The 110,661-nt window shown below is 61.2% G+C and carries 107 protein-coding genes, 1 other RNA gene, 1 pseudogene and 1 riboswitch (2 of these 110 only partly in view); of the genes and pseudogenes, 49 read left to right on the top strand and 60 right to left on the bottom strand.

Annotation, left to right across the window (positions count from 1 at the left end; translation table 11 throughout):
• From B0B52_RS09430 to B0B52_RS09440, 3 genes are all read right to left on the bottom strand, one after another.
• Window positions 1-1,182 carry the 5' portion of a PhoH family protein gene (locus B0B52_RS09430; protein WP_077593376.1) on the bottom strand. 516 nt of this gene lie to the left of the window's left edge, so 1,182 of the gene's 1,698 nt are visible here — the first part of the coding sequence; its start codon is at window positions 1,180-1,182; the stop codon falls past the left edge of the window.
• A gap of 166 nt (window positions 1,183-1,348) precedes the next feature.
• On the bottom strand, window positions 1,349-1,825 hold the full coding sequence (locus tag B0B52_RS09435) for a peroxiredoxin (RefSeq protein WP_077593377.1): 477 nt from the start codon (window positions 1,823-1,825) through the stop codon (window positions 1,349-1,351).
• 272 nt (window positions 1,826-2,097) lie between these two features.
• Window positions 2,098-2,499, bottom strand: a complete 402-nt coding sequence (locus tag B0B52_RS09440; protein ID WP_077593378.1) for an Mth938-like domain-containing protein — start codon at window positions 2,497-2,499, stop codon at window positions 2,098-2,100.
• A gap of 151 nt (window positions 2,500-2,650) precedes the next feature.
• On the opposite strand from B0B52_RS09440, the gene B0B52_RS09445 reads away from it, so the two are divergent.
• The 6 genes from B0B52_RS09445 to moaD all read left to right on the top strand — a co-directional run bounded on the left by B0B52_RS09445 (window position 2,651) and on the right by moaD (window position 8,782).
• Entirely contained in the window at window positions 2,651-3,910 is a 1,260-nt protein-coding gene (locus B0B52_RS09445) for a pyridoxal phosphate-dependent aminotransferase (protein WP_077593379.1), read from the top strand.
• Between the two features lie 11 nt (window positions 3,911-3,921).
• Window positions 3,922-5,259, top strand: a complete 1,338-nt coding sequence (locus tag B0B52_RS09450) for a homoserine dehydrogenase (protein ID WP_077593380.1) — start codon at window positions 3,922-3,924, stop codon at window positions 5,257-5,259.
• Window positions 5,259-6,686, top strand: a complete 1,428-nt coding sequence (gene thrC / locus B0B52_RS09455) for a threonine synthase (protein WP_077593381.1) — start codon at window positions 5,259-5,261, stop codon at window positions 6,684-6,686. The genes B0B52_RS09450 and thrC overlap by 1 nt, the downstream gene beginning before the upstream one ends.
• A gap of 76 nt (window positions 6,687-6,762) precedes the next feature.
• On the top strand, window positions 6,763-7,296 hold the full coding sequence (mobB, locus tag B0B52_RS09460; protein ID WP_077593382.1) for a molybdopterin-guanine dinucleotide biosynthesis protein B: 534 nt from the start codon (window positions 6,763-6,765) through the stop codon (window positions 7,294-7,296).
• Entirely contained in the window at window positions 7,293-8,534 is a 1,242-nt protein-coding gene (glp, locus tag B0B52_RS09465; RefSeq protein ID WP_077593383.1) for a gephyrin-like molybdotransferase Glp, read from the top strand. The genes mobB and glp overlap by 4 nt, the downstream gene beginning before the upstream one ends.
• Window positions 8,531-8,782: a molybdopterin converting factor subunit 1 gene (moaD, locus tag B0B52_RS09470; RefSeq protein ID WP_077593384.1), complete on the top strand. Its 252-nt coding sequence runs from the start codon at window positions 8,531-8,533 to the stop codon at window positions 8,780-8,782. Before glp ends, moaD begins: the two co-directional genes overlap by 4 nt.
• Here the strand turns inward: moaD and dapA are convergent.
• Entirely contained in the window at window positions 8,779-9,663 is an 885-nt protein-coding gene (gene dapA / locus B0B52_RS09475; protein WP_077593567.1) for a 4-hydroxy-tetrahydrodipicolinate synthase, read from the bottom strand. The two genes, moaD and dapA, sit on opposite strands and share 4 nt — an antisense overlap.
• A gap of 285 nt (window positions 9,664-9,948) precedes the next feature.
• Here dapA and B0B52_RS09480 point away from each other — a divergent pair, with 285 nt between their 5' ends.
• Window positions 9,949-10,527: a molybdenum cofactor biosynthesis protein MoaE gene (locus tag B0B52_RS09480; protein ID WP_077593385.1), complete on the top strand. Its 579-nt coding sequence runs from the start codon at window positions 9,949-9,951 to the stop codon at window positions 10,525-10,527.
• A 27-nt stretch (window positions 10,528-10,554) separates the two neighbouring features.
• On the opposite strand, the gene B0B52_RS09485 is transcribed toward B0B52_RS09480, so the two are convergent.
• A complete protein-coding gene (locus B0B52_RS09485) occupies window positions 10,555-11,049 on the bottom strand; it encodes a MarR family winged helix-turn-helix transcriptional regulator (RefSeq protein WP_077593568.1) in 495 nt (164 codons plus the stop codon).
• Window positions 11,050-11,173: 124 nt separating this feature from the next.
• On the opposite strand from B0B52_RS09485, the gene B0B52_RS09490 reads away from it, so the two are divergent.
• Together B0B52_RS09490 and B0B52_RS09495 are read left to right on the top strand one after the other, a co-directional pair.
• A complete protein-coding gene (locus B0B52_RS09490) occupies window positions 11,174-12,196 on the top strand; it encodes a tripartite tricarboxylate transporter substrate binding protein (RefSeq protein ID WP_077593386.1) in 1,023 nt (340 codons plus the stop codon).
• A gap of 91 nt (window positions 12,197-12,287) precedes the next feature.
• Complete coding sequence (locus tag B0B52_RS09495) at window positions 12,288-13,526, top strand: flavin-dependent oxidoreductase (protein WP_077593387.1); 1,239 nt, start codon at window positions 12,288-12,290, stop codon at window positions 13,524-13,526.
• Window positions 13,527-13,606: 80 nt separating this feature from the next.
• Here B0B52_RS09495 and B0B52_RS09500 read toward each other — a convergent pair whose 3' ends face one another.
• Window positions 13,607-14,230: a hypothetical protein gene (locus B0B52_RS09500; protein ID WP_077593388.1), complete on the bottom strand. Its 624-nt coding sequence runs from the start codon at window positions 14,228-14,230 to the stop codon at window positions 13,607-13,609.
• 211 nt (window positions 14,231-14,441) lie between these two features.
• Here B0B52_RS09500 and clpB point away from each other — a divergent pair, with 211 nt between their 5' ends.
• The 3 genes from clpB (at window position 14,442) to B0B52_RS09515 (ending at window position 18,403) form a co-directional block, all read left to right on the top strand.
• On the top strand, window positions 14,442-17,042 hold the full coding sequence (gene clpB, locus B0B52_RS09505) for an ATP-dependent chaperone ClpB (RefSeq protein ID WP_077593389.1): 2,601 nt from the start codon (window positions 14,442-14,444) through the stop codon (window positions 17,040-17,042).
• 219 nt (window positions 17,043-17,261) lie between these two features.
• The gene (locus B0B52_RS09510; protein WP_174575483.1) at window positions 17,262-17,756 is read left to right on the top strand and encodes a GNAT family N-acetyltransferase; all 495 of its coding nucleotides are present in this window, start codon (window positions 17,262-17,264) and stop codon (window positions 17,754-17,756) included.
• 65 nt (window positions 17,757-17,821) lie between these two features.
• Window positions 17,822-18,403 carry a trans-aconitate 2-methyltransferase gene (locus B0B52_RS09515; protein ID WP_077593390.1) on the top strand — a complete coding sequence of 194 codons (582 nt, stop codon included), beginning with the start codon at window positions 17,822-17,824 and terminating at the stop codon, window positions 18,401-18,403.
• A 60-nt stretch (window positions 18,404-18,463) separates the two neighbouring features.
• Here B0B52_RS09515 and B0B52_RS22135 read toward each other — a convergent pair whose 3' ends face one another.
• Complete coding sequence (locus B0B52_RS22135; protein ID WP_139351882.1) at window positions 18,464-18,673, bottom strand: hypothetical protein; 210 nt, start codon at window positions 18,671-18,673, stop codon at window positions 18,464-18,466.
• Between the two features lie 528 nt (window positions 18,674-19,201).
• On the opposite strand from B0B52_RS22135, the gene B0B52_RS09520 reads away from it, so the two are divergent.
• Both B0B52_RS09520 and B0B52_RS09525 read left to right on the top strand, forming a co-directional pair.
• Entirely contained in the window at window positions 19,202-21,001 is a 1,800-nt protein-coding gene (locus B0B52_RS09520; protein ID WP_077593391.1) for an ankyrin repeat domain-containing protein, read from the top strand.
• Between the two features lie 29 nt (window positions 21,002-21,030).
• On the top strand, window positions 21,031-21,363 hold the full coding sequence (locus tag B0B52_RS09525; protein WP_077593392.1) for an SMR family transporter: 333 nt from the start codon (window positions 21,031-21,033) through the stop codon (window positions 21,361-21,363).
• 386 nt (window positions 21,364-21,749) lie between these two features.
• Here B0B52_RS09525 and B0B52_RS09530 read toward each other — a convergent pair whose 3' ends face one another.
• Complete coding sequence (locus B0B52_RS09530; RefSeq protein WP_077593393.1) at window positions 21,750-22,793, bottom strand: DUF4238 domain-containing protein; 1,044 nt, start codon at window positions 22,791-22,793, stop codon at window positions 21,750-21,752.
• Between the two features lie 459 nt (window positions 22,794-23,252).
• The gene (locus B0B52_RS09535) at window positions 23,253-24,743 is read right to left on the bottom strand and encodes an FRG domain-containing protein (protein ID WP_077593394.1); all 1,491 of its coding nucleotides are present in this window, start codon (window positions 24,741-24,743) and stop codon (window positions 23,253-23,255) included.
• Between the two features lie 729 nt (window positions 24,744-25,472).
• Between B0B52_RS09535 and B0B52_RS22835 the strand changes: the two genes are divergently transcribed.
• Window positions 25,473-25,847 carry an HNH endonuclease gene (locus B0B52_RS22835; protein ID WP_168173518.1) on the top strand — a complete coding sequence of 125 codons (375 nt, stop codon included), beginning with the start codon at window positions 25,473-25,475 and terminating at the stop codon, window positions 25,845-25,847.
• A 97-nt stretch (window positions 25,848-25,944) separates the two neighbouring features.
• On the opposite strand, the gene B0B52_RS09550 is transcribed toward B0B52_RS22835, so the two are convergent.
• Both B0B52_RS09550 and B0B52_RS09555 read right to left on the bottom strand, forming a co-directional pair.
• On the bottom strand, window positions 25,945-26,841 hold the full coding sequence (locus B0B52_RS09550) for a nucleotidyltransferase (RefSeq protein ID WP_077593397.1): 897 nt from the start codon (window positions 26,839-26,841) through the stop codon (window positions 25,945-25,947).
• 10 nt (window positions 26,842-26,851) lie between these two features.
• Window positions 26,852-27,781 (bottom strand): patatin-like phospholipase family protein, encoded by a 930-nt coding sequence (locus B0B52_RS09555; protein WP_077593398.1) that lies wholly within the window; start codon window positions 27,779-27,781, stop codon window positions 26,852-26,854.
• Window positions 27,782-28,098: 317 nt separating this feature from the next.
• Here B0B52_RS09555 and B0B52_RS09560 point away from each other — a divergent pair, with 317 nt between their 5' ends.
• On the top strand, window positions 28,099-28,548 hold the full coding sequence (locus B0B52_RS09560; protein ID WP_077593399.1) for a VOC family protein: 450 nt from the start codon (window positions 28,099-28,101) through the stop codon (window positions 28,546-28,548).
• A 32-nt stretch (window positions 28,549-28,580) separates the two neighbouring features.
• Here B0B52_RS09560 and B0B52_RS09565 read toward each other — a convergent pair whose 3' ends face one another.
• Window positions 28,581-29,678: a helix-turn-helix transcriptional regulator gene (locus tag B0B52_RS09565; protein ID WP_077593400.1), complete on the bottom strand. Its 1,098-nt coding sequence runs from the start codon at window positions 29,676-29,678 to the stop codon at window positions 28,581-28,583.
• A gap of 156 nt (window positions 29,679-29,834) precedes the next feature.
• On the opposite strand from B0B52_RS09565, the gene B0B52_RS09570 reads away from it, so the two are divergent.
• Together B0B52_RS09570 and B0B52_RS09575 are read left to right on the top strand one after the other, a co-directional pair.
• Entirely contained in the window at window positions 29,835-30,704 is an 870-nt protein-coding gene (locus tag B0B52_RS09570; RefSeq protein ID WP_077593401.1) for a sterol desaturase family protein, read from the top strand.
• Window positions 30,701-31,162, top strand: coding sequence for an isoprenylcysteine carboxylmethyltransferase family protein (locus B0B52_RS09575; RefSeq protein ID WP_077593402.1), 462 nt, complete (start codon window positions 30,701-30,703; stop codon window positions 31,160-31,162). Before B0B52_RS09570 ends, B0B52_RS09575 begins: the two co-directional genes overlap by 4 nt.
• Before the next feature lie 28 nt (window positions 31,163-31,190).
• Here B0B52_RS09575 and B0B52_RS09580 read toward each other — a convergent pair whose 3' ends face one another.
• On the bottom strand, window positions 31,191-32,333 hold the full coding sequence (locus B0B52_RS09580) for a cysteine desulfurase family protein (RefSeq protein ID WP_077593403.1): 1,143 nt from the start codon (window positions 32,331-32,333) through the stop codon (window positions 31,191-31,193).
• A gap of 76 nt (window positions 32,334-32,409) precedes the next feature.
• Here B0B52_RS09580 and B0B52_RS09585 point away from each other — a divergent pair, with 76 nt between their 5' ends.
• Genes B0B52_RS09585 through B0B52_RS09600 form a run of 4 tightly spaced genes read left to right on the top strand, consistent with a single transcriptional unit; the run spans window position 32,410 to window position 35,486 of the window.
• Window positions 32,410-33,069, top strand: a complete 660-nt coding sequence (locus tag B0B52_RS09585; protein ID WP_077593404.1) for a metalloregulator ArsR/SmtB family transcription factor — start codon at window positions 32,410-32,412, stop codon at window positions 33,067-33,069.
• A gap of 9 nt (window positions 33,070-33,078) precedes the next feature.
• Window positions 33,079-33,429 (top strand): DsrE/DsrF/TusD sulfur relay family protein, encoded by a 351-nt coding sequence (locus B0B52_RS09590; RefSeq protein WP_077593405.1) that lies wholly within the window; start codon window positions 33,079-33,081, stop codon window positions 33,427-33,429.
• Window positions 33,430-33,443: 14 nt separating this feature from the next.
• Window positions 33,444-34,199 carry an MBL fold metallo-hydrolase gene (locus B0B52_RS09595; RefSeq protein ID WP_077593406.1) on the top strand — a complete coding sequence of 252 codons (756 nt, stop codon included), beginning with the start codon at window positions 33,444-33,446 and terminating at the stop codon, window positions 34,197-34,199.
• A gap of 6 nt (window positions 34,200-34,205) precedes the next feature.
• Window positions 34,206-35,486 (top strand): MFS transporter, encoded by a 1,281-nt coding sequence (locus B0B52_RS09600; protein ID WP_077593407.1) that lies wholly within the window; start codon window positions 34,206-34,208, stop codon window positions 35,484-35,486.
• Between the two features lie 111 nt (window positions 35,487-35,597).
• On the opposite strand, the gene B0B52_RS09605 is transcribed toward B0B52_RS09600, so the two are convergent.
• Window positions 35,598-35,846 (bottom strand): DUF3297 family protein, encoded by a 249-nt coding sequence (locus B0B52_RS09605; RefSeq protein WP_077593408.1) that lies wholly within the window; start codon window positions 35,844-35,846, stop codon window positions 35,598-35,600.
• Between the two features lie 100 nt (window positions 35,847-35,946).
• Window positions 35,947-36,660 (bottom strand): YebC/PmpR family DNA-binding transcriptional regulator, encoded by a 714-nt coding sequence (locus B0B52_RS09610; RefSeq protein WP_077593409.1) that lies wholly within the window; start codon window positions 36,658-36,660, stop codon window positions 35,947-35,949.
• Between the two features lie 212 nt (window positions 36,661-36,872).
• Here B0B52_RS09610 and B0B52_RS09615 point away from each other — a divergent pair, with 212 nt between their 5' ends.
• A complete protein-coding gene (locus B0B52_RS09615) occupies window positions 36,873-37,508 on the top strand; it encodes a pyridoxamine 5'-phosphate oxidase family protein (RefSeq protein WP_077593410.1) in 636 nt (211 codons plus the stop codon).
• A 101-nt stretch (window positions 37,509-37,609) separates the two neighbouring features.
• Here the strand turns inward: B0B52_RS09615 and B0B52_RS09620 are convergent, their stop codons facing one another.
• The 5 genes from B0B52_RS09620 to hutU form a co-directional block, all read right to left on the bottom strand.
• On the bottom strand, window positions 37,610-38,401 hold the full coding sequence (locus tag B0B52_RS09620) for an ABC transporter ATP-binding protein (RefSeq protein WP_077593411.1): 792 nt from the start codon (window positions 38,399-38,401) through the stop codon (window positions 37,610-37,612).
• Between the two features lie 6 nt (window positions 38,402-38,407).
• Window positions 38,408-39,181: an ABC transporter permease gene (locus B0B52_RS09625; protein ID WP_077593570.1), complete on the bottom strand. Its 774-nt coding sequence runs from the start codon at window positions 39,179-39,181 to the stop codon at window positions 38,408-38,410.
• Between the two features lie 53 nt (window positions 39,182-39,234).
• The gene (locus B0B52_RS09630; RefSeq protein ID WP_077593412.1) at window positions 39,235-40,185 is read right to left on the bottom strand and encodes an ABC transporter substrate-binding protein; all 951 of its coding nucleotides are present in this window, start codon (window positions 40,183-40,185) and stop codon (window positions 39,235-39,237) included.
• Window positions 40,186-40,243: 58 nt separating this feature from the next.
• Window positions 40,244-41,797, bottom strand: a complete 1,554-nt coding sequence (hutH, locus tag B0B52_RS09635) for a histidine ammonia-lyase (protein WP_077593413.1) — start codon at window positions 41,795-41,797, stop codon at window positions 40,244-40,246.
• Window positions 41,798-41,894: 97 nt separating this feature from the next.
• Entirely contained in the window at window positions 41,895-43,598 is a 1,704-nt protein-coding gene (gene hutU / locus B0B52_RS09640) for a urocanate hydratase (protein WP_077593414.1), read from the bottom strand.
• Between the two features lie 96 nt (window positions 43,599-43,694).
• Between hutU and hutC the strand changes: the two genes are divergently transcribed.
• The 5 genes from hutC to B0B52_RS09665 are packed head-to-tail and all read left to right on the top strand — an operon-like array spanning window position 43,695 to window position 48,382.
• The gene (gene hutC / locus B0B52_RS09645; protein ID WP_077593415.1) at window positions 43,695-44,405 is read left to right on the top strand and encodes a histidine utilization repressor; all 711 of its coding nucleotides are present in this window, start codon (window positions 43,695-43,697) and stop codon (window positions 44,403-44,405) included.
• Between the two features lie 33 nt (window positions 44,406-44,438).
• Window positions 44,439-44,999: a HutD family protein gene (locus B0B52_RS09650; RefSeq protein ID WP_077593416.1), complete on the top strand. Its 561-nt coding sequence runs from the start codon at window positions 44,439-44,441 to the stop codon at window positions 44,997-44,999.
• Window positions 44,996-46,210, top strand: coding sequence for an imidazolonepropionase (gene hutI / locus B0B52_RS09655; protein ID WP_077593417.1), 1,215 nt, complete (start codon window positions 44,996-44,998; stop codon window positions 46,208-46,210). Before B0B52_RS09650 ends, hutI begins: the two co-directional genes overlap by 4 nt.
• Entirely contained in the window at window positions 46,207-47,007 is an 801-nt protein-coding gene (gene hutG, locus B0B52_RS09660) for an N-formylglutamate deformylase (RefSeq protein ID WP_077593418.1), read from the top strand. The genes hutI and hutG overlap by 4 nt, the downstream gene beginning before the upstream one ends.
• On the top strand, window positions 46,997-48,382 hold the full coding sequence (locus tag B0B52_RS09665; protein WP_077593419.1) for a formimidoylglutamate deiminase: 1,386 nt from the start codon (window positions 46,997-46,999) through the stop codon (window positions 48,380-48,382). Before hutG ends, B0B52_RS09665 begins: the two co-directional genes overlap by 11 nt.
• On the opposite strand, the gene B0B52_RS09670 is transcribed toward B0B52_RS09665, so the two are convergent.
• The 4 genes from B0B52_RS09670 to B0B52_RS09685 are packed head-to-tail and all read right to left on the bottom strand — an operon-like array spanning window position 48,320 to window position 52,345.
• The gene (locus tag B0B52_RS09670) at window positions 48,320-49,354 is read right to left on the bottom strand and encodes an NAD(P)-dependent oxidoreductase (protein ID WP_254425675.1); all 1,035 of its coding nucleotides are present in this window, start codon (window positions 49,352-49,354) and stop codon (window positions 48,320-48,322) included. The genes B0B52_RS09665 and B0B52_RS09670 overlap by 63 nt on opposite strands.
• A complete protein-coding gene (locus B0B52_RS09675) occupies window positions 49,351-50,034 on the bottom strand; it encodes an RraA family protein (protein ID WP_077593421.1) in 684 nt (227 codons plus the stop codon). Before B0B52_RS09675 ends, B0B52_RS09670 begins: the two co-directional genes overlap by 4 nt.
• Before the next feature lie 42 nt (window positions 50,035-50,076).
• Window positions 50,077-51,342, bottom strand: a complete 1,266-nt coding sequence (locus B0B52_RS09680; RefSeq protein WP_077593422.1) for an alpha-hydroxy acid oxidase — start codon at window positions 51,340-51,342, stop codon at window positions 50,077-50,079.
• Between the two features lie 37 nt (window positions 51,343-51,379).
• Complete coding sequence (locus tag B0B52_RS09685) at window positions 51,380-52,345, bottom strand: tripartite tricarboxylate transporter substrate binding protein (protein WP_077593423.1); 966 nt, start codon at window positions 52,343-52,345, stop codon at window positions 51,380-51,382.
• A 98-nt stretch (window positions 52,346-52,443) separates the two neighbouring features.
• Here B0B52_RS09685 and B0B52_RS09690 point away from each other — a divergent pair, with 98 nt between their 5' ends.
• Window positions 52,444-53,322 (top strand): LysR substrate-binding domain-containing protein, encoded by an 879-nt coding sequence (locus B0B52_RS09690; protein WP_077593571.1) that lies wholly within the window; start codon window positions 52,444-52,446, stop codon window positions 53,320-53,322.
• Between the two features lie 20 nt (window positions 53,323-53,342).
• Here B0B52_RS09690 and B0B52_RS09695 read toward each other — a convergent pair whose 3' ends face one another.
• The 3 genes from B0B52_RS09695 to B0B52_RS09705 form a co-directional block, all read right to left on the bottom strand.
• Window positions 53,343-54,047, bottom strand: coding sequence for a glutathione S-transferase N-terminal domain-containing protein (locus B0B52_RS09695; RefSeq protein WP_077593424.1), 705 nt, complete (start codon window positions 54,045-54,047; stop codon window positions 53,343-53,345).
• A 209-nt stretch (window positions 54,048-54,256) separates the two neighbouring features.
• Entirely contained in the window at window positions 54,257-55,561 is a 1,305-nt protein-coding gene (locus B0B52_RS09700) for an amidase (RefSeq protein ID WP_254425676.1), read from the bottom strand.
• Window positions 55,562-55,631: 70 nt separating this feature from the next.
• A complete protein-coding gene (locus B0B52_RS09705) occupies window positions 55,632-56,846 on the bottom strand; it encodes a serine hydrolase (protein ID WP_168173520.1) in 1,215 nt (404 codons plus the stop codon).
• A 73-nt stretch (window positions 56,847-56,919) separates the two neighbouring features.
• Between B0B52_RS09705 and B0B52_RS09710 the strand changes: the two genes are divergently transcribed.
• The 3 genes from B0B52_RS09710 (at window position 56,920) to B0B52_RS09720 (ending at window position 59,310) form a co-directional block, all read left to right on the top strand.
• Window positions 56,920-58,335, top strand: coding sequence for a coniferyl aldehyde dehydrogenase (locus tag B0B52_RS09710; protein WP_077593573.1), 1,416 nt, complete (start codon window positions 56,920-56,922; stop codon window positions 58,333-58,335).
• Between the two features lie 66 nt (window positions 58,336-58,401).
• Window positions 58,402-58,857 carry a YiiD C-terminal domain-containing protein gene (locus B0B52_RS09715; RefSeq protein WP_077593426.1) on the top strand — a complete coding sequence of 152 codons (456 nt, stop codon included), beginning with the start codon at window positions 58,402-58,404 and terminating at the stop codon, window positions 58,855-58,857.
• Between the two features lie 15 nt (window positions 58,858-58,872).
• The gene (locus tag B0B52_RS09720; RefSeq protein ID WP_077593427.1) at window positions 58,873-59,310 is read left to right on the top strand and encodes a DUF2784 domain-containing protein; all 438 of its coding nucleotides are present in this window, start codon (window positions 58,873-58,875) and stop codon (window positions 59,308-59,310) included.
• A 99-nt stretch (window positions 59,311-59,409) separates the two neighbouring features.
• Here the strand turns inward: B0B52_RS09720 and B0B52_RS09725 are convergent, their stop codons facing one another.
• Both B0B52_RS09725 and B0B52_RS09730 read right to left on the bottom strand, forming a co-directional pair.
• On the bottom strand, window positions 59,410-60,282 hold the full coding sequence (locus B0B52_RS09725) for a CAP domain-containing protein (protein ID WP_168173521.1): 873 nt from the start codon (window positions 60,280-60,282) through the stop codon (window positions 59,410-59,412).
• Window positions 60,283-60,333: 51 nt separating this feature from the next.
• Window positions 60,334-61,173, bottom strand: a complete 840-nt coding sequence (locus B0B52_RS09730; RefSeq protein ID WP_077593429.1) for a helix-turn-helix domain-containing protein — start codon at window positions 61,171-61,173, stop codon at window positions 60,334-60,336.
• Between the two features lie 73 nt (window positions 61,174-61,246).
• On the opposite strand from B0B52_RS09730, the gene B0B52_RS09735 reads away from it, so the two are divergent.
• Window positions 61,247-62,500 (top strand): MFS transporter, encoded by a 1,254-nt coding sequence (locus B0B52_RS09735; RefSeq protein WP_174575484.1) that lies wholly within the window; start codon window positions 61,247-61,249, stop codon window positions 62,498-62,500.
• A gap of 12 nt (window positions 62,501-62,512) precedes the next feature.
• Here B0B52_RS09735 and B0B52_RS22690 read toward each other — a convergent pair.
• A pseudogene (locus tag B0B52_RS22690) lies at window positions 62,513-62,608 on the bottom strand (3-methyladenine DNA glycosylase); the annotation flags it as partial.
• A gap of 130 nt (window positions 62,609-62,738) precedes the next feature.
• Here B0B52_RS22690 and B0B52_RS09745 point away from each other — a divergent pair.
• Window positions 62,739-63,317 (top strand): histidine phosphatase family protein, encoded by a 579-nt coding sequence (locus B0B52_RS09745; RefSeq protein WP_077593430.1) that lies wholly within the window; start codon window positions 62,739-62,741, stop codon window positions 63,315-63,317.
• A gap of 73 nt (window positions 63,318-63,390) precedes the next feature.
• Here B0B52_RS09745 and B0B52_RS09750 read toward each other — a convergent pair whose 3' ends face one another.
• The 8 genes from B0B52_RS09750 to B0B52_RS09785 form a co-directional block, all read right to left on the bottom strand.
• A complete protein-coding gene (locus B0B52_RS09750; protein ID WP_077593431.1) occupies window positions 63,391-64,689 on the bottom strand; it encodes an MFS transporter in 1,299 nt (432 codons plus the stop codon).
• Complete coding sequence (locus B0B52_RS09755) at window positions 64,673-65,872, bottom strand: acyltransferase family protein (RefSeq protein WP_077593575.1); 1,200 nt, start codon at window positions 65,870-65,872, stop codon at window positions 64,673-64,675. Before B0B52_RS09755 ends, B0B52_RS09750 begins: the two co-directional genes overlap by 17 nt.
• Before the next feature lie 22 nt (window positions 65,873-65,894).
• On the bottom strand, window positions 65,895-66,893 hold the full coding sequence (locus B0B52_RS09760; protein WP_077593432.1) for a MerR family transcriptional regulator: 999 nt from the start codon (window positions 66,891-66,893) through the stop codon (window positions 65,895-65,897).
• Window positions 66,894-66,991: 98 nt separating this feature from the next.
• Window positions 66,992-67,870, bottom strand: a complete 879-nt coding sequence (locus tag B0B52_RS09765) for a sugar phosphate isomerase/epimerase (RefSeq protein ID WP_077593433.1) — start codon at window positions 67,868-67,870, stop codon at window positions 66,992-66,994.
• A gap of 130 nt (window positions 67,871-68,000) precedes the next feature.
• Entirely contained in the window at window positions 68,001-69,185 is a 1,185-nt protein-coding gene (locus B0B52_RS09770) for a dihydrodipicolinate synthase family protein (RefSeq protein ID WP_077593434.1), read from the bottom strand.
• Between the two features lie 63 nt (window positions 69,186-69,248).
• Complete coding sequence (locus B0B52_RS09775; protein WP_077593435.1) at window positions 69,249-70,412, bottom strand: Gfo/Idh/MocA family protein; 1,164 nt, start codon at window positions 70,410-70,412, stop codon at window positions 69,249-69,251.
• 108 nt (window positions 70,413-70,520) lie between these two features.
• The gene (locus tag B0B52_RS09780) at window positions 70,521-71,513 is read right to left on the bottom strand and encodes a tripartite tricarboxylate transporter substrate binding protein (protein ID WP_077593436.1); all 993 of its coding nucleotides are present in this window, start codon (window positions 71,511-71,513) and stop codon (window positions 70,521-70,523) included.
• 160 nt (window positions 71,514-71,673) lie between these two features.
• Window positions 71,674-72,333, bottom strand: a complete 660-nt coding sequence (locus B0B52_RS09785) for a TetR family transcriptional regulator (RefSeq protein WP_077593437.1) — start codon at window positions 72,331-72,333, stop codon at window positions 71,674-71,676.
• A 143-nt stretch (window positions 72,334-72,476) separates the two neighbouring features.
• Here B0B52_RS09785 and B0B52_RS09790 point away from each other — a divergent pair, with 143 nt between their 5' ends.
• Window positions 72,477-72,785, top strand: a complete 309-nt coding sequence (locus B0B52_RS09790) for a hypothetical protein (protein ID WP_077593438.1) — start codon at window positions 72,477-72,479, stop codon at window positions 72,783-72,785.
• Between the two features lie 209 nt (window positions 72,786-72,994).
• Window positions 72,995-74,692 (top strand): thiamine pyrophosphate-binding protein, encoded by a 1,698-nt coding sequence (locus B0B52_RS09800; RefSeq protein ID WP_077593440.1) that lies wholly within the window; start codon window positions 72,995-72,997, stop codon window positions 74,690-74,692.
• Window positions 74,693-74,911: 219 nt separating this feature from the next.
• Here the strand turns inward: B0B52_RS09800 and B0B52_RS09805 are convergent, their stop codons facing one another.
• On the bottom strand, window positions 74,912-75,364 hold the full coding sequence (locus B0B52_RS09805; RefSeq protein WP_077593441.1) for an SWIB/MDM2 domain-containing protein: 453 nt from the start codon (window positions 75,362-75,364) through the stop codon (window positions 74,912-74,914).
• 401 nt (window positions 75,365-75,765) lie between these two features.
• Here B0B52_RS09805 and rraA point away from each other — a divergent pair, with 401 nt between their 5' ends.
• Window positions 75,766-76,305: a ribonuclease E activity regulator RraA gene (gene rraA, locus B0B52_RS09810; RefSeq protein WP_077593442.1), complete on the top strand. Its 540-nt coding sequence runs from the start codon at window positions 75,766-75,768 to the stop codon at window positions 76,303-76,305.
• A gap of 12 nt (window positions 76,306-76,317) precedes the next feature.
• On the opposite strand, the gene B0B52_RS09815 is transcribed toward rraA, so the two are convergent.
• Window positions 76,318-77,010: a helix-turn-helix transcriptional regulator gene (locus tag B0B52_RS09815; RefSeq protein ID WP_077593443.1), complete on the bottom strand. Its 693-nt coding sequence runs from the start codon at window positions 77,008-77,010 to the stop codon at window positions 76,318-76,320.
• Window positions 77,011-77,073: 63 nt separating this feature from the next.
• Here B0B52_RS09815 and B0B52_RS09820 point away from each other — a divergent pair, with 63 nt between their 5' ends.
• The gene (locus B0B52_RS09820) at window positions 77,074-78,165 is read left to right on the top strand and encodes a cytochrome P450 (protein WP_168173523.1); all 1,092 of its coding nucleotides are present in this window, start codon (window positions 77,074-77,076) and stop codon (window positions 78,163-78,165) included.
• Between the two features lie 12 nt (window positions 78,166-78,177).
• Entirely contained in the window at window positions 78,178-78,522 is a 345-nt protein-coding gene (locus B0B52_RS09825) for an antibiotic biosynthesis monooxygenase (RefSeq protein ID WP_077593445.1), read from the top strand.
• Window positions 78,523-78,558: 36 nt separating this feature from the next.
• On the opposite strand, the gene fdhF is transcribed toward B0B52_RS09825, so the two are convergent.
• From fdhF to oxc, 6 genes are all read right to left on the bottom strand, one after another.
• On the bottom strand, window positions 78,559-81,396 hold the full coding sequence (gene fdhF, locus B0B52_RS09830; protein ID WP_077593446.1) for a formate dehydrogenase subunit alpha: 2,838 nt from the start codon (window positions 81,394-81,396) through the stop codon (window positions 78,559-78,561).
• Window positions 81,397-81,429: 33 nt separating this feature from the next.
• Complete coding sequence (locus B0B52_RS09835; RefSeq protein ID WP_077593447.1) at window positions 81,430-83,130, bottom strand: NADH-ubiquinone oxidoreductase-F iron-sulfur binding region domain-containing protein; 1,701 nt, start codon at window positions 83,128-83,130, stop codon at window positions 81,430-81,432.
• Window positions 83,131-83,179: 49 nt separating this feature from the next.
• Window positions 83,180-84,427 (bottom strand): formyl-CoA transferase, encoded by a 1,248-nt coding sequence (gene frc / locus B0B52_RS09840; protein WP_077593448.1) that lies wholly within the window; start codon window positions 84,425-84,427, stop codon window positions 83,180-83,182.
• Between the two features lie 121 nt (window positions 84,428-84,548).
• Window positions 84,549-84,995: a PAS domain-containing protein gene (locus tag B0B52_RS09845; RefSeq protein ID WP_077593449.1), complete on the bottom strand. Its 447-nt coding sequence runs from the start codon at window positions 84,993-84,995 to the stop codon at window positions 84,549-84,551.
• A gap of 113 nt (window positions 84,996-85,108) precedes the next feature.
• Window positions 85,109-86,380: a formyl-CoA transferase gene (frc, locus tag B0B52_RS09850; RefSeq protein ID WP_077593450.1), complete on the bottom strand. Its 1,272-nt coding sequence runs from the start codon at window positions 86,378-86,380 to the stop codon at window positions 85,109-85,111.
• A gap of 28 nt (window positions 86,381-86,408) precedes the next feature.
• Window positions 86,409-88,127: an oxalyl-CoA decarboxylase gene (gene oxc, locus B0B52_RS09855; protein ID WP_077593451.1), complete on the bottom strand. Its 1,719-nt coding sequence runs from the start codon at window positions 88,125-88,127 to the stop codon at window positions 86,409-86,411.
• Window positions 88,128-88,321: 194 nt separating this feature from the next.
• On the opposite strand from oxc, the gene B0B52_RS09860 reads away from it, so the two are divergent.
• Window positions 88,322-88,930, top strand: coding sequence for a Crp/Fnr family transcriptional regulator (locus B0B52_RS09860; protein WP_077593452.1), 609 nt, complete (start codon window positions 88,322-88,324; stop codon window positions 88,928-88,930).
• A 37-nt stretch (window positions 88,931-88,967) separates the two neighbouring features.
• On the opposite strand, the gene B0B52_RS09865 is transcribed toward B0B52_RS09860, so the two are convergent.
• From B0B52_RS09865 to B0B52_RS09880, 4 genes are all read right to left on the bottom strand, one after another.
• Window positions 88,968-89,801, bottom strand: coding sequence for a cytidylate kinase family protein (locus B0B52_RS09865; protein ID WP_077593453.1), 834 nt, complete (start codon window positions 89,799-89,801; stop codon window positions 88,968-88,970).
• Window positions 89,802-89,818: 17 nt separating this feature from the next.
• Window positions 89,819-91,348, bottom strand: a complete 1,530-nt coding sequence (locus B0B52_RS09870; protein ID WP_077593454.1) for a tripartite tricarboxylate transporter permease — start codon at window positions 91,346-91,348, stop codon at window positions 89,819-89,821.
• 52 nt (window positions 91,349-91,400) lie between these two features.
• Window positions 91,401-91,922 (bottom strand): tripartite tricarboxylate transporter TctB family protein, encoded by a 522-nt coding sequence (locus tag B0B52_RS09875; RefSeq protein WP_077593455.1) that lies wholly within the window; start codon window positions 91,920-91,922, stop codon window positions 91,401-91,403.
• A gap of 117 nt (window positions 91,923-92,039) precedes the next feature.
• Window positions 92,040-93,062, bottom strand: a complete 1,023-nt coding sequence (locus tag B0B52_RS09880; RefSeq protein ID WP_077593456.1) for a tripartite tricarboxylate transporter substrate binding protein — start codon at window positions 93,060-93,062, stop codon at window positions 92,040-92,042.
• Between the two features lie 310 nt (window positions 93,063-93,372).
• On the opposite strand from B0B52_RS09880, the gene B0B52_RS09885 reads away from it, so the two are divergent.
• Complete coding sequence (locus tag B0B52_RS09885; RefSeq protein ID WP_077593457.1) at window positions 93,373-94,263, top strand: hypothetical protein; 891 nt, start codon at window positions 93,373-93,375, stop codon at window positions 94,261-94,263.
• A gap of 92 nt (window positions 94,264-94,355) precedes the next feature.
• Here the strand turns inward: B0B52_RS09885 and B0B52_RS09890 are convergent, their stop codons facing one another.
• The 6 genes from B0B52_RS09890 to gcl form a co-directional block, all read right to left on the bottom strand.
• Entirely contained in the window at window positions 94,356-95,366 is a 1,011-nt protein-coding gene (locus B0B52_RS09890; protein WP_077593458.1) for a 2-dehydropantoate 2-reductase, read from the bottom strand.
• A gap of 21 nt (window positions 95,367-95,387) precedes the next feature.
• Window positions 95,388-96,155 (bottom strand): fumarylacetoacetate hydrolase family protein, encoded by a 768-nt coding sequence (locus B0B52_RS09895; RefSeq protein WP_077593459.1) that lies wholly within the window; start codon window positions 96,153-96,155, stop codon window positions 95,388-95,390.
• A gap of 9 nt (window positions 96,156-96,164) precedes the next feature.
• Window positions 96,165-96,539, bottom strand: a complete 375-nt coding sequence (locus tag B0B52_RS09900; protein ID WP_139351883.1) for a hypothetical protein — start codon at window positions 96,537-96,539, stop codon at window positions 96,165-96,167.
• A 476-nt stretch (window positions 96,540-97,015) separates the two neighbouring features.
• Window positions 97,016-97,942: a 2-hydroxy-3-oxopropionate reductase gene (gene glxR / locus B0B52_RS09905; RefSeq protein ID WP_077593460.1), complete on the bottom strand. Its 927-nt coding sequence runs from the start codon at window positions 97,940-97,942 to the stop codon at window positions 97,016-97,018.
• Window positions 97,943-97,972: 30 nt separating this feature from the next.
• Complete coding sequence (gene hyi / locus B0B52_RS09910) at window positions 97,973-98,752, bottom strand: hydroxypyruvate isomerase (protein ID WP_077593461.1); 780 nt, start codon at window positions 98,750-98,752, stop codon at window positions 97,973-97,975.
• Between the two features lie 38 nt (window positions 98,753-98,790).
• Window positions 98,791-100,587 (bottom strand): glyoxylate carboligase, encoded by a 1,797-nt coding sequence (gcl, locus tag B0B52_RS09915; protein WP_077593462.1) that lies wholly within the window; start codon window positions 100,585-100,587, stop codon window positions 98,791-98,793.
• 144 nt (window positions 100,588-100,731) lie between these two features.
• Here gcl and B0B52_RS09920 point away from each other — a divergent pair, with 144 nt between their 5' ends.
• Both B0B52_RS09920 and B0B52_RS09925 read left to right on the top strand, forming a co-directional pair.
• Window positions 100,732-101,640 carry a LysR family transcriptional regulator gene (locus B0B52_RS09920; protein WP_077593463.1) on the top strand — a complete coding sequence of 303 codons (909 nt, stop codon included), beginning with the start codon at window positions 100,732-100,734 and terminating at the stop codon, window positions 101,638-101,640.
• A gap of 103 nt (window positions 101,641-101,743) precedes the next feature.
• Window positions 101,744-102,700 (top strand): LysR family transcriptional regulator, encoded by a 957-nt coding sequence (locus tag B0B52_RS09925; RefSeq protein ID WP_077593464.1) that lies wholly within the window; start codon window positions 101,744-101,746, stop codon window positions 102,698-102,700.
• Window positions 102,701-102,843: 143 nt separating this feature from the next.
• Here B0B52_RS09925 and B0B52_RS09930 read toward each other — a convergent pair whose 3' ends face one another.
• From B0B52_RS09930 to B0B52_RS09945, 4 genes are all read right to left on the bottom strand, one after another.
• Window positions 102,844-103,644 carry a sulfite exporter TauE/SafE family protein gene (locus B0B52_RS09930; protein ID WP_077593465.1) on the bottom strand — a complete coding sequence of 267 codons (801 nt, stop codon included), beginning with the start codon at window positions 103,642-103,644 and terminating at the stop codon, window positions 102,844-102,846.
• A 54-nt stretch (window positions 103,645-103,698) separates the two neighbouring features.
• Window positions 103,699-103,878, bottom strand: a non-coding RNA gene (gene ssrS / locus B0B52_RS09935) — 6S RNA.
• 67 nt (window positions 103,879-103,945) lie between these two features.
• Window positions 103,946-104,314 carry a cell division protein ZapA gene (locus B0B52_RS09940; RefSeq protein ID WP_077593466.1) on the bottom strand — a complete coding sequence of 123 codons (369 nt, stop codon included), beginning with the start codon at window positions 104,312-104,314 and terminating at the stop codon, window positions 103,946-103,948.
• The gene (locus B0B52_RS09945) at window positions 104,311-104,571 is read right to left on the bottom strand and encodes a cell division protein ZapB (protein WP_077593467.1); all 261 of its coding nucleotides are present in this window, start codon (window positions 104,569-104,571) and stop codon (window positions 104,311-104,313) included. Before B0B52_RS09945 ends, B0B52_RS09940 begins: the two co-directional genes overlap by 4 nt.
• A 36-nt stretch (window positions 104,572-104,607) precedes the next feature.
• A riboswitch (cobalamin riboswitch) is annotated at window positions 104,608-104,897 on the top strand.
• An 81-nt stretch (window positions 104,898-104,978) separates the two neighbouring features.
• On the opposite strand from B0B52_RS09945, the gene B0B52_RS09950 reads away from it, so the two are divergent.
• The 6 genes in view from B0B52_RS09950 to B0B52_RS09975 are tightly spaced (at most 27 nt apart) and all read left to right on the top strand, a layout consistent with a single transcriptional unit that may run on beyond the window.
• The gene (locus B0B52_RS09950) at window positions 104,979-106,862 is read left to right on the top strand and encodes a TonB-dependent receptor domain-containing protein (protein ID WP_168173524.1); all 1,884 of its coding nucleotides are present in this window, start codon (window positions 104,979-104,981) and stop codon (window positions 106,860-106,862) included.
• Window positions 106,863-106,889: 27 nt separating this feature from the next.
• On the top strand, window positions 106,890-108,236 hold the full coding sequence (locus B0B52_RS09955) for a cobyrinate a,c-diamide synthase (protein ID WP_077593469.1): 1,347 nt from the start codon (window positions 106,890-106,892) through the stop codon (window positions 108,234-108,236).
• Entirely contained in the window at window positions 108,233-109,084 is an 852-nt protein-coding gene (locus B0B52_RS09960; RefSeq protein ID WP_077593470.1) for a cobalamin-binding protein, read from the top strand. Before B0B52_RS09955 ends, B0B52_RS09960 begins: the two co-directional genes overlap by 4 nt.
• The gene (gene cobU / locus B0B52_RS09965) at window positions 109,077-109,658 is read left to right on the top strand and encodes a bifunctional adenosylcobinamide kinase/adenosylcobinamide-phosphate guanylyltransferase (RefSeq protein WP_077593471.1); all 582 of its coding nucleotides are present in this window, start codon (window positions 109,077-109,079) and stop codon (window positions 109,656-109,658) included. Before B0B52_RS09960 ends, cobU begins: the two co-directional genes overlap by 8 nt.
• Entirely contained in the window at window positions 109,655-110,536 is an 882-nt protein-coding gene (locus B0B52_RS09970) for an ABC transporter substrate-binding protein (protein WP_077593472.1), read from the top strand. Before cobU ends, B0B52_RS09970 begins: the two co-directional genes overlap by 4 nt.
• Window positions 110,533-110,661 carry the 5' end (the start) of a FecCD family ABC transporter permease gene (locus B0B52_RS09975; protein ID WP_371327391.1) on the top strand. Its footprint extends 900 nt past the window's final position, so the window shows 129 of its 1,029 coding nt (coding positions 1-129); its start codon is at window positions 110,533-110,535; the stop codon falls past the right edge of the window. The genes B0B52_RS09970 and B0B52_RS09975 overlap by 4 nt, the downstream gene beginning before the upstream one ends.

A 110,661-nucleotide genomic window follows, 5' to 3' on the forward strand; every position in this document is an offset into this window, starting at 1 on the left:
GGTCAGGCCGCTGGCCAGGGCCATCAGCGTTTTGCCGGTGCCAGCGGTGCCGGCGAGGGTGACGAAGTCGACTTCCGGATCCATCAGCAGGTTCATTGCGAAGTTCTGTTCGCGGTTACGGGTGGTGATGCCCCACACGGCATTTTTCAGATGCGTGTAGTCCTTCAGTGTTTTCAGTACGGCGGTTTTGGCGCGGATTTCGGTGACCCGGGCATAGAGTGGTGGTTCGCCCGGCGCTTCAAAAAACACGAACTGGTTGATCAGCAGGCTGCCGACGATGGGGCCTGTGATGCGGTAGAAGGTGTGGCTGCCTTGCTGCCAGCTTTCGAGTGTCTTGCTCTGGCGTGTCCAGAAGTCTGCCGGCAGGGCCAGCGAGCCGGCGTACAGCATGTCGCCGTCTTCCAGTGTCTTGTCGTTCTGGTAGTCGTCAGTCGCCAGGCCCAGCGCGCGCGCCTTGACGCGCATGTTGATGTCTTTGGAGACCAGCACTACTTCACGCGGTGCGTATTCCTTGCGCAGGGCTTCCACCACGCCGAGGATCTGGTTGTCGGCCTTGCCCTGCGGCAGGCTCATGGGCAGGGAATAGTCCAGCGGTTTGGTCTGGAAGAAGAGGCAGCCGCCTGCTTCTCGGTGGCCGGTGGTGTCGAGCTTGAGGCCTTTGGCAATGTCTGCGCCGTTGGTGCCTGCAAGCGCGTCGAGCGTGCGGCTGGTCTGGCGGGCGTTGCGCGCCACTTCTGTCATGCCTTTTTTGTGGCCGTCGAGCTCTTCCAGCACGATCATGGGCAGGAAGATGTCATGCTCCTCGAAGCGGAACAGGCACATGGGGTCGTGCATCAGCACATTGGTATCCAGCACAAACAGCTTGGTGGGGCCGGTGTGCTTGGGTTTTTTCACCTTCGCGACTGGTTCCGGCCTGGACGGCGCGGGAGCGGCCTGTTTATGGTAATCCCTGGCGCCGGTTGTGCCTGTACGCGCCTGCTCTTTGGGCTGGTAAGCGGCGGGGTGGTGCTCGGCCTCGCCTCCAGCCGAGCGGTTGTCAAACAGTTCCAGCGCCGCCGGCTGGTGGGCAGGCCCGGCCTGATCCGTTTTTCGTGTGGCTTTTGAATGCGAGCGGGCCGGCGCGTCGAGGGCGTCGGCAGAAAGCAAAGCGGCACGTTTTGTCGGGGCGGGTGGCAAGGGCATAGTGCTTTAGGCTCACAAAGTAAGGGTTCAAAAAGCGAAAAAGCCGCCTGGAGGCCAGGGCGGCTTTTTCGGTGGGCGCAGTCGCTAAGGTCAACAGCATGAAGTCATTATGCACGACTCTTGTGACATGGCTGGAGGCCTTTGACGATGGCGTGCAAAGGGTCTTTCAGGCCGTTTTTTTCAGCGCCTTGACGGCCTTGAGAACGTCATCTACATGGCCTGGAACCTTCAGGCCGCGCCACTCTTCCTTAAGCGTGCCGTCGGCACCCACGAGGAAGGTGCTGCGCTCGATGCCTTTGACCTTTTTGCCGTACATGATCTTGTTTTTGACCACGCCGAACATGTGGCACATTTTTTCTTCGGTGTCGGCAATCAGCTCGAAAGGCAGTTCCAGCTTGGCTTTGAACTCATCGTGCGACTTCATGTTGTCGCGCGAAACGCCAAATACGGTGGCGCCGGCCTTGACGAAATCCTTGTAGCGGTCACGGAACTGCATGGCTTCGGTGGTGCAGCCGGGGGTGTTGTCTTTGGGGTAAAAATACAGGACCACGACGTGGCCGAGGTGGGTTTGGTTGGAAACCTTGACGCCGCTCGTGGCGTTGGCTTCGAATTCGGGGAGTGGTTTATTGACGACGACTGCCATACTGCTTGGACCCTGACGAAAGTAGTTGTAATTAGCCGTTGGCTTTAGGCAGCAACATTTGGGCCAAAACCCCGATGCCGCGCCTGATGCAACCCTAGATTTTACCCTGAAAGTACCCGCGATGCTGAGGGTGTGGGTGCACGCAACTGCCAAGGCGTGCCATGTGTCTGGTTTCAAGGTGTTTCCAGACCCGCCAGAACGTGAGCATCTTCAAGCGTTTGGGGCCTGTGTTGGGGCCTTCCGCCAGGTATTGCGCAAAACCGGGGCCTGATTCACTCCGCATCAGCGGGTGGAGGCTCGATCAACAGGGCTGCAATGACGTTTCGGCCTTCGCCCGCCAGGATGTTGTAGGTCCGGCAGGCGGCCAGCGTGTCCATGGTTTCGATGCCTATGCGTGCCTGCATCAGGCTGCGCAGGAAGGCCGGTGGCGGAAACCGCAGACGGCTGCCGCTGCCAAAAATCACAAGCTCCGGGCGGGTTTCGGCCAGCTGTTCAAAGTGCGCAGCGGTCAGGTCTTCGAAGTGTGTGCAAATCCAGGCGAATTTTTCGCCGCGGGAACCGATGACGAAGCTGTGTTCTATCTTTTCGGCGACCCCCTGGCTGGCGACGCCGATCCAGCCCGGACCGTAGCCGAGGATGGATTGAACGTCGAGGTGGTCGGGTTGTAGTTTCATGCGGGGTCCAGTGGGGCGGTCGAGGGGCCGCCTGCCAGCGAAACCGCGGTTTTATGTGGTCAAATTATAGATTCCGCTCCATTTTTCCATTGATCCGTACGCCCATTGGGCTTTTGCGGGCTTCGCGTGAACTGAAGAACGACTACAGACCATGAAACCGATCACCAAATCCGCCAAACTGGCCAATGTGCTTTACGACATCCGCGGCCCGATCATGGATGCCGCCAAGCAGATGGAGGAAGAGGGCCAAAAGCTCATCAAGCTCAATCTGGGCAATCTGGCGGTGTTCGGTTTTGACGCGCCGGAAGAAGTGCAGCAGGACATGATCCGCAACCTGCCTGCCTCGGCCGGCTATTCGGACAGCAAGGGCATTTTTGCGGCGCGCAAGGCGGTCATGCATGAAACCCAGAAGCAGGGCATCAAGGGCGTGACGCTGGACGATATTTATCTCGGTAACGGCGCGAGCGAACTGATCTCCATGGCCACCAATGCGTTGCTGGACAACGGTGACGAGCTGCTTCTGCCTTCCCCGGACTACCCGTTGTGGACGGCTTCAACCAGCCTGTCGGGCGGCACGCCCGTGCATTACCTGTGCGACGAGGACAACGGCTGGATGCCCAGCCTGGCCGATATTCGCGCCAAGATCACTCCCAAAACCAAGGGCATTGTGGTCATCAACCCGAACAACCCGACCGGGGCCCTGTACTCCGACGACCTTCTCAAGGGCATCGTCGCGATTGCGCGCGAGCACGGCCTGGTGATCCTGGCCGACGAGGTGTACGACAAGGTGCTGTACGACGGTGTCAAACACACGGCCATTGCCAGCTTGTCTACCGACGTTCTGACGCTGACCTTCAACTCGCTTTCCAAAAGCTACCGCTCCTGCGGCTACCGCGCAGGCTGGATGGTGGTGTCCGGTCCGAAGAAGGAAGCACAGGACTACATCGAGGGCCTGAACATGCTGGCCAACATGAAATTGTGTTCCAACGTGCCGGGCCAGTGGGCCATTCAGACGGCGTTGGGCGGCTACCAGAGCATCAACGACCTGACCTGCGAAGGCGGCCGCCTGCGGCGCCAGCGCGACCTGGCGTATGAGCTGATTACCGCGATTCCCGGTGTGAGCTGCGTCAAGCCGAGTGCGGCGCTCTACATGTTCCCCCGGCTGGACCCCAAGGTCTACCCGATCACCGACGACCGCCTGTTTTTCCTGGAGCTGCTCAAGGAAACCAAGGTGATGCTGGTGCAGGGAACCGGCTTCAACTGGGCGGCGCCGGACCATTTCCGCATTGTTTTCCTGCCGCATGAGGAAGACCTGCGGGAGGCGATCAACCGCATCGCCAAATTCCTTGAAAGCCGCAGAAAGAGCGGCAAAACGGCCAGCGTCCCATCGGCCGAACTGCTTCTGAAATAAACCAAAAAAACATGACATCGACGAATTTAAAACCGATCAAGGTAGGCCTTCTGGGCGTTGGAACTGTAGGTAGCGGCACATTCAGAGTGCTTGAGCGCAATCAGGAAGAAATTCGCCGCCGCGCCGGGCGCAGCATTGAGATCTCGATGGTGGCAGCACGCAATGTGGAGCGTGCCCGCAGCATCGTCGGGGGAGGTGTGACTGTTGTTGGCGATCCTTTCGAGGTGGTGAACCATCCGGATATCGAGATCGTGGTCGAGGTCATGGGCGGCACCACGCTGGCCAAAGACCTGGTCATGCAGGCGATTGCAAATGGCAAGCATGTCGTCACAGCCAACAAGGCCTTGCTGGCCATCCACGGCAATGAGGTTTTTGCGGCGGCGCAGGCCCAGGGCGTGATGGTGGCCTTCGAAGGTGCGGTGGCCGTCAGTATTCCCATCATCAAGGCTTTGCGCGAAGGCCTTTCGGCCAACAGAATCGAGTGGGTCGCTGGAATCATCAATGGCACCACCAATTTCATTCTGAGCGAAATGCGCGACAAGGGCCTGGACTTCGGCGTGGTGCTCAAGGAAGCGCAGCGGCTTGGTTATGCCGAGGCCGACCCGACCTTCGACATTGAGGGCGTGGATGCAGCCCACAAGGCGACCATCCTGTCGGCCATCGCGTTTGGTATTCCTGTTCAATTCGACAAGGCCTATGTGGAAGGAATCGTGCATCTGGCCGCTGCCGACATCAGCTATGCCTACCAGCTCGGCTACCGCATCAAGCTCCTGGGTATCACCAAGCGCACACAGCATGGCATCGAGCTGCGAGTGCATCCAACGCTGATCCCGGTCAAACGCCTGTTGGCCAATGTGGAAGGTTCCATGAACGGCATCATGGTCAAGAGCGACGCGGCCGGCATCACCATGTATTACGGCGCAGGGGCCGGGTCTGAACAAACGGCTTCAGCTGTCATTGCAGACCTTGTTGATGTAACGCGCCTGCACACCGCAGATGCCGCCCAGCGGGTGCCGCACCTGGCTTTCCAGCCCGACTCGATGAGCGATACGCCGGTGCTGTCCATGGGCGAAGTGGTCACCAGTTATTACCTGCGCCTGAACGTGGCTGACAAGGCCGGCGTGCTGGCGAGCGTGACCGGCATCCTCGCCGGTGCCGGCATCAGCATCGACGCCATGCTGCAGCGCGAGGCCGATGAAGTGGGCGGTGAAGGCGCCACACAAACCGACCTGATCATCCTGACGCACGATTGCGTGGAAGCAAAGATGAACGACGCCCTGGCCCAGATGCAGGCGCTGCCCACCGTACTCTCGCCGATCACGCGTATCCGCAAGGAAGAGCTGGCCTGATGAAGTATCTATCGACCCGCGGCCATGCTGACCGCAAGCGCTTCTGCGAAATCCTGCTCGAAGGCCTGGCGCCCGATGGCGGGCTCTATTTGCCTGAGACCTATCCGCAGGTCAATGCGGCCCTGCTCGACACCTGGCGCGCCGTTTATCGCGACTCGGGTTACGCCGCGCTGGCTTTTGAGGTTCTGTCGCTCTACATCGATGACATTCCGGCTGCTGACCTGAAAGCCATTTGCAGCAAGACCTACACCGAAGAAGTTTTCGGCACGCCGGAGATTGTTCCGCTGCGCAAGCTGGAGGACGGCCTTTACCTCGAAGCCTTGTCCAACGGGCCGACCTTGGCCTTCAAGGACATGGCCATGCAGCTGCTGGGCAACCTGTTCGAATATGAACTGGCGCGCCGCGGCGAAGAGCTCAACATCCTCGGCGCCACCAGCGGCGACACCGGCAGCGCGGCCGAGTACGCGATGCGCGGCAAGAAGGGCGTGCGCGTTTTCATGACTTCGCCGCAAGGCCGCATGAGCCCCTTCCAGCAGGCGCAGATGTTCAGCCTGCAGGACGCCAACATCCACAACATTGCCATCGAAGGCGTGTTCGACGACTGCCAGGACATCGTCAAGGCCGTGTCCAACGACCTGGCTTTCAAGCGCAAGTACAAGATTGGCACCGTCAACTCGATCAACTGGGCCAGGTTGTTGGCGCAGGTGGTTTATTACTTCGCCGGCTATTTCCAGGCGACCACGGCAAGTGGCCAGCGCGTGAGCTTCACCGTGCCCTCGGGCAACTTCGGCAACGTCTGTGCCGGTCACGTGGCCCGCATGATGGGCTTGCCGATTGCGCAGCTGGTGGTGGCCACCAACGAGAACGATGTGCTCGACGAGTTCTTCCGCACCGGCGTGTACCGCGTGCGTGCCAGTGCTGACACGCATGAAACCTCCAGCCCGTCCATGGACATCTCCAAGGCCTCGAACTTCGAGCGTTTTGTGTTCGACCTGCTGGGTCGCGACGCCACACGCCTGGCCGACCTGTTCGGTGCGCAGTTGTCCAAGCAGGGCCGCTTTGACCTGAGCGGCGATGCCACCTTCCAGTCGGCCGCGCAGCACTACGGTTTCACCAGCGGCAAAAGCACCCACGCCGACAGGCTGCAGACGATTCGCGACACCTTTATGCGCTTCGGCACCATGATCGACACGCACACGGCCGACGGCCTGAAAGTGGCGAGGCAGAACCTGCAGGCCGGCGTGCCCATGATCGTGCTGGAAACCGCCTTGCCGATCAAGTTTGCCGAGACCATTGAAGAGGCGCTGGGCCAGCTGCCACCGCGGCCGGCAAAGTTTGAAGGCATCGAAGCACTGCCCAAGCGCGTGCAGCGCATGCCGGCTGATGTGGCTCAGGTGAAAGCCTACATCGCTGCGCATACAAGCTGAATCGGCCTCCAGCCCTTTAGACGCGGGCGCCACCAGCTATTGAATCAGTAGCAAAACCAGGATCGGTGAACTTGATATGAACGTTGTTGGATTTGCCGGCTTTTCCGGCTCAGGAAAAACAACGCTGGTGGAGGGCCTGATTCCCGCGCTCAAGCAGCGCGGGCTGCGGGTCTCGGTGGTCAAACACGCGCACCATAAATTCGACATCGACCATCCCGGCAAAGACACCTGGCGGCACCGCCAGGCCGGTGCCTTCGAGGTGGTGGTGGCATCGGAAAACCGGCTGGCGCTGATCCGCGAGTTCGAAAAACCCACGGTGCAGTCGGTGCACCACCTGATTGCCGAGCTGTACGAGGGAGTCGACTGGGTGCTGGTGGAAGGCTTCAAGAGCAGCGACCTGCTCAAGGTCGAAGTTTGGCGCGCCGACTCCGGCCAACCCGTGCGTTACCCGGACGACGATTTTGTGGTTGCCATTGCCACCGACTCGCCCGGCCAGCTGCCGCAAGCCACCCTCAGGCCAGTGCTGGATTTGAACAACGTCAATGCCGTGGCAGACTGGCTGGTCGACAATCAGGAACGATTTGTCTACCGCTCCGAGTTGTATGCATGAACACCTCCGCTGCACGCCCACCACTTAAGGCGCTTGACGACGCGCTGGTCGAGCTGCTGGCCTGTGCCACGCCGCTGGGCGGCAAGGAAACCGTGTCCACCTTTGACGCTGACGGCCGCGTGCTGGCCCAGGACGTGGTCTCTGCGCTGCAGGTACCGCCCGAAGACAACAGCTCCATGGACGGTTATGCCGTGCGTAGCACCGAGCTGGCTGACGAGGGCGTGGTGCTGAAGGTCTCGCAGCGCATTCCGGCCGGCAGCGCGGGCAGCGCACTTGAGCCCGGCACCGTCGCGCGCATTTTTACCGGTGCGCCGATTCCCGCAGGCGCCGACGCCGTGGTGATGCAGGAAGACTGCCAGCCGCTGGCCGACCGCGAAGGTTTTGTCCGCATCCAGCAGCTTCCGCGCCCCGGCCAGTGGATACGCCGCGCCGGCGAAGACGTCACGCGCGGCGCCACGGTGCTCTCAAAAGGTGAGCGCCTCACGCCCGCTGCACTTGGGCTCGCGGCCAGTATTGGCATGGACCAGCTGCAGGTGGCCCGGCGGCCGCGTGTGGCGTTGTTTTCTACCGGCGACGAGCTGGTCATGCCCGGCGAAGTTGCACCCGAGCAGATGCGGCCTGGCGCCATCTACAACTCCAACCGTTTCTTTCTGCGCGCCTTGCTGCTGCGCCTGGGTTGCGAGGTGAGTGATCTCGGCATCGTGCCCGACCAGCGCGAGGCCACGCTCGCCGCGCTGCGCAGTGCCAGCCAGAACCACGACCTGATTTTGACCAGCGGCGGCGTGTCCGTTGGCGAAGAAGACCACATCAAGCCCGCCGTGCAGCAGCTCGGCTCGCTGGACCTCTGGCAGATCGCCATGAAGCCCGGCAAGCCTTTTGCCTATGGCCGCGTCGGCAGCGCCCACTTCATGGGCCTGCCCGGCAACCCGGTGTCCAGCTTCCTGACCTTTCTGCTGCTGGTGCAGCCCTTCCTGCTCAGGCTGCAGGACGTGGCGGATGTTGCTACCAAATCCATAGCTGTTCCCGCCCATTTCACCTGGAGCCGGGCCGACAAACGCCGCGAGTTTTTGCGCGTGCGGCGCAATGCCGCGGGCGGGCTGGAGCTGTTTGCCAACCAGAGCTCCGGCGTGCTGACCTCGGCCGTGTGGGGCGACGGCGTGGTGGACAACCCGGCCGGGCAGACCATTGCGCACGGCGACACCGTGCGCTTCATTGCTTTTTCGGAGTGGCTGGCATGAAGATCACCGTCAAATATTTTGCGTCTGTGCGCGAAGCCATCGGGCAGGGCAGTGAGCAGGTCGACACAGCGGCAACCAGCCTGTCCGGCCTGCGTGATGAGCTGATCACGCGTGGCCCGGCCTATGCCCAGGCCCTGGCGCGCGGCAAGTCGGTGCGCATGGCACTCAACCAGGTGATGAGCGACGAGTCGGCAGCCCTGAGCGAAGGCTGCGAGGTCGCCTTCTTCCCGCCGGTGACGGGCGGCTAAGCGACTCCCTCGTCCAGGCGCAGCAGCCGCTCAACCAGCGCAGCAGAAGCCGGTGTCATCGGGCTGCGAAGCCCGTTCTGAAGCAAACCCTGCCGGGCCAACAGCGCCTTGAGCGGACCCGGGTTGGGTTCTGAAAACAAGCCATCAATCAGCGGCAGCAGCGGTGCCCATAAAGCGCTGGCCTGCGCAATCTCGCCCGCTTTCAATAGCGCCAGTACCCGGACAAACCGCTCGGTGTGCACATGCGCGGCAGCGGCAATCGCCCCATGGCCGCCCTGAGACACGGTCGAAAAAATGTTCGCATCTTCACCGGCCAGCACCTGCAGGCGCCGGTCGGCAATCAGGGCCCGCGTCTTGGCCGGGTCGCCGCCGCAGTCCTTGATGGCGCAGATGCGCGGATGGCTGGCCAGCGTGAGCAGGGTGGACAGCTCCAGCGTGCTGCCGGTGCGGTAGGGAATGTCATAAAGAATCAGCGGAACGGCACTGGCGTCAGCCAACGCGGTAAACCATTCGATAAGACCGGCCTGGGACGGGCGGATATAGCTGGGCGCCGGCAACAAGGTGCCGCTGATGCCCAGCGCCCCCAGCGTTTTGATGCGTTCTGCCGTTTTGCCCAGGTGGTAGCCCGACACGCCCATTACTACGGGCAGGCCCGGTGCTTCGGCCATCACCGCTTGCAGCACGTCGATTTGTTCTTCATCGCTCAGCGCTGCGGCTTCGCCGGTGGAGCCGCACACCACCAGCCCGGCGATGCCGCTGGCCCGGTAGTGCACCACCAGGCCCTTCAGGGCAGCGTGGTCAATGTTGTCCCCCTCAAACGGGGTAACGAGTGGAATCCAGAGGCCCGAAAAATCCGGGGCTGATGAGTTTGTGGTCTGCATGAATACCTCCTGAAAAACGACCGGCTTGAAGGCCGCCATCAGAACAAGAGGTGGTACGCGCAGAAAGACCTGGGAAAGGGGCTATTGCAGGTTCCATCGCTCATTCGACGACGGAACCGCAGCCCCGGTCAAATGAGCAACGGTTTTTTCGATTTGCCGGCGCACGCGTCCCGGCCCGGGGCGCCGGTGGGCGTCCAGGGGGTCAGGCGGTTGGTGCGTTCGGTCATGCGTTAAATCTTACCTGCATGTATCACCTTCAGGTAGGTGAGTGGCAAAATTGCAACCATGGCACCTCACCACGTATCTCCCCGCGTACTGATCACGACCGAAGACTTCAACCTTGCCGATGAAGTAGCTGCATTGCGCGCGGGCGACAAGCGGGTGGGTGCGGTGTGCACCTTCACAGGCACCGTGAGGGACAGGAATTTGGCCCCCACGCTTGTCGCTTCGCGTACTGCGCTGCCCCCCGAGGGGGCTGAACTTGCTCGGGGCGGCCCTTCGCTGCGTTCGACGGCTGAAGCTGCCGACGTGCTTTCGATGGAGCTAGAGCACTACCCCGGCATGACCGAAAAAGCCATCGAAGCCATGATCGACGAGGCCATGACGCGCTTCAACATTTTCGGCGTGCGTGTGATCCACCGCGTTGGCCTGCTGCAGCCGCTGGACCAGGTGGTCATGGTGGCCGTGACCTCGGCGCACCGCGGCGAAAGTTTTCAGGCCTGCGAGTTTTTGATGGACTACCTGAAAACCCAGGCGCCGTTCTGGAAAAAAGAGCAAACGCCCGAGGGCGCGCGTTGGGTGGATGCACGCGTCAGTGACGATGCAGCGCTGGCCAAGTGGGGAATCCAGGCCTCCAACGCCTGAGCCAGGAGCCCGGGGCCGCGGAAGAACTCAGTCTGCCGCGTCGGCTTCCTGGCCTGGCGGCACAAAAGCGGCTCGCGCTTCGTTTTCCAGCCCGGTGGTCAGCACCTGCAGTAACTCAACCAACTGGGCGCGCTGCGTCTTGTTCAGCGGCGTCATCAGGCGGTCATACGCGCGGTCGGCGGGTTCTTGCGCCTGCTTCAGCATCTCCCTGCCGGTGGCAGACAAGGTAATGGACAGGTTGCGCCGGTTCGCGGGTGCGGGCACCCGATCAATCAGGCCCCGCGTTTCCAGGCCGCGCAGTACGCGCAGCACGGTGACCTTGTCAAAGCCCAGCGCGCGCGCCAAGCTGGACTGGTCCAAGCCCGGATTGGCCCGAAGCACGCTGAGCACGCCAAATTGAGCGGGCGTCAGCCCCAAGCTGCGGCATTCGTCCTCGAAAACAGCGGCCGATATCTGGTGGGCGCGGCGCAGCAAAAAGCCGGGGCGGGCGTAAAGTTGGGAAAGATTGTGGAAAGCGGGCACGGTGGTCACAGGTTCAGGCGAGTAGAGCGCTATGGAGCGGTAAAGGACGCTAAGGGAATGTAGGGATTGTGCCCTGTTGCTTTTGACGAATAATAGTTAGCATGCAAACCAAAAGGGCGCTTTGATGAAAATCAATATTGACCGCAATCGCCGCGCTGTCTGCACCGTCTTCAGGTGGGCCGTGCTGCTGGTTACCGCAGGGGCGGGTGCTGGCTTGCATGCGCAAGCCAGCCTGCCGGCCCAGCCGTCAGCCTTGCCGCAGGCCCCCATCCGGCTGATTGTTCCTTTCACGCCCGGCACCGGCATTGACCTGATTGCCCGCACCGTCGGCCCCAAATTGTCGGAGCGCCTGGGCCGCCCCGTGGTGGTGGACAACCGCGCCGGCGCCTCCGGCAACATTGGCACCGAAGCGGTGGTGCGTGCCGCGCCCAATGGCAGTACCTTGCTGGTCACGGTCAACACCCTGGTCATGAACGCCAGCCTGTACCCGCAGCTGAGCTTTGACCCGGTGAAAGATTTGATGCCGGTCTCGCTCACCAGCTGGGGCCAGTTGCTGCTGGTGGCGCATCCCAAGGCCGGTTTTCAAACGGCGGCAGAGCTGGTGGCCGCTGCGCGCAAGGCGCCCGGCCGCATCAACTACGGCTCGCCCGGGGTCGGCACACCCCACCATTTGTCGATGGAGCTGTTCAAGTCCACAGCGGGTGTGTTTGTCACGCACATTCCCTACCGCGGCACCGGCCCGGCCTTGACCGACCTGCTGGGCGGCCAGATTGAAACCATGTTTTTGCCCATTCATGTGGCCTTGCCGCATGTGAAGGCGGGCCGCCTGCTGGCGCTGGGCATCGGCAGTGACAAGCGCCACCCTCTGCTTCCAGACGTCCCCACGCTGGCCGAGGCCAAAGCCGGCAACGTGAACGTGGCCATGTGGTACGGTATTTTTGCGCCACCAGGCACGCCGCCTGAACTTGTGGCCCTGTACAACCGCGAGATCCGCAGCATTTTGCAGAGCGACGAAGTCAAGAACGCCTTCCAGACCCAAGGCATGGACCCTATTGGCAGCAGCTCGGCTGAATTCCAGCGCCTGGTTGAAACCGACGCCAAACGCTGGGCCCAGCTGATCAAGGCCCAGGGCATCACCGCGAATTGATCTGCTACGTAATTAATAGCTGCTTGTGCCCGTCGAATAAGGGCTAGAGGCCAGTTTGAGCATTCAAAACGGTACAAACCAAGAGAGAGCCATGAAAATAGCCATCGTTGGCGGCGGTATAGGCGGTTTGAGCCTGGCGCTCGCGCTGCAGCAGCGCGGCATCAAAAGCGAGGTTTTTGAAACCGTGCCTGAAATGCGCGAACTGGGCGTGGGCATCACTTTGCTGCCCCATGCCATGCGCGAGCTGGCGGCGCTGGGCCTGCAAGCGCAGCTGGAGGCGGTGGGCATTGAAAACGAAGAAAGCGTGTTTTACAACCGCTTCGGCCAGTTCATTTACCGCGAGCCGCGCGGCCGCCATGCTGGCTACGCCATGCCCGAGATCGGTCTTCCGCGCGGCAAGCTGCACGGGCTTCTTTACGAGGCAGTGCTTGAGCGCCTGGGCCCGGAAGCTGTGCATACCAACCATCGCTGCACGGGCGTGGAGCAAACCGAGGCAGGCGCCACCCTCCATTTCACGCAAACCAGCAGCGGTATGGCGCTGCCGCCCGTCAAGGCCGATGTGGTGATCGCTTGCGACGGCGTTAACTCCACCGTGCGGCGCCAGTTCTACCCGGAAGAAAAAGTCGCCTTCGCCGGCATCAACACCTGGCGCGGCGTTACCCGGCACAAGCCCATCCTGGGCGGCAAAAGCTACCTGCGTGTGGGCTCCATCGACACCGGCAAGATGGTGATTTACCCCATCGTCGACAAGCAGGGCGGGGAAGAACTCCAGCTCATCAACTGGGTGGCCGAGATCCAGCACGGCGAAGCCGCCATGAACGACTGGAACCGCAAAGGCAAGCTCCAGGATTTTCAGGACATTTTCAAAGACTGGCGCTTTCCCTGGCTGGACGTGCCGGCCCTGATTGCAGGAGCTGAGCAAATTCTTGAATACCCCATGGTCGACAAAGACCCGGTTGCGCAGTGGACCTTTGGGCGGGTGACCCTGCTGGGCGATGCGGCGCACCCCATGTACCCGCGCGGCTCCAACGGTTCGGCCCAAGCCTTGATTGATGCGCGGGTGCTGGCAGAGCAACTGGCGGCCCATGCCGGCGGCGATGCACGGGCTGCGCTGCAGGTTTACGAAAAATTGCGGCTCGATGCCACGGCAAAAATCGTTCTGACCAACCGAACCGTGCCGCCTGACTTCATCAATATCAAGGTCGACGCGCTCAGCGGCGGCAAACCGTTTGACAACATCGACGATTTGATTAGCCAGCAGGAATTGCGCGATATATCCGACCATTACAAGCAGGTCGCCGGCTTTGCGCTGGAGCTTCCCAAAGGCTAAGGGCGGGGCTCCTCCGGATTTTTTCGCAATTCATGCCACCCCACCGTTCGGGCTGAGCTTGTCGAAGGGCGTTCTAGCCGTCAGTTCAGGTATTTGGGCTTGTCGATTTCGACGGCCAACCCGGCGGGCTCCGTCTCTGCCGGCTCCAGGGCGTCGGCCGGGGGCAGGCCCTGCGGTATTGCAGTCAGGGCAGCGGGTACTTCCAGCCAATTGGAGAGTTTGATGCTCTGGTGCAGCAGGTGCAGCAGCCCGTTGCTCAATGGCGGGTCCATGGTGACCTGGAAATTGCGCACGGCTTCTTGGCCTTGCAATTTTTCAAACAGCTGCAGGCGCAGCTGGCCGTTGCCTATGGGGGTAACCTTCACTTCCGTCAGCAGCAGCGGCTCGGGGCCCAGCGGCAGGTCGGCAGGTTGCCCGGCCTGGTCGCGGTAAGGCGTTTCAAAGTCGCCGCTGCGCAAAGACGCTTCTTTCTTGAAGGCTGTCAGCAACTGCCCGCGCTGTTCTTCCAGGCTGGCGGGTGTTTCTGCCGGGGCGGCAATTTTCTGTATTTCGGTGGCCGCGGTCCTGCTGAGTATCGGCAGCAGCGCCAGCGCCAGGCGCCGGGTCAGCAAGGCCCGCAGTTCGCCACCGTCCTTGCCGTTGATACGGATCATCAGGCGGTCTTGCTCCTGGAGGTAACTCACGGAAACCTGGTGGATATTCATGCTTTGATTTTAGAGCTTACTCCAGCGCCAGCATAGGTTTGCCCCGGGGCGGTTTCGATTCTGTTGTTTCCCGTTGCTTGATCTCTGTCAACCGCCCTTATGGCCAGGCGGCGCATAAACAAGGCATAACCCCGCTTACGCTCAGGGCTATTGAAAAGTTACGCCACCAGCCCCAGATCATCTGCAATCAACTCTTCTCTTGAGGGACGCCATGCGCCAGGACAAACTCACCACCAAATTCCAGGAAGCGCTCAGCGACGCACAGTCGCTCGCGCTGGGCAACGACAACGCCTATATCGAGCCGGTTCACCTGCTGGCCGCCATGCTGGGCCAGGAAGACGGCCCGAAAGCGCTGCTGCAGCGCGCCGGTGTCAACGTCGCGGCCCTGCAGTCGGCTGCCGACGCCGCCATCAAGAAGCTGCCTTCCGTGTCGGGCCAGGAGCAAATCCAGGTCGGCCCCGAGCTTGGCAAGCTGCTGCAGGCCACTGAAAAAGAATCCATCAAGCGCAACGACCAATTCATTGCCGGCGAGCTGTTCTTGCTGGCGCTGGCCGACAGCAAAAGCGAGGCAGGCCGCCTGGCCAAGGAAGCCGGGCTGACGCGCAAGGCGTTGGAGTCGGCCATTGACGCGGTGCGCGGCGGGCAGGGCGTGGACAGCCCCGAAGCCGAAGGCCAGCGCGAGGCCCTGAAGAAATACACCATGGACCTGACCGAGCGCGCCCGCCTGGGCAAGCTCGACCCGGTGATTGGCCGCGACGATGAAATCCGCCGCGCCATCCAGGTGCTGCAGCGCCGCACCAAAAACAACCCCGTGCTCATCGGCGAGCCCGGCGTAGGCAAAACTGCCATTGTTGAAGGCCTGGCCCAGCGCATTGTGGCCGGCGAGGTGCCCGAGTCACTCAAGGGCAAACGCGTGCTGAGCCTGGACATGGCCGCGCTGCTGGCCGGTGCCAAGTTCCGAGGCGAATTTGAAGAGCGCCTGAAAACCGTGCTGAAAGAACTCGCCAAGGACGAAGGCCAGACCATTGTCTTCATCGACGAGCTGCACACCATGGTGGGCGCCGGCAAGGCCGAAGGCGCCATGGACGCCGGCAACATGCTCAAGCCCGCGCTGGCGCGGGGCGAGCTGCACTGCGTGGGCGCCACCACGCTTGACGAATACCGCAAGTACATTGAAAAAGACGCTGCGCTTGAGCGCCGCTTCCAGAAAATCCTGGTGGGCGAGCCGACCGTGGAGGCGACGATCGCCATCCTGCGCGGCCTGCAGGAAAAGTACGAAGTGCACCACGGCGTGCAGATCACCGACCCGGCCATCGTGGCCGCGGCCGAGCTCAGCCACCGCTACATCACCGACCGCTTCCTGCCCGACAAGGCGATTGACCTGATCGACGAGGCTGCGGCCAAGATCAAGATCGAGATGGACTCCAAGCCCGAAGTGATGGACCGGCTGGACCGCCGCCTCATCCAGCTGCAGATCGAGCGCGAAGCCGTGCGCCGCGAAAAAGACGAGTCCTCGCAAAAACGCTTTGGCCTGATTGAAGAAGAAATCGCCAAGCTGCAAAAGGAAATCTCCGACCTCGACGAAATCTGGCAGGCCGAAAAAGCGCAGGCGCTCGGCTCCAAAGACGTGATGGAAGAGATCGACCGCATCCGCTTCCAGATCGAGGAGTCCACACGCAAGGGCGACTTCAACAAGGTCGCCGAGCTGCAATACGGCCAGCTGCCGGCGCTTGAAAAGCGGCTCAAAGAAGCGCAAGACAGCGAAGCCAGCAAAGGCAAATCCAACGCGCCCACACTGCTGCGCACCCAGGTCGGCGCCGAAGAAATCGCCGAAGTCGTGGCGCGCGCCACCGGCATTCCGGTCAGCAAACTCATGCAGGGCGAGCGCGACAAGCTGCTGCTCATGGAAGGCAAGCTGCACGAACGCGTTGTGGGGCAAGACGAAGCCATAGGCGCGGTGGCCAACGCCATCCGCCGCTCACGCTCGGGCCTGAGTGATCCGAACCGGCCGACAGGCTCCTTCCTCTTCCTCGGCCCCACCGGCGTCGGCAAAACCGAGCTGTGCAAGGCCCTGGCCGGTTTCCTGTTCGACAGCGAAGATCACCTCATCCGCGTCGACATGAGCGAGTTCATGGAGAAGCACTCGGTCGCCCGCCTCATTGGTGCGCCCCCGGGTTATGTGGGTTACGAAGAAGGCGGCTATCTGACCGAAGCCGTGCGCCGCAAGCCCTACAGCGTGCTGCTGCTCGACGAGGTGGAAAAAGCCCACCCCGATGTTTTCAATGTGCTGCTGCAGGTGCTCGACGACGGCCGCCTGACCGACGGCCAGGGTCGCACCGTGGACTTCAAGAATACCGTCATCGTGATGACCAGCAACATCGGTTCGCCCATCATTCAGACCATGGTCGGCCAGCCGTATGAAGACGTCAAGGAAGCGGTGGAGGGCGAGCTGAAGAACTACTTCCGCCCCGAGTTTTTGAACCGCATCGACGAGACCGTGGTCTTCCACTCTCTCGACGCGAAGAACATCGAGTCCATCGCGCGCATCCAGCTGCGTACGCTGATCGAGCGTCTGCAGAAGATGGACCTGAACATGGAGGTGTCGGAAGCAGCGATTGCCGAACTGGCCAAGGTCGGCTTCGACCCGGTGTTCGGCGCCCGGCCGCTCAAGCGCGCGATCCAGCAGCGTATCGAGAACCCGCTATCCAAGCTGCTGCTCGAAGGCCGTTTCCTGCCCAAGAGCACGATCCCGGTCGATGTGGACCCTGTGCGCGAACCCGGCGTGTTCAAGTTCGACCGCACCACGCACTGAACCCTCATTGAACCGCACGGGAGGCGCGGGTTGCTATTGAATCAGTAGCTGCTTGCGCCCGTCGAATAAGGGCTAATGGCCTGTTTGATGCATAAAAACCTCTAAAACCCGCTTTTGCGCATGCAAAAGCGGGTTTTCTTTTGGGCGAGTGGCTCGCACAGCGGTCACCCGGTTGGGTTTTCATATCGGCGTTAAGCTGCTGGCATTTCTGGTGAGGAGATGAAAGTGACGCTGTCGATAAGGAAAGCAACTTCAGAAGACGAAGACGGTCTATGGAAAATCCTGGAGCCCATCATCCGCGCGGGCGAAACCTACGACTTCCCACGCGATACCAACCGGCAAGATGCCCTTGGGGCCTGGCTGGCGCCCGACAACCAGTGTTTTGTTGCCTGCGAGGGCGAGAGGCTTCTGGGCACCTATGTGCTGCACCCCAACCGCAAGGGCGGCGGGGCGCATGTGGCCAACTGCGGCTACATGACCGCAAGTGATGCCAACGGCAAAGGAGTGGCACGCGCCATGTGCGCGCACTCGCTTGAAGTTGCCCGCGCAGAAGGTTTCCGCGCCATGCAGTTCAACTTCGTCATCGCAAGCAACCATCGGGCCGTCAAGCTCTGGACAGGAATGGGCTTTGAGACTGTGGGCCGGGTGCCGGAGGCATTTCTTCACCCTGTGCACGGGTACGTCGACGCACTGGTGATGTATCAGCGGCTGTAAAGTCACGCCATGCTTCGTGACTTCAGTCCGCACTTCTTGCGGGACATATCGAAAGCGTCTAAAAAATGTTCACCGACCCCTGGCTCAACCGATGGCTTCCCCTTGTGCGCGAGCGCGCGGGCTCGGGCACCGTGCTTGAGATTGGTTGCGGCCACGGAGACGACACGGCTGTCCTTTCCGGCGCCGGGTTGAAGGTTCACGCTTTTGATCTGTCCAGTATTGCAGCCGGCATTGCGAAGCTTCGTGTACCCGCGGCGGTGGTGGAGTGCCGGGACGTTCGGGAGCCGTTCCCCGAAGTGGCAAGGGAGCTGGGAGTCGTCGTCGCCAGCCTGTCGATTCATTATTTTTCCTGGGCCGAGACGCAAGCCCTGGTAGAGCGCATCCGTTCAACCTTGCGTCCGGGCGGCGTCTTTCTCTGCCGCCTCAACTCCGACCAGGACCACAACTTTGGCGCCAGCGGACACCCGGAAATCGAGCCCAATTTCTTCATGGTCAAGGGCGAGCCCAAACGCTTCTTCAATGAAGCCGCAATCAATTCACTCTTTGCAGAAGGCTGGAACACGCTTTCGCTTGAGCACTTTGTCACCAAGAAGTACGTCAGGCCCAAAGCCCTTTGGGAAGTTGTCCTGGAGCGCACGGACGCCTGAGCTTTAGTAGGCGGACATTCTGGTGGGTCAGTTTTCGACGGAATTCAACAGTGAGACCCATCAAAAGAGTGTTTTGATGATGACGACACCTGATATAAATAAGAAGACGCCCCCAACGCAAAAATCGGCGACTTTCTTGGATTCACTGGACCAATCTTGAAAGACGCGTGTGACACCAAATTGCGCTGACTTGCCATGCGCGCGGTTGTAGAAATAAATTCCCGTATAGACCGCATATAAGACGTAACAGACATAAACAGCAATTGGCATTTGACGATCATTTTCTTGCTAAATTGAGACGCTTTCTCACCAATATCGATTCGCCTTAGTTGGTTCTCGCAAGAATATGGGCGATCAATACAGACGTCCAGTGAGTGACAGTCGACGCACCGATAAACGCCATGAACAGCAAAAAGCCCGCCGCAAATCTTGCGGGGGTGCGACGACTCGGTCACTTACAGATTCGTTCGCACTGATGTCTCCGTTTCTAAATTGAATTGTGACGGCCGCGTTCCGTGGAGCTCGACTAAAAATTTAACTCGCCACAAGCTACCGATGACGTTGCATGTTCGCCGACCGTCGTCATCCTAGCAGTCCTCCATGAGCCCAAACCAGCCGGGAAACGGGTTTAACTTGAGCACCGGCAATGGGCGATTACTGACATTTACAGCGGGTCCGCAGTTGTCCCGAAGTTGGTGTCGATTGGGCGTAAGCTACGCGGCGACTTCGGAATTATCAACAAGCCCCGATTTATGAGCTCTATACCCAGCCAGGAGCAGGACAAGGAGTTCCAAACGTATGACAACTTTACTCGGTTCGATTTATAGCAATGAGGTTGACCTCGTTGAAAAGGTTAAATCCTATATTGCTCAGGGAGACGACATTAACAGGGTCACCGAGTATGGTGAGTCTGCGCTTCGAGTTGCTTCCAACTATGGTCGATTTGACGTCGTTGCAGTGCTGCTCAATGCCTCAGCAGATAGGGATCAGCTCGCATGGAGTAGCACGATTTACGAAGTTGTCTATGGCACACATACCAGCATCAAGAAATCGGTTAAGAAAAATGACGACCTTGAGTCAATTGACTATTGGAAGCGAACACCTTTTTTGATTGCGGTTCAGCTTGGCGACACTGAGAAAGCCCAGTTATTGTTAGACCTAGGCGCCAACCGATTGGCTACAGGGCGATGCGGTAAGACGCCAATGCAGTATGCCGTTCAACACAATAATGTGGCGATGCTGAATTGGCTGGTGGATCAAGGATTCGACATTGAATCCACGGATGAATTCCTAGATACGCCTTTGATAGCGGCCGCCTCGCAAGGTATGGTTGACTGCGCGATATTTCTAATTCAATGTGGGGCGGATATTCATAAGGCCAATCACATTCCGGAGCGGCCAATTGAAGTTGCAGCGAATATGGAAGTTGTGCGCCTATTGGTGAGCCATGGAGCTGACATCAACGACATCAACGTGGAGATGCACGCCAGATTGCTCGGGGTAGAGCATGATTCAGAACCGGAAGTTTCGTCAGATGACTATGTCGCAGGGAGAAGCCGTCGTTTCGGCGTTAGAAACCCGGAAGAAATTGAAAACCCGTTCTGGCTTTCAATGGTTCGTTCAGGGGCTTCTGCTTGGAAGGCGAGTCGGAAATTCGCAGACTCAGGCAACAGAGAACGCCTACCAGTGTGGTGCTACCAGCGATTCGGAAGGTCCACCACCATTCTGGACGATGGTCGCATCATAGAAATCGCTGGCGAACACGAGGACTACTACGACCCAGACTTTTGCATTTATAACGATGTGACCGAATTCAACGCAGATGGGTCGATCCGCATATTTGGATATCCAGAGCAGGTTTTTCGTCCGACTGACTTTCATACCGCCACACGGATTGATGATGCCATTCTCATCGTTGGTTGTCTTGGTTACCCAGAAGATCGGCAGTTTGGGCGTACGCCGGTCTATCGTTTGAATATCACAAACTTTGAAATTCAAGAGGTTGAAACCAGTGGCGATCATCCTGGGTGGATTCACAGACACAAAGCCAAGCTCGATGGACGAGGCCGCATCATTGTTTCAGGAGGAGAAATCGAGCGAGGTTTGAATGCACTACCTCTCGAAAACATCGATGAATGGGCACTTGACCTCACGACTTGGGTGTGGACGCGCAGCACAGATCGTCGTTGGCCACAATGGACATTTGCGCGACTCGACCGAAAACAGAATCACTTGTGGCAGATTCGACAGGCACTCTGGACTCGCAATGCTAATTGGAAGGAAGATTTTCAGAACGATATGCGGCGACTTTCTGAAAGTTTGGGCCATGAACCTGACCTCGACGCCGTAGCATCAATTTACCGGGTAGATGGACTTACATCCAATGCTCCGATAAAGAATGGTGAAGACAAAATTCTCAAGGTTTATGTGGATGGCGTTGCCATTCGCATGAAAGAGAATCATTGGCTTGTTCAGGTTATGGTGGAGGGGGAATTGCCTGAAGCAAAGCTGAAAGCATTTAAGGAGGGCGTTCTTGCTAATCTCACCCGCTTGGAAGGCGTAGCTTGGGAAGTCGACAAGCTTGGTGGCGAAGAATGATCTTGAAGTTCTCGTATCTGGAGAACGCAATGAACAGCCGGATTTATCTTTTCGTGACCATCATTGCGGAGGTGATTGCTACATCGGCGCTGAAAGCGAGCGACGGCTTCCGCAAGTTGTGGCCGGCTCTTGTGGTCATTGCCGGCTACGGCACATCATTTTTCTTCCTGTCGCTCACCCTGCGCCACATTCCCGTCGGAGTGGCCTACGCCATCTGGTCGGGTGTCGGGGTTGTCCTGATTTCAGCCGTGGGCTGGCTGCTCTTCAATCAGAAGCTTGATATGCCTGCGATTGTTGGAATGGGGCTGATTGTTTCTGGGGTGGTGGTGCTTAATGTGTTTTCTAAGGCTGCTGCGCACTAGCCGCTTCGGCGGCTTTCAATCACCGCTATTTCAGACCCCTGATCTGTCATTCCGGACTCGATCCGCAATCCATGCCTCCGCACTTGAAGAGCGAGGCAGGGCGACCGCAGGGCACTAGACGCTATTGAATCAGTAGCTGCTTGCGTTTGTTCTATAAGGGCTGTAGGCCAATTTGATGCAAAAGAAACTTGAAAACCCGCTCTTGCGCAGGCGAGAGGCGGATTTCTTTTATGAGGGTGAATTTTCGTTGCTAGCGACAATATGTACTTATCGATAGTCAGCCGCTACGAATGCTTTCGGCCGAAAACGGCCAGTAGCGGACGTCGACCAATGGCTGAGTACGGGCAGACTCTGAAGGTGTGGCTAGCTCCGCGTCAACGAAGAAACTAGACCGGTACATTGGGCCGCTTGCCCAAGCCCTTGATGAACACGGCAGATACTTTTCCGCCAGATGGGACTCCAATACCGACATCTACACGGGGCGACCAACGTGTTCCCGTCAAGTTAAGCGGTGAGGTTGTCTCGTGCAGCCGATCAGCACTGCTGCCGAACACGTAGCGATAGCAGTCAGCAGCAACTGCGGCATTGAAACGCTTGACTTGCTCTGGTCGTACATCGACATGGCGCATGCGGCACTCGTCCCCATTCATGACCAGCGCCGCAGTGCGTGATAGGGGAAAGAGAACGTGAGTGTGAAGCGACCCGTAGCCAAGCGGCAGATGTTCCGTATCGGGTAAGGGTGACAAAACGACCGGGGAATCTGAGGTTATGTATTCGGAACCACCGGGCGCGTGTACAACAATCCAGTCTCTTTCGAATAGCGTCCGGGCCACGGTGTCCCATGTCTTGAGCGCAGTAGCGCGCGCCGTTTCGTTCGGAACATTGATGCGAAAGTGGTTACCGCTGACCATTTCAAACAACTTCGCCGCTAGCCTGCGCAGCTCTGCCTCGCCTGTGTCGGCAGGCTTTGACTCCTTGAGCAGTTTGTACGCTGCGGCCTCGCTCGACACCGTGAGCTTCAACTTCGCATGCTCGGCCTTTTCGCGAACGATACGGGACTCCTCAAGGGCCGCCGGAGTTCGAATCGCATGCATTGCAACGAACAATGCAAGGTACTCGCGATCCTCGAAACTAAGAGGCGATCTACAGACAGCAGATTTCAATGCAGTTCCGGCGCGACTCTCCACGATTTCGAACAAGGCTTCGAGTTCGAATCGCTGCCGATCGCTGTGATCAAAGAAGGTGTATGGATGCTCAAGGGTTGCGGTTTTCTTTGGCGTCAAGGAATCGATGGCGTTGTTGACTCGGTCATACACAGCCACGCGCCGGTTCTCGGCGAAACCCTTCAAATAGAACTTTGATACGTAGTGCTGCCGCACCGGGCCATCTAGCAACGGCTGCCGCTCTGCAAGACGATCGAATGCGTTCATGCATGTAATTTTATATAGCGATAAATGCTCATGCAAGACGGTACAGCACACGCAGCGTTCGCCACTGTATGTTGTGTCGAAAAGGCACCGACGGCAGTTTCATTTGCTCAACAATTGACCGCTTTCCGGAAACTAACTTCGGTCGAGTGAGATTCCGCTATGGGCCCAAAGCGGCTGTACGGCCCGTTCCAAAGCTGAGCCCTACGCTGCCGGCAGCAGTCAATGCCCATACATCGGACCGTAATCATCTAGCTTGTAGCCAAGCTGCCCGACACCAAAGGTCTTATGCCAACGTCGAAGAGGCGAGATTTCCCATGAGGTCGAGACTGGCGCCGAAAAATCACCCGAGAAAGTACATTGCGGCCAAAATGCATGCTCCGAACGACTTATCGTCACTAGCTGGTCGGCAAGCGTGAGAAGAAGTTTTGTTTTGACGCCTTCTTTGGACGTTTCCTCGCCTTAATGTGCAACGTAGGTCGCAGGATACCGGCGACCTACACTTGAGAATCCTGCATTCTGCAAAGCTGCAAGCACAGGGTCTTCCGATGCTGACGGAACCAGAAATCTCTTTTGGTCAGGGTCTTTGAGGGCAAATTCGGGTGACAGTCGTAGCTTTAATCCCAAATAGCGGGCGCAATAGTTGCGCGCCAAATTTCCCGCACCGCCCAGGAGCCCGCAGGACTGCCGTTGAGGACGTAATGCAAGGTCGGGCGGCAGTATTGAGCTAAGCCGCAGAAATGGGTGAGCTCCCTCGACCAATGGAAATACGAAGATGGTCGGCCATTCAGCAGGGTTCTCTCCGGTCCACTTGGGACTCGAGAAAATCCACTCGCCGTCTTTCATTTGTGCGCACTTGTTAGTTGCGAACCAAGCGGCGGTCAGATGGGCGCTAGTTATGTCCAGGTATGCGGACGGCGCCCCGTACTGCTGAAGCAGCAATCCGCGTTGAAACGTCGTCAGCCCAACGTCGGGGAGTGCGTGGTGATTTCGCTCAGAGAAGTTGCTGTGCAAGTGATTGGTTTCCGGCAAAAGGGCCTGTGCGGCGTCAACCCATTCGGACAACTCAAGAAGCAATTCGTCATAACTGGTGATTGTTTCAAGATGCTCGTCGTACCGACGATACAGCGACGGTGTGAAGTCAGATTCGGGAACGTTGGAATAGGGTGTCAAGCCGAGCTTTAGGAGGCCGTCACGATTTGGAGTTTGATAGTCTCTTGATTGACCTCGAAACCATAGTTCGAGGTTGGGCACTTTCTTCGACGCCTCTGTGAGTTCGGAAACAATCTCTTCAAGGTGCGATTGAGAGCGAACAAGAATCTCGGGTGCGATGCTTCTCTCCCAGTCGCTGCGAGCAGGAGGCAGGAGCCCGTTGAATACATGTCTCGCCGAAAGTACCCCGCCAGAGAGCATGTTGTCGGGCCTTTTTGTCCATAGATTGGTTCTCAGGTCAAGTGGCATAGAGTTGAGCCTAGACTGCCAAAAGTCGATTGCGAAGCAGTGGTTGCCAAACGTTCCATCCTGGCGGATGAAAAAGCCAAAACCATACTGAGGGTCAAGTGCGTAGAGCGGAGCAGGGTTGCGCCACGCGGCGGCAGCGGCATCTGAGTGGGGCGAGTAGGCCGACAACATCCGAAGCGAGAGAAGTGAGAGCTTCGTTTTGGCGGCGTCGAGCCCTTGTCCACGTAGGCCAGCTAGCTTGGATAGTTCCGAGTTGATTCTCGATGGTGGTACCGGGTGAGGAGGCTCTAGGCTCAATGCTGTCTTCTCAAAAGCGTTGGATAGCCCGAAGTCTCGGATGACTTTCGCTATCTCCGTGAAGTACGAGGCCCTCATGGCCTGCTCTCGATGAAGAGATGGATAGCGGCTTTTGGCCTCCCTGTTGCTCGACCAAGATGCTGCCGCGCGGAGGGCTTCTTTAATAGCTTCGGACGACTTGTTAAAAACTTCCATTCGGCTTGTTTCTTCTCAGAAAAGTTACGGGCGCAAAGTTGAAGCTCAAACCCGGCAATCGTTCTTCAGATGCCTTTTCGGAACGCAGTACGGAACGTCGGCTTCTGGCCGATAGCCGTCATCGTATCAGCGGTGGACCTGGTCGAAGCAATCGCTAGCCTCACACACGCATTTTTGCAATGCCCAATGCCTCCCCTAATTGGAGGAGGCTCTAAGGACATGGATGCTGTGGCACCATTGACGCAAGGGGGTGCGCATGCACGAACGGCTGTTGGTTGGATTGCTGAACCATCCATGGATCTTTACTGCTCTTGGTCAAGCCTTGCTTGGCTTGGGGAGCGCTATGGCGGTCCTAGGGCTACGCGTGGGACGCCTCGGTCGGCGAGTCGAGCGCATCTTTGGCCGGCATGGGCTAGAGGGTCCTGATGTGATGAGCGCGCTCCCTTGGTGGATGCGCATGCTGACGCCAGAGACAATCGGAGATTGGACAGTAGTGGCGATCATATTGGCCACTGGTGCCTACTTGATCTACCTCGGAAAGTGGGCCAGGAGACAGTTGCGGGGATAGACGGAGGACGCTGAATTTTGTAGACTACCTCCGTTCAGGATATGCAGCCCCTGACCGTCCTAGGCTAAGCCTAGGCATCGCCGATACGGATGACCGTCGGTGCCCGACTGGAGCGTGATGCGTCACCGGGAATTTGCTTGTTAACCCAAGTGGAATTCCCTATGAATGTCAAAAGGCATAAACGTCTCATCCAGCTTCGACGCGAAGCCTTCTTAGCTCAAAACTGCCAGTGCTTCTATTGCCGGCTCCGCATCTGGGAGCGAGGCGGTAGGCAGCTAGCCAAAGAATTAGGCATACCCATCCGGCTTGCCAAGCACCTTCGCTGTACGGCCGAGCACCTCAAGCCTCAGGCCAAGGGCGGCCCCGATACCCCTGAGAACGTTGTCGCGGCTTGTGCTTGGTGCAATAGTCACCGCCATGCCGGCCGAGCCCAGCATGCACCCGAACCTTCGGCCTATCGGGCCGAGGTCACCGAGTGCATGAAGACGGGTGGTTGGCATCCGGCGGGCCTAGCTGCGGTGCCGCCTGCTTGCTGATGACGATTGCAAAGACGGACATGTGAAGCCGGCACGGTCACAATCCTCTTCGGACCCAAGGCAGACATCACCTTTTCAGGTGACGGGTGTTTGTGACTCAAGTGTTCCACACGCTCCAGTATTTCTTTACTGCCCCCATGTACGTTTCGAAGTCGGCCGACTTCCAGCAGTTTCCCTCGCCTTCCCGGATCAGCCAGTAGAGATCGTTCGCACACGCGAGCCGCGTCTTGTCAGAGTTGTTCACCCAATTGAAGCTGTTGACGAACGAATCTTCAAAGCTGGTCCCGAACTTGCTGTCCGGAACGTTCCACAGCATTCCTTCGATGAAATACGAGGGTGCCACACCGTCTGCCAGGTAGCCGTCTTCGACCATGCGATTCCGCATGTTCTTGTAAACGCGGACCATCTTCTTGAACCACTCGTTCGAATTCTGATGTTTCGAAGTACAGTTGTCCCGGTGCTGTTCTGGAAAATTGATGACCCGAGTGTTGTCAGGCAGAAAAAAACAAATCCCCTCGTCGTACTGGTTATCAGTTCCCGTACTTCCCTTTCGGTAACGGCGCAACTTCGCACACACAAGAACGTCAGCCTCACGACGCCCGCTATTGCCTTTGATGAAGATCGCCTTCTTTCCCGGTTTTACATCGGTGCCGAAATGCCTTGTGAGCCAATCGATTACCTCTGCGCGAAACTCATGGACCCCATATTGCACGTCCGGGTACTTGGTTCCGAAACTGCTCTTCGCACCCTGTTCCAACTGCGACAAGTCCGAGTAGAAGGTCTGGTTCAGGCGAATGATGATGTCGACATCACTGTCCTTCCAGACGTTCGTGTCGTTGCCGTACGAGCCTTGGAGGAAAAGCGAAAAGTCCTTTACGTAGTACGGAGACAAGCTCTCATCCAGTACCGCCTTGATCGTGTCGTAGGTGGCCGCAGATTGCGTAATCGAACCTTGCGCGGACCACGTCTTAAGCTGTGATTCTGGAATTGCCATCGATTTCCCCTCAGCAAAGAAAAGCCTTGAGTGTTTCCTCGTGCTCAGCGTACGAATGCACGCCGCGTTGCGTGAGGATGTTGAGCTTCTTAAGATCATGCTCGAACAGATCCGTCGCCATCGCCGGCTCGGAAAATGAGTCACTGATACGGACAGTCTGGATGTGCTTGTACAGAATTTTTCGAAGCTGCTCCATCGACTGCACGTTGATCTCGAGCGTCTTCTGCAGAAGCTGTACACCGGGCGTCCGCTGCTTCCAGTAATCAAAAGTGAGCTTGCTCAGGGGCTTGGGCGGGTAGGTGCCACAGCCCAGGCTTACCACGCGAATGTCGTCCAACGGCACCTGCATCGAGACCGTCGCTTCCGCGATCGCGTAGAGCGTTGGGTTGTTGGCGCAGAAGCCCCCGTCAATAAGCTCGATATTGTCACCGTTCGACGTGACCACCGTCTTCCGATTGAAGTACGGGTAAGCGGCGCATGACGCCTGGACTGCATCGCCCACCTTCACCCCAAAGCCAGGAACGAACGAGCCATGTCGGCCGTGCGCCTGGGCAATGTTCCCCTTGAAGATCATTGGCTGCTCAAGCATCCACTTTGTCGTAACCAAACCGACATTGGTCTTCACGTCCGTGAACATCGCGTTCTTGAAGAGAGTCTCCGACAGTTCGGCGAGAGCTCCAGAGCGCCCGTTCGCGTCTTTGTGCTTCATGACGGTGGGGACGTGCTCCTCGTAGAGCGCGCAAACCTCTTGAACGCTCTTCCCCAGTGCCAACATCGAGGCGATGATCGAACCGGTACTCGTACCAAAGATGAGATCAAACCGCTCGTGGATTGGACACTGAATGAGCGCTTCAATCTCTCGCAGGATACCGAGCGTATAGAACCCCTTGGCGCCACCGCCATCTAGACTTAGCACACGAAATAGTCTCTTCTCCGACATTCGCCTCCTCCTTGACTCTTGTCTGGACGTACAGTTGGATTGTCTGCCTCGCGCTTTTTACGAGATGTCCGCTCTTGGCCGATAGCGGAAATACTACTTATGCGGCCAACTATCGATAACTACATATTTTCGATAGACAATCGTGACAGAGTACAAAGAAACCATGCCTGACGCATCCTTCGAATAGAGGACGCGCACAGTTGCCGATGTGCTTTGAAGGCACCGCGGTTAACGAGGCCGCATGAAGCTCACCACTTGCTGCACGGCATGTAACGGAGGATACTCGCGGGCATAAAAAAACGTACCTGGAGTCAGGCATGGCGTCCGCGCCGACACACAGCTTCACCATCCAGCACATCGACCACATCGTGCTTCGTGTCGCGAGCCTTGAAAGCGCCAGAGCCTTTTACTGCGATGTGCTGGGTTGCAAAGTCGCCAGAAGGCGAGATGAGCTCGGTCTCGTTCATCTTTCAGCCGGTACTTCCATGATTGATCTCATCGCGCTCGACGGCAAGCTCGGGCTGCGGGGTGGCGCCGGTCCGGCGAAGGAGGGCCGCAATGTTGATCATCTGTGCCTTCGGGTCGAGCCTTTTAATGAAGCCGCCCTGACGGCACACCTTGCCGCGCACAACATACCCACCCACGGGCCTGCTGTCGTGAACTTTGGGGCCGAGGGAGAGGGCTTGTCGCTCTACATCTCAGACCCGGACGGCAATACGGTTGAGTTGAAGGGCCCTGCACACACGGGCGCGCATCTGGCCCGGTGATCATTGACCCGCACGGGGCCTGAATCCAGGCCTCATCTTGTGGAGGGCAAGGGCAAGTTTGCCGGGGTTGCCATGCACCGCTCACGAAACTCGGAAGGCGTCATGCCATGGCGCTCCCGGAAGAACCGGTTGAAAGGCCCAATGGATCCAAACCCGGCCTCCAGTGCCAGGGTCAGGATGGGCCGGCGATTCAATGCCGGGTCCGCCATGCGTGCGGTAACTTCCCGCAGCCGGTAGTCGTTGACGAAGGTTGCGAAGTGGCGGTGCCCGAGGCGTGCAAGGATCAGCCGCCGCAACACGTATTCCGGCACCTCCAGGGCAGAGGCCAGACTTCTTACTGAAAGTTCGGGGTCGCGGTAGAGGTGCTGGTCACGCATCAAGATAGCAAGGCGTTCAACCAACATCGCGTCGGCATCCACCGTGGCCGTTGACAAGGGCTCGGCTTCGGCTGCCTTGCCGGAGACCGTGGCTGGTTTGAACAACGCTTCCTGCGCCTGGGGCCTCATGTCCAGCAGGAGTACCGCGTTGGCCAGCAAGGTCAGGTCAATCAGTGAGATGTTCAACAGATCCAGCCACGGGGGAGGGGCCGCGCGCTGGAGGTAGATCTCGACCATGATCACGGCCAGGCTGTAGAAACCGAGCGCGCCAACCACCACCCAACGCAGGCGGCGGCGCGCGTCGATCAGGTCGCCCTCGCGGCTGCGCCAGGCCCTGACGCCGGCCGAACCCAGAAAACCAATCGCCATCAGCTTGCTCAGGCCGCCGAACACCGGCCGCCAATGCGGCGGCACGGGCAGGTAGTCCAACACGGCCAGCAGGCCGCAGGTGATCAACACCGCGGCACCTGTCCAGGCCTGCCAGGGGATATGCCGGTCGTCCTCCAGCACCACGGAGGCCAGCCGCCAAAACACGAAGGGGAATGCCAGCGCCGCCAGCACCAGGGGCAATGCACCGGGCTCAGCGCTGCACCGCAAGGCGGGAGAAGAGCAGGCCAGGTAGGCGGCCACGCAAGACAACATTACTAGCAAATCGGCGCGCAGGCGCCAACCTCCACGCGCCGCGATCACAAGGAGCAGGAGGACCACCATGGCGATGCCTGCGCCGCGCAGCAAGGGTTCAATCAGGTTCATTGCGTCCAGAGGATGTCACAAGGAGGGCGGCCTATCTAGCCAAAACCTGTAATTGCTGGCCTTTTCAATGAAACGGCCAGCATTCACCGGAATCGGGCAGACACCCTGCCGCATTTTTCCTAAATTCAGCCTCCTTTTAGCACCAAGGAGACCACCATGACCAACTTCCAGGACTATTGGGCCGTCGCGGCTGCGGCCTGGCCAACCATCTGGCTGGCAGACCTTTTGCGTTACCTGATTGTTGCGGGTGGGTTTGCCGTGGCTTTGGCCTGGGCGCCCGCTGCCTGGCGGGTTCGCCGCACGGTTCGTATCCGCCAGATTGCCAGCGGGCAGCAGTTGCGCGAATTCAGCCATTCCATGCTGACCGTTGTCATTTTTTCCCTGGTTGGCGCCAGCGTGTTCCTGGGGTACCAGGCGGGATGCCTGAAGATCTATGCCTCTGCAGATGAATACGGCTGGCTTTGGCTGGTTTCCAGTTTCTTCGTCATGGTGGTGGCGCAGGATGCCTGGTTTTACTGGACGCACCGGCTCATGCATCACCGCGGGGTGTTCCGGTGGGCGCACCGCACGCACCACCAGTCGCTCGCTCCCACGCCCTGGACGGCCTACTCCTTCGCGCCCGCTGAAGCCCTGGTGCAGGCGATTTTTCTTCCCTTGTTTCTTGTGGCCATGCCGGTGCACCAGACGGTGGCTTTCTTGTGGGTGGCGCACATGGTCGTGCGCAATGTGGCTGGCCATGCCGGCGTCGAGCTGGCACCACGGGCCTGGCTGGCGGGTTGGTGGGGGCGCTGGCTGACCACCACGCTGCATCACGAAATGCACCACGCCTACGCGAATTCCAACTATGGCCTGTATTTCGTCTGGTGGGACCGCTGGTGCGGCACCGAGCATCCCGGTTATCAGGACGGGCTGTGGGCGCTGACCGGCAGGCTGCACCAGGCGCATGCCGGCGCTGTCGAGACTCCGCATAGCGCCACGACGCAGCTTGGCGACCCCAAGGTCAACGCCGTGGGCCAGCTGCCATGAAAACACTTGAACTCAAAATTCCCCCACCCGTGCTGGGGCTGGGCCTGGCGCTTCTCATGTGGCTCACCTCCCTGCTTTTCGAGCCATGGTCAATGCCGTTCGGATTGCGGCTGGGCGCAGCGCTGGTGCTTGTGGCTGTCGGCCAGAGCATCAGCATGGCCGGCATCCTTCTGTTTCGGCGAGCGGGAACAACCGTCAATCCGTTCACGCCAGGCGCAACCTCGTCGCTGGTCACGAACGGTGTCTATCGCTTCACACGCAACCCTATGTACATCGGCCTGCTGCTGACGCTTTTGGGGTGGGCTGCATTCCTGTCGAGCCCGCCAGCCTTGGTCTACCTGGTTGTTTTCGTGCTGTACATGAACCGCTTCCAGATCGGACCGGAGGAACGCGTGCTTTCATCGCTTTTCGGTGCCGACTATGCCGCCTACCAAGCGCGGGTACGGCGTTGGCTCTGAAGCCCCTCTCGCGACGAGCTGAGGGTTTTCAGGTGGCCACCAGTTGATGCCATGCTTGAATGAGACCCTGCGCCGCTCGCGTGACTTCTTCATCTGTGGTTCCACGGCCCACAGACAGCCGCACGGCTCCAGATGCCTCCTCGTAGCTTTTGCTCATGGCGGCCAGCACACCGCTTACTTCGCGTCGTCCTGAATGACAGGCAGAACCGGTCGAGGCTGCCACCTCCGGCACCGAGGCCAGGAGGGTGGCCCCTTCGACCCCTGGAAACGAAACATTGAGCGTGTTGGGAAGGCGTTCGTCAGGGTGCCCATTGAATACCAGACCAGGGATCTGGGTGGACAGATACGCATGCAAGGCGTCGCGGTGTCGGCGCATCGCGGGCCCGGATTGCGAAAGCCGGTTTTGCGCCAATTCCGCAGCGGCACCCAATCCCACAGAAAAAGCAACGTTTTCTGTGCCTGGGCGAAGACCCCGTTCCTGCTCGCCGCCAAAGAGAACGCTTCGCAGCGGCGTGTTTCGACGCACGTACAACGCGCCAATTCCCTTTGGGGCGTAGGCTTTATGTCCTGCGATGCTCAGAAGATCGACACCGAGCGCTTGGACGTTGACATCGATCTTTCCGATGGATTGTGCTGCGTCGGTATGCAACAGGATTCCGCGAGCCCGGGCGAGGCGACCGATCTCCGCGATGGGCTGAATGGTTCCTACTTCGTTGTTCGCATGCATGATCGAAATCAGCGCGGTATCCGGGCGCAGAACTTCCGCCAGCGAAGACACCACAACACGGCCCGCCGTGTCCACGGGAACGATGGATACCTCCCACCCTCGCTCACGCAGCTGCAGGGCGGGCTGCATGACCGCAGGGTGTTCGATGGCGCTGACAACCATGTGCCGCCTGGAAGTGTTTTCCATGGCCGACGCTACGCCCAGCAGGGCCATGTTGTTTGCCTCGGTTGCGTTGGCGGTGAAGAGTATTTCATCGTCTTCTGCGCCGATCAACCGCGCGACCTGCCCGCGTGCGTGTGCAAGCGCCCTGGCGGCCTCCTGGCCATAGGCGTGCGATGACGATGGATTGCCGAACGACTCATAGAGGAAGGGAAGGATGGCTTGTGCTACTTCCGGCGCGACGGGTGTCGTGGCGTTATGGTCCAGGTAAATCGGGTGGGTCATGGTTCGGCTCGCATGGTGAACAGGGTGTTTTGGGATATCTAATTGCCAACATTCTAAAAAACGTTAGAATATTAGCATGAGACAAATCAAAGACCATTTGTACGAGCAGGTTGCCCGCATCGGCAAGGCCGTGGCCAGCCCCAAGCGCCTGGAGCTGATCGAGCTACTTTGCCAGGGCGAGAAGACCGTTGAAGTGCTCGCGGCGCAGTCTGAGATCAGCGTCAAGCTCGCGAGCGCCCACCTGAAGCAGCTGCGCCTTGCGCGACTCGCCGAGACGCGCAAGGAGGGAAAATACGTCCTGTACCGTCTGGCCAGCAACAGCGTGGCCGACCTCTGGGTGAACCTGCGGTCCGAGGCGGAGGAGCGGCTCGTCGAGCTGCAGATTGCGCTGGCCTCCATCGTCGACCACGGCGATGAACTGGAGGGCATTGATCGCGCTGCCATCCTGAAGAAAGCAAAGGCCGGTGAGGTGCTGGTTCTGGACGTGCGGCCGGAAGAGGAGTTCGCCACCGCCCATTTGCCACATGCCCGCTCACTGCCCATGGACGAGCTCCGCAAGCGGCTGAAGGAGCTTCCGAAAGACGTGCCCGTCGTTGCCTATTGCCGCGGCCCGTTCTGCCTGATGGCCAGGGACGCGGTCGAGCTGTTGCGCAAGAAGGGTTACAGCGCATTTCACCTGACCGACGGCGTGGCGGAATGGCGCGCCAGCGGCTTGCCCATTGAACAGTCAAGCTGAGGCATCACCATGAAGACACTGCTCATCCTGAACGATGCACCCTACGGTAGCGAGCGTACTTACAACGGCTCGCGCCTGGCCGGTGCACTGGCCAAACAGGCAGGCAATGAGGTTCGTATGTACCTCATTGGTGACGCCGCGTCGGCTGCGCACCGGCTCCAGAAGGTGCCGACCGGTTTTTACAACCTTGAAGTCATGCTCGGCGCGGTGGTGAGCCACGGTGGCGTCATTGGTGTTTGCGGCACTTGCATGGACGCACGCGGTATCGGTACCGACGACCTTGTTCCTGGCGCGCACCGAAGCACCATGGATGAACTCACCCAATGGACGGCCTGGGCTGACAAAGCCCTGGTGTTCTGATTCAGGAGACAAACATGTTCTTCAAACAGCGAGCGGCGGAGAGCGCCACCCTTTCGTACTTCTTCGGCTGCGCGGGTCATGCACAGGCGGTGGCCGTTGACGTTGTTGTCGGCGACGAAGACTGGTTCATGGCCGAAGCTGAGAAAGCGGGCGTCAGCATTGCCCATGTCATTGACACCCATGTGCATGCCGACCACTACTCGGGCGGTCCGGCATTGGCACAGCGGGCCGGTGCGCCGTATTACCTGCACGAGAGCAACAAGGGCCGGGTTACTTTCGGGTTCGCGCCGCTGACGGATGGCCAGCGCCTGGAGGCGGGCAACGTAGTGGTCGATGTGCTGCACACGCCGGGGCACACGCCAGACAGCATCTGCCTGCTGGTGCGCGACCTGCGCCGGGGCGACGAGCCCTGGTTCGTCATCAGCGGCGACACCTTGTTCGTGGGCGCCGTCGGCCGCCCCGACCTCGCAGGCCGCGAGCAGGAGATGGCGGGCCAGTTGCACGACAGCCTGCATGCCAAGCTGCTGACCTTGCCAGCCGATCTTGAGATCTACCCCGGTCACCAGGCCGGCAGTGCTTGTGGCGCCGGCTTGTCCGGCAAGCCCGCATCGACCATCGGTTTCGAGAAACGCTTCAACCCCGTGCTGTCGATGTCACGCGAAGCCTTTGTTGCCGCTGTCACGGCAGACATTCCGCAGCAGCCCCAGGACATGGCCCGCATCATGGACGCCAACCTTCATGGAACGGCCCCGGAGCCGGCGCTTGCCTGAGCACAGATGAACTACGGTATTCGCAGTAACCTTGGTCAGGTGCTGCAGCAGTTGCTGCAGGTGCTGTTCGTGGGCATGACCATCGGGATGATGCGCAACGTTGTTCCGGCGCTGGCTGAGACCGAGTTTGGCGTGCCGCGCGGCTCTTTCATGCTGCTGGTGGCTTTTGTTGTGGCCTTCGGTTTTGTCAAGGGCGCAATGAACTTCGTCGCCGGCCGCCTGGCAGAACGCCTGGGCCGCCGGCATGTTCTGCTGGTGGGCTGGCTAGTGGCGCTGCCCATTCCGCTGATCGTTTACTTCGCAACGTCCTGGAGCTGGATTGTGCTGGCAACCATCCTGCTGGGTATCAACCAGGGCCTGACCTGGTCAATGACACAGACGGCCAAGCTCGACATCACCCGCGCCGACCAGCGCGGGCTGGTCATCGGGCTCAATGAGTTCGCCGGTTATGTGGGTGTGGCCATTGCCGGTGTGGTCACGGGTTATGCGGCCTCGCTGCTAGGCCCGCGCGAGGGTTTGCTGTGGTTTGGTGCGGCCGTCATCGGCCTGGCTACGCTGCTGGCCTGGCTGGGCGTGAAGGAGACGCTGCCCTGGGCCCAGGCAGAAGTTAAAAGCCACGCGGCAGCACCTTTGGCGCAAGCTTTTCAGCCGCGTTACCCGGCGGGCGTCAGTGCGCGGCCATCGACCCGGGAAATATTTGCCCTCATGAGCTGGCGAGACCGCCGCATGGCAGCGCTGTGCCAGGCAGGCATGGTCGAGAAGTTTGTTGACGCGTTGGTCTGGGCGTTCTGGCCGCTCTATCTGCACCAGCAGGGCGTCAGCTTGCCCGGCATCGGCTGGATCGTTGGTGTTTACGGTTTCACCTGGGGTGGCGCCCAGCTTGTCACCGGCAGGTTGTCTGACCGCGTGGGGCGGCATCACCTGAACGCTTGGGGCATGTGGCTGTGCGGCGCTGGCGTTGCGCTGCTGCCGCTGGGCCAGGGTTCAGCATGGTGGAGTGCCTCCGCCGCAATTGCCGGCCTGGGCATGGCCATGCTGTACCCCAACCTCAGCGCGGCGGTGGCCGACATTGCCCACCCCAGCTGGCGTGCTTCTGCGATTGGCATTTACCGCTTCTGGCGCGACCTGGGTTACGGCATCGGTGCCCTGGGCCTGGGGGCGGCCGCGGCCTTGGGCGGCCGCATCGAAAGCGCTTTCTGGTTCGTTGCGGTGGCGATGTTGCTGTCCGGTGCCGTGCTTTACCACTGGGGCGAAGAGACTCATCCCCAGCTCAACCCTGCGCATTGACTCACACAAGTCCATCGGAGTGCTATTGAATTAATAGCTGAATGCGACCGTCAGCAAAGGGCTACAGGGCGATTCTTGTGAATAATTTGTTGGCACGCGCTGCGCCGGAGCCTATTTGTAAAACGCTTCGACCTTGCCCTTCAGCTTGATCATCAGCGGCTGGCCTTTGCGGTCCAGCGTTTTGCCGGCGGGCACTTTGACCCAGCGCTCGCTGATGCAGTATTCCTCCACATCGTTGCGTTCCTTGTCATTGAGGCGGATGCCGATGGGGTGTTCAAACACGGCGGCAATGTGGTGCGGGCTGCGCGGATCAATCGACAGGCGATCGGGCAGAGGAGGGCGTTCGGTGGTTTCGGTCATGGGTACTTTGGTTGGGTGGTGCAGTCTGCAGCCATTTTCCATGATCCGCCCGGGCCGGGACCATTGCCCGGGCGGCGCATGGGTGCTTGATTAAAAGGCCTCAGCCTCCGAGGCCTGCAAACACGTTCTGCACATCGTCGTTGCCGTCAATGGCGGCCAGAAAAGCTTCCACCTCTTCCAGCTCCGCGGCGCTCAGGCTGGCAGGGTCAATCGGGTTTTTGGCCTTGTAGCCCAGCTTGGCCGAAAGCACGGTAAAGCCCTGGGCCGGCAGCGCGCGGCTGACGATGTCGAGGTCTGTTGCATCGGTCAAAAACATGGTGGTGCCGTCTTCGTCGCCAGGCTCAAAGTCCTGTGCGCCGGCCTCAATGGCGGCCAGCTCCGGGTCGGCACCGGCTACTGTGGGTTCGGCCTCGATCATGCCAACGTGGTCAAAGTCCCATGACACGGAGCCGGAGGTGCCCAGCTGCCCCTTGCGGAACAAGACACGCATTTCGGGTGCAGTGCGATTGAGGTTGTCTGTCAGGCACTCGACCATGACCGGCACGCGGTGCGGCGCAAAGCCTTCGTAAATAACGTGTTCGTAGTGAACCGTGTCGCCCGTCAGGCCGGCGCCTTTCTTGATGGCGCGTTCCAGCGTGTCTTTGGGCATGGAGACCTTGCGGGCTTGCTCGACCACCAGCCGTAGCCGAGCGTTGGACGCCGGGTCTGCGCCGCTGCGCGCCGCGATCATGATGTCCTTGGCCAGCCTTCCAAACAGCTTGCCCTTGGCATTGGCTGCCAGTTCCTTGCCTTTTGCTTTCCACTGCGCGCCCATGTTGAGATTTCCTGGTATTGCCGCGCTCCATGGCGCCTGCTGTTCTGTGAGAGGGGCTGCGTGCATGCTCAATGGCGCGGCGCAGCCAGGGGGCTTTGTTTATACACCTATAGCCGGGGGGTGCCTCACGCTGGCTGGCCTCATGGCCGCTGGTGATTTATTGGGCGGCAAGTTTGTCCGCAGATAATTCAAAGCTAAAAATGGAGTCCCCCATGACCAGTGCCCCAGCCGCAGATCCCCATGCCATCACCACCGCTGACCAGCTTGCATCGCTTTTTGGGAAAGTAGGGGAGGCTTCCATCAAGAAGGAGGTCCCCTTCCTGCACCCGCATTACCGCGCCTTGATCGAAGCCTCGCCGTTTGCCGTGCTGGCCACTGTGGGGCCGGATGGGCTGGACGCCTCGCCGCGCGGCGACCCGCCAGGTTTTGTGCAGGTTGAAGACGAAACAACGCTGCTGGTGCCAGAGCGCCGCGGCAACAACCGGGTAGACAGCCTGCACAACATCCTGAGCGACCCCAGGGTTGCGCTGATCTTCCTGATTCCCGGTGTAGGCGAAACCCTGCGGGTGAATGGGCGCGCCGGCATTACCACTGCGCCAGACATGCTGGCGCGCTTTGAGATGCAGGGGCAGCTGCCCAGGTGCGTGCTTGTGGTGAAGATTGACACCGTGTTCTTCCAGTGCGCCCGGGCCATTCAGCGCTCGGGTTTGTGGAATGCGCCAGCGGCTGACGCGCGGGCCCAGGTGCCCAGCCCGGGCGCCATTCTTCAGGCACTTACCGCCTCAAGCATTGACGGTGAGAAGTACGACCAGGAGCTGCCAGCCCGCCAGCGCGCCACGCTGTATTGAGCGGCGGATTTTGCTATTAAAAGAGTAGCTATTGGCGCCCGTATTTAAAGGGCTAGGGGCTGATTTGGCTTGAAATTTATGGCGATTGGGGCTTAAACGGCTTAAGCGGCCTCAGCCATCAGCCCGGCGGCCCGCTGCACTTCAACGCGGATTTCTTCAGTCAACCTGGCTTTGAGGTCCACAAACACCGGCGTGGTTTTGACCGAGTAGTGGCGGGGGTGTTCGATAGCCACCGGCAGGTCGCACTTGATGCGGCCGGGGCGCGCACTCATGACCACCACGCGGTTGCCCATGAAGATGGCTTCGTCGATGTCGTGGGTGACAAACAGCACCGTCTTGCGCTCGGCCTCCCAAATGCCCTGCAATAGCTCCTGCATCAGCTCGCGGGTCTGGTGGTCCAGCGCGCCGAAGGGCTCGTCCATCAGCAGAATGCGCGGATTGTTCGCCAGAGCCCTGGCCAGCGCGGTGCGCTGCTGCATGCCACCTGAAAGCTGCTTGGGGAAGTGGTTCTCAAAACCCTTGAGCCCGACCTTGCCGATGAACTGCCGCGCAATCGCATGCTGCTCTTCCAGCGGCAGGCCTTTTTCGCGCAGGCCGAAGCAGACGTTTTGCAGCACGGTGAGCCAGGGGAACAGCGTGTAGCTCTGGAACACCATGCCGCGGTCAGCACCGGGGCCGCTGACGGCCCGGCCGTCGAGCGTGATGCTGCCAGTGGTCGGCGTGTCCAGCCCGGCCACCATGCGCAGCAGCGTGCTTTTGCCGCAGCCCGAGGGACCGAGGATGGTGATGAAGTCGTTCTCGGCCACGCTGAGGTCGGTAGCCTGCAAGGCAACCGTGCCGCCGTTGGCGCCGGCGAAGGTTTTGGAGACCTGGGAGATTTCAAGAATATTCATAAGGGCTTACAGCCTCGCCCATGGAAAGAGCTTTTTGTTGAGGGCTTTAAAAGCAAAGTCGGTCACCAGGCCAATCACGCCGATCACGATGATGCCGAAGATGATCTGGTCGGTCGCCAGCAGCGCCTGGCTGTCGGTGATCATGTGGCCAATGCCGCTGGACGCGCCTATCAGTTCCGCCACGATCACATAGGTCCAGGCCCAGCCCAGCACCATGCGCAGCGTCTCGGCAATCTCGGGTGCGCTGCTTGGCAGCAGCACACGCGTGACAATGCCGCGGTCACCCGCGCCCAGTGTGTAGGCCGCTTCAACCAGATCGCGCCGGGTGTTGCCCACGCTCACCGCCATCATCAGCACCAGCTGGAAAAACGAGCCGATAAAAATAACGGCCAGCTTCTGCGCTTCGCCAATGCCGGCCCAGAGAATCAGCAGCGGAATAAAAGCCGAGGCAGGCAGGTAGCGCGCAAAGCTCACAAAGGGTTCGAAGAACGCCTCGATGGGCTTGTAGGCGCCCATCAGCACGCCCAGTGGCACGGCCAGCACGGCGGCAATCAAAAAGCCACCAAGCACGCGCCACACCGTCATGCCGATGTCCTTCATGAAACCCTGGTTGACGAGCAGGTCGTAACCCGAGCGCACCATGGTCACCGGGTCGGCCAAAAAGGTTTTGGACACATAGCCGCCAAAGGTGGCGAAGGCCCACACCGCAAAAAAGAGCACGAAGAAGGAAATGCCCAGCGCGATGCGGGCGCCGGGGGCGACGGGTTGGAGAGGGCGCATGGGTTTACAGGTTTGGCTTGTCATTGCGGGTCAAGCCCGCAATGACAAACTGGTTATTTCAAGAAGCGTGTGTCAGCCAGCTTGCTCATGTCGGGCAGGGCCTTGATGACGCCAGCTTCCAGCAGCAACTCTGCAGCTTCCTTGCTGAAAGCGGCATGCTCGCCGGCAAAGAACTTCTGGTTGGCTGCACGGTCTTGCCAGCGCAGGTACTTCTGGCTGGCCTCGAACTTGTCGGCTGGCTGCTTGACGTCAGCGCCCATGATTTCAAAACTCTTTTGCGGATCTTTCTGGATCATTTCCAGCGCATCGAAATAGCTGTCGGCCAGGGCTTTGGCGGCTTTGGGGTTGTCCGTCAGGAATTTGGGTGTGCAGCCTACCGTGTCCATGATCATCGGGTAGTCCAGCGTGGTGGCGATGATCTTGCCGGCTTCAGGTTTTGCGCGCACTGCACCGAGGTAGGGCTCGTAAGTCATGGCGGCGTCGATGCCGTCGGTGCCGGCAATCATCGCGTTGGCCGCAGCTTGCGGCTCCAGGTTGACGATCTTCACGTCTTTCGGGCTCAGGCCGTTCTTCTTGAGCATCCAGGCCAGGGTGAACCAGGGTGCGGTGCCGGGGGCGCTGGCGGCAACGGTTTTGCCTTTGAGGTCGCTGATTTTGGTGATGTTGGGTTTGACCACCATGCCGTCGGCGCCGTAGCTTTTGTCGAGCTGGAAAATTTGCGTGGTGGCCACACCATTGGCATTCCAGACAATCCAGGTCTCCACAGTGGTGGCGGCGCATTGCACGTCACCCGAGGCAATTGCGAGGTGGCGGTCTTTCTGCGGAATTTTCTTGATCGTCACATCAAGACCGTTTTTCTTGAAGATGCCGGCTTCCTTGGCCAGGGTCAGCGGGGCAAAACCCGTCCAGCCTGACATGCCCAGCGTGATTTTGGTTTCCTGCACTTGCGCTTGCGCGGTGGCGCAGGCAAAGGCGACGAGCGAGAGAGTCAGTAGCTTCTTCATGGTGGGCTCCTAGGGTTAACTTGTGATGGGACGGGTGATCAAACTTTGCATGCAGTGTTCATGCCAGCCGCAGGGCATGTAATTCCGGGAGTTGGGCATCCAATGCCGCCGCAATGTCGCCGCTTGCCACCAGATGGTGCACCGCTTCCATGTCGCGGGCCAGGCTGCGGTCTTCCATCATGGCGGGTGAAACCACGCGAATCAACCGCAACACGCGTTCGAGCGGCGCCGAGCTTTTGAGCGGGCGCAAAAACTCAATGCCCTGCGCCGCGGCCAGCAGCTCGATGCCGACGATGTGTGCGGTGTTGCGCAGCATGGGCTGCAGGCGGCGCGCGGCAAAGGTGGCCATGCTCACGTGGTCTTCCTGGTTGGCTGAAGTTGGCAGGCTGTCCACGCTGGCCGGGTGCGCCATCGATTTGTTCTCCGAAGCGAGTGCAGCGGCGGTGACGTGCACGATCATGAAACCCGAATTGAGACCCGCATCGGGTGTGAGAAAGGGCGGCAGGCGCGAAACCACGGTGTCGACCAGCATGGCGATGCGGCGCTCGGTGATGGCACCAATTTCGGCAATGACCACGGCCAGTGCATCGCAAACCAGCGCGACAGGTTCGGCGTGAAAGTTACCACCTGAGAGCAAGCTACCTTCGTCGGCAAACACCAGAGGGTTGTCCGTCACGGCATTCGCCTCAATCACCAACACTCGGGCGGCGTAGCGCATCTGGTCCAGGCAGGCGCCCATGACTTGCGGCTGGCAGCGCAGGCAATACGGGTCCTGCACGCGGTCGTCGTTTTCCAGGTGCGACTGGCGGATTTCGCTGCCGGCCGTCACCGCACGGTAAGCGGCGGCGCAGTCGATCTGCCCCGGCTGGCCGCGCACTGCATGAATGCGTGGATCAAACGGGCCGTCGCTGCCGCGCGCGGCGTCCAGCGTCAGTGCGCCCGAGATCACGGCCGCTTCAAACAACCTGTCGGTGGCAAACAGCGCGTCCAGTGCCAGTGCTGTGGAGACCTGCGTGCCGTTGATCAGCGCCAGGCCTTCCTTGGCCGAGAGCTGCAGGGCTTGCAGGCCGGCTTGCTTGAGCGCGGTGGCTGCCGGCAGGCGCTGGCCGTTGTAGAAAACTTCGCCTTCGCCAACCAGCGGCAGGCACAAATGCGCCAGCGGCGCCAGGTCGCCCGAAGCGCCCACCGAGCCCTGGCACGGAATGACGGGGCAAATGCCGTGGTTGTGCAGGGCAAGCAGCGCATCAATCACCTCCTCGCGCACGCCCGAATAGCCGCGCGCCAGGCTGGCCGCCTTGAGCAGAAGAATCAAATGCACCACGCGGTTGGGCAGCGGCTCGCCGACACCCACCGCGTGCGAGCGCAGCAGCTTGAGTTGCAGAATGGCCAGGTCTTCCTTGGCAATGCGCGTATTGGCAAGCTTGCCGAAACCGGTATTGACGCCGTACACCGCCGCGCCACCATTGGCGGCCTTGTGCACCAGTGCGGCGCTGGCGCGCACGCCTGCGCGGCAGGCTGCGTCCAGCGTTACCGGTACAGGCTCTGCGCCGCAGAGACGGCGTAGTTGGGCGATGGATAGTTCGCCGGGAATGAGAAGTTCTTTGTTGGACATCGTGTTTTTCTTATCTCCGTTCGTCCTGAGCTTGTCGAAGGGGCGCAGGCAAGCTCGGAACAGGCTTCGACAGGCTCAGCCTGAACGGTGGGGGTGTTCAGCCAATCATGGGCAGGTTCAAACCGTTCTCACGGGCGCTGGTTTTGGCAATGTCGTAGCCGGCATCGGCGTGGCGCATCACGCCGGTGGCCGGGTCGTTGAACAGTACGCGTTCAATGCGTTCCGCTGCCTCGGGCGTTCCGTCGCAAACAATGACCACGCCCGAATGCTGTGAATACCCCATGCCGACGCCGCCGCCATGGTGCAGGCTGACCCAGGTGGCGCCGCTGGCGGTGTTGAGCAGGGCGTTGAGCAAGGGCCAGTCGCTCACGGCGTCGCTGCCATCCTTCATGGCTTCGGTTTCGCGGTTGGGGGAGGCCACCGAACCGCTGTCGAGGTGGTCGCGGCCGATCACGATGGGGGCTTTGAGCTCGCCGCTTTTCACCATCTCGTTGAAAGCCAGGCCTGCCAGGTGGCGCTCGCCCAGGCCTATCCAGCAGATGCGGGCCGGCAGGCCCTGGTAGCTGATGCGCTCTTCGGCCATGTCTAGCCAGCGGTGCAAATGCTTGTTGTCGGGGAAGAGCTCTTTCATCTTCGCATCGGTCTTGCGAATGTCCTCCGGGTCGCCGGAGAGCGCCACCCAGCGGAACGGGCCGACGCCGCGGCAGAACAGCGGGCGAATGTAGGCCGGTACAAAGCCGGGGTAGTCAAACGCGTTGGCCACGCCGAAGTCTTTGGCGACCTGGCGCAGGTTGTTGCCGTAGTCCACCGTGGGAATGCCCATGGCGTGAAACTCAAGCATGGCTTTGACATGCACCGCGCAGGATTCGCCTGCTGCCTTCGTGAGTGCCGCGTGTTGCGCCGGGTCTTTTTGCGCGGCTTGCCATTGCGCCACGCTCCAGCCCGCAGGCAGGTAGCCGTTGATGATGTCGTGTGCAGAGGTCTGGTCGGTCACCAGGTCGGGGCGCATGCCGCCGGCTGCGGCGCGGCGTGCCAGCTCGGGCACGATTTCGGCCGCGTTGCCGCACAGGGCAATCGATACAGCCTCCTTGCGGCTGGTGTGGTGCTTGATCATTTCCAGCGCTTCGTCGAGGTCCTTGGCCTGCTTGTCCACGTATTTGGTGCGCAGGCGGAAGTCGATGCGCGACTGCTGGCATTCAATATTGAGCGAACAGGCACCGGCAAAGGTGGCGGCCAGCGGCTGGGCACCGCCCATGCCGCCCAGGCCGGCTGTCAGTACCCAGCGGCCGGCCAAATCTCCCTTGAAGTGTTGGCGGCCCGCTTCGACAAAGGTTTCGTACGTCCCTTGGACAATGCCTTGTGTGCCAATGTAAATCCAGCTACCAGCTGTCATCTGGCCGTACATCATCAGCCCGGCGCGGTCGAGCTCGTTGAAGTGTTCCCAGGTGGCCCACTTGGGCACCAGATTGGAGTTGGCAATCAGCACGCGGGGAGCGCCGGAGTGGGTACGAAATACGCCGACCGGTTTGCCTGACTGCACCAGAAGGGTTTCGTCGGCCTTGAGTTTGCGCAGCGAATCCAGGATGGCGTCAAACGCCGGCCAGTTGCGCGCCGCCTTGCCGATGCCGCCGTACACCACCAGTTCATCGGGGTTTTCTGCAACCTCTGGATCGAGGTTGTTTTGAATCATGCGGTAGGCCGCTTCGATTTGCCAGTTGGCGCAGGTGAGGGTGTTGCCGCGCGGTGCGCGTACCGGCCTGGCTTTGCTCTGGAGGAAGGGGGTTTGCGAAAGATCTGACATGGCACAACTCCGGCGATGGCGAAACATCGAAAATTATTTATTCCGGCAAATCGTAGTTGTCTATACAACTTGTGTCAACTGGGGTAATCTACGGACATGGCAAAAGTTGTATTGCCTGCCTATGAGCAGGTCAAGGCCTTTATCAAGACACGCATCAGTGCCGGCACCTGGAAGCCGGGGGATCCGGTGCCCAGCGAGGCGGCGCTGATGGCGCAGTTCGGTATCAGCCGCATGACGGTCAACCGCGCGCTGCGCGAGCTGGCCGCCGAGGGCATGGTGACGCGGGTGCAGGGCTCCGGCACACGGGTGGCCGAGCTGCACCGCATTTCTTCCCGGCTGACGATTCGCGACATTCACGAAGAGGTGGCCGAGCGCGGCCATGTGCACACCACGCGGGTCTTGAAGGTGGAGGCCGAGAAAGCCAGCGCCGACCTGGCTAAAACGCTGGGCTTGCGCACTGGCGCGCGTGTTTTTCACACCTTGCTGGTGCATCTGGAAAATGGCGTACCCATCCAGTATGAAGACCGTTACGTCAACCCGGCGGCCGCACCGGATTTTCTGGAAACCGACTTCACGCGCACAACGCCCACCCACCACTTGCTGCTGCATGCGCCGCTGACCGAAGCCAGTTATTCCATAGAGGCTTGCCTGCCGACAGCGCACGAGGCGAAAGAGCTGGGCATCAAGCGCGCCGAGCCCTGTTTGGCCATGATGCGCCGTACCGTCAGTGGCGCCCATGTGGCCAGCGTGGCCCGCCTGATTTACCCTGGCACGCGTTACAGCTTTGCAGGACAATTCCAGGCATGAGTGCACAAGCATTCCCAACGCGGAGATGACCCCATGAGCTGGCAAATCATTCCCCTCGAAGAGGTCGCGCCCACGCCATGGCGCAATGGCGGTGGCATTACCCGCGAACTTCTGGCCTGGCCTACGGCGCAGGACTGGGACTGGCGCATTTCGGTGGCCGAGGTCGAGAAGAACGGGCCGTTCTCGCGCTATGAGGGCGTGGAGCGGTGGTTTGCAGTGCTCGGTGGTGCGGGTGTGCGGCTGGCGCTGGACGGAAAAGACCACGAACTCACCGCTGAAAGCGCACCCTTTTGTTTTGACGGGAACCAGCCCTGCAAGTGCGAGCTGATCGACGGGCCCACCGAAGACTTCAATTTGATGCTGAAAAAAGGGCGTGGACACGCCCGCGTGGTGCGTGTGCGGGAGGCACTGAACGTAGAGGTGCCACCTGGCGCACGTGTTGCCGTGTACGCCTGGGACGAGCCGGTGACGGTGCAGGTGGACAAGAAATTTGTCACCGTGGCGCCGCACACGCTGGCCTGGCGTGCGATCGCCGACGGCGCTTCGGTGCGGATCCAGGCGGCAACGGCACTCTGGATGGAAATGACACGATGACGGTGCAGATCTGGCGCCATTGCAGGGTTGCGACGCTGCAACCGGCGGATCCGGCGCCTTACGGCTTGATCGAAGACGCAGCGCTGGCCGTCGAGGATGGCAAAGTCCTTTGGGTGGGGCCTCTTGCCGCGCTGCCGGCCGAGGTCAAAAAACGCAGCACACGCGAGCATGACGCCGGCGGTGCTTTGATCACACCGGGTTTGATCGACTGCCATACCCATCTTGTGTATGGCGGTGACCGCGCCCATGAGTTCGAGCTGCGGCTCCAGGGTGCAAGCTACGAAGATGTGGCGCGCGCTGGTGGCGGTATCGCATCGACCGTGAAGGCGACCCGCCTGGCAAGCGAGCAGGAGTTGGCCGCGCAAAGCATGAAGCGGCTGCAGGCGTTGATGGCTGAAGGTGTGACGACGGTGGAGATCAAGTCTGGTTATGGGCTGGCGCTTGAACATGAGCGCAAGACGCTGCGCGTGGCCCGTGCACTGGGGCAGGGCCAAGCCGTTGAAGTGCGCACGACGTTTCTGGGTGCCCATGCAATTCCCCCTGAATTTACCGGCCGGAGCGACGACTACATCGACGAGGTGTTGCGCATGCTGCCAACGCTTCATGCCGAAGGCCTGGTTGACGCTGTTGATGCTTTTTGCGAGCGCATTGCTTTCAGCACTGTGCAGACCGAACGTGTGTTTGAGGCTGCATGTGCATTGGGTTTGCCGGTGAAGCTTCATGCCGAGCAGCTCAGCGACAGCGGTGGTGCACAACTTGCGGCGCGTTATGGCGCCATCAGTTGCGACCATCTGGAGTGGCTCAGTGACGCGGGTGTGGCGGCGATGGCGCAGGCCGGCAGCGTGGCCGTGCTCTTGCCGGGTGCGTTTTATTTTCTGCGCGAAACAAAGTTGCCCCCGATAAGCCAGTTGCGCGAGGAGGGCGTACCGATGGCGATATCCACCGATTGCAACCCCGGCAGCTCGCCTTGCACTTCGCTGCTGCTGATGCTCAACATGGCCTGCACCTTGTTCCGGCTGACGCCCGAGGAAGCTCTGGCCGGTGTCACGCGGCACGCGGCCAGGGCGCTGGGGCTGCACGACCGCGGCACGCTTGCGGCAGGCCAGCGTGCCGATTTTGTACTTTGGGATGTTGCGCACCCGGCCCAGCTTAGTTACGCCATCGGCGCCAATCCGCGTCTCCAGACTGTTTTCAAAGGTGAGCTCGCATGAGTTTTGTCCTGCACCGCGGTTCGGTGCCTTTGCTGGTCAGCATGCCGCACACCGGCACCCTTATTCCGCCGGAGTTGACGGGCGATTACGTCGAGCGCGCGCTCGGCGTGGAAGACACCGACTGGCATTTGCACCAGCTGTACGACTTTTTGCCGGGCCTGTGCGCCAGTGTGCTCAGGCCCCAGTATTCGCGTTACGTGATTGACCTGAACCGCCCGCCAGACGATGCGCCCATGTACCCCGGTGCATCCAACACCGAGCTGTGCCCCACGCATTTTTTCAACGGTGACCTGCTATACCGAGAGGGGAAAGCGCCCGCGCCTGACGAACGCCTGCACCGGCGCAAGCTTTACTGGCAGCCATATCACACAGCCCTGGCCGATGAACTGGCCCGCATCAAGGCTGAGCATGGGTTTGCCCTGCTCTGGGACGCGCACAGCATCCGCTCCGAGATTCCCTGGCTGTTTGAAGGCCGTCTGCCCGACCTCAATATCGGCACGGCCAATGGTGCCGCCGCCCATGCCTCCATCACCGAGGCGGCTGCGGCTGCCTGTGCGGGTGCGCGTGGCGTCAGCAGCGTGGTTAACGGCCGCTTCAAGGGCGGCTACATCACGCGCCATTACGGTCAGCCGGCAAGTGATGTTCACGCGATCCAGCTCGAAAAATGCCAGAGCCTGTACATGCAGGAAACGGCGCCTTTTGCCTACGACAAGGCACGGGCACGCAAGATCCAGTCGGTTCTGGAGACGATGGTCATGGCCAGCCTGAACGCTGCGCGCAAACTGTATGGTTGCTGAAGCGACACGTTATTTCGCACCACAGGCGTGGGTGGACGGTGCGTGGACCCAGGATGTGCTTCTGGCGGTGGCCGCGGACGGCACCTGGGCCAGCATTGAACCCAACGCGGTGGAGGAAGCGCGGCATGGCGCGGTGCAACTGAAAGGGCCGGTGTTGCCGGGCCTGGTCAACGCGCACAGCCATGCTTTTCAGCGTGCCATCGCCGGGTTGACCGAACGCTCGGAGGGCAGCAGCGACGATTTCTGGAGCTGGCGTGACCGCATGTACAGCGCTGCGCTGCGCATCACGCCCGAGCAGCTGGAAGCAGTGGCGGCGCTGCTTTACGCAGAGCTGCTGCAGGCCGGCTATACGCAGGTCTGCGAGTTTCATTACCTGCACAACAACACCGACGGCAAGGCCTATGCGGACCCGCTGGCCATGTCTCTGGCGCTGGTGCGTGCAGCGCAGCGCGTGGGCATGGGCCTGACCCTGCTGCCTACGCTGTACATGCGTTCGGGTTTCGGGGCCACCGGCTTGCGTGAGGACCAGCGGCGGTTTGCCTCAACGCCCGAATCGGTGCTGCGTCTGGCTGAGGGGGTGTTGCATCAGGGTGGCCATCAGATCAACACAGGTATGGCCCTTCATTCGCTGCGCGCGGTGGATGAGGCGGCGCTGCACGAGGTGGCGGCAGCGGCTAGGGCCAAAGGCATGGCGGTTCATATTCACATTGCCGAGCAGATACAGGAGGTGAAGGATTGCGTGGCCGCGCATGGGGAGCGGCCCATCGAATGGCTGCTGTCGCACGCAGCGCCCAACGCGCACTGGAACCTGGTGCACGCGACCCAGTCCACCGCAGCAGAGCTGGAAGGTGTGAAAAAAAGCGGGGCGGCGGTGGTGATTTGCCCCAGCACCGAAGCCAATCTGGGTGACGGCGTATTTGACCTGCCGGCTTACGCAGCGGCCGGAGGCAATTGGTCGGTGGGCTCCGACAGTCACGTGACGCGCAGCTGGCAGGAAGAGCTGCGCCTGCTTGAATATTCGCAACGCCTGACTTTGCGCCAGCGAAATATTGCGGCGCGCATGCCGGCTGGCCCAGGCTCGGCAGGCAACCTGTTCAACGCCGCGCTGGCGGGCGGCAGCGCAGCTACGGGCTTGCCTTTGGGCGGCCTGCATCCCGGTCAGCGCGCCGACTTTCTGGTGGTGGATGCCACTTCACCCGCGCTGCTGGGTATTCCGGCCGACCATGTGCTGGACGCGCTGGTGTTTTCCAGCCCCGACGCGCGTTTCAGCGAAGTGTTTGTGGCAGGCAAGAAGGTGGTCAGTGGCGGACAGCTAGACCAATGGCCGCGCCTGGCCAGTGAGTTCGTTGAGGCCATGCAGGCCTTGTGGGGGTGATGAGTTTGATGGGGCTGATGCGGTTCCCTGCGTGTTCAACACGCGCCGGGCAAGCACCGTCAGCGTGTTGGTAGTCGCCGCGACACCCATTTTCACGTAGGCGTCGCTGGTCACGCCGCCAATGTGCGGGCTCAGAACGAAGCCCGGCTCCTTTTGGAAGATGTGCGGCACAGCCATCGGTTCGGTGGCGAAACTGTCCAGACCAGCCATGGCCACCTGGCCTGACCGAACAGCCTCCAGCAGCGCTTGCTCGTCCACCAGCCCGCCGCGCGCCGTGTTCACAAAAATCATCCCCTTCTTGCATTGCGCCAGAGTCGTGGCGTTGATCAGGTTGCGGTTTTCCGGTGTGAGCGGGCAGTGCAGGGAGATCGCATCTGAGTGTTTCCAGATGGTTTCCAGCCCGGACGGCAGGACATAAGCCGGCAGATTTTTGGCAAAGGGATCGAATCCGAGTACGCGCATGCCCAGCGCGTCTGCCATTTTGGCGAAGCGAAGCCCGATCGCGCCGAGCCCGATCACGCCTATGGTTCGACCGTCCAGCTCAAGACTCTTGTGTGTTGCCTTGTCCCAATGGCCGGCGTGCATGCGTGCGTCAAGCTCTACAACGGATTTCGCGCAGGCGAGCAACAGAGCCAGCGCATGTTCCGCCACAGCGGCAGCATTCGCTCCGACAGCCGCAGTCACTTCTATGCCGCGTGCGGCGGCGGCTGCCTTGTCGATGGTGTCGGTGCCGCTGCCGTGCTTGGAAATCACTTTCAGCGCCGGCGCCGCGTCCATGACTTCAGCAGTCACCGCGCCATAACGAACGATGATGGCAACCGGGTTGTGCCGCTTGGCCAGCGCCTGAATGTCGGCAGGCAATGGCGCTTTGCCAGCGAAGATCACCTCGTACTCGCTGAGCAGTTCCAGCGCCTGCGGAGCCAGGTCGGCACCCGTGACCAATATGGCCGGCTTGTGCTGGCCTGCAGTCACAGGCTTTCCCCGACCTTGAGAACGCCGGCAGCCCGCAATGCGGCGTCCAGCCATTTGGCGGCTGTGTCGCCCCGCTTGATGGCGGCTATACGGTCGGTCTCGTCCTGAACCTTCTTCGCGGCCAGCGGCAAAAGCGACTCGATCTTTTCCCGCTCGACCACCACCACGCCGTCCGCATCGCCCAGGATGAAATCGCCGGGGTTGACCGTCACGCCGCCCACAGTGACGGGGTGGCCGATGCGGCCAGACACCAGCTTGGTCGGGCCATTCGGATTGGTGCCGACGCTGAAGACGGGGAACTTCATCTCCTCGATCTCCAGCGCATCCCGCACTGCGCCGTCGATCACGACACCGGCGATGCCCAGCTTCTGGCAGGCGGTCATCATGATGGTGCCCATCAAGGCCGCGGTCTGGTCGCCTTTTCCATCGATCACCAGCACGTCTCCTGGTCTGGCCAAGGACATGGCGGCATGAATCATGAGGTTGTCGCCGGGGCGAACGTCCACGGTGAAGGCTGTTCCCACGACTTTCATGTCGGGACGCAAGGCGCGAATACGCCCATGCATTGCACCGCGACGGCCAGCGACATCGGCAAGGATGGCGGCCTGGTACCCGGAGGCTTGTTGAACAATCGCTGCCGGGACCCGGTCGAACGTGCGGTTGATGTCGGGTAAGGTCATATCTGTATATCTGTTATTGGCAGAGAGAATCGGATGGCAAGCTCAGGCTTCTGGCGTGAGAAAAGGGTTCAATAGAGAGCGACGGACATCACGCAGCTGTGTGCCCGTCACTTCAGAAATCGACATCAGGCCGAGAAGGCCCAGGTCGCGCTGGATTTCGTCGGCAAGGATACGGATCGCATGGCGCACGCCCTCTTCGCCAGCCACAGCGGCCGCATAGTTGAAGGGGCGGCCTACAAACACGAACTTTGCGCCGAGTGCGAGCGCCTTCAGGACATCCGTCCCGCGCCGGATGCCGCTGTCCATCATGACTGGGAAGTCGCCACCCACGGCCTGGACGATTTCCGGCAGCACGCGCAGCGGCGAGACCGTGCCATCGAGCTGGCGGCCGCCATGGTTAGACACGATCAGGCCGTCGGCGCCCATGTCGCGCACTTTTCGTGCGTCCTCGTGGTTCATGATGCCCTTGACCACCAGGGTGCGCTTCCACTTGCGGCGGATCAGGGCCAGGTGCTCCCAATCCAGGTGATCCTTCGCCCCGAAGTCGCGTGCCACCCGCGACGAGAGGATGGGGGCGCCGCGGGTGGCATACGAGTTCTCGAAGTGCGGCATTCCGTGGGTAACGAGCGTCCGCAGGAAGGTCGCTATCGTCCAGCGCGGGTGGGTCAGCCCCTCCCACGCCAGGCGGAAGCTCGGTCGCAGGGGCGTGGAAAAGCCTGCGCGGATATTGTTCTCGCGGTTGGCGAGCACGGCGGTGTCCACCGTCAGCACGAGCGTCTTGACGCCCGCAGCGTCGACGCGATCGATCAAGGCTTCAATCCTGGCGGTCTCGCCAGGCAGGTAAGCCTGGAACCACGTGTCGGGGGCCGCGGCGATCACCTCTTCCAGCGCGATGAGTGAGGAGCCGCTCATGATCATCGGCACGCCCTCGGCCGCCGCTGCGCGGGCCTGCACAAGGTCGCCGCGGTACGCGCTCAGCGCGCTGATGCCCATGGGCGCGATGCCGAACGGTGATGCGTAGCGCCTCCCGAAAAGGTCGACTGCCTGGCTGCGACCGGAAACGTTGCGCAGCACTCGCGTGACGAAACCGAACTCGGAGAATGCCGTGCGGTTGTCGTGCAGCGAGGCCGAGTCTTCCGCTCCGCCGGCGATGTATTCAAAGAGCGGGCGCGGCAGGTGGCGCCGAGCGCTTGTCTCAAAATCCTGCAACGACAGGAACTTCCGCAAGCCCGGCGGCGCGGCGGGACGTGCTACCGGCGGCAGGCGCGTCACCGTCGGCGCAGCCCCGGAAGAGACTAGTTGCGACATGCGGAGATCCGTTGACCTTGGATGTTTGCTTCGCGGGTCAGTCGATCGTGGCGCCGGATTCCTTGACGACCTTGCCCCACCTGGACATTTCGCCACCGATAAATTTTGCAAACTGATCAGGCGTGCTGCCGGCGACGTCAGCCCCCTGGTCGCTCAGCTTTTTCTGCAGTTCGGGATTTTTGAGCGCCTTGTTGATTTCGGCATTCAACCTGACGACTATTTCCTTTGGTAGTTTGGCCGGGCCGAGAATGCCGAACCACGTCGCTACTTCAAAGTTTTTGTAACCTGACTCCGCGATCGTGGGCGTTTGCGGAATGTCGTCGACACGCTTGAGGGAAGTCACAGCCAACGCCCGCATCTTTCCGCTCTTGATATTCCCGATCACGGTGGGGATGGACGACACGTAGATTTGCACCTGGCCGCCGATGACGTCGGTGATGGCTATGGCAGCGCCCTTGTAGGGGATGTGCACCAGCTTGATCCCGGCTTCTTTCTGAAACAGCTCAGTCGCCAGATGACCGACCGTCCCATTTCCCGATGTCGCGAAATTGATGGTGCCGGGCCTGGCTTTGGCGTCGGACACCACGTCCGCGAGGGTCTTGTATGGCGAATCCGTCGCCACGACCAGGACCATGGGGGAACTCGCAACCATTGAGATGGGCGCCAGATCCTTGACCGGGTCGTAAGGCAGCTTTTTGTACAGACTCGGGTTGATGGCCAGGTTGCTGGTTTGCCCGAGCACGAGGCTGTAACCGTCGGCTGGCGACTTGGCGATGTTGTCCAGGCCGATGGCGCCGCCAGAACCAGGCTTGTTCTCGACGATGAAGGACCATTTGGTGGCCTCAGTGATTTTCTGGGTCACCTCGCGCGCAAGGATGTCGGTGCCCCCGCCTGGGGGGAAGGGAACGACGAGTCGAATGGGCTTGGACGGCCATGTCTGGCCGAACGAGACGGTACAGGCGGTGCAGGCGATTAACGCCAGCAAGAGGCGGCGGGTGTTCATTGAGTTTGTCTCCTTAGTTTTTGTACCACCAGTATCAGCAGGTGTTAATCTACGGTCCAATTGATAATTTCTTCATTTTCATAAATAAGACTTTTGCAATGGATTTTCGTGACCTGCGCTATTTCGAAACAATTGCCGAACTGCAGCATGTCGGACGTGCAGCCGAGAAACTGCATCGCACGCAGCCCGCGCTGACCAGCTGCATCCGTCGGCTGGAGGAGGACTGCGGCTTTCCTGTTTTCGAGCGTGCCGGGCGCGGAATTCGACTGACCGCGGCAGGCCAGGTGCTGCTCAAGTGGGCTCAGCGCATGCGCTTCGACATGGAGGATGCGAAGCTTGAGATTGCCGCCATCGGAAGCGGCCTTGCCGGGCATGTACGAATTGGCATTGTGCCGACAGCTGCCCGGTTCCTTCTGCCTGCCGCGGCGCGGCAACTGCTGCAGGAGGGGCCTGACATCACGCTGCGGACGGTCGTGGGGCTTGTCGACAAGTTGAATTCGTTGCTGGAACAGGGAGAGCTGGACATCGTCGTAGCGACTGAGACTCCCACTGCACCGGGAATGGTCTCCAGGCTCCTGGCGGAAGATGTCGTCGTCGTCGCCGCGAGCGCCAAGCACGAGATCTTTAGCGGCAAGCCGACTCTGAGAGATCTGACGAAGTATCGGTGGGCACTACAGCCTCCCGGCGCACCTTTGCGAGATTGGCTCGACCACACATTCGACAGACGCCGGTTGCCGCGACCTGATGTGCAGGTCGAAAGCACGATGCTACTGATGCTTCCGACCCTCATCGCAGAAACCGGTCTCCTGAGCTTCTTCTCCCGTCGCCATCTCGGCGCAAAAGGCTCGGGTTCAGGCTTTAAGGAAGTTCCTTTGAAGGAGACGACCATGCTGCGGCGGTTTGTGGTGACCTACCGCGAGAAGGGGTACCTTTCAGCCGCCACGCTGCGACTCATAGACTTGCTGGCGCAGGGTTGAACGAGCGCCTTGCCAGCTGCTTAAGGCCGCGCCGGAATACCCAGACCCTTGACGACCGCCGGACGCGCCGCAAAAACCTCCAGCACGCGCTGAACATTCGGGAAGTCGTTGATGCCGACAAGGTCACCGGCTCCGTAAAACCCGATCAGGTTGCGCACCCAGGGGAAGGTGGCGATGTCGGCGATGGTGTAGCTGTCGCCCATGATCCAGCTGCGGCCGGCCAGGCGTTGGTCCAGCACACCCAGCAGGCGTTTGGACTCGGCCACGTAACGGTCGCGCGGGCGTTTGTCTTCGTACTCCTTGCCGGCAAACTTGTGGAAGAAGCCGAGCTGGCCAAACATCGGGCCGATGCCGCCCATCTGGAACATCAGCCACTGAATGGTTTCATAACGGCCCGCCGCATCCGCAGGCATGAACTGACCGGTTTTTTCAGCGAGGTAAATCAGGATGGCGCCGGATTCGAACAGTGCCAGCGGTTTTCCGCCCGGGCCGTTGGGGTCGAGGATGGCGGGGATCTTGTTGTTCGGGTTCAGCGAAAGAAAGGCGGGCGACAGCTGGTCGTTGGTCGCAAAGTCCACGAGGTGCGCTTCATAGGGCAGCCCGGTTTCTTCCAGCATGATGGATGCCTTCACGCCGTTGGGTGTGGGCAGGGAGTAGAGCTGGATGCGGTCAGCGTGCTGGGCCGGCCATTTTTGGGTGATGGGAAAATTGGAAAGATCAGGCATGTTGATGAAAACTTTTCTGCTGGAGGGGTTGCTGATGGGCTGCCTACTGTAGCCCAGACGCGAAAAAAACGCAGAGCCACGGTTAACCCTGGGGTAGGCAAAATGCTATTAAATCAGTAGCTGCTTGCGCCCGGCCGATAAAGGCTCCATGCGGTTTTTGCTTATGCGCTGACAGCGCCTGTACCTTTTGGCACCTTTCGGACCGCCGGTCAGTGTTGGCCGAGTTCCCGCTCAACCGCGGCGCCCAACGCCAGAAGATCCCTGTCAGCGCCACGGCGGCCCACCAGCATCAAGCCCACGGCCAGCCCGTTGCCGCGCGGCAAGGGCAGCGAGAGCGCAGGCAGGTCGAAGAAGTTGAAGACAGAAGGGTTGCGCAGCAGCAAGGCGTTGGTGCGCAAAAACACTTCTTCGTTTTGCACGGCGTCAATCCGGGGCGCCAGCATCGGCACGGTGGGCAGTAGCAAGGCATCCAGGCCGGCCATGCGGGCGTCAAGCGCGGGCAGCAGGGCAGCGCGTGCCTGCTGAATGCCCACATAACTGGCCGCGTCCAGCGTCTGGCCACGGCGTATGCGGCCGAGCACGATGGGGTCGTAAGCGTCAGGCTGGCTGTCGGCCCACTGGCGGTGAATCCAGGCCGCTTCGGCCGCAACCAGGGTACCGCGCTCCTGCAGGCGGAAGGGCTCGCCGAGCAAATCATCCAGGGCTTCGTTGCTGATATTGGCACCGGCCTTGGCCAGGCGCTCCAGCGCCTGTTCGACCGCCGTCAGAACTTCGCCATCCGCCTGGCTGAACAGCAGTCCGCGTGCCACACCCAGGCGCAGGCCGCGCACATTGCGTTGTGGCAGGGGCTCATGCGCCGTTGCGGCCAGCACACTGTCGGCCGCTGCCGCATCGGCAACACTGCGGCACAGCGGGCCGATGGTGTCGAGCGTGAACGAAAGCGGAAAAGCGCCTTCGCGCGTGACGCGGGCCTGCGTCGGCTTGAAACCCACCAGCCCGTTGAGCGCCGAGGGAATACGCACCGAACCGCCAGTGTCCGAGCCGATGGCGATTTCGGCCATGCCGCGCGCCACGGACACACCCGCGCCCGAAGACGAGCCGCCTGGAATGCACATGGCATCTTTTGCGTTACCGGGCGTGCCGTAGTGGGGATTGATGCCGACACCCGAGAAAGCGAACTCGGTCATGTTGGTTTTGCCGATGATGACGGCACCGGCTGCACGCAGGCGGCTCACCACCACCGCGTCACGCGCGGCAGGTTCGGCATCGCGCAGCAAGGCCGAGCCGGCGGTGGTGGCTTCGCCGGCCACGTCGAACAAATCCTTGATCGAAACAATGCGACCGTCGAGTGGGCCTAGCGGTTTGCCACTGGCGGCTCTCGCGTCGGCGGCCTTTGCAGCCGCCCGGGCTTCATTCGCATACACGCGTGTGAAGATGCGGCGGCCTTCGTCACCGGCGGCCGCAATCTCGGTCAGCGCCGCCTCTAGTTTCTGGGTGGAGGTGATCATGCTCATGGGGCCGTACCTTAACGCATTGCTTTCCGGTGCTCCTCACCGTGGGCTGATGGCCGTTTTCCCTGGAAGGTCAGTCTTGCAGGCTGACGGCCGCACTGAACATGGCATACAGCTCGGCCTGCCAATTGCCCTCATGATTGACAGCGGTCTGCACCAGCACGGTCTGCGTCGGCAGGTCAACAAATACCCGCTGCCCGTGGTGGCCATTGAAGACCATCTGCGATCCGTCCGCCTTGGCGTGCCACATGAAGGCCTTGTAACCGGCCAGCAAAGCGGGGCGGGGCCGGGCGGAGCCGTAACTCACCTGCCTGTCGCTGTCTGTCCAGCGCGAGCATTCGGCTATCCAGGCGCTGCTGACAATCTGCTGCCCGTTCATCTGCCCGCGCTGGGCCACCAGTTGACCGAGCCGCGCCCAGTCTCTCAGACGCGCCGCCACGCCTATGCAGTTGAATTCATTACCCCGGGAATCCGTCGACCAGGTGGCTGCCGCCTCCGCGCCCATGGGTTGCCACAGCGCAGCCTGTGCAAATTCGGAGAGGCTCTGGCCCGTGACCCGGCGGATCACCATACCGATGGTCAACGGACACAGCTCGTTGTAATTGAAAGTGCGGCCGGCGTCTTCGCGGCGCTGGTTCCAGCCCGCCACTGTTCGCGCTACGTCGGTGTTGGCGCCGATGAAGGCGGCGGGATAGATGACTGGGTTGTCACGGTCGTGCAGCACCTCTGCACCGCTGGACATGTTCGACAGGTGGCGCAGCGTGACGCCACCGTGCAAGGTGCCCTGCAACTCGGGCACGTAGCGCTGGGCCTCGTCGTCATACGAGGCGATCAGCTTGCGGTCTATGCAAATACCCAACAGCAGCGACGTCACGCTCTTGGCCATGGACCAACTGGTCAGGCGCATGGCCGCGGTACGCTGATGCCGGTAACTTTCGTGCCAGATATTTCCCTTGCGGGCAATCAGCAGGCCGGTCACGGGCCACTGGTCCAGGTACTCTTGCGGACGGCGGCTGAACACGCCCCAGCGGTAGTTGAAGTCCGGCCGTAGGGCCTCAGTGAGCGGACTGGCTGCCGGCGCTGCCGCGATGGTACGGTGCTTGAACATCTGCTCGAAGCCACCCGAATAGTTGCCGACGCGAAAGGCCGTGCCTTTCTCGAACCCGCCGCCCCAGCCGGTGGGGTAGCCCGCGTCGGCCCCCCATGGGTCAGCGGCGGATGCCCGCAGGGGCAACAATCCCGCTGCCGCCATGCCGGCTGCGCCTGCCAGTACCTGTCTGCGTTTCATCGCGCGATCTCCTGAGGGTGAGAGTGAGGTTGAGCCCCTAATGTACAAGCGCATCGCCCCCTATCATTGCCGGATGAATTCCAGCACACCTTCCCTTCGCCCCCTGTTTGATGCCCAGTTCCACGCCAGCCGTGCGCAGGTCGAAGTGCCGCTGGCGCTGCGGCGCGACAGGTTGCTGCGCATCCGTGCCTTGCTTGATGAACACGGAAGCGCGCTGGCTGCAGCAGTGCAAGCCGATTTTGGCGTGCGCTCTGCGCAACTGACCGAGATCGCGGACCTCTTTGTGCTGCGCACGCTGCTGTCGCATACGCTCAAACATTTGCCGAAGTGGATCAAGCCGGTGAAGGTGTCCACACCGCTGTATTTGCAGCCTTCAAGCGCCTACCTGCAGCGCCAGCCGGTGGGCGTGGTCGGCGTGGTGTCGCCCTGGAACTATCCACTGCAGCTGGCGCTGGCGCCGGCCATCACGGCCCTGGCTGCCGGCAACCGCGTGATGCTCAAACCGAGCGAGCTGACACCGCGCACCTCGGCATTGATGGGTGAACTGATTGGCAAGGCTTTTTCAGGCGACGAGTTTTGTGTGGTTCAGGGTGATGCGGCGCTTGCCGTGGCTTTTACCAGTCTGCCGTTTGACCACCTGGTCTTCACCGGCTCGACGGCGACCGGCCGCAAGGTGGCCGAAGCCGCTGCCGCCAACTTGACACCGACCACGCTGGAGCTGGGCGGCAAATCGCCATGCATCGTTGACGCATCGTGCGACCTCAACAGTGCGGCGCTGAAGATCGCACATGGCAAGCTGCTCAACGCGGGGCAAACTTGCATTGCGCCTGACTACGTGCTGGTGCCCGCAGGCCGCGAAGCTGCTTTTGGCGAAGCCTTCACACGCGCTGTGGCCAAATTGTTTCCAATCATCGCCGGCAACCCCGACTACGCAGCCATCATCAGCCCGCGCCATCACGAGCGCCTGCAGGCGCTGCTGGCGCAGGCAGAAGGCGAAGGTGCGCGCCTGCAGGTAGTGAATCCCGGTGGCGCCGCGGCAGGCGATGCAAGGCAGATGGCGCCGGTGCTGGTGTTTGGCGCCACACCGGCCATGAAGCTGATGGACGAGGAAATTTTCGGCCCCATTCTTCCGGTGCTTCCCTACGCGTCGATGGACGAAGCCATTCGCTATATCAATGACCGGCCGCGGCCGTTGGCCCTGTACTGGTTCGGTACCGACACGGCCTCACGCGATACCGTGTTGGCACGCACAGTAAGCGGTGGCGTCACGGTGAACGACACGCTGATGCACATCGCCCACGACAACCTGCCTTTCGGCGGCGTGGGCGAGAGCGGCTGGGGCGCCTACCACGGTGAAACCGGGTTTCTGCGCTTCACCCAGCAGAAGCCGGTGCTGGTGTCGTCAAAGTGGGCGCGTGGTGACTTGTTTTACCCGCCATATGGCAAGCGCTTCGACCAGATCATGGGTTTGCTCAAACGCTGGCTATAAGGAAGCACAAGACGAGTACGTGTGTGGGCTGATATTCTTTGGTGCTGATCAACATCTGCACCGGCCATGTCACCCAGCGAACTCGAAACCTATCTCCACGCGCACATCCCGATGTCGCTGGCCATGCAGGCCAGCGTGGTACGGGCATCACCGGAGGCTGTGGTCCTCAGCGCGCCGCTGGCGCCCAACATCAACCACCGCGACACCGTATTTGGCGGCAGCGCTTCGGCCATCGCCATTCTTGCGGCGTGGTCCTTGCTGCACACGCGCATGAGCGCCGAAGGTTTGGCCAGCCGGCTGGTGATCCAGCGCAACACCATGTCTTACGAAGAGCCCATCGTCGGCACCTTTACCGCGACGGCGGAAGCGCCGGATGCACAAGCCTGGAGCCAGTTCCTGCGCATGTTCAAACGCAAAGGCAAGGCGCGCATCACCGTGGCTTCGGTGCTGCACTTTGACGGCGCGGTAGCGGGGCGCCTTGAAGGCGAATTCGTGGCGTTGGGAATGAATTCGACGTTCTGAGTGCCAGGAAACCCGATGCGTGCCGACATGCCCTACGCCTTGCTTGCAGACATCGTGCTCACGCTGCACGTCGCCATCGTGGCTTTTGTGGTGGGCGGACTGGTGCTGGTGATTGCGGGCAACCTGCGGGGCTGGCGATGGGTCAATGCCCTCTGGTTCAGGTTGGCACATCTGGGCGCCATCCTGTTTGTGGTGGCTGAAACCTGGCTAGGCATGGTCTGCCCGCTGACCACGCTGGAGCTGTGGCTTCGCGCGAAGGCGGGCGTGTCTGTTTACGGCGGCAGTTTTATTGAACACTGGTTGCAGCGCGTGCTGTATTACGAAGCGCCGTGGTGGGTGTTTGCTGTTGGCTACTCGGTGTTCGGCCTGCTGGTGATCGCGGCATGGGTGCGTTTTCCGCCCAGAGGATGGCGACGCAATGATTCTGCCGCGACACAGAGTGACGCTGAGTAACTCTCTTTTTGATAGCTACTCGCGCTGGTGGGATAAGGGCTAACGGCTGTTTTTCTTTATAAAAATCGGCAGAAACCTGCTCCGAGGCCAGAAGCTCTTTTATCTGGTCGCGCCAAACACCTGCACCCAATAAATTCCCGCGGTGCTGTTGGTGTTCACCGCAAAGGCGGCGCCCATCTCGGTATAGGCCGGCGCCATCAGGTTGGCGCAGTGCCCGGGGCTCTTGATCCAGCCTTGTACCGCTGCGTCGGCCTGCATCTGGCCGGCGGCGATGTTTTCACCGATGGCTCGCCAGTCATACCCGGCGCGGCTGGCCCTGTCGTCCACGTTGCTGCCGTCGCGGCCGGTGTGGCTGAAATAGCTGTGGCGGGCCATGTCGGCGGCGTGGCCGGCGGCGGCTTCTTGCAGTGTGCTGCTCCAGCGCAATGGGCGCGCTGCAGCAAACGATTCGGCGCCGCAGCGGCGGGGCTGTGCACGTGCTTCGTTCACCAGCGCCAAAATACGCGCGTGCACGTCGCCAGCCTGCGCGGCGGCTGGCGGGGAAAACGGTGCAGCCAATACCACCCAGGTTTGCGTGCCGCGCTGGTAGAAGCCAGCTTCTGCCAGCTCGCCATGCAGGGCTGTGGCACATGACTTGCCCAAGGTGCTGCGAGCCAGCGCGGCCGCACCAGCCGCGCCGCGTACGGTGATTTGCGCCGCGCGCACAGCGCGGTAGCCAGAGGCTTTGAGCGCGTCTTCGAGTTTGCGGCCACCTGCGATGAGCGATGCCGCGCGTGAGAGTTCGGCGTTTTCGCGCAAGGGCTTTGCCGGCCGGTCGCCCTTTGTGCAACCCTGCTGGCGCAGCGTGTTCAGCGCACCCAGCAGCGCGGCGTGGCCGCTCGTTTTCGTCTGTGCATGGCCTGTAGCGTTTAGCAGAATGGACAGCGCGAAGCAGACCACAGCCCGAAACGTTGCGTGTTGCGCCTCTTGCATTGTGCGAGTGTGCTCCATTTTTGATAGCTGTCGGCGCCCGTGTTTCATGGGCTAGAGGCCATTTTTATTCTGAAAATGGCTGGGCGACTGCCCCATGGCAGCCTTGAACATGGCTGAAAACGCGCTGTCGCTGGCGTAGCCGCTGGCAGCGGCCACATGGCTGACCGGCTGGCCGCGTGCGAGAAGAGGCAGCGCATGCGCCAGGATGGCTTGCTGGCGCCACTGCTGGTAGCTGGTGCCCAATTCTTCACGAAACAGCCGCGCCATGGTGCGTTCGCTGGCGCCAATGTCGGCTGCCCATTCGGCCAGCGTGGCGCGCTCCGACGGCGCGCGCAGCACTGCTTCGCACAGCGCACGCAGGCGCTTGTTACCGGTTTGCGCATTCGGCATGGGCACGCCCAATGCCTGGGTGTCAGCACGTGTGAGTTCGTCAAGCACCAGGCCAGTCAGCAACTGTTCGCGCGCCACGCTCAGGGCCTCGCGCGGGCTGTCCAGCGAATGAATGACTTCGCGCAGCAGTGGCGACACCACCAGCACACGGCAGTTGTCCCAGCTCGCAGGCGTGGCACTCGCGTCGATGTACAGGGTACGGAACTCGGCGGCCTCCAGCACGTTGATGGTGTGCAGCGCGCCCGGTGCGATCCAGACCGCGCGCGAGGGCGGCACGATGTAGGTCACTTCCTCGGGCGTGGAGGCGGTCACCTGCACGATGCCGGTGGAGCAATAGGCCAGTTGCGCCCACGCATGGCGGTGCGGCTCGAAGTGGGTGTCGGCCGGCATGTTGCGGGTGCGCACGCGCACCGGCCGCTGGCGGCTCGGAACAAAGGCACCGATGCCGTCCGCGGAGACCAGGACGGTGCTGCTTTTGGATGGGGTCGAGTGGCGTCGCATGTTTGGCTGGAATTCGCTAAATGATGTCTTTCTGTCGCATTCAAGAATCCAGCCCGGATATTACGATAGCCGCATGAGCATCACAAGCACCGCCTCCACGCCTTCTTTCAATGCGGTCAGCCTGCGCCAGGATGCCGGGGTCATCGGTCTGGTCGGGCTGGCACACATGATCAGCCACTTCAGTCAGCTGTTGCTGGCGCCGCTGTTTCCCTGGCTGAAGGAGGAGTTCGCGGTTAGCTACGCGCAGCTTGGTTTTCTGATGACGATTTTTTTCATCGTGTCCTGTGCGGTGCAGGCGCTGTCCGGCTTCTGGGTGGACCGTTTTGGTCCACGCCCCATCCTGTTTGCCGGCCTGAGTTTGCTGGGTGTTGCGGCGTTCGGTTATTCAATCAGCACCAGCTACTGGATGCTCGCCGGTTTTGCCGTGCTGGCCGGTGTCGGCAACGGTGTGTTCCACCCGGTGGACTACACGCTGATCAACCGCAAGGTGAGCGCGCCGCGCCTGGGCCATGCCTACAGCTTTCATGGGATCAGCGGCAGCCTGGGCTGGGCGCTGGCCCCGGCGATGCTGGTGCCGCTGGCGATCATGTTCTCCTGGCGAGTGGCGCTGATGGGTGCCGGTACGCTGGCCTTCGTGGTGCTGGCCGTGCTGATGCTCAACCGCAGCAAGTTCGACCTGCCGGCCGTCGCGCCGAAACAGGCGGACTCCGAGGCGACTACCGAGGGCACGTTTACCTTCCTGCGCATACCGGCGGTCTGGATGTGTTTTGTGTTCTTCTTCCTGTACGCCGTGATCATCAGCGTTGTGCAGGCTTTTGCACCCGAAGCTGCCCGGCAACTGCACGGCGTACCCATGACACTTGCAGCCATGTGCCTGACGGTCTACATGGTGTGCAGCGCGGGCGGCATGGTGCTGGGCGGCTTCCTGGCCTCCGACCCTGCGCGCTGCGAGCGTGTGGTCGGTATGGCTTTTGGTGTTGCCGCCGGCGTAGCGCTGCTGATCGGCTTCGGGCCTGTGCCGGGACTGGCGGTACCGGCATTGTTTGGCGTGATGGGATTTGCCACCGGCATCTCGGGCCCTTCGCGCGACCTGCTGGTCAAGAAGTCCACGCCCGAAAACGCCACCGGCCGCGTCTACGGCATCGTGTACTCGGGGCTGGATATTGGCCAGGCGCTTGCGCCGCTGTTTTTCGGCACGCTGATGGACCACGGGCAATATCGAGGTGTCTGGCTGGGCCTCGTTGCCGCGCAGGGCCTGCTTGTACTTAGCGCCTTCAATGTGCGGCGCGTTCGCCGCACGGCACTGGCAACCATGGCATCGGCCTAAACAAAAAAAACTCTAGCGAAACGGCCGGCTGAGAAAGCGTGAGCCTGCCAGTCCGAAACACCAGGGTTGTTCCACCACTTTTGAGATACCGATGCGCGGTCCGCTGACTGGTGGCGCCATTGGCATGGGAATAAGCGGCTTCTCGCAGGCCGCAGTGGTCACGGCATCTCATTGCCCCACCGCCTCACAGGGAGAACTGGCGCGGCGTAGCATGGCTGCAAACCCGTGGAGATGGACGATGACCCTGAACCGAAGCTCGCGGATGCTGACCTTGATCGCGGTGCTGGTGTGGGCGCCGCTCGCGCTGGCGGACGACGCCTTGTGGACGCTGCTCAAAGGGGGCGGGCAGGTGGTGCTGATCCGGCACGCCTTGACGACGCCTGGTGTGGGTGATCCGGAAGGCATGCGGCTCGATGACTGCAGCACGCAGCGCAACCTGAGCGACGAAGGCCGGGCGCATGCGCGGCAGTTGAGCGAAGCCTTCCGCCAGCGCGGCATTGTTGTCGGACGGTTGTTGTCCAGCCCGTGGTGCCGATCCATCGAGACGGCGAAACTGGCTTTCGGAAAAATGCCGGAGTTAACGCCGGCGCTGGGTAATCTCTTCGGCCGTAGCGCGGAGGCTGACCGGCAAATGGCCAGTCTCCGGCCTCTTGCCGGCCAGAAGCCGGCGAATGGCAATACGGTGATGGTGTCGCACGGTTCGACCATTGTTGCGTTGACCGGCATCTCGCCAGACACCGGCGAGATGGTGGTGTTGACGCCGCAGGGCGGTGGCCGCTTCAAGGTGGTGGGGCGGATGATCGCCCACAAACCTTGATGCGTCAGGAATTCCCACCGTTGCCGCGGTGCTTCGCGGCGCGCCCCGCTGGTGAATCCGCCGGATCCCGCGCTTAAGCCCTGGCGGCGGCCGCGGGTTCTGGATCCCTGAGGTCGCGTATCCGTGACGTGGCCAGTGCCACCAGCACCAGGCCCACCAGAAGAATGCCGCCTCCAGCAAACAATTGGCCCAGCGTGATGCTGCGCATCAGCCACCCGGCCACTGCGGCGGACATGGGTGCAAGGCCCATGAAGATGAACATGAACAGGCTCATGGCGCGGCCCAGCATGGCCGGCGGCACGCGCCGCTGGATCCAGGTGAAGACCGCCACCTGCATGAAGCCTCCGAGCAGCCCGATGACGCCCATCAGCAAGGCGCCTTGCCAGGTGGTGGAGATCTGCCCCATGGGAATGAACAGCAGGCCAATCACCGCGTCAACCAACAGCAGGGTCAGCCCCAGGGTTCCCACGCGCAGACGGGGCTTGATTCCTGAAACCACCATGCCGGCCAGCGTGCCCGCGCCGTGCGCGCCCAGCATGATGCCGAAAGCCGCGGCCCCCAGGTCGAGCTGGGTGGCGAGCAGTGGCAGGGCAATCTGTACCGGGCCGTGGATCAGCAGGGCGATGGCGCCCCAATAAAGAAAGCAGGAACGCAGCGCGTTGTCCCGCCAGAAAAAGCGCAGACCTTCTGCTACGGAAGAAAACACAGCTTGAGGTGCGGCCTGGCTGCGGCCCGCAAGAGGCACCACTTTGGCGAGGGTCCACGTCGACAGGGCGAAGCTGAAGGCATCCAGCGCAAAGGCCACGCCGGTGCCGCGGGTGGCCTCGGCCGAGCCCGGCGCGCCGTCGCCGGAAAGCGCAATCAGCAGGCCGGCCAGCAGCGGCCCCAGGAACATGGAGGCCTGGCGCAAACCCAGCATGATGCTGTTGGCGGCCTGCAGCTGGTCGGGTTTGACGACCGAGGGCAACATGGCCGTGCCTGAAGGAATGCTGAAGGCTGTGGACAGGCCGATGCCGAACGCCAGCAGGTAGACCATCCAGAGCGTCAGGCCTCCCCACAGCACCAGCGCGGCGAGCAGGCCGAGCAACACGGTGTTGACATACTTGGTGAGCATCAGCACACGCTTGGGGGAGTGGCGGTCAACCAGGGCGCCGCCTATCAGCATGAACAGGGCGCGCGGCACGCTGATGAGCGCCAGCACCGTGCCCAAAACCAGGGTGTCGCCGGTCATCTTGAGCACCAGCCAGGGCAGGGCGATCAGTGTGAACTGGTCGCCCAGCATGGAGATGACGGCGCCGCCGAGCATCCACAGGAAATTGCGATCACGGAAAAGAAGGGCCCGGGAGGAATTGGGGCTACTGGGGCGTTGCATGGGCCAGGGCTCCAGAAGGGGTGGATGAAAAACGGCGACCATTGAGCAGCACGCTCACGACCGTGCCGCGTACGAACAGCTGGTAACTGCCGAGGCAGACCAGGGTGGTTGCAGTGATGTTGACAAGCATCTTGGCCGCGACCGGCCAGTCCAGCCCGTACAGCAGGGCACCGAAGCCCACGGTCAGCGGCATGTGCACCAGGTAGACCCAATACGAGCTCTGCGCCAGGTAGGTCAGCAATGCCTGCTGCCCAGGCACGTAGCGAAGGAAGGCGCCGATCAATGCGAAAGACCAGAGCCAGGAGGTGCAGTTGTAGGCCAGGGCAATCCACAGTGGCAGGGTTGACCCGGGCCGCGGGACCTGACCCAACTGCTCCGCCAGCACGCCGGTGACAACAAAGAACAGCATTCCCAGCACGGCGTACACCGGCCAGCGCCGCATGAAAACTGCGAACAGTTCCTGCTGCCGCGAATACAGGCAGTAGCCGAACAGATAGAACAAGCCGTTGTGCAGCCACTCCGCCAGCGGTGGAATGAACTTGCCGCTGGGGGCGACGATGCCGTTCCAGTAGAAGGAACCCACCAGCGCCAGTGGCAGGGCCAGGGCAGCGAAACCCCACCAGGCCGCACCCAGGCGATGAAACAGCGAGGCGATGGCCTGCGGCACGGCCGGCGGCAACCAGGCAGCGAGCCGGAGAATGGCCGCGGTCAGCACGCTGAACCACAGCAGCATCCACAGAAACCACAGATGCATGGTGCTGGGCCCGGTCGGTACGGTAGGACTCTTGGGCATCAGCGTGGGGTCGAGCCCCCAGGTGCCGCGCACCATGCGGTGCAAGAACAGCAAGGCAAACACCACCGTCAGCACGAAAACCGGCAGCCAGAAAATGGCAAACGGCAGGCCCAGGCGCTGCAGCCGGTTTTTCAGCATGGCGCGCAGGCCGCGCTTTTGCACCAGCAGCGCGACAAAAAAGCCAGCCAGGATGAAGAAAACCGGCATGCGAAAGGCATGAATGATGATGGCCAGGCCATCGACCCAGGGCGCGGTCTGGTTGTCGCGCCAGGGCAAAAGAGAGATATTGGTTACGTGGATGGCGGCGACGTGCATCACGATGCCGAGCCACATCATCAGTCCGCGCAGGTTGTCTAGCGCATGCAGGCGCCCATGGATTGGAGAAGTCATGGGCGCAATGTAGACCCTCACGTCACGTGAGGGTCAAGGCTTTTCGCAAAAAATCGCGTGTTTCGGTATCGAGCACGGCGGCCGCCCGCAACAAGGGCTCGGCGGCATGGGCTGCCATTAGCTTTGCACGTAGGGTGTTGTCGTGGTCAGTCAATCTGTCCATGAGTGCGTTCCATTGCCGGGCGAGCTTCTGCGCTTCGGGGCTGTGGGCGGATGTGCCCTGTTGGATCAGGCTTCGGGCGCTCTCTGAGATATGCTTCCACTCGTCTTCGGAAACCTTGCCCAGCCGTTTCAGTTCATCCTCTTCCAGATATTTGCCCAGAACAGCCAGACGCTGCTTGATGGGTTTGCTGATGTACTCCACCATGTCCTGGCTGGGGCCTTCTTTTTGCTGTGCCACCGGTTCCTGGTTGTACATGTGCCCCCAGCGTTCGAGCAGGTCGAAGTCACCGTCCATCCAGTGCAGCATCAGGTTCATCCAGCGGTAAGCCAGCGGCTGGAGTTCCAGGCTGTCTGCCGGCACGCCGCGGTCCATGGCGCTGCGAATCTCCGCTATCAAGGGCGGCCATTTGTCGGCGATGTGTTTCCAGTTGTCGAAAATGGTTTTCTGCTCGGCCGGACTGAAATACTTGCTGTAGGTGGTCATGAGGGCCAGCGTACCCAGCCAGTCTGAAATCTCCGGTTGATCACCTTTGGCCAGCCGCTCCTGCAGCAGCTCCAGGCTGGCTCGGAGTTCTGCTGCCTTGGCAACTTCCTGGTCCAGCACCTGGATTTGCCGCGCAATGATGTGGGGGAGCGCAGCGCCGTCGCCGTCCAGCATGCTGCCGATGTCGCTAAGCGGCAGGCCGAACTGTTGCAGGGCCTGTATGCCGTGCAGCCGCGCCACATCACTGCGGCTATACAGCCGGTAGCCGGCATCGGTGCGGGCCGAGGGCTTGAGCAGGCCGATGGTGTCGTAGTGGTGCAGGGTGCGCACGGTCAGGCCGGTGCGCGCGGCAAGTTCTCCTACCTTCAGCAACATGGAACCCTCCCTCTTATGGGTTGGCTTGCTGCTGCACGTGTCGTGTGCGGCCACCCCGTTTGCCGGTCATGCGGCCGACTGTCAGAAAGGGAGAGAGTCTATACCGCGCTGCGGTGCCGGGCGATGCAGGTGTCCAGCACTTCGGACATGTCCCGTTGCCACCAGTTACCGGTGGAGAAAATTTCCACCTCGCTGGAACCCGCAAAACCCGCGGCTTCGGCCCAGCCGCGAATCTTCGGAATGTCGATCACGCCGTCACCCATCATGCCGCGGTCGTTGAGCAGGTCGGTGGTGGGGGTCAGCCAGTCGCAGACGTGGAAGGCCAGCAGCCGCTCCTTGCCGGCGCGGTCAATCTGCTGCTGCAGCTTCGGGTCCCACCAGACGTGATAAACATCTACGGCCACGCCCAATGCGCCGCTTTTCGACGGGTCCAGAGCGTCGCAAACGTCCAGCGCCTGCTCCATGGTGTTGATGCACGCGCGGTCGGCCGCGTACATCGGGTGCAGCGGCTCGATGGCCAGTGGCATCTGGTTCAGCACGGCGTATTCGAGAAGCTCTGCAATGCCATCGCTGACCTGGCTGCGCGAAAGCGCAATGTCTTTGTGCGCCGGCTGACCTGCAAGTGCGCCCGGCAGGCTACCCACCACCAGCACCAGGCAGGCAGCGTTGAGCTCGCAGGCTTCGTCAACGGCGCGGCGGTTGTCGTCGCGCGCGGCCTTCAATCCGGCGGCGTCCACGGCCGGGAACATGCCGCCGCGGCAATACCCCGAAAGCTCGAGGCCGTGGGTTTTGACGAGTTTGGAAATCACCGGCAGGCCGGCTGCCGCCACCTGGTCGCGCCAGGGCGATATGGCCTTGATGCCGCGCTGCACGCAGGCTTCGATGATGTTGGTCAGCGGCTGCTCAACACCGCGGCTTTTGCGCACGGTGGCGGTGTTGATGGAGAGCCAGCGGTGGTCGTGGGAGAAGTCGCGCATGAGATGGGTACGGTGGAAGACGAAGGATTTTTTCAGCAGACGCCACGGAACCGGCTTTGCCGGGCCGCCAGCGTCGCCCCCTGAGGGAGGAGGCCGCTACACGAAGTGAGCCGGCAACGGGGGGGAGCCATCATTCAACACCATGCATTGCAAGCAGCGTTTTCATGCGCTGCATGGCGAGTTCAGGGTGTTCGAGCAGGTTGGCCGCATCGGCCAGGCGAAAAAGCTCGGCGAAGTGCTGCAGCGAGCGTGTGCTCTGCTGGCCGCCGACCATGGTGAAGTGGCTCTGGTGGCCATTGAGCCAGGCCATGAAGACCACGCCGGTTTTGTAAAAACGCGTGGGCGCCGCAAAGATGTGGCGCGACAGCGGCACGGTGGGGCCGAGGATGGCGTGGAATTTTTCCACGTTGCCCTGCGCCAGCTCGCCGAGCGCCGCGCTGGCCGCCGGTGCGATGGCGTCGAAGATGCCCAGCAAGGCATCGCTCTGACCGTGCATGGCTTCCTTGCCGAAACCGTCGCCGGCAATCAGCTCGGCGTAGTTGAAGTCGTCGCCGGTGTACATGCGTACGCCTGGCGGAAGGCGCCGGCGCATTGCAATTTCCTTGTCCTTGTCGAGTAGCGAGATCTTGATGCCGTCCACCTTGTCAGGGTGGGCGTTGATGATGCCGAGCGCCGTGTCCATGGCTTTTTCAACGTTGCTGCTGCCCCAATAACCTGCCAGCGCAGGGTCGAACATGTCGCCCAGCCAGTGCAGCACCACGGGTTGCCTGGCCTGGCTCAGGATGCGGTCGTAAACGCGCTCGTAGTCCGCCGGGCTTTTGGCGACGCGGGCCAGCGCACGGCTGGCCATGACGATCAGCTTGCCGCCCAGTTTTTCAATCGCGGCCATCTGCTCTTCGTAGCCGGCGATGACCTCGTCAACCGTCTTGACGTTTTCCAGCACCAGGTGGTCGGTGCCGCAGCCCGAAGCCACCAGCGCGCCGGGGATTTCTTTGGCTGCATCGAGTGAACGGTGGATCAGCTCCAGCGAGGTCGGCCAGTCCAGTCCCATGCCGCGCTGCGCGGTGTCCATGGCTTCGGCCACGCCCAGGCCCAGTGACCACAAATGGCGCCGGTAGGCAATGGTCGCGTCCCAGTCGACGGCGCAACCGAGCCAGGGGTCGACCGCAGCCAGCGGGTCGGCCACCACGTGGGCTGCGGAGTAGGCGATGCGGTTGAACTTCAGCCCGTTGGCAGGCTTGATCGGTGTGGTACCTCGCAGCGTGTAAGGCTGCAAGCCGCCCGCGGCAGTGGGCAGAGAGAGGGTCAAAGCCATGAAATCCACCTTTTCATATACAAAATATGCCTCTGGCCCTTGTATGACGGGCGCAAGCAGCTATCAAACCTGTAGCGAAGGAACATCCACCCAGCGGCGTTCTTTCCAGCTTTCGAGCGCGGCCTCGACCAGTTGCACGCCTTTGGCGCCTTCGGGCAGCGTCCATTTGTAGGGCTCGTTCTCCACCACATGGCGGATGAAATGTTCCCACTGGATCTTGAAGCCGTTGTCGTAGACCTGGGTGTCCGGGACTTCCTGCCACTGGTCGGAGAAATTCATGGTCTGCTTCTCGTCCGGGTTCCAGACCGGACGTGGCGTGTTGACGCGCGACTGGGCTTTGCAGGAAGACAGGCCGGCGACGGCCGAGCCATGCGTGCCGTCGACGTGGAAGGTGACCAGGTCTTCACGGTTCACGCGGGTCGCCCAGGACATGTTCATCTGCGCAATCACCGGCTCGCCGTTGTGGCCGATCAGTTCAGCGGTGGCGTAGGCCGCGTCGTCGGCGGTGGCCTTGTAGGGCTTGCCCGCTTCATCCCAGCGCTCGGGGATGTGGGTCGCGCCAATGCAGGAGATGGACTTGACCTCGCCGAACAGGTTGTCCAGCACATAGCGCCAGTGGCACATCATGTCCAGGATCATGCCGCCACCGTCTTCAGTGCGGTAGTTCCAGCTTGGCCGCTGGATGGGTTGCAGGTCGCCTTCGAAGACCCAGTAGCCGAACTCGAGCCGCACCGACAGCATCTTGCCGAAGAAGCCGGCGCGGCGCAGCATGTCGAGCTTGCGCAGGCCGGGCAGGAAGAGCTTGTCCTGCACCGCACCGTGTTTCAGACCGGATTTTTCAGCAAGGCGGGCAATCTCGACGGCTTCGTTGAGGTTGGTTGCAATCGGTTTTTCGCAGTACACATGTTTGCCGGCGCGGATGGCCTTGGCCAGCAAGGTCGGGCGCATCTGCGTGGTGCCCGCGTCAAAGAAGATGGTGTCGGTCGGGTTGGCCAGCGCCTGGTCCAGGTCGGTGCCCCAACGCTCGATGTTCCAGGTTTTTGCCAGGGCTTCCATCTTTTCGGCATTGCGGCCGATCAGGATGGGGTCGGGCATGACTTTGTCGCCGTTGGAGAGAGTGACGCCGCCCTGTTTGCGGATCGCGACGATGGAGCGGATCAGATGCTGGTTCATGCCCATGCGTCCGGTGACGCCGTGCATGATGAGTCCTAGTTTTTGTGTAGCCATGGGGTCTTTCTCTCTGTGGGCTGGTTGGCTGGGCAATGCGGCGGCCGAACCCTGGTCTTGCCAGGGGTGTTGAGGGGCGCGAAACGCTGCGGGGGAAACTTGCCGGGGTTACTGGGTGGGCTGAAGGCCAGCGGCTTTGACAAGCACCGCGTTGCTCTTGATCTCGTCCTTGATGTAGGTGTCGAACTGCTCGGGAGAGAGCGTCCAGGCATCGGCGCCCAAGGTGGCAAAACGCTCTTTGACTTCCGGTGTGTTCAAGGCTTTGACGACCTCGTCGTGCAGACGGTTGACGATGTCACGCGGGGTTTTGGCAGGAGCCATCATGCCGATCCAGAAGTTGAACTCGGAACCGGGTACACCGGCTTCAGCCGTGGTGGGCACCTGGGGCAGAGTGCTGGAGCGTTTGGGCGAGCCGACTGCGAGCGGGACCAGCTGGCCGTTGCGGATCTGTCCGATCACCGGAGCAATCGGGGAGAAGTAGTAATCGACACGGCCGGAGATCACCTCCGTCACGGCCTCTGCCGAACCTTTGAACGGGATGTTGGTTGCATCGATTTTTGCGGCGAGCTTGAACTTCTCGGCATTGAGGTGAGTGGCACTGCCCTGGCCGGCCGAGGCGAAGTTCATGCTGCCGGGTTTGGCTCGGGCCGCTGCCAGCAGCTCCTGCAGCGTCTTGATGTTTTTCGAGGGCGACATGACAAGCACGTTGGGTGTGCTCGAGATTGGCGTTACCCCGGCAAAGTCACCCACGGTGTCGAAGGGCAGTTTGGCAAAGGTCGACGGGCTGACCGTGTGTGAGGACGAATGAACCATGATGGTGTAGCCGTCAGGCGCGGCGGTGGCGACAGCCTGCTGGCCGATGGTGCCGCTGGCGCCGCCGCGGTTGTCGATGATCAGGGTCTGGCCCATGCTCTGGCCCATCTTGTCGGCGATGGCGCGGGCAATGATGTCGGTCGTGCTGCCGGCGGCAAAGGGCACGATCACGCGAATGGGTTTGTTCGGGTAGGCGCCTTGGGCGTTGGCCACAAGGGGGGACAGTGCGGCAAGCCCGGTGAAGCTGAGCGTGAGGCAGGCCAGTGCGGCGCGACGGGTGAATTTCATGCTGTTGTCTCCTGAAGAAGGTCAATGAAGGGCGCTATGCAGGCCCGGCGAAGTTCGCCATCCTGTCGTTGTAATGACCGCAGTTTACGCCTAATTCACCATTAAGTGAATTAAGAAATTGTAAAAACGCTGCAATTCATACGTCAATCAATGGTTCAGGTCAGCTTCTAAGTACATACCCCAAGATGACGTCGCACATGTGCGAGAGCCGCTCATGGCGGGCTTTGGGTGTCATCAGGTCGCGCCCGAAGATGGCTGAAAGCGTGTGGTTGTTCGACAGGTAAAAATACGACATGCCGGCAATCGAGACGTAAAGCTGCACAGGATCGATACCACCGCGAAACAGCCCATCGGCGCGCCCGCGCTCCAGGATTTCGGCGAGTGTTTCGATCAGTGGCGAGTTCGTTTCCCTGGCTCGGCTGGACATCGCCAGATGCCGTCCCTGGTGCAGGTTTTCACTGTTGAGAAGCGTCAAAAACTCCGGATGCTCCAGGTAGTACTCCCATGTGAATTCGGTGAGCCTCCGGATCGCCTGGGAGGGGGCCATGTCACGCAGGTGCAGCTTCGTTTCTGCCTCGCGGATATCGGCATAGGCGTTTTCAAGTACCGCCAGAAAAAGCTCGTCCTTGCTCTTGAAGTAGTAGTAGATCAGCCGCTTGTTGACGTCCGCACGTTCAGCAATCCGGTCCACCCGCGCGCCACCCAGGCCGTGTTGCGCGAACTCGTCGCGGGCGGCCAGCAGGATGGCCAACTGGGAGCGGTCGGCATCGCGCGAGCGTGGTTCGGTGGTTTTGGTGGGCTTTGTTTTAGGGGGCGGCATGGCAAGTAATTTAACTGTTTGGTGAATTAAGGCAAGAGCCTCTGGCGATCGCGCAAATGGATGACACGCAGCGGCCAAGCGTACCTCCATAATGGGTCAGGTACCGGCCGTCCGCGCCGGTACCCCATGCACAGGAGACGGTCATGAATAATTCAGACACGCCGAAAGACGGTGACTTCGCAAACTGGGTAGACCAGAAGACCGAGGCGCTCAAATTTGAACTGGGCGAAAAATTTCCGGTGCCTCCTTCCGAACTGCATTCACCCTCTGTGCATGTGGAGACCGGCCGGCAGAAGCTGGAAGAAGTTCTGCTCGAACACGAGGAGCCTACGGCGGAGTTTCTCGAAGAACTCAGGGCGCTGGAAGAGGCTCCCCCCTTGAGCGACGAAGAGCTGGCACGTCAGGCCCTGGAAGCCGGTGGCGACGACGGCGACGCTGCCACCCCAGAGTAATAAAGCCCCCACGGTCGCTCACAACGCGCAAGCTCCCGAGGCCTTGCAGGCCGCGGCTCGCGAGACGCCTCGCCTCTGTCGCCTGTCCAAAGCTGCTCAAGCAGCTTTGGAGCCGCAGGCTCCAGCCCCTCAGGGGCCGCTGCGCCTGCGGACTGGCAAAGCCAGATCCGCGGCCCCTGCTTGAAGGGGGAGGTTGGCACAATAGCCGGATGACTTCATTACTTGCCGGCCATCTTCTTGTTGACTGCCTTCTGGCCCAGGGCGTTACCCATGCATTTGGTGTCCCCGGCGAAAGCTACCTGGCTGTGCTCGACGGTCTGCATGCGCGACAGGACAAAATCAACTTCATCACTTGCCGGCAGGAAGGTGGTGCGGCCTTCATGGCCGAAGCCCACGGCAAGCTGACCGGCCGGCCCGGCATTTGTTTCGTGACGCGCGGGCCGGGCGCCACCAACGCTTCCATCGGTGTGCACACCGCCTTTCAGGATTCCACTCCCATGGTGCTGTTTGTTGGCGACGTGGCGAGCGACACGCGCGACCGCGAGGCCTTTCAGGAGGTCGACTACAGCAGCTTCTTCGGGCCTTCGACCAAAGGCATGGCCAAGCGGGTGGAGCGCATTGACGATGCGCGCCGCATTCCCGAGTACGTGGCGCGTGCCTTTGCCACCGCCATGAACGGCCGGCCTGGCCCGGTGGTGCTGGTGTTGCCGGAAGACATGTTGACGCAAACCGTGGATGTGGCGCCGCTGCCCCGCGTGGAAGCCGTCGAGGCCTGGAGCGACCCTGGCTCGCTGCGCCGACTGCGCGAAATGCTGCTGCAGTCCGAGCGTCCGCTGGTGATTGCCGGTGGCGGGGGTTGGACGCCGCAGGCCGCGCAGGCCCTGCAGCGTTTCGCCGAAAACTGGTCATTGCCGGTGGGCAATGCCTTTCGCTTCCAGGACACCTTTGACAACCATCACCCGCTGTATGCGGGCGACGTCGGCATTGGCCTGAACCCCAAACTCGCTGCGCGCATCAAGGCGGCCGACCTGATCCTGGCCATCGGCCCGCGTCTGGGCGAGATGACCACCGGCGGTTACACACTGATCGAGGCACCGCGGCCGAAGCAGAAGCTGGTGCACATCCATGCCAGTGCCGAGGAACTCAACCGCGTGTTCCAGGCCGACCTGGCCATCAACGCGACCATGAATGCGGCGGCACGTTCGCTGGAGGTGCTGACGGCGCCGGTGTCGGTGCCCTGGCAGGCGTGGGCGGAGTCGGCCAACGCGGACTACCTCGGCAACATTGATCCGGCCAACGGCGGTGTGGTGCTGCCCGGCAGCATCGACATGCCGGCCATCGTCGGCACGCTGAAGAAACTGTTGCCGGAAGATGCGGTGTTGACCAACGGCGCCGGTAATTTCGCGAGTTGGGTGCACCGCTTCTTCCAACACCACGGGCTGGTCAAGGGCTTCAAGACCCAGCTCGCGCCGACCGTGGGCGCCATGGGTTACGGCGTGCCAGCCGGCATTGCGGCCGCCATTACCACCGGCCGCACGGCCTTCACGATTGCCGGCGACGGCGACTTCCTGATGAACGGCCAGGAGCTGGCCACGGCCGTGCAGCATGGTGCCAAAAGCATTGTGCTGCTGCTCAACAACGGCATGTACGGCACGATTCGCATGCACCAGGAGCGCGAGTATCCGCGCCATGTCAGCGGCTCCAGCCTGCAGAACCCCGACTTCTGCGCGCTGGCGCGGGCCTACGGCTACACCGCCACGCGCATCACACGCACCGAAGAGTTCGAGGCCGTCATGCGCCAGGCCCTGCAGGGCAAGGGAGGTGCGCTGATCGAGATCATGCTCGACCCGGAAGTCATCAGCACGCGCGGCACCTTGTCCGCCATTACCAACGCAGCCAAACGCTGACGCCGCGAGGTCAGCCTCGGGCGAGTCTCTTCTTTCCAAGCAGGGGCCGCGGATCTGGCTTTGCCAGTCCGCAGGTGCAGCGCCCCCTCGGGGGGCAGAGAGTTACGTGCAGCGAGCGAACGTGGGGGCTGTAAGCAGGCTAAAAAAAAGGGCCACTTGCGTGGCCCTTTCGGCGATTCCGGTTCCGACGCTCGTGAGCGCCGGGGATCGCTGCGACGTTTACTTGACGTGCTTGCCGATCAGGCCAGCCATCTCGAACATCGACACTTGCGCCTTGCCGAAAACGGCACGCAGTTTTTCGTCGGCGTTGACCATGCGCTTGTTGACCTTGTCCTGCAGACCCTTGGCCTTGATGTAGACCCAGAGCTTGCGCACGATCTCGGTGCGGGGCAGCGCAGCAGCGCCAACCACAGCCGACAAAGCGGGGCTCAGTGTCAGTGGCTTCATGAACGCTGCGTTGGGCGTACGCTTTTTGGCGGGCGCTTTTTTCGCAGGAGCTTTTTTTGCCACTACCTTTTTTGCAGGGGCCTTCTTCGCCACTACTTTTTTAGCCGGTGCTTTCTTCGCAGGGGCTTTTTTCGCTGGAGCTGCTTTCTTCGCAGCTACTTTCTTTGCCGGAGCAGCCTTTTTTGCGGCTGCTTTTTTTGCCGGTGCTTTTTTTGCAGTTGCCATGATTGATTTTCCTTCTAGAAGTTGATAAATCACCAATGCAGATAACTACTCTTCACTGGCAAGGGGGATGCTACTGGAGAAAACAGCTGTTTCATAGGGAAAACGCTTTTTTTTTGGGTCTGGATGTTGCAGATTTACTTCGGAAGGATGGAAAGCATGGCGCCTCGCGAGACGCTTTGCACGGAAGGCGTCGTGGGAGAACAGGTCTCAGAGAGAGAAAAAAGCGGTACCGAAAATGTCTGGCCGGTGCCGGTACCTGTTCACCCAGCACCAGAGGAAGACGGCATAACACCGCGCCAGCACAGGGCATTTCTCTAGTGGCACCTGCTGTTGCAGGGTATGCTTCTGAACACTTTTCCCTGCACCGCTGTCTGCTTTTTCCCTCTGAAAGGTCTCCGTCAATGACAAGCCTGTCCACCAATCAGCCCTTTGCCACCTGCGATTTATGTGACGCTCACAAAAACGACAACTCGGGGCGTTTTCGTGTCCTTCCCCCTGTGTTTCGTTCATTTGGTGGCGTTCCCAGCTTCTGTGGACCGGTCGTCACGATCAAATGTTTCGAAGACAACTCGCTGGTCAAGGCCGCTGTCGATGGCAGTGGTTTGCTTGAAACGCCTGCTGGGCGTGTGCCTGCGGTGCTGGTGGTCGATGGTGGTGCCTCGCTGCGGCGGGCTCTCCTCGGAGGCAATCTGGGTGCGGCGGCCGCAAAAAATGGCTGGGCTGGTGTGGTGATCGATGGCTGCGTGCGCGATGTTGCCGAACTGGCGCAATGCCAGGTTGGCATACGCGCGCTGGCTTCCATGCCGCTGCCGACAGAAAAGCGCAACGAGGGCCAGAGCGGGGTGGCGGTGCAGATCCAGGGCGTGCGGGTCTATCCCGATGACTGGCTGTATGCCGATGAGGACGGCATTGTTGTGATGCCCGCGCCGCTGCAGGCCTGAAGGCCTGCGGGCTCAGGCGGGTAGCTTGATGCCCAGGCGGCCGAATTGCGCGGTGCCCTCGGCGCTGACCTGCACCACACGCGAGTGCTTCCTGCGCTCTATCCAGCCTTGCTGCGTGAAGTGCAGCGCCAGTGCAGCCCCCAGCGCGCCGCCCAGGTGGTCCCGGCGTTCCGACCAGTCCAGGCAGGTGCAGGCCAGCTGCCGGCGCTTGCCGCGCAGCGCGTTCAGGTCCAGCCCGAGGGTGCGCAGGGCTTTTTCTCCGAGGGTGGTGAGCAGCAACTGCCGGCTATCGGCCGCGTCAGGCTCCAGCCAGCGCTTGCGCAGCAGCATGGCGAGCAGCCCGGTGCCCAGGCTGCCGGCCAGGTGGTCGTAGCAGAAGCGGGCGCGGCGTATCGGCTCGTCGGCCTTCGCCGCAGGCTGGCTCGGGCGTTTCGGCGCCACCCGCATCAGCGACTCCACCAGCTGCGCCACCTGTTCGGAAGCAAAGCGGAAGTACTTGTGACGGCCCTGCGCGGCTGATTCGAGCAGGCCATCGTCAACCAGCCGCTTCAGGTGGGAGGTGGCCGTGCCCGGTTCGATGCCCGCGCCCAGCGCGAGCTCCTTGGCGGTCAGGGCACGGCCCTCCATCAGCAACACCAGCATGCGGATGCGGCTGGCATCGCCAATGGTGGCGGCGATGCGGGCGATATCGGGTTCAACAAGCATGCTTTGATGATAGCCAAACTGTTGAAGCTGGACAAACATCCGACGCCTTGGGACACTGACTCCATGCAGCCACCCCGTAACGCCATTGAGGCCGTGACCCACCCAGATCCCTGGCCTTTCTACCGCAGCCTGCGCCAGGAGCGGCCCCTGTTCTTTGATGCTGGCCTGGGCCTGTGGGTGGCGAGCAGCCATGCCGCCGTCAGTGCGGCTCTGAACCATCCGGCCTTGCGGGTGCGCCCGCCTGCCGAGCCGGTGCCCATGGGCTTGCAGGGCACGGCAGCCGGCGAGGTGTTTGCCCTGCTGGTGCGCATGACGGACGGTGAATTCCATGCGGCCCACAAGCCTGCCGTCGCGCAGGCGGCGCGCCGATGGACCCTGGCCGACGTGGCGCGGGCTGCCGAAGATGCGACGGACGACTTGCAGCCGCGCCTGGAGGTGAACGACTTTCTAGGCGTCTTGCCGGTGCAGGCCATGGCACGGCTGCTGGGTGTGCCCGAAGAGCTGCGGGACGACACCTGCCGCTGGGCCTTGCAGTTCACACAGGGCATCGCGCCCGGGGCCGGTACGCAGGCCGTGGCGCTGGCGGACGATGCGGCTGCTGCGCTGATGGCGCAGGGCCGGGCACTGGGCCTGCAGCCCGCGCAGGCCGCCAACCGCATTGCCTTCATGCAGCAGGCCATGGATGCGACCGGTGGGCTGCTCGGCCTGGTGGCGCTGCAACTGGCTCAGGATCAAGTGCCGGAGGGGCAGGGCGCCGCGGCAGACGCCTCACAGGAGGCCATGCGGCGTTTTGTGCGCGAGGTCGAGCGCTGGGCCGCCCCCATCCAGAACACCCGCCGGTTTGCGGCGGAATCTCTGACCCTGCTGGGCCAGCCGGTTGAAGCTGGCCAGGCCATCCTGGTGGTGCTGGCCAGCGCCAACCGCGACGAGGCGCTTAACCCGCGACCCGAGCACTTCGATATGCATCGTGCGCAAAGCCGCAGCATGGGTTTTGGTGCCGGCCCGCATACGTGCCCCGGCGCTGCCATTGCTATTGAAATAGTAGCTACTTCTCTACGTAGCATAAGGGCCAAGGGCCAATTTGATCACTACTTCGGAGCTTGCACCGGCTTTAGGCCGTTGCCCAACGCGCGTATTCCAGTATTCAGTCAATAAAGGAGAAACCACATGGTCTCGGTGATTTTCGAAGTCTGGCCTGAGCCAGCGCACCGCGAGGGCTACCTGAACTGGGCGGCCGAGCTCAAGAACGAGCTGGTGAAGATGGACGGCTTTATTTCCATAGAGCGCTTTCAGAGCCTCACAGAGCCCGACAAGCTGCTGTCGCTGCAGTTCTGGCGCGACGATGGCTGCCTGACGGCCTGGCGCAACCTGGAGGCGCACCGCGCCGCGCAGAATGCGGGCCGCAGCACCATGTTCAAGGATTACCGGCTGCGCATCGCCGAGGTGACGCGTGACTATGGCCTGAAAGAGCGCGAGGAAGCGCCCGCCGATTCACGCCAGGCTCACGGTTAGGGCCTCGTAACAGGCCCTGTCGCGAGTCAAGGGCGTTCAGATGCCGGCCAGGGCGATCGAGTTTTTCATTGCCTGGCCACCGCCGTAGCTGTCCTGCACGGGTGGCACACCGCCCAGCGAGACACGGATCGCGCAGTATTTGAATTCCGGGATCTTGGCAAACGGGTCCAGTGCCGCGTTGGTCAGCTTGTTGACGGCCGCTTCGTAGTAGCAGAAGGGCACAAATACGGCGCCGCGCGGCGAGCTTTCGTCGGCTCGGGCGTAGAGCTCCACCTTGCCGCGGCGCGACTCGATGGTCACCACATCGCCTGGTTTGCCGCCCATCGCGGCCAAGTCGAGCGGGTGCACCAGGGCCACCGGATCGGGTTCGATCGCGTCAAGCACCGTGGCGCGCCGTGTCATGCTGCCGGTGTGCCAATGCTCGAGCTGGCGCCCGGTGATCAGCACCATGGGGTATTCGGTGTCCGGGCGCTCGTCGGCCGGAATGATGTCGGCCGGCACGAACTTCGCGCGGCCGCCTTCACGGGGGAAGTCTTCCACGAACACCACCGACTGGCCGGGATCGCCTTCCTTCATGCAGGGGTAGGTGACCGAATGCTCACGGTCCAGCCGCTCCCAGGTAATGCCGCCGATGCTGGGCATGGTGTGACGCATCTCGTCAAAGACTTCGCTGACATGCTTGTAGTCCCAGCCGCAGCCCAGGCGGTTGGCGATTTGCATAATGATCCAGAGGTCCTGGCGCGCATCGCCGGGCGGGTTGATGGCCTTGCGGCCCATTTGCACCAGGCGGTCGGTGTTGGTGAAGCTGCCGTCCTTTTCGGGGAAGGCGCTGGCCGGCAGGATGACGTCGGCCAGATAGGCCGTTTCGGTCAGGAAGATGTCCTGCACCACCAGGTGATCAAGCGCTGCCAGGGCTTCACGCGCATGGTTGGCATCGGGGTCTGACATGGCCGGATTCTCGCCTTGCACGTACATCCCCTTGATGCCGCCCTTCTTGATGGCGTGCATCACTTCAACCACCGTCAGGCCGACCTGGTCGTCCAGGGAGCCGGGGGCTACCTTCCAGGCTTTCTCGAAGCTGGCGCGCACCGCCGGGCTGGAGACATGCTGGTAGTCGGGGAACATCATGGGGATCAGGCCCGCGTCGGACGCGCCCTGCACGTTGTTCTGGCCGCGCAGCGGATGCAGGCCGGTTCCGGGGCGGCCGATCTGGCCGGTCATCAGCGACAGGGCAATCAGGCAGCGCGCGTTGTCAGTGCCGTGCACGTGCTGCGAAACGCCCATGCCCCACAAGATCATCGAGCCTTTGGAGGTGGCGAACAGCCGCGCCACGTAGCGCAGGGTGTCTGCGTCGATGCCGCAGATGGGCGCCATCAGCTCGGGCGTATAGCCTTCAACGTTCTTGCGCAGCTCTTCGTAACCGATGGTGCGGCTGTCGATGAAGGCCTGGTCGACCAGGCCTTCGGTCACGATGACGTTCATCATCGCGTTGAGCATGGGCACGTCGGTATCGGGCTTGAACTGCAGGTGGCGGTGCGCCACGCGGGTGAGGTCGGAGCGGCGCGGATCCATCACGATCAGCTTGGTGCCATTTTTCACCGCGTTCTTGATCCAGGTGGCTGCTACGGGGTGGTTCACCGTCGGGTTGGCGCCGATGATGACCACGACATCGGCCTTGGTGACATCCATGACGGGGTTGGACACCGCGCCGGAGCCTATGCCTTCCAGCAGGGCGACGACCGAGGAGGCATGGCACAGGCGCGTGCAGTGGTCGACGTTGTTGCTGCCGAAGCCGGTGCGCACCAGTTTCTGGAACAGGTAGGCTTCCTCGTTGCTGCCCTTGGCCGAGCCGAAGCCGGCCAGCGATTTCTTGCCGTGCTGGTCGCGGATGGCGGCGAGTTTGCCGCCGGCGAATTCCAGCGCTTCTTCCCAGCTTGCTTCGCGGAACACGTCCATCACGCGGTCCGGGTCCATCGTGAAGTCCCCGGTCTTGGGCATTCCTTCCCGGCGGATCAGCGGCTTGGTCAGGCGATGGGGGTGATGTGCATAGTCAAAACCGTAGCGGCCCTTGACGCAGAGGCGTTCGTGGTTGGCCGGGCCGTCACGGCCTTCGACAAACAGGATCTTGTCGTCCTTGACGTTGTAGGTCAGCTGGCAGCCGACGCCGCAATACGGGCAGACCGACTCGACCTGCTTGTCCGGCACAGTCAGGGCCGCCTCGCGGGCGGGCATCAACGCACCTGTCGGGCAGGCCTGGACACATTCGCCGCAGGCCACGCAGGTGGAGACGCCCATGGCATCGTCCATGTCGAACACGATCTTGGCCTGGTCGCCGCGGAAGGCCAGCCCGATCACGTCATTGACCTGTTCGTCGCGGCAGGCGCGCAGGCAGCGCGTGCACTGGATGCAGGCGTCGAGGTTGACGGCGATCGCCGGGTGGGACAGGTCCTGGCGCACCTGCTGGCGTGCCTCGAAGCGAGGCTTGCCGACGCCAATCTTGGCTGCCCACTGGTCCACCTCGTTGTTGCGCGTGTATTCCTTCTCGGGCATGTCGGACAGCAGCAGCTCGAGCACCAGCTTTTGCGAGGCGACGGCGCGTTCGCTGTCGGTGACCACCTTCATGCCGGCGGCCGGCGCCCGGCAGCACGACGGTGCGAGCACCCGCTCACCGTTGATTTCAACCATGCAGGAGCGGCAGTTGCCGACGGCTTCCATGCCTTCCTTGAAACACAGGTGCGGAATCTCCACGCCTTCGCGCTTGGCGACCTGCAGCAGGGATTCATTGGCGCGGCCCTGGACTTCCCGGCCGTTGAGGCTGAAAGTTACGAGCGGGGCATCGAGTTCGGCGAGTTCCTGTCGGGTGATTGCATTCATCGTGGTGCCTTTTGTCTTGTTGCCCGGGCGTGTTCAGGCCGCCAGCTCATGAGGGAAATATTTGACGACGCAGTCCATTGGATTCGGCGCTGCCTGGCCCAGGCCGCAGATCGATGCATCGCGCATGACCAGCGACAGGTCTGCCAGCAAAGCCAGGTCCCACTTGGGTTGCTCCATCAGGTGCGCAGCTTTTGCGGTGCCGACCCGGCAGGGTGTGCACTGGCCGCAGGATTCATGATGGAAAAACCGCATCATGTTGCGTGCAGCGTCTGTGGCGGTGTCCTTGTCGGACAGCACCATCACGGCGGCTGATCCGATGAAACAGCCATAGGGCTGCAGCGTGTCGAAATCCAGTGGGATGTCGCCCATCGTCGCAGGAAGAATGCCGCCTGACGCTCCGCCTGGCAGGTAGGCATAGAAGGTCTGGCCCTCAAGCATGCCGCCGCAAAATTCGTCGATCAACTCGCGAATGGTGATGCCGGCAGGTGCCAGTTTCACGCCCGGTTCCCTGACCCGGCCCGAGACCGAGAAGGAGCGCAGGCCCTTGCGCCCGTTGCGGCCGTGCGAGGCAAACCACTCGCCGCCTTTTTCCAGGATGTCTCGCACCCAGTACAGGGTTTCGAAGTTGTGTTCCAGCGTCGGGCGGCCGAACAAACCGACTTGGGCCACATAGGGTGGGCGCAGGCGCGGCATGCCGCGTTTGCCTTCAATCGACTCGATCATGGCCGATTCTTCACCGCAGATGTAGGCGCCGGCACCGCGGCGCAGCTCGATCTCCGGCATACCAGCCATCAGCGGAGAAGCCCTGAGTTTGGCGAGCTCGGCTTCCAGCATGGTGCGGCAGCCGTGGTATTCGTCGCGCAGGTAAATGTAGATTTTCTCGATGCCGACGGCCCAGGCAGCGATCAGCATGCCTTCGAGGAAACGGTGCGGGTCGCGCTCCAGGTAGACGCGGTCCTTGAAGGTGCCGGGTTCGCCCTCGTCGATATTCACCGCCATCAGGCGCGGGCCCTGCTCGGCCCGGACGATGCGCCACTTGCGGCCCGAAGGAAACCCCGCGCCACCGAGGCCGCGCAGGCCGGAGTCTTCCATGGTCTTGATGACCGATTCGACCTCGCGGCCACCCGAGATGCATTGCTTGAGCGGCGCATAGCCGCCAGCCGCCTGGTAGCTGGAAAAGTCGACAAATCCCGAAGGAACGTGTTGCACAGCACCGGCCGCGACGGTGGCCATGATGGTTTCGCAACTGGCATTCGGCACCGGGTTTTGTCCCACCACGGCAGCGGGTGCCTGTTCGCAGCGGCCCACACAGGGCGCTGCGATCACGCGCACCTCGCGTCCCAGTAAGGCTGGGAGCCTGGCCAGCAAGTCTTTGGCGCCGGCCATTTCGCAGGACAACCCGTCGCAAACCCGCACGGTGAGTGCTGCCGGAACGGCTTCGCCTTCCTTGACCACGTCGAAGTGATGGTAGAAGGTCGCCACCTCGTAGACCTCGGTCTGGGCCAGCCGCATTTCCTGCGCCAGTGCGGCCAGGTGGGCCGCCGACAGGTGGCCGAAATGGTCCTGCAGCTTGTGCAGGTGTTCGATCAGCAAGTCAGCCTGGCGTGACGCGTTGCCCAGCAGGCCCTGCACGTCGGCCAGCGCCGCCGGGTCTACGCGGCGGCCCTTCGGGGCCTGGCGTTTTCGCTGCTTGGAGGCGTCAATGACGGCAATCGGAATGATGGGGTGGTTCATGGGGGGGCTTGCTGTATGGCTGGCGTCGTTGGCTTGGAGGCCGTTCCGGTCAGATGACGCGTTCGGTTCGTAATTCGGCGATGTACTCGGGGCTGTAGCCCAACTGCGCAAGTACTTCGTCGGTGTGTTCGCCCAGCAGGGGGGAGCGCGTGACTTCGGTTGCGCTGTCCGACATCTTGATGGGGTTGCCCACGGTCAGATATTTGCCGCGCACCGGGTGGTCGACTTCGACGATGGTGCCGGTCGCGCGCAGGGCGGGCTCATCGGCGATTTCCTTCATCGAGAGAATCGGTCCGCAGGGGATGTCGTATTTGTTGAGGATTTCCATGGCTTCGAACTTGGTCTTGGTCATGGTCCATTTTTCGATGCGAGCGAAGATTGGTTTCAGGTGCAGCAGGCGGGCGGCGGGCGTATCGAAAGCTTCGTCGGTGATCCAGCCTTCCTCGCCGATCACCTTGCAAACGGCCGGCCACACGGCGGCCTGGGTGATGAAGTAGATGTAGGCGTTGGGGTCGGTCTCCCAGCCCTTGCACTTGAGCACCGAGCCGGGCTGGCCGCCGCCGGACGCATTGCCGGCGCGCGGCACCGCGTCGCCGAACTTGCCGTCCGGGTACTGCGGGTACTCGTGCATGGTGCCGGTACGCGCGAGCCGCTGCTGGTCGCGCAGCTTGACCCGGCACAGGTTCAGCACCGCGTCCTGCATGGGTGCCAGCACCTTCTGCCCACGACCCGTGGTGTTGCGCTGGTACAGCGCTGCGACGATGCCCAGCGCCAGGTGCAGACCGGTGCCGCTGTCGCCGATCTGGGCACCGGTGACCAGCGGCGGGCCGTCCTCGAAGCCTGTGGTGGAAGCGGCGCCGCCGGCGCACTGTGCCACGTTCTCGTACACCTTCAGGTCCTCGTACGGGCCGGGGCCGAAGCCCTTGACCGAGGCGACGATCATTCGCGGATTGATCTTGTGGATGTGCTCCCAGGTCATGCCCATGCGGTCCAGCGCGCCGGGGGCGAAGTTCTCCACCATCACGTCGCAGGTCTTGATCAGTTCGTCCAGGACTTCCTTGCCCTTGGGTTTCTTCATGTCCAGCGTGATCGAGCGCTTGTTGTGGTTCAGCATCGTGAAATACAGGCTGTCCGCACCGGGGATGTCGGCCAGCTGCCCGCGCGTCGCGTCGCCTTCACCGGCGCGTTCGACCTTGATGACATCGGCGCCGAACCAGGCCAGCAATTGGGTGCATGTGGGACCCGACTGGACGTGGGTGAAGTCAAGGATGCGAACGCCGTCTAACGCTTTGCTCATGAAAATTCCTGCTGGGAGTTGAAAATGGGTTACTCGTTCATGGTTACAGCCATGTGGCCGGCCCTCCGGCCGGTTCAACCCCTATATTAATCATCGTGCCCGGTTTTGCCTTGCCGTCCGGTCAGGGCGCACTGGCTGGAGGGGCAAGCTGGCTTTCCAGCTCCATCAGGCGTTTGCGCAGGTTGCGGTCCTCTGCGAAGCGGGTGGTTTCATCCCGGATCACCGCAACGATGGCCGACACCTTTTTGTCCGGCGTATACAGCAGTGCCACGGTGAAGGCGATGGATAGCCCGTGCCCGTCCTTGTGCACGGCCGGCACGCGCAGCACGTCGTTGCCGTACTTCGTCTGCCCCGTGGCCATGGTTTTCTGGTAACCGTCCCAGTGGCGCTGCTGCTGGCGCTGCGGAATGATGATGTCGAGCGACTGGCCCAACGCTTCTTTTTCCGTGAAACCGAACATGCGCTGCGCAGCCGGGTTCCACAAGGTGATGGCACCGCTGGCGTCGGATGCCACGACGGCATCGCCGACGGCCTCTACGAGCTGCTTGAAGTCGATGGTTGCTTGCATGGGGTTCCTCCTGGGGCTGACAAATAAGCTGGTTTGGTCCTCAAACAAAGACGGCGCTCAACTTGAACGCCGTCTTTTCAAGCCATCAAGACCGGTGAGTCAAATGACTGCGGTCAAACCGCTTTCGCAGTGTGCATGGCCGCAATCTGGGCTTTGCTGTAACCGAGTTCAGCCAAAACCTCATCGGTATGCTCGCCCAGCAGGGGCGATGCCGTTACTTCGGGCTTGGTGTCAGAGAACTTGATCGGGCTGCCCACGGTGAAGTAGCTACCGCGCACTTTGTGCGGTACTTCAACGATGGAGCCACTGGCGCGCAAGGATTTGTCATGCAACAAATCCTTCATCGACAACACGGGGGCGCAAGGAATATCAAACTTGCGGAAGATGTCCACGGCTTCGAACTTGGTCTTGTCAGCGATGAATGCTTCAATCGTGGCGAAGATGTCCATGATGTGCGGCTGGCGTGCTTTGGCCGTGGTGTAGGCGGGGTCGGTTTTCCACTCGGGTTTGCCCAGTGCGTCGCAGATCGGCTCCCAGGCGTGACCCTGGACCGTGAAATAGATGTAGGCGTTGGGATCGGTCTCCCAGCCTTTGCATTTCAAAATCCAGCCGGGTTGTCCGCCACCGCCGGCATTGGCGCCACGCGGCACCACGCCGTCTTTGAAGGCTTCCATTTCATGCGGGTATTGCGGGTACTCTTCCAGGTAGCCAAGGTTGTCCAGACGCAACTGGTCGCGCATTTTGACGCGGCACAGGTTGAGCACACTGTCCTGCATGGACACGGCGACTTTTTGACCCTTGCCAGTCTTCTGGCGGCCGATATAGGCCGTCAAAATACCGATGGCCAGGTGCATACCGGTATTGCTGTCGCCCAAAGCGGCAGACGAAATGGTGGGACCCGAATTCTCGCCCTTCCAGTAGCCGGTGGTGGACGCTGCGCCGCCTGCGCACTGGGCCACGTTTTCGTAAACCTTCAGGTCTTCGTAGTGGTGGCCGTCAGAGAAACCCTTGACGGATGCCAGAATCATTTTTGGGTTGAGTGACTGGATGTGTTCCCAGGTGAATCCCATACGATCCAGCGCGCCGGGACCAAAATTCTCGACCATCACGTCGGATTCCTTGATGAGCCTCTCCAGCACTTCCTTGCCTTCGGGCTTTTTTGTATCCAGCGTCAGGCCGCGCTTGTTGCTGTTGAGCATGGTGAAGTACAACGCGTCAGCGCCTTCGATGTCACGCAACTGGCTTCGGGTGACGTCGCCAGAGCCAGGACGCTCGACCTTGATCACGTCAGCGCCGAACCACGCCAGCATCTGAGTGCAGGCGGGACCGGCCTGAACGTGGGTGAAGTCGATGATCTTGATGCCTGCGAGTGGTTTGTTGCTCATTTTGATTTCTCCTTGGGATGACTTTGGATTACTTCTTTGCCGCAGCGCTTTGCGGATTCAGGCTGGTGATTCGACCGCTTTCGGTTCCTGCTGTCTCGTCGATGATGGCGTTGATGAGGGTCGGCTTGCCGGACTTGACCGCCTCGTCCAGCGCTTTGGCCAGCTCGTCTGGCGTATTGGCCAGAACGCCCACGCCACCGAAGGCCTGCATCATCATCTCGTAGCGTGCATTCTTGACGAAAACGGTGGGAGCTACATCGCCGCCGCGAGGATTCACGTCGGTGCCCTTGTAAATGCCGTTGTTGTTGAAGACGATGACACAAACCGGGAGGTTGTAGCGGCAAATCGTTTCGACTTCCATGCCGCTGAAACCGAAGGCGCTGTCGCCTTCGATAGCAATGACGGGTTTACCCGTAACTACGGCGGCGGCGACGGCAAAGCCCATGCCGATGCCCATGATGCCCCAGGTGCCGACGTCGAGGCGCTTGCGCGGTTCATACATGTCGACAATGCTGCGTGCGAAATCCAGCGTGTTTGCGCCTTCGTTGACGACGATGGCATCCGGTCGCGCCTTGACGGCATTGCGGATAACGTTCAGAGCACTGTGGAAGTTCATCGTCGGCGGATTGAGTGCCAGCGTTGCCGCCATCTTGGTCAGGTTCTTGTCCTTGCGTTCGGCGATTCCCTGAGTCCACTCGGTCGGCGGTTTGGCCCACTTTGAGCCCAGGCCTTCCAGCAATGCGGAGACGCATGAACCGATGTCGCCGACCAGCGGTGCGGCGATAGGCACGTTGCTGTCCATTTCGGTCGGCGAGATGTCGATCTGGATGAACTGTCGGGTGTCCGCGTTCGGGCCGCCCCAGGTCTTGCCTTTGCCGTGCGACAGCAGCCAGTTCAGGCGCGCGCCGACCAGCATTACCACGTCGGCTTCGGCCAGCACGTGGGAGCGGGTGGCTGAAGCCGACTGGGCGTGCGTGTCGGGCAGCAAGCCTTTGGCCATCGACATCGGCAGGTAGGGAATACCGGTCTTTTCGATCAGGGCGCGAATTTCGGCATCGCACTGCGCATACGCGGCACCCTTGCCAAGAACGATCAAGGGGCGTTTGGCACCTTTGAGCAGGTCGAGGGCGCGTTTGACAGCCTCGGGGGCAGGGATCTGCCGAGGAGCGGGGTCGACGACCTTGATCAGTGATTTTTTGCCGGCGGCGGCGTCCATCGACTGGCTGAACAGTTTGGCCGGGAGGTCGAGGTAAACGCCACCGGGGCGGCCGGACAGCGCCGAACGGATGGCACGAGCGATGCCGACGCCGATGTCCTCTGCGTGGAGAACGCGAAATGCTGCTTTGCACAATGGCTTGGCGATCGCCAACTGGTCCATTTCCTCGTAATCGCCTTGCTGCAGGTCGACGATCTCGCGCTCGCTGGAGCCGCTGATCAGGATCATGGGGAAGCAGTTGGTCGTGGCGTTGGCCAGCGCGGTCAGTCCGTTGAGAAAGCCTGGGGCCGACACGGTAAGGCAAATGCCGGGCTTTTGCGTCAGGAAGCCGGCAGCTGCGGCGGCGTTACCGGCGTGCTGCTCGTGACGGAACGAAATCATGCGGATGCCTTCGGCCTGAGCCTTGCGCGTGAGGTCGGTGATCGGGATGCCGGGCAGAGCGAAGATCGTGTCGATGCCGTTGAGCTTCAAGGCATCAATGACAAGATGAAACCCGTCAGTTTGCTTCTGTGATTGAGTGTCGTTTGTCATGTTGAAATGTCTCTTCGTTTGACTTCGATAAAGGTTGAGCAACGCGGCGGCGCCTCACTGGCGAGCAAGGCTCGCTACGCCGTCCGGTTATCATAGGAATCGCTTCGGATTTCACCCTTGACCGCGGTCAATTTTCGCTGTATTCAGACCGCTTGAACGAGTGCGATCTGCCTTCTGCTCAACCCTGCCCATTCATGTCATCCATACCAGACCATCCCGAGAGAAACGTCATTCGCGTCCAGTTGGGGCAGAACGTCGTTCTGAAGGGGATGACGGCGGAACAAAGCGCCGAACTTGAGTCACACCTGGTCATCGTCGACGGTCAGAAGGGCGATTTCCTGCTGCAGCAGGGGGTCCACGAGATGGAGCAATACTTCATCCTGGAAGGCATCCTCAAGCGGGTAGTGACCAACGAGCAGGGCAAGGAGATGATTCTTCGCTTTGCCGACGAGCGTGACATGGAAACCAGCTACGCGGCCTGGCGCCTGGGTACGCCCACGCCTTACAGCACGGTTTGCGTTACCAAGGTTCGGGTGGCCAAACTGCCGCTGCCGGAATGGGTGGCTTTCCTGGAGCGGCACCGCGCGCTCAAGGAGTCTTTCGAGTACAGCGTCATGCGCCTGATGAGCGAAATCATGGCCCATACCATCACGCTGCACCTGCTGGATGCGCCGGGGCGCGTCAAACGGTTTCAGCGCAAGCATCCCGAGTTGTTTGACCGGATCCCGAAAAAGGAACTGGCGTCTTACCTGAACCTCTCCGCAGAAACCCTGAGCCGGCTCAAGCAGCGCGGCAAGATCTGAGTACTGCCGCTTTGGCTGCAGGCGCGGAGCGTCCACGTCAGGTTTTGGCAGAGGCGAATCGGCGGCTTGAAACCATCACGCGCAATTGATTGTCGACGTTGACAGTGCCGGCCACGGTGCTGGCAACACGGGCCGCTTCCGTGCTTTCGCGTGGATTGATCACAATTCCGCTGAGCACCGCCTTGCCATTTTTTGACTCGACGTTGATGTTGACGTCGCGCGTCGATTCATGGTCTTTCAGCGCCGCACGGATGCGCGCGTTCAGCGCCAAGTCGGCCAGCATGGCGCGCGACTCCGCGGTTTCCTGGAACTCCGGCCGACTGGCCAGCTGCCGGATTTGCTCCACGCAGCTTTCAACCGACAGGCGGTCGGTGTTCAATACCAGATCGTAGAGAAGCGGATCGCCCCAAGTCACGCCGAACTGGTCGTGCATGCGGGACGCATGCGCACTGTCGCTGCGCTGTACCTCGGCCTCGGCAAAAGCCTCGTCGTCTGTTCCGAGGTGGTCCATCAGCCACGCCACGCGCTGCTTGAATGGGCGGGTGACCCGTACCCTCAGGACATGCCGCACCGGACGCAGCAGGCAGGTCGCACCCCAGCCGCGCAGCACGATACTGCCCTTGCCGGCCAGATCGAAAACTTCCTGCGCTGTGTACACGGCCACACGCTCCCGGTCCGTTGTGAGGCGCTCGACGAGGCCAGCCTTGCCCTCACGCAACCTGCTGATCAGGCTTCCAGGCACGTGCATCCTGCCCGCCACGTGCTCCAGGACCTCGTGACGCATGATGTTCAACTTGGCAGTCTGGGCGAGTTGCAGGGAGACGTCCTTGGCGAGGGACCCCATCTCCTGGGTCATGGCAATGACGGGCATGGCGTGTTCTCCTCAATTCAATCGACAGGCTGTTCTGCTGCGAATCCCGCACGTTTGGGAGGGCGAATTTTGGCCAGGACGCGTGCCACCAACGGCCAGAGCAGCAGGATGATCGCCAGCGTGCTGATGCCGCCGACCAGCGGGTTGGACCACAGGATGGACAGTTCGCCCTGGGAAACCAGCATTGCTTGACGGAAGGAATCCTCGGCCTTGTCGCCCAGCACCAGGGCCAGCACCAGCGGCGCCAGCGGATAGTCCAGTTTCTTGAACAGGTAGCCAATCACGCCGAACAGCATCATGAACCAGATGTCCAGCATGGCGTTGTGGACGGTGTAGGCACCAATGGCGCAGATCACCACGATCACCGGGGCAATGATGGAGAACGGGATGCGCAGGATCGAGGCAAACAAGGGCACCGTGGTCAGCACCACGATCAGGCCGACCAGGTTACCCAGGTACATGCTGGCGATCAGTCCCCAGACGAAGTCTTTTTGCTCGACAAACAGCAGCGGTCCGGGCTGCAGGCCCCAGATCAGCAGGCCACCCAGCAGCACGGCGGCGGTTGGCGAACCGGGAATGCCCAGTGCCAGCATGGGCAGCAGGGCGCTGGTGCCGGCGGCGTGGGCCGCTGTCTCGGGAGCAATCACGCCCTCGATCTGGCCTGTGCCGAACTTCGCGCCGTCCTTGGACATCTTCTTGGCTACGCCGTAACTCATGAACGAAGCGGGGGTGGCGCCGCCGGGGGTGATGCCCATCCAGATGCCGATCAGCGAACTCCTGATGGAAGTTGCCCAGTACCTCGGCAGTTTTTTCCAGGTTTCAAACACCACCTTGGGATCGATCTTGGCGCTTTTGCCGGAAAAAGCCAGGCCTTCTTCCATCGACAGCAGGATTTCACCGATGCCGAACAGACCGATCACGCCGATCAGGAAATCGAAGCCGCGCATCAGGTCAGGAATGCCGAAGGTCAGGCGCAACTGGCCAGTGACCGTGTCCATGCCGACTGCCGCCAAGGCGAAACCGATGGCCATGGAAGCCAGGATTTTGAAAGGGGAGCCTTTGCCCATGCCCACGAAGCTGCAGAAGGTCAGCAGGTACACGGCAAAAAATTCAGGAGGGCCGAACTTGAGCGCGAATTTGGCTACCAGAGGGGCCAGGAAGGTGATCATCACCACGGCAACGAAGGCACCAATGAACGAGGAGGTAAATGCCGCTGTCAGGGCCGCGCCCGCCTGTCCGTTCTGGGCCATCGGGTAACCATCGAAGGTGGTGGCAACCGACCAGGGCTCTCCCGGTATGTTGAACAATACCGAGGTGATCGCGCCCCCGAAGAGCGCCCCCCAATAAATGCACGACAGCATGATGATGGCCGATGTCGGCGTCATGGTGAAGGTCAGGGGCAGCAGAATGGCCACACCATTGGCGCCGCCCAATCCGGGGAGCACCCCGATCAGGACGCCGAGCACAATGCCCACCACCATCAAGAGCATGTTCATCGGCGTCAGGATGACGCTGAATCCGTGAAAGAGCGAGTTTAGTTCGTCCATGGAGATATCCGGTCGGTAAAGTTCAATAGTCTGGTGCTGGGGTCGGAAGGGCTCAGTAGCCCAGGAAGCTCAGGAGGTCGAATTGGCCCTTGAACAGGGGTACCTTGAACCAGACCTCGAACATGAAGAAAAACAATACATTCACGGCCAGCGCGGTGATTACGCTTTTGACCCGGGAGTACTTGCCCAGGATGATCATGAACAGGGCGATGTAAAGAGCTGAAGCCACATACAGGCCTATGAACTGCACAGCCAGCACGTAGACAAGGGCGGGCAACAGCACGGACAGGACGCGCTTGAGCTGCTCGCTGTCGACAAAAATCTCGGTGTTCCTGTTTTTTCCGAACAAGGCCGGGATCATGATGCCGACGCCGGAAATGCAGAGGATGGCGCCGATGTAAAACGGAAAATAGCCAGCACCGGGGCCATCGCTGGTCCAACCCGAGCCGAGTTTCCAACTGCCCTGGATGACCACAGCCCCCAGGACCAAGATGAGAAATGCCACGATGGCTTCAATGACATTGGTGGCGACGCCCGTGCGCTGCTCGGTGCCGGATAGATCGTTTGGCTCCATCGGGAACTCCTGCTGAGTAATTGAATAGCCCTGGATCGGGCGAACAGTGATTGGGGTGGCAGGTCCGGCCGAAGCGATCAGACCTGCGGTGGAAGGCCTCCGCGGGAGGCTTTCCCTTTATTTCGCGATGAAGCCCGCTTCCTTCATCAGCTCGCGATGCCGCTGCTCGGCGCTACCGAGCCATTTCCCGAACTCGTCGCCTGACATGTTTGTCTGGTTGAAAGCACCTTTTTCCATGTAGTCTTTCCACTCAGGGGTGTCGCGGACTTTCTTGAGCAGGGTCAGGTAGAACTCAAGCTGGTCTTTTGACACGTCCGGCGCCATGAAGATACCGCGCAGCATGGTGTAGTCGGTGGGCACGCCTGCTTCCTTGCAGGTGGGAATGTCGCTCCATGACTGGGTGTCCGTCACCTTGGTCTTGTAGGTCATGCGCTTGTCGTCAAACACGCAGAGCGCACGCAGCTGGCCGGCGCGCCACTGGGCAACAGCTTCGATCGGGTTGTTTACCGACGAGTCGATATGTTTGCCGACAAGCTGCACCGCCACTTCACCGCCGCCCTTGAACGGGACGTAAATGAACTTGGTTCCTGTGGCTTGTTCAATGCCGACAGTGATGATCTGGTCTTCCTGCTTGGAGCCGGTGCCGCCCATCTTGGTTTTGCTGGGTCCGCCGGTCTTGACTGCGGCCAGGTAGTCCTTGGCTGTTTTGTGCGGGCTCTCGGCATTGACCCAGAGTACGAACTGGTCCAGCGCCATCATGGAGACCGGTGTCATGTCGCGCCAGTTGAACGGAACGCCCGTCGCCAGCGGTGTGGTGAACAGGTTGGACAGCGTGATGATGATTTTGTGCGGATTGCCTTTTGCGCCTTTGACCTCGAGGAAGCCTTCGGCACCGGCGCCGCCGGATTTGTTGACAACAATCAGCGGCTCCTTCATCAGCTTGTGCTTGATGACGATGCCCTGAATCAGGCGGGCCATCTGGTCGGCGCCACCGCCAGTGCCGGCGGGCACAACAAACTCGACCGGCTTGGTTGGCTCCCAGGCCGCATGCGCCGGCGCTGCCATCAGTGCCGCTACTGAGACGGCTGCTGCCGCTGCCGTTGCCAACTCATTCCTGAGGCTTGCAAATTTGACTTTCATCTCGTTGTCTCCTGTTGTTTGGTAACTCTGTCTTGGGCTGGAATTGTTTCCAATGACCACGTCGAAAAGTATGACAGGGGCATGGTCTTACCAAGTGGGGCGAAAAGCTCTTGACAGTGGTCAAGTTTGCTGATTTTTGGAGCCAGCCTAGGGTTTCTCCGGGGATGACGGTTTGAGGTTGTGGAGCGCCGACGAGATAGCGTAACTCCCTAGAAGAAATGGTTACACCCGCAGTAGCATAAAGTTACATAGGTGGGTTTGGCGGGCTTTGCGACGCTCTGCGGGCTCTAGATGAAAAGGCGGAAGGTCCATGAAAAATCAAGTTTTGTTAGCCAGTTTGTTGTCGTGCGGTTTCGCCGTGCAGGCGCAGTCGTGCGAGGGCGGACTCTACCTCAATCCGCAGGTTATTCGCGGCGAAGGATCTTCCCAAACTGAAAGCGCCTTGAGAGAACTGATTGAGTTTGTGCGGCCGACCGGTTTGGCCGTTGCACCTGTCCTCAACATCCGGGAAACCCAGGACGTTCTGACTGCGATCAAGAAGCCTGTCCCTCCATGCTGGGTCTATGGCAATCCGGTCGTGGGCCTGGCTTCGGGCTATCGGCCGGTGGCGATTAACATGGACCCGATCCAGTCGGCTGTATTGATTCTCGCGGACGTGGGTACGGAGAAAGACACCAAGCCGGTCGAGTTGAAAAAGCTTCCCCCCGAGCAGCAGGCCAAAATTCTTGCCAAGCTCAAGGCCACCCCTTGTTTCGGCATGAAAAGCGGCGTGACTACCTCGCTTGTGAAAGCAGAGAATCTCTGTGGCTCGGTGGTCGAGGTGATGCCCCAACAAGGCCTGGGGCAGAGCTATTTGCCAACCAAGGCGGCTTTTCAGTGGCAGGCGGACAAGTGGGTGGGCCTGATTACCCGGCTTCAAACTGCGCAAGGGTCCACCATGAAAAGCCATCACGGCACCGACGATCGCATTCACATGGCGCAACTGTTCATCGTGCCGGCCACCCATCCCAGCTGGGGCTATGGGCTCTATGTCCATAGCAGCGTTCCTGCGGACACTGTGAAAAAGGCTGGAAATCAGTTCATCTCTCTTAAAACGACCAACTCGCTGCTGTTGAAGGCCTTGGACCTTGGCAAGACTTACGAATTTGCCGTTCCTTCCGAAGCGGCTGTCGAAGGGATGAAGAAAGCCCTGGCGCCTTGACGCACGACCTTCACATGCCTCTGTTTCCATTGGCGCTGAGGTCTGTCCAGGGATGATCCGGTCTCCGGGGCGGGAGACACTTTGCGGTGCGATCAGGCGAGGGGTTGAAGCCGCACCTGGCCGCGCTCTTCTTCCATGCTCCTGGCGAGCAGTTTGACCAGCGCGTAGACCGTATCAATGTGGGGCGTCGGCGTTTGCGTAAGCCGCCCGAGTTCCACCACCGATCCCACCAGCGCATCGATTTCCGGCGCGCGGCCGCCTTCGATGTCTTGGAGCATGGAGGTCTTGTGTTTGCCCACTTTCTCTGCGCCGGCGATGCGCTTGTCCAGGGTTACACGGAATTCAACCCCCAGCTTGTGCGCCACTTCCTGCGCTTCGCGCATCATGCTGGCGGCCAGCTCGCGTGAGAGTGGGTATTGGCAGATGTCCACCAGGGTGGAGTGGGCCAGGGCACTGATGGGGTTGAATGTGAGATTGCCCCAGAGTTTGAGCCAAATTTCGGAGCGGATATTGTCCAGCACAGGGGCTTTGAAACCGGCCTTGCCAAAACACTCAGAAATTCGCGTCACACGTTCACTGGCCGTGCCGTCGAGTTCGCCTACAGGAAAGCGGTCACCCTCGATGTGCCTGACCACGCCAGGAGCTACCAGCTCTGAGGCCGGGTAGACCACGCAGCCAATCACGCGGCGTGGCGGGATCATCTCGACCAGCATGCCTGTGGGGTCCACGCTCTGTACCTGGCTGCCTTCGTGCGGGCCGCCATGCTTGTGAAAGTACCAGTAGGGGATGCCGTTTTGCATCGTCACCACCGTGGTGTCGGGCCCGAACAGCTTTGGCATGTCCTGGGCCACGGCTTCCACCTGATGTGCTTTCATGGCGAGAATCACCATGTCCTGCTGGCCGGCTTGGGCATAGTCATTGGTCGCCTTGACGTTACCTGCGACGTGTTCTGTGCCGTCATGCATGATGAGCTTCATGCCATTTTTTCGGATGGCGTCCAGGTTGGCGCCCCGCACGATGAAGGTCACGTCTTCACCGGCCAAGGCCAGTTTCACGCCGACATAGCCGCCAATGGCCCCGGCTCCAATGATCGCAATCTTCACACTTATTCCCCTGCAAAAATGTTATTCGAATCGGTTGCTGAGCTTGCCGATGCCGGTAATTTCGACCTCGACGGTGCTGCCGGGCTTCATGGAGCCGACGCCGACCGATGTGCCGCACAGGATGATATCGCCTGCATACAGGGTCATGTCCTGCGAGATCAGGCTGACCAGTTGTTGCACTGAAAACCGCATGTCGCTGATGGGGTAGTCCTGGCGAACGTCTCCATTGAGAACGGTTTTGACCACCAGTTGCACCGGGTCCAGGCCGGTCGCTATCACCGGGCCGAAAGGGCAAAAGGTATCGAAGCCTTTGGCGCGCACCCACTGGGCAAACGAGGCGTCGCGGTTCAGGATGTCGGCCACCGTCACATCGTTGGCGCAGGTGTAGCCGAACACGTAATCCAGCGCATGGTTCTCGCTAACCTCCTTGCAGGTCTTTCCAATGACGATGCCGAGTTCGCCCTCGAAGACAACCTTGCCATCGCAGGCGGGTTTGCGGATCGTCTTGCCTGGGTCCAGGTAAGAGTTGGGGGATTTGATCAGGTACAGCGGCTCGGCCGGCACGGCCAGCTTGAGTTTTTCGCCCAATGCGTAAAAGTTGTTCCACAGCGCGATGATTTTGCTCGGCTGCGCAGGCATCAGCAACTCGAGGCCGGCCAGTTGCATCACCCGGTCCGTGGGGACTGCGCCGCTGAACATGCTCCCTTCGAAAATTCTGACATGTTCGCCCTCCAGGGTTCCAAAGCGAGTGGTATGGCCGTCCCTGAAGCGCACCCAACGGTTGATCATTCCGAATCCTCAAGTCTGAAGCGAAGTTGGCGTAAACCGGTGTGCTGCCACGCTGCTTTGCGTGTTCCGGCCGCCAGTCGATGCGAGCGAACTGCTGGACCAACCGGCATAGGGTGCCGCGCCTGCCCGGTTGATGGCCATGCTGGCTTGGCAACGGGCCCTGGCGGCTTCGATGGCATCCACCAAAAAGTCGGCCTCGTAGGCGCGCAGCAGGTGCGATTGCTCGTTTTCGAGGTAGTTGCGTACAGCGTCACGGCCTTCGGTTTGCAATCTGGCGAAGGTGGCGGTGTCCCAGTGCCAGCTCAGGCCAAGTTCTTCAAACGCGGCATTGTAGGCGTGGCGAACCTGGTCGGTGGCAGTGTTGTCATGCAAGGTATTAATCATGGGATTCTCCTTTGATGGGGTGAGGCTCTGGAGGCATTTCCGAGTGCGTGATGCATCGGACTTGACGCAACTGTAGAAAGAAACAACGATTAATGATAGTTAAAGTATTTCATGCTATTGATTACTAATAACTAATGGATTGGCAAGATCCGAATATCAGGCGCTCCCGTGTCCTCTATCTAAAGCGTGCCAAGAACTGACTTACTAAACGGTATGCCGGAGAGCTGGCGATTGGTGGAAGTGGTTCTGCGGGTTTGGCCGCGCTCCAGCCAACAGCGCGATCACAGGTGCGGCTTGGAGGGCCGGGTTGAGGCGGGGCCCGCAACGAGGCGCCTTACATCCTGGGGTGGGCGCGGGGAGCGCGTGGCAGCACAGGTCAGATCGCATGTGCCGGTAAGGCAGCCGGTTGTTCGCGCGAGTCGCCTGAGGAAAAAAGAAGCGAGCCCGGCGTTTGCTGTCTGAGCCGCGGCGCACGGTCAATCGGGTCGTTGGCCGATTTCGAAATTGGCCAATTTCTCGAGCGCGCGGACCATGGCCGAGTGGTCCCAGGCTTTGCCGCCGTGGGCCACGCAGGAATTAAACAGTTCCTGTGCGGTAGCGGTGTTGGGCAGCGAGACGCCGAGCGCGCGGGCGCTTGACAGAGCCAGGTTCAAATCCTTCTGGTGCAGCTCGATCCGAAAACCTGGATCAAACGTGCGCTTGACCATGCGTTCACCATGCACTTCCAGAATTTTCGACGACGCGAAGCCGCCCATCAAGGCTTGCCGTACACGTGACGGGTCTGCGCCGGCACGCGCGGCAAACAGCAACGCCTCGGCCACCGCTTCGATGTTGAGTGCCACGATGATCTGGTTGGCCACCTTGGCGGTCTGGCCGTCACCATTGCCGCCGACCAACGTGATGTTCTTGCCCATCAGTTCGAACAGCGGCTTGATGCGTTCGAACACAGCTTCCGGCCCACCGACCATGATGGACAGGGTCGCATTTTTTGCGCCGACCTCGCCGCCTGAGACCGGTGCGTCAAGGTAGTCGCAACCCAGTGTGTTGATCTTTTGTGCAAAGGTTTTGGTGGCTATGGGCGAGATTGAGCTCATGTCCACCACAACCTTGCGTTCACCCGCAGCGCTGGTAGATCCCTTCAGACCGGCGGCAACACCACCTTCGCCAAACAGCGCGGCCTCCACGTCGGGCGTATCGGGGACCATGATGAAGATGATGTCGGCGCGCTCGGCCACGCCGCGGGCATTCACGCATTGCGTGGCGCTGCCACTGGCAATCGTGTCCGGCATCTTGCCGAGGGTATGGACAAACAATTGATGCCCGGCCTTGATCAAATGGCCGGCCATGGGTGTGCCCATGATGCCGAGGCCGACGAAGCCGATTTTCAGGGCGTTGGAGGTCATGTCAAAGTGGTCCTTGTGAAATGGTGTGAGTCAGCTTGTCAAGCGCTGGCGCCAGCCCAGCCCGGCGTCCGTCGTGGTAGCGGGTTTGTATTCGCAACCTATCCAGCCGCCATAGCCGATGCTGTCCAGGTGCGCAAACAAAAATGCGTAGTTGATCTCGCCGGTGCCCGGCTCGTTGCGGCCGGGGTTGTCGGCCAACTGGATGTGAGCGATGCGTGTCAGGTGTTTTTGCATCGTCGTCGCCAGTTCGCCTTCCATGCGCTGCGCATGATAAATGTCGTATTGCACGAAGGCGTTGGCGGCACCGACTTCGTCCAGAATGTCCAGTACCTGTGCTGTGCGGTTCAAGTAGAAGCCCGGAATGTCAAAGGTGTTGATCGGCTCGATCAGCAATTTGAGGTCGGCCTTTTTCAGTTCGCTGGCTGCATACCGCAGGTTATCGACAAAGGTTTTGCGCAGCACGGCGTCACTGGCGCCCGCGGGTGCTTTACCAGCCAGGCAGTTGAGTTGACTGACACCGAGCGCTTCGGCATAAGTGATGGCCTGAGCCACGCCGGAGCGAAATTCTTTCACGCGGTCGGGGTGGCAGGCGATGCCGCGTTCACCGGCTTCCCAATCCCCGGCGGGCAGGTTGTGCAGTACCAGTTGCAAACCGTTGCCATCAAGCCTGGCCTTGATGTCGGCGGCGCTGAAGGCATAGGGAAAGAGGAATTCCACGGCCTTGAAGCCGGCTTTCGCAGCCGGCTCAAAGCGATCGAGGAAAGCGCGCTCGGTGAAAAGCATGCTGAGGTTGGCGGAGAATTTAGGCATGGCTTGTCTGCTGGTGAATGGTGGGTCGTCAATCCTGATTACTCAAGCAGACCGGCTAGCTCCAGGCCTTCACGGCCCTTGGGGTGGCGGCAGTCGATGTCTTCAAATTCGTTCACCTTGTCAATCTCGGTGCCCATGGCGATGTTGGTGACTTTTTCGAGAATCACTTCGACAACCACCGGCACCCTGTATTTGCGCGCCATCACCTGTGCTTCAACCATGGCATCGTTGATTTTTTCGGGGTCGGTCACGCGCAGCGATTTGCAGCCCAGACCTTGCACCACAGCCTGGTGGTCCACGCCGTAGCTGCGCAAATCACCTTCGCCTTCCGGTACGTTCTGGTTCTCGAAAGCCAGCTGCACGCAGTAGTCCATCTCAAAACCACGCTGGGCCTGGCGGATCAGGCCCAGATAGCTGTTATTGACCAGCACCTGTACATAAGGCAGGTTGAACTGCGCGCCGACGGCCAGCTCCTCCATCAGGAACTGGAAGTCATAGTCGCCGGACAGCCCGACAACGGTACGTGTCGGGTCGGCTGCCACCACACCCAGGGCCGCCGGAATGGTCCAGCCCAGCGGTCCGGCCTGGCCGCAGTTGATCCACTGGCGCGGCCCGTACACATTGAGAAACTGCGCGCCGGCAATCTGGCTCAGGCCAATGGTTGTCACGTAAATGGTGTCGCGCGGAAACACCTTGTTCATTTCTTCATAAACGCGCATCGGCTTGATGGGCGTTTCGGTGAAGTGGGACTTGCGATGCATGAGCTTCTTGCGCTCGGCGCAGCGGGCGGCCCACTCGCCGTAGTCAGGCAGGTTTTTTGCTGCCTTGCGTTCGCGCGCGACCTGCACCAGCAGTTCCAGCGCGGCTTTGGCGTCGCTGACAATGCCAAAGTCGGGGTTGAACACCCGGCCGATCTGTGTCGGCTCGATGTCGACGTGCACAAAGGTACGGCCCTTGCAATAGACCTCGGGTGAACCGGTGTGGCGGTTGGCCCAGCGGTTGCCGATGCCGATGACGAAGTCACTGGCCAGCATGGTGGCGTTGCCGTAGCGGTGGCTGGTTTGCAGTCCGCACATGCCGGCCATCATGGGATGATCGTCGGGAATGGTGCCCCAGCCCATCAGCGTGGGGATCACCGGCACACCGGTGAGTTCGGCAAATTCGACCAGCAAATCGGAAGCGTCGGCGTTGATGATGCCGCCGCCGGCGACGATCAGGGGCTTGCTGGAAGCGGTCAGCATGTCGAGCGCTTTTTCGATCTGCTTGCGGCTGGCCGCCGGCTTGTACACCGGCAGCGGTTCGTAGGTGTCAATGTCGAATTCAATTTCGGCCATCTGCACATCAAAAGGCAGGTCGATCAATACCGGGCCGGGCCGTCCCGAACGCATCAGGTGAAAGGCCTGCTGGAAGGAACGTGGCACCAGCGCCGGCTCACGCACGGTCACGCTCCACTTGGTGACCGGTTTGGAGATGGATTCAATGTCCACCGCCTGGAAATCTTCCTTGTACAGGCGCGCGCGCGGCGCCTGGCCGGTGATGCACAAAATGGGGATGCTGTCGGCAATCGCCGAGTACAGCCCGGTGATCATGTCGGTACCGGCCGGGCCGCTGGTGCCTATGCACACACCGATGTTCCCGGCTTTGGCGCGCGTGTAGCCTTCCGCCATGTGCGACGCGGCTTCGACATGCCGCGCCAGGATATGCGTGATCGACTGGCGCTCGCGCAGTGCGGAATAAAACGGGTTGATGGCCGCGCCGGGCACACCAAAAGCTTGGGTAATGCCTTCTTTTTCCATCACCAGAACGGCGGCCATGGCGGCCTTCATTTTTGCCATCGAAGTCTCCTTGAGGGTTGCTGATCGTTGGAGGGATGGTCACGGCGTTGGCTGCTGCGGGGAAGCCCTGTCCCGTGCATTACGCTTATTCCAATCTGGAATAAATGATTGCCGGGCCGGTGTTGCCGTGGTCTACTTGCGGCCATGGACCGCATTCAGGCCATCCGGCTTTTCATTCGCGTGGTCGACCTTGGTTCTTTCAGCAAGGCCGCGGCCGACATGGGTATGGGCCAGCCGTCGGCCACCAAACTGGTGGTGCAGCTGGAAAAGCAGCTGGGTTCGCGCTTGCTCCACCGCTCGACGCGCGGCGTGACGCCCACCGAGATAGGTGCGCTGTATTACGCCAAGTGCAAGCTGATCGCCCACCATGTCGAGGAAGCCGAAACGGTGGCCGCACTGCTGCAGTCGCAGGTGCAGGGCGGCCTTCGAATCACCACCTCGGTGGCGTTCGGGCGGCGTGTGCTGGTGCCGCTGGTCATGCGTTTCATGCAGCTCCACCCCAAACTGCAAATCGAGCTGAACTTCGAAGACCGTTATGTCAGCCTGGTTGAACAGGGCATCGACGTGGCGATCCGGATGGGCCCGCTGGCCGACTCGACGCTGGGAGCGCGTTACCTCGGCATCAATCCGTGGGTGGTGGTGGCTTCGCCCGAATACATCAAAAGGCGCGGCGCGCCGGTCGACCCCGCCGGTCTTGTCAAGCACGATGCATTGATCTACAGCACGGTACAGGGCGACGCCCGCTGGCATTTCACCGGGGCCGAAGGCCATGCGCGCCCGGTTTCGGTGAGCGGGCCCTTGCGCTCGAACAATCTCTCCGCATTGCTGGCGGCGGCCCGCGGCGGCATGGGTGTGGCTGCCTTGCCCAAGTATGTGGCGCATGAATCGGTGCGCAGTGGTGCCCTGGTGCCTGTGCTCAACGACTGGATGCTGCCATCGCAGGAAATCCATGCCGTTTATCCCTCGCCCCAGCTGGTACCGGCCAAGGTCAGCGGCTTTGTCGGCTGGCTGCAAGGCCAGTTCGGCGAGTCATGGTGGACGGACCAGAAATAGCCGCAGCCGAGGCGGGTACAGGTGCCTCGTCATCACGAACAATTACTCATCGCTAAACTATTGAATAAATCAATTAGCAGTAAGTTATGGATAAAAGGACCGAATGAAGAATGCGACGTTGCGCCAGCTCAAGGTTTTCGAGGCCGTGGCCCGCAACCTGAGCTTCTCGCGGGCTGCGGAGGAACTGCACCTGACGCAGCCGGCGGTGTCCATCCAGGTCAAAAAACTGGAGGATCATGCCGGCCTTCCGCTGTTCGAGCAACTGGGCAAAAAAATCCACCTCACACCGGCGGGCGTGGAGATGCTGCATTCCAGCCGCATCATCATCCAGCAGTTCAAGGAAGTGGAAGAGGCCATGGCGCAGTTCAAGGGCGTCTCCGGCGGCAAGCTGAACGTTGCGGTGATCAGCGCCGGTGATTATTTTTTTCCGCGCTTGCTGGTGGAATTCGCACGGCGCCACTCCGGTGTGACGCTGGACTTCGGCGTCTGCAACCGCGAAGAACTCCTGAACCAGCTGACCGACAACCTGACGGATCTGGCGATCATGGTCCGTCCGCCGCTGGACATGGACACGGTGAGCGAGCCTTTTGCGCCGCACCCCTACGTGGTGGTGGCTGCCCCCGACCATCCGCTGGCGGCCAAAAAGCGCATTCCCCTGTCGCGCCTGGCAAGAGAGCCGTTTGTGGTGCGCGAGAAAGGGTCCGACACCTGGAACTCGATGCAGGAAGGTTTTGGTGATCACCTGGCCGATCTCAATATCGCGATGGAAATCAAGAGCACGGAGACCATCAAGCAGGCGGTGATTGCGGGCATGGGTGTGAGCTTTCTGTCGGCACACACCATCAGCCGCGAACTCCAGGTTGGCAGCCTGACGGTGCTTGATGTGCAGGGCTTCCCGTTGATGCTTCACTGGTACGTGGTGCACCGCCGCAACAAGCGCCTGACGCCGGTGGCGCAGGCCTTCAAGATTTTTTTGATGAGCGACGGCGGCGCGCTGATCGAGCAGACCATCGGCTTTCGCCCTAAGGTCGTCACCCGCCCTAAACCGGTCGCACGCTAGAAAAAAATCAGCGCAGGTAACTACGCACCTCGCATTAGAGGAGCAGCAATGCCAGCGCCATCGTGGAACCGGCTTTGCCGGGCCACAGATGGTGTCCCCTGTAGGGGAAGACGCCGAAGGCGGCTCAGGGGGGGGTGTAGTTATCAGCGCAGCAGGAAGTACGCAGCCAGAACATACAGCACGGCCGCGAACACTTTTTTCAGCGGCCGGATGTCCATGCGGTGGGCCGTGCGTGCGCCCAGCGGTGCCGTGCTGATGCTGGCCAGCGCGATGACGATCAGACCCGGCAGGTAAAGAAAACCCACGGAGCCGGGCGGCATCTGCGGCAGATCCCGGCCGGCCCAGATGTAGCCCAGCGTGCCGGCCAGAGCGATCGGAAAACCTAGCGCCGCCGAGGTGCCCACGGCGTCATGAATTTTCACGTTGCACCAGGTCATGAACGGCACCGAGACAAAGGCGCCACCTGCACCCACCAGTGAAGACAGCATGCCGATCACTCCGCCCATGCCGAAGGTGCCCAGCCGGCCGGGCAGCGTGCGGCTTGGTTTCGGTTTGCGGTCCAGAAACATCTGGGTGGCAGAAAAAGCCACGAAGACCGCAAACAGGACACTCAGAATCTTCCCTGGCAACGCTGCTGCCACCTGGGCGCCGACCAACGCACCCAACAGAATGCCGGGTGCCAGCAACCGGACGATGGGCCAGAGCACCGCTCCACGCCGATGGTGCGCGCGTACTGACGAGAGCGAGCTGAAGCAGATGGTGGCCAGCGAGGTGGCGACCGCCATCTTCACGGTGTATTCCTGCGGGTAGCCCTTGGACGTGAGGATGAAGGTCATGAAGGGCACCATCAACATGCCGCCGCCGATGCCCAGCAGGCCGGCGAGAAAGCCGGTGCACAGGCCCAGCAGGAGGAGTTCGGCAATGAGTTGGGGCTCGAGGGACATCGGATCTGCGCTGGTGGGCGTGACCCCGGTCAAGCCCGGGATGATGAGAGGAAAAAGGTGTCTGCGAGTACCACCGGACCGTCATCCTGAACCAGGGTTCAGGTGGGCGAGGGCAGTCAGGTTTCGGGTTCGTCTAACGCGAGACGATCACGCCTGCCTGACAATTTACCAAGCCCGTGCTCTAAGAGCATTGGTTCAAGGAAATATAAAGCCCGGTGCGCACCGCAGACAGATTGATTGTAGGCTTTTGCTGCTGGCTGTGCCGTGTCTAGGCCCAGCTAAAATCTCAGTTTGAGTCGCTCTACAGCAACCGGCCGTCAACGCCCAGCGCGCTGTCCAGGCGTTCCAGCAGGGCCGTCAACTGCGGCTGAGATGCTGCTTCTGCCGTTCGCACAGCGCCATTGGTTTTTGCGGCAGTTGCAACGGGCGGTGCCGCAGCGGAGCTGCGCGAAGCCTTCAGCGCATTGGCTTCCAGCTCGGACAATTCGAACGCAAGGTTAAGTGCGGCCAGCACGGCGATACGGTCGCGTGCCTTGATTTTTCCGACGTCACGGATCTTGCACATGGCTGCATCGACTTTTTCCACGGCATCGAGCAGGCGCGCCTCGCCGCCTTCCGGGCAGCCGAGCAAATAGCTCTGGCCCATGATCTGTACATCAAGCTGCTTCATCGGTTGGATCCCACCCTGTCTGTGCCGTGGTCTGCCCCGTCGATGGCCATGGGCGATGCCGAGTCGGGTAGCCGATCAAGCAGGGCATCGACCCGCGCGCGCGCTGCACTCAGGCGGGAGCGAAGCGAGTCGCGTTCCTGGGTGAGCTCATGGACCTGTTCGCTGAGCAGTGCGTTGGTGCGCTGCAATTCCTCGTAGCGCAACAGAAGCCGCTCGACGCGTTCGGTGATCTGGTCGATATGGGTTGGGTTCGACATGTCGGCCTCAATTGTAGGGTTTGCGCGCTTTTGGCGCGTAGAATCTTGCCTGTTGGTGCTCGCGGTGTGGTTCACACGCCGCAGTTCAACGGGAAGCAGGAGGAAGTTTTTGCCATTCGGACCGGGTTAGCCCTGATCTGCAAGCGCTGTGACTTTTTAACCTGCGCTGCCCCCGCAACGGTAAAACGGACGAATGTTTTCCTGAAATTCAGCTTCAGGTGCATTCAGCCCTCATCACTAGCCACTGTGCGTTTGAACATACGCATGGGAAGGCGATGAGGACAGTTCCGTCAGCCCGGATACCGGCCAACAAGGTGAACGCGCGCGTCCTTTCCTGACCGAGCGTTTGTAACGCTCATGCACTGGCGGGGAAGCCGGTGAGGGCATTTTGTTGAATGTTTCCGTCCATGAAAACCCGTTTTTCCCATACGCGCCTTGCCGTGCTTCCCCTGGCGCTGGCCGCCGCTTTTCCATCTTTTTCGCAAACCCAGGACACGCCGCAACTTCAGGCGACGGTGGTGACCGCATCGCGTGTGGCCACCCCCATCACCGACGTTATTGCGGATGTCTCGGTCATTGACCGGGAAGCGCTGGAGCGTGCAGGGCAGTCTTCACTGCGTGACCTCCTGGCTCAGCAGCCGGGTATACAAATGGGCACCAATGGCAGCTATCGCTCAAACACCGGCATTTTCCTGCGCGGCGCCAGCAATTCCCAGACCATTGTGTTGATTGACGGCGTGCGCGTCGGCTCGGTGACTTCGGGCGGCGCATCGTTCGAGAACCTTCCGCTGTCGCGGATCGAGCGCATCGAAATCCTTCGCGGCGCGGCCTCTGCCCTCTACGGCCCGGATGCCGTGGGCGGTGTCATTCAGATATTTACCCGCGAGCCTGCGGATGCGCTTGAACTCAGCGCAGGCGCCGGCTTTGGCTCAGACGGTCAGCGGCAGCTCGATGCCTCTGTGCGTGGCAGCGCTGGAGCCATTGGCTACAGTCTCGGCGTATCGCGCGAAAAGGCCAGTGGCATTAACGTCTCCACCAATCCGGCGTCGACCAGTTTCAACCAGGATGCAGACGGTTTCGATTCGGTCAGCGTTGACGCAAAACTGACGGCCAAACTCAACCGCGACCATGGCTTGACCCTCAGCCTTTTGCACAGCGACACCGAATACCAGTTTGACGGTCTTCCGTCGCCCAACCCGCTGCGCCTGACCAAACTGACGTCTGACGCCCGGGCAAAACCCAAAATCAACAATGCCACGGTCAAATGGGACGCGCAGTGGCTGCCGCAGTGGAAGTCCACCTTGATCGCAGGTACCAGTGATGAAGACTCGGTCAGCGAGTACTACCGCATCTCTGACGGCGCTTTTGGCGGCAGCAGCCGTTTTAACAGCAAGCGCCAGCAACTGACATGGCAAAACGACATCACGTTTGGCAAAGACGCGCTGTCGCTCATGCTGGAAGATCGTTCCGAGGCCGTAGACAGCTCGACCACCTACACAGTCAGCGAGCGCGAGGTGCGTAGCGCCCTGGTGTCCTATGCCTTCAATCGCGAGCGCTGGAATGCCCTGGCCGTGATCCGCAACGACAAGAATTCGCAATTTGGCAGCTTCAATAACTGGGCGCTTTCCGCGGGCTACCGGTTGGTGGGAGGGCTGCGTGCGGTGGGCAGCATCGGCACCAGTTTCCAGGCGCCCACTTTCAACCAGCTTTATTTTCCGGGCTTCGGCAATCCCGCGCTGGTGCCACAGAAGAACCGGGCAACCGAGCTGGGGCTGAAGTACCAGCAGGACAACCTGGCACTGAGCGCCGTGGCTTATCACAACGACATCCAGGGCTTCATCATTCCGTCAACCAATGTCCAGAGCTCGCAAGCCGTGCTGCGCGGGGTCACGCTCAGCGCGAGCCTGCAGGCGGGCGCAACCGACTATTCGCTGTCTTATGACTATGCCGATCCGCGGTCCTACTCCACGGTAGCTGCCCAGAACGACCTGCGGCTGGTGCGTATGGCGCAGAACGTGCTGAACGCGCGGATTACCCATCGCATGGGCGACGTCAGTGTGTTTGGTGAACTCAAGCTCTCCAGCAACCGGGAAGACGCCAAGGTGGTGGGCACCGGCCGCGACACGCTGCCGGGTTATGGCGTTCTCAATACGGGCTTGAACTGGAAAATCCAGAAGAATGTTTCGATGTTGGCCCGTATCAATAACTTGACCGATAAGCGCTATATGCTGGCTAACGGTTTTTCTGTCCCGGGCCGTAACATGTTTGTTTCCATGTCGTGGACGATGTGAGTTTCGGCTGACCTGACGAGCTCCTCCATGTCTGTTACCCGATGTCCAGCCATTCTTATTGCGGCCCCTGCCTCCGGCCAGGGCAAGACCACGGTCGCCTGCGCGCTGGCGCGGTTGCATGCGCGTCAGGGCCGCCGGGTGCGGGTGTTCAAATGCGGGCCGGACTTTCTCGACCCGTACTGGCTCACCTTGGCCAGCGGTGCGCCGGTGCACCAGCTCGACTTGTGGATGACCGGCGAGACCGATTGCGCGCAGCGCCTGCATGATGCCGCACAGCAGGCCGACCTGATCATTGTGGAAGGCGTGATGGGCCTGTTCGATGGCCAGCCGAGCGCGGCCGACCTGGCACAACGCTTTGGCTTGCATGTGCTGGCAGTGATCGATGCATCCGCCATGGCCGGTACCTTTGGTGCGCTGGCTTGGGGCCTTCAAGATTACCGGCAGGACCTGCCTTTTGCCGGTGTCCTGGCCAACCGGGTGGCGTCCGAGGGCCATGCGCTCATGCTCAAGGATGGCCTGCGCGACCCGGCGCAATGGCAAGGCGCGTTGATGCGCAACGCCGATTTCACTTTGCCCGAGCGTCATCTGGGCCTGGTGATGGACGGCGAAATTGGTGATGCGATGGCTCGGCTCGATGCCGCGGCTGATGCGCTGGCCGCAACACCCTTGGGGCAGATGGATGGGGTAGCGCTGCAAGCCTGGACCGTGGATTTTGAGGCACCGCACAGGGTGGAGGAAGATGGGGCTGCCGATGTCCTGCGCGGCTGCACGATTGCCGTCGCGCGCGATGCAGCCTTCTGTTTTCTGTATGCGGCCAATCTTGATTGCCTGCGGGCCACGGGCGCCCAACTTGTATTTTTCTCTCCTCTCGCCGACTCGGCGCTGCCGGCGTGTGATGCGCTTTGGCTGCCCGGTGGTTATCCGGAGCTGCATGCCGAGGTGCTGGCGGCCAACAGCGGCATGAAAAAAAGCATCATGGCGCATGTGTCGGCCGGCAAGCCGGTCTGGGCGGAATGCGGCGGCATGATGGCCTTGTTCGATACGCTGGTCACTGTTGAAGGCGTCAGTCATGCCATGTGGGGTGTGTTGCCCGGCCAGGTAACCATGCAGCAGCGCCTGGCGGCGTTGGGGCCGCAGCAGCTGGAGCTGCCGGGCGGTGTTCTTCGCGGTCATACCTTTCACTACTCAACCTGCACCACGCCGCTGGAGCCAGCCACCCGCACCCGTGCTGCACCCGGCCGCACCTTGCGGGGTGAAGGCGAGGCGCTTTATGTGGATGGACCGGCGGCTTGCGTCAAGGCCAGTTATTTCCATGCATGGTTTGCATCCAGCCCGGCGGCGGCAGCCCGCCTGTTCTCGAAGGGGCAACCATGAATCAACCGGCCAACGACTGGCGCGCGCTTGCCGCCTCGGCGGGCACCGGCGGCTACGGCCCGCAGCGCATCGTCTGCCTGACGGAGGAGCCTACCGAGTGGCTTTACATGCTTGGTGAAGAGCGCCGCATCGTCGGCATCTCGGGCTACACCGTGCGGCCGCCGCGGGCGCGCGAGGAAAAACCCAAGGTCAGTGCTTTTCTCAGCGCCAAGATCGACAAGATCGTCGAGCTGCAGCCCGACTGCGTGATCGGGTTTTCCGACCTGCAGGCCGACATCGCGTCGCAGCTGGTCAAAAAAGGCATCCAGGTCACCATCTTCAACCAACGCAGCGTGGCGGAAATTTTCTCCATGATGTACCAGCTCGCCGCCATGGTGGGCCAGGAGGCGCGGGGGTTGGCATTGATTCAGGGCATGCAGCGTCGCCTGCTGGAGATCGAACGGGCCGCAGCAGGCCTGAAGCGCCGGCCGCGCGTGTTTTTTGAAGAGTGGTACGACCCGCACATCAGCGGCATCGCCTGGGTGTCGGAATTGATCGGGATTGCCGGCGGTGACGATTGTTTCCCCGAGCTGGCGGCCAAGGCCATGGGCAAGGACCGCATCATTGCCGACGGGGGAGAGATCGTGCGGCGCGACCCGGACATCATCCTGGGCTCCTGGTGCGGGCGCAAGTTCAGGCCGGACCATGTGAGAGCCCGGGCCGGCTGGGAAAATGTCAGCGCCGTCAAAAACAACCAGCTGTTCGAGATCAAGTCTGCAGACATACTTCAGCCCGGTCCCGCAGCGCTGACTGACGGCATTGAGCAGATTCACCAATTGGTGATGAACTGGAGCCAGGTTCATGCCTGAAATTGCACGCAGCGAACTGATCCTCGGCGGCCAGCGCAGTGGCAAGTCGCGCCGCGCGGAAATGCTGGCACAGCAGTGGCTGGCACAGTCGTCCGGTCACCGTGCCGTACTTGTCGCGACCGGCCAGCCGTGGGACGACGAGATGCGCGAACGCATACTGCGCCACCAGCAAGACCGCGCCGAAAGGGTCCCGGGCATGGCTACCGTCGAGGAGCCTGTGCAGCTCGCGCAAGCCATTGCGAGGGAAAGCTCGCCGCGGACCCTGGTGGTGGTTGACTGCCTGACCCTGTGGCTCACCAATCTGCTGATGCCTGCCGAAGATATGAAGCCAAATCGGTCTCCAGCCCTTTCTCTATCTGGGCAGACAGCTATGCTTTTGGAAGCAATCACCAGCAGCAAGGGCCCACTGGTTTTTGTCGGTAATGAAATCGGACTGGGCGTGATTCCCATGGGCAGCGAAACACGGGCTTTTGTCGACGCCCTGGGCCGGCTCAACCAGGAGGTGGCGAAGGCGTGCACGCGCGTGACCTTCATGGCGGCTGGTTTGCCGCTTACGCTGAAAGAGCAAGCATGAGAAAAAGAACAGGCAGAACAGGCGCCTTGCTGGTGGCGCTGTGTGGCCTAGTGCTTGCGCCGGTGCACGCCTTGCAGCTCACGGACGATCGCGGCATCACAGTCACCTTTGCCCAGACTCCGCAGCGCATCGTCAGCCTGCTGCCTTCGCTGACCGAAAGTGTCTGCGCAATGGACCAGTGCCAGCGCCTGGTCGGCGTTGACCGGTATTCGAACCACCCGGCCAGCGTGCGCAGCCTGCCAGTGATGGGCGGCGGACTGGACCCGAACATCGAAGGTATTGTCGCGCTCAAGCCCGACGTGGTGCTGCTGGCGACTTCTTCGCGCGCCAGCCAGCGCCTGGAATCGCTTGGCATCAAAGTGGTGGCGCTGGAGCCCAAAAGCCACGTCGATGTCCGGCGTGTGCTCGGGAAGATCGGCGTGCTGCTCGACATTCCCGACGCGCAGGGTGCGGACCGCCTGTGGCGCATCATCGACACCAGCATCTCGGCCGCGGCCCAGTCGCTGTCGCCCAAGGCCAGAAGTGCGCGTGTATATTTTGAAGTCAGCCGCGGCCCCTATGCCGCCGGCGAGTCGTCCTTCATCGGCGAAACACTCACGCGCCTCGGGGTCAAAAATGTAATTCCCGCATCGCTGGGCCCCTTCCCGCGGCTCAACCCCGAGTACGTGGTGCGCGCCAACCCCGATGTGATCATGGTCGGCAACCGCAGCATGCAGGCCATGGCGTCCTACCCTGGTTGGGGCAGCATCAAGGCGGTGCGCGAGCAGCGCATCTGCGTGTTCGGCGTGGGCGAGTCCGACGTGGTGGTACGCCCCGGTCCGCGCATGGCCGAGGCGGCCCGCCTCATGGCCAGGTGCCTGGAGGACAAAGCGCCGTGAGCGCGGTGGCCCTGCCTTTTCCGAACCAGCACCGCCAGGCCCTGCTGCTGGCTCTGGGCCTGCTGCTGGCCAGTGCGGCCCTGCTGCTGCTCGGCGTGAGTGTGGGCAGCACCGGCTTCGAGAGC

This window comes from Polaromonas sp. A23, assembly GCF_002001015.1.
GTDB lineage: Bacteria > Pseudomonadota > Gammaproteobacteria > Burkholderiales > Burkholderiaceae_C > Polaromonas.

Bases quoted from the DNA above. Each gene is read 5' to 3' on its own strand.
- B0B52_RS09930 (WP_077593465.1), bottom strand. From the start codon at position 103,644: ATGTCCCTCGAGCCCCAACTCATTGCCGAACTCCTCCTGCTGGGCCTG.
- B0B52_RS09590 (WP_077593405.1), top strand. From the start codon at position 33,079: ATGAAGACACTGCTCATCCTGAACGATGCACCCTACGGTAGCGAGCGT.
- B0B52_RS09825 (WP_077593445.1), top strand. From the start codon at position 78,178: ATGGTCTCGGTGATTTTCGAAGTCTGGCCTGAGCCAGCGCACCGCGAG.
- B0B52_RS09800 (WP_077593440.1), top strand. From the start codon at position 72,995: ATGACTTCATTACTTGCCGGCCATCTTCTTGTTGACTGCCTTCTGGCC.
- B0B52_RS09805 (WP_077593441.1), bottom strand. From the start codon at position 75,364: ATGGCAACTGCAAAAAAAGCACCGGCAAAAAAAGCAGCCGCAAAAAAG.
- B0B52_RS09440 (WP_077593378.1), bottom strand. From the start codon at position 2,499: ATGAAACTACAACCCGACCACCTCGACGTTCAATCCATCCTCGGCTAC.
- B0B52_RS09760 (WP_077593432.1), bottom strand. From the start codon at position 66,893: ATGTTGCTGAAGGTAGGAGAACTTGCCGCGCGCACCGGCCTGACCGTG.
- B0B52_RS09730 (WP_077593429.1), bottom strand. From the start codon at position 61,173: ATGCGACGCCACTCGACCCCATCCAAAAGCAGCACCGTCCTGGTCTCC.
- B0B52_RS09525 (WP_077593392.1), top strand. From the start codon at position 21,031: ATGAACAGCCGGATTTATCTTTTCGTGACCATCATTGCGGAGGTGATT.
- B0B52_RS09960 (WP_077593470.1), top strand. From the start codon at position 108,233: ATGAATCAACCGGCCAACGACTGGCGCGCGCTTGCCGCCTCGGCGGGC.
- hutU (WP_077593414.1), bottom strand. From the start codon at position 43,598: ATGTCAGATCTTTCGCAAACCCCCTTCCTCCAGAGCAAAGCCAGGCCG.
- thrC (WP_077593381.1), top strand. From the start codon at position 5,259: ATGAAGTATCTATCGACCCGCGGCCATGCTGACCGCAAGCGCTTCTGC.
- B0B52_RS09580 (WP_077593403.1), bottom strand. From the start codon at position 32,333: ATGACCCACCCGATTTACCTGGACCATAACGCCACGACACCCGTCGCG.
- moaD (WP_077593384.1), top strand. From the start codon at position 8,531: ATGAAGATCACCGTCAAATATTTTGCGTCTGTGCGCGAAGCCATCGGG.
- hutH (WP_077593413.1), bottom strand. From the start codon at position 41,797: ATGTCCAACAAAGAACTTCTCATTCCCGGCGAACTATCCATCGCCCAA.
- B0B52_RS09790 (WP_077593438.1), top strand. From the start codon at position 72,477: ATGAATAATTCAGACACGCCGAAAGACGGTGACTTCGCAAACTGGGTA.
- B0B52_RS09570 (WP_077593401.1), top strand. From the start codon at position 29,835: ATGACCAACTTCCAGGACTATTGGGCCGTCGCGGCTGCGGCCTGGCCA.
- B0B52_RS09900 (WP_139351883.1), bottom strand. From the start codon at position 96,539: ATGATTAATACCTTGCATGACAACACTGCCACCGACCAGGTTCGCCAC.
- B0B52_RS09495 (WP_077593387.1), top strand. From the start codon at position 12,288: ATGAAAATAGCCATCGTTGGCGGCGGTATAGGCGGTTTGAGCCTGGCG.
- B0B52_RS09650 (WP_077593416.1), top strand. From the start codon at position 44,439: ATGAGCTGGCAAATCATTCCCCTCGAAGAGGTCGCGCCCACGCCATGG.
- frc (WP_077593450.1), bottom strand. From the start codon at position 86,380: ATGAGCAACAAACCACTCGCAGGCATCAAGATCATCGACTTCACCCAC.
- B0B52_RS09815 (WP_077593443.1), bottom strand. From the start codon at position 77,010: ATGCTTGTTGAACCCGATATCGCCCGCATCGCCGCCACCATTGGCGAT.
- B0B52_RS09870 (WP_077593454.1), bottom strand. From the start codon at position 91,348: ATGGACGAACTAAACTCGCTCTTTCACGGATTCAGCGTCATCCTGACG.
- B0B52_RS09725 (WP_168173521.1), bottom strand. From the start codon at position 60,282: ATGCAAGAGGCGCAACACGCAACGTTTCGGGCTGTGGTCTGCTTCGCG.
- B0B52_RS09685 (WP_077593423.1), bottom strand. From the start codon at position 52,345: ATGAACACCCGCCGCCTCTTGCTGGCGTTAATCGCCTGCACCGCCTGT.
- B0B52_RS09445 (WP_077593379.1), top strand. From the start codon at position 2,651: ATGAAACCGATCACCAAATCCGCCAAACTGGCCAATGTGCTTTACGAC.
- B0B52_RS09620 (WP_077593411.1), bottom strand. From the start codon at position 38,401: ATGAATATTCTTGAAATCTCCCAGGTCTCCAAAACCTTCGCCGGCGCC.
- B0B52_RS09920 (WP_077593463.1), top strand. From the start codon at position 100,732: ATGGACCGCATTCAGGCCATCCGGCTTTTCATTCGCGTGGTCGACCTT.
- B0B52_RS09480 (WP_077593385.1), top strand. From the start codon at position 9,949: ATGGCACCTCACCACGTATCTCCCCGCGTACTGATCACGACCGAAGAC.
- mobB (WP_077593382.1), top strand. From the start codon at position 6,763: ATGAACGTTGTTGGATTTGCCGGCTTTTCCGGCTCAGGAAAAACAACG.
- B0B52_RS09945 (WP_077593467.1), bottom strand. From the start codon at position 104,571: ATGTCGAACCCAACCCATATCGACCAGATCACCGAACGCGTCGAGCGG.
- B0B52_RS09700 (WP_254425676.1), bottom strand. From the start codon at position 55,561: ATGAGCATGATCACCTCCACCCAGAAACTAGAGGCGGCGCTGACCGAG.
- B0B52_RS09950 (WP_168173524.1), top strand. From the start codon at position 104,979: ATGAAAACCCGTTTTTCCCATACGCGCCTTGCCGTGCTTCCCCTGGCG.
- B0B52_RS09860 (WP_077593452.1), top strand. From the start codon at position 88,322: ATGTCATCCATACCAGACCATCCCGAGAGAAACGTCATTCGCGTCCAG.
- B0B52_RS22135 (WP_139351882.1), bottom strand. From the start codon at position 18,673: ATGCCAATTGCTGTTTATGTCTGTTACGTCTTATATGCGGTCTATACG.
- B0B52_RS09720 (WP_077593427.1), top strand. From the start codon at position 58,873: ATGCGTGCCGACATGCCCTACGCCTTGCTTGCAGACATCGTGCTCACG.
- B0B52_RS09710 (WP_077593573.1), top strand. From the start codon at position 56,920: ATGAATTCCAGCACACCTTCCCTTCGCCCCCTGTTTGATGCCCAGTTC.
- B0B52_RS09770 (WP_077593434.1), bottom strand. From the start codon at position 69,185: ATGGCTTTGACCCTCTCTCTGCCCACTGCCGCGGGCGGCTTGCAGCCT.
- B0B52_RS09690 (WP_077593571.1), top strand. From the start codon at position 52,444: ATGGATTTTCGTGACCTGCGCTATTTCGAAACAATTGCCGAACTGCAG.
- B0B52_RS09705 (WP_168173520.1), bottom strand. From the start codon at position 56,846: ATGAAACGCAGACAGGTACTGGCAGGCGCAGCCGGCATGGCGGCAGCG.
- hyi (WP_077593461.1), bottom strand. From the start codon at position 98,752: ATGCCTAAATTCTCCGCCAACCTCAGCATGCTTTTCACCGAGCGCGCT.
- B0B52_RS09940 (WP_077593466.1), bottom strand. From the start codon at position 104,314: ATGAAGCAGCTTGATGTACAGATCATGGGCCAGAGCTATTTGCTCGGC.
- B0B52_RS09450 (WP_077593380.1), top strand. From the start codon at position 3,922: ATGACATCGACGAATTTAAAACCGATCAAGGTAGGCCTTCTGGGCGTT.
- fdhF (WP_077593446.1), bottom strand. From the start codon at position 81,396: ATGAATGCAATCACCCGACAGGAACTCGCCGAACTCGATGCCCCGCTC.
- B0B52_RS09970 (WP_077593472.1), top strand. From the start codon at position 109,655: ATGAGAAAAAGAACAGGCAGAACAGGCGCCTTGCTGGTGGCGCTGTGT.
- B0B52_RS09500 (WP_077593388.1), bottom strand. From the start codon at position 14,230: ATGAATATCCACCAGGTTTCCGTGAGTTACCTCCAGGAGCAAGACCGC.
- B0B52_RS09750 (WP_077593431.1), bottom strand. From the start codon at position 64,689: ATGCAACGCCCCAGTAGCCCCAATTCCTCCCGGGCCCTTCTTTTCCGT.
- cobU (WP_077593471.1), top strand. From the start codon at position 109,077: ATGCCTGAAATTGCACGCAGCGAACTGATCCTCGGCGGCCAGCGCAGT.
- B0B52_RS09780 (WP_077593436.1), bottom strand. From the start codon at position 71,513: ATGAAATTCACCCGTCGCGCCGCACTGGCCTGCCTCACGCTCAGCTTC.
- B0B52_RS09880 (WP_077593456.1), bottom strand. From the start codon at position 93,062: ATGAAAGTCAAATTTGCAAGCCTCAGGAATGAGTTGGCAACGGCAGCG.
- B0B52_RS09895 (WP_077593459.1), bottom strand. From the start codon at position 96,155: ATGATCAACCGTTGGGTGCGCTTCAGGGACGGCCATACCACTCGCTTT.
- B0B52_RS09845 (WP_077593449.1), bottom strand. From the start codon at position 84,995: ATGCAAGCAACCATCGACTTCAAGCAGCTCGTAGAGGCCGTCGGCGAT.
- B0B52_RS09665 (WP_077593419.1), top strand. From the start codon at position 46,997: ATGGTTGCTGAAGCGACACGTTATTTCGCACCACAGGCGTGGGTGGAC.
- B0B52_RS09550 (WP_077593397.1), bottom strand. From the start codon at position 26,841: ATGGCAATTCCAGAATCACAGCTTAAGACGTGGTCCGCGCAAGGTTCG.
- glxR (WP_077593460.1), bottom strand. From the start codon at position 97,942: ATGACCTCCAACGCCCTGAAAATCGGCTTCGTCGGCCTCGGCATCATG.
- B0B52_RS09835 (WP_077593447.1), bottom strand. From the start codon at position 83,130: ATGAACCACCCCATCATTCCGATTGCCGTCATTGACGCCTCCAAGCAG.
- oxc (WP_077593451.1), bottom strand. From the start codon at position 88,127: ATGACAAACGACACTCAATCACAGAAGCAAACTGACGGGTTTCATCTT.
- B0B52_RS09630 (WP_077593412.1), bottom strand. From the start codon at position 40,185: ATGAAGAAGCTACTGACTCTCTCGCTCGTCGCCTTTGCCTGCGCCACC.
- glp (WP_077593383.1), top strand. From the start codon at position 7,293: ATGAACACCTCCGCTGCACGCCCACCACTTAAGGCGCTTGACGACGCG.
- rraA (WP_077593442.1), top strand. From the start codon at position 75,766: ATGACAAGCCTGTCCACCAATCAGCCCTTTGCCACCTGCGATTTATGT.
- B0B52_RS09555 (WP_077593398.1), bottom strand. From the start codon at position 27,781: ATGTCGGAGAAGAGACTATTTCGTGTGCTAAGTCTAGATGGCGGTGGC.
- B0B52_RS09695 (WP_077593424.1), bottom strand. From the start codon at position 54,047: ATGCCTGATCTTTCCAATTTTCCCATCACCCAAAAATGGCCGGCCCAG.
- B0B52_RS09735 (WP_174575484.1), top strand. From the start codon at position 61,247: ATGAGCATCACAAGCACCGCCTCCACGCCTTCTTTCAATGCGGTCAGC.
- B0B52_RS09600 (WP_077593407.1), top strand. From the start codon at position 34,206: ATGAACTACGGTATTCGCAGTAACCTTGGTCAGGTGCTGCAGCAGTTG.
- B0B52_RS09775 (WP_077593435.1), bottom strand. From the start codon at position 70,412: ATGGCTACACAAAAACTAGGACTCATCATGCACGGCGTCACCGGACGC.
- hutG (WP_077593418.1), top strand. From the start codon at position 46,207: ATGAGTTTTGTCCTGCACCGCGGTTCGGTGCCTTTGCTGGTCAGCATG.
- B0B52_RS09520 (WP_077593391.1), top strand. From the start codon at position 19,202: ATGACAACTTTACTCGGTTCGATTTATAGCAATGAGGTTGACCTCGTT.
- hutI (WP_077593417.1), top strand. From the start codon at position 44,996: ATGACGGTGCAGATCTGGCGCCATTGCAGGGTTGCGACGCTGCAACCG.
- B0B52_RS09605 (WP_077593408.1), bottom strand. From the start codon at position 35,846: ATGACCGAAACCACCGAACGCCCTCCTCTGCCCGATCGCCTGTCGATT.
- B0B52_RS09565 (WP_077593400.1), bottom strand. From the start codon at position 29,678: ATGAACCTGATTGAACCCTTGCTGCGCGGCGCAGGCATCGCCATGGTG.
- B0B52_RS09575 (WP_077593402.1), top strand. From the start codon at position 30,701: ATGAAAACACTTGAACTCAAAATTCCCCCACCCGTGCTGGGGCTGGGC.
- B0B52_RS09535 (WP_077593394.1), bottom strand. From the start codon at position 24,743: ATGGAAGTTTTTAACAAGTCGTCCGAAGCTATTAAAGAAGCCCTCCGC.
- B0B52_RS09865 (WP_077593453.1), bottom strand. From the start codon at position 89,801: ATGCCCGTCATTGCCATGACCCAGGAGATGGGGTCCCTCGCCAAGGAC.
- B0B52_RS09785 (WP_077593437.1), bottom strand. From the start codon at position 72,333: ATGCCGCCCCCTAAAACAAAGCCCACCAAAACCACCGAACCACGCTCG.
- B0B52_RS09615 (WP_077593410.1), top strand. From the start codon at position 36,873: ATGACCAGTGCCCCAGCCGCAGATCCCCATGCCATCACCACCGCTGAC.
- gcl (WP_077593462.1), bottom strand. From the start codon at position 100,587: ATGGCAAAAATGAAGGCCGCCATGGCCGCCGTTCTGGTGATGGAAAAA.
- B0B52_RS09490 (WP_077593386.1), top strand. From the start codon at position 11,174: ATGAAAATCAATATTGACCGCAATCGCCGCGCTGTCTGCACCGTCTTC.
- B0B52_RS09585 (WP_077593404.1), top strand. From the start codon at position 32,410: ATGAGACAAATCAAAGACCATTTGTACGAGCAGGTTGCCCGCATCGGC.
- B0B52_RS09925 (WP_077593464.1), top strand. From the start codon at position 101,744: ATGAAGAATGCGACGTTGCGCCAGCTCAAGGTTTTCGAGGCCGTGGCC.
- B0B52_RS09875 (WP_077593455.1), bottom strand. From the start codon at position 91,922: ATGGAGCCAAACGATCTATCCGGCACCGAGCAGCGCACGGGCGTCGCC.
- B0B52_RS09755 (WP_077593575.1), bottom strand. From the start codon at position 65,872: ATGACTTCTCCAATCCATGGGCGCCTGCATGCGCTAGACAACCTGCGC.
- hutC (WP_077593415.1), top strand. From the start codon at position 43,695: ATGGCAAAAGTTGTATTGCCTGCCTATGAGCAGGTCAAGGCCTTTATC.
- frc (WP_077593448.1), bottom strand. From the start codon at position 84,427: ATGAGCAAAGCGTTAGACGGCGTTCGCATCCTTGACTTCACCCACGTC.
- B0B52_RS09435 (WP_077593377.1), bottom strand. From the start codon at position 1,825: ATGGCAGTCGTCGTCAATAAACCACTCCCCGAATTCGAAGCCAACGCC.
- B0B52_RS09595 (WP_077593406.1), top strand. From the start codon at position 33,444: ATGTTCTTCAAACAGCGAGCGGCGGAGAGCGCCACCCTTTCGTACTTC.
- B0B52_RS09955 (WP_077593469.1), top strand. From the start codon at position 106,890: ATGTCTGTTACCCGATGTCCAGCCATTCTTATTGCGGCCCCTGCCTCC.
- B0B52_RS09745 (WP_077593430.1), top strand. From the start codon at position 62,739: ATGACCCTGAACCGAAGCTCGCGGATGCTGACCTTGATCGCGGTGCTG.
- B0B52_RS22835 (WP_168173518.1), top strand. From the start codon at position 25,473: ATGAATGTCAAAAGGCATAAACGTCTCATCCAGCTTCGACGCGAAGCC.
- B0B52_RS09510 (WP_174575483.1), top strand. From the start codon at position 17,262: ATGAAAGTGACGCTGTCGATAAGGAAAGCAACTTCAGAAGACGAAGAC.
- B0B52_RS09515 (WP_077593390.1), top strand. From the start codon at position 17,822: ATGTTCACCGACCCCTGGCTCAACCGATGGCTTCCCCTTGTGCGCGAG.
- dapA (WP_077593567.1), bottom strand. From the start codon at position 9,663: ATGCAGACCACAAACTCATCAGCCCCGGATTTTTCGGGCCTCTGGATT.
- B0B52_RS09625 (WP_077593570.1), bottom strand. From the start codon at position 39,181: ATGCGCCCTCTCCAACCCGTCGCCCCCGGCGCCCGCATCGCGCTGGGC.
- B0B52_RS09675 (WP_077593421.1), bottom strand. From the start codon at position 50,034: ATGACCTTACCCGACATCAACCGCACGTTCGACCGGGTCCCGGCAGCG.
- B0B52_RS09820 (WP_168173523.1), top strand. From the start codon at position 77,074: ATGCAGCCACCCCGTAACGCCATTGAGGCCGTGACCCACCCAGATCCC.
- B0B52_RS09715 (WP_077593426.1), top strand. From the start codon at position 58,402: ATGTCACCCAGCGAACTCGAAACCTATCTCCACGCGCACATCCCGATG.
- B0B52_RS09560 (WP_077593399.1), top strand. From the start codon at position 28,099: ATGGCGTCCGCGCCGACACACAGCTTCACCATCCAGCACATCGACCAC.
- B0B52_RS09765 (WP_077593433.1), bottom strand. From the start codon at position 67,870: ATGCGCGACTTCTCCCACGACCACCGCTGGCTCTCCATCAACACCGCC.
- B0B52_RS09610 (WP_077593409.1), bottom strand. From the start codon at position 36,660: ATGGGCGCGCAGTGGAAAGCAAAAGGCAAGGAACTGGCAGCCAATGCC.
- clpB (WP_077593389.1), top strand. From the start codon at position 14,442: ATGCGCCAGGACAAACTCACCACCAAATTCCAGGAAGCGCTCAGCGAC.
- B0B52_RS09885 (WP_077593457.1), top strand. From the start codon at position 93,373: ATGAAAAATCAAGTTTTGTTAGCCAGTTTGTTGTCGTGCGGTTTCGCC.
- B0B52_RS09680 (WP_077593422.1), bottom strand. From the start codon at position 51,342: ATGTCGCAACTAGTCTCTTCCGGGGCTGCGCCGACGGTGACGCGCCTG.
- B0B52_RS09530 (WP_077593393.1), bottom strand. From the start codon at position 22,793: ATGAACGCATTCGATCGTCTTGCAGAGCGGCAGCCGTTGCTAGATGGC.